At 30.8% G+C, this 115343-nt stretch carries 115 protein-coding genes and 4 tRNA genes (1 of these 119 running past the window's edge); 28 read left to right on the top strand and 91 right to left on the bottom strand.

The features are described 5' to 3' along the window. The 6 genes from VJY38_RS07390 to VJY38_RS07365 form a co-directional block, all read left to right on the top strand. Positions 1-573 carry the 3' end of a DNA recombination protein RmuC gene (locus VJY38_RS07390; RefSeq protein ID WP_353680053.1) on the top strand. The gene continues 714 nt to the left of window position 1, outside the view, so 573 of the gene's 1287 nt are visible here — the last part of the coding sequence; its start codon lies beyond the left edge, outside the window; it ends in the stop codon at positions 571-573. Positions 574-683: 110 nt separating this feature from the next. Beyond that, the gene (locus VJY38_RS07385; RefSeq protein WP_353680052.1) at positions 684-1403 is read left to right on the top strand and encodes a LiaF transmembrane domain-containing protein; all 720 of its coding nucleotides are present in this window, start codon (positions 684-686) and stop codon (positions 1401-1403) included. A 7-nt stretch (positions 1404-1410) separates the two neighbouring features. Continuing rightward, positions 1411-2142, top strand: coding sequence for a LiaF transmembrane domain-containing protein (locus VJY38_RS07380; RefSeq protein WP_353680051.1), 732 nt, complete (start codon positions 1411-1413; stop codon positions 2140-2142). After that, the gene (locus VJY38_RS07375) at positions 2139-3185 is read left to right on the top strand and encodes a sensor histidine kinase (RefSeq protein ID WP_353680050.1); all 1047 of its coding nucleotides are present in this window, start codon (positions 2139-2141) and stop codon (positions 3183-3185) included. The genes VJY38_RS07380 and VJY38_RS07375 overlap by 4 nt, the downstream gene beginning before the upstream one ends. A gap of 2 nt (positions 3186-3187) precedes the next feature. After that, positions 3188-3940 (top strand): LytR/AlgR family response regulator transcription factor, encoded by a 753-nt coding sequence (locus VJY38_RS07370; protein ID WP_353680049.1) that lies wholly within the window; start codon positions 3188-3190, stop codon positions 3938-3940. Positions 3941-4045: 105 nt separating this feature from the next. Beyond that, positions 4046-5632, top strand: a complete 1587-nt coding sequence (locus tag VJY38_RS07365; RefSeq protein ID WP_353680048.1) for an acetaldehyde dehydrogenase (acetylating) — start codon at positions 4046-4048, stop codon at positions 5630-5632. Between the two features lie 229 nt (positions 5633-5861). Here VJY38_RS07365 and lptB read toward each other — a convergent pair whose 3' ends face one another. The 21 genes from lptB to VJY38_RS07260 all read right to left on the bottom strand — a co-directional run bounded on the left by lptB (position 5862) and on the right by VJY38_RS07260 (position 26234). Beyond that, the gene (gene lptB, locus VJY38_RS07360) at positions 5862-6605 is read right to left on the bottom strand and encodes an LPS export ABC transporter ATP-binding protein (protein WP_353680047.1); all 744 of its coding nucleotides are present in this window, start codon (positions 6603-6605) and stop codon (positions 5862-5864) included. Then, entirely contained in the window at positions 6595-7986 is a 1392-nt protein-coding gene (locus VJY38_RS07355; RefSeq protein WP_353680046.1) for an OstA-like protein, read from the bottom strand. The genes lptB and VJY38_RS07355 overlap by 11 nt, the downstream gene beginning before the upstream one ends. Further along, entirely contained in the window at positions 7983-8525 is a 543-nt protein-coding gene (gene lptC, locus VJY38_RS07350; protein ID WP_353680045.1) for an LPS export ABC transporter periplasmic protein LptC, read from the bottom strand. Before lptC ends, VJY38_RS07355 begins: the two co-directional genes overlap by 4 nt. Continuing rightward, a complete protein-coding gene (locus VJY38_RS07345; protein ID WP_353680044.1) occupies positions 8522-9499 on the bottom strand; it encodes a KpsF/GutQ family sugar-phosphate isomerase in 978 nt (325 codons plus the stop codon). Before VJY38_RS07345 ends, lptC begins: the two co-directional genes overlap by 4 nt. 25 nt (positions 9500-9524) lie before the next feature. Beyond that, positions 9525-10010: an HAD hydrolase family protein gene (locus VJY38_RS07340; RefSeq protein WP_353680043.1), complete on the bottom strand. Its 486-nt coding sequence runs from the start codon at positions 10008-10010 to the stop codon at positions 9525-9527. Beyond that, complete coding sequence (kdsA, locus tag VJY38_RS07335) at positions 10003-10815, bottom strand: 3-deoxy-8-phosphooctulonate synthase (RefSeq protein WP_353680042.1); 813 nt, start codon at positions 10813-10815, stop codon at positions 10003-10005. The genes VJY38_RS07340 and kdsA overlap by 8 nt, the downstream gene beginning before the upstream one ends. A 5-nt stretch (positions 10816-10820) precedes the next feature. Next, positions 10821-11855, bottom strand: a complete 1035-nt coding sequence (gene ruvB / locus VJY38_RS07330; RefSeq protein WP_353680041.1) for a Holliday junction branch migration DNA helicase RuvB — start codon at positions 11853-11855, stop codon at positions 10821-10823. A gap of 12 nt (positions 11856-11867) precedes the next feature. Next, complete coding sequence (locus tag VJY38_RS07325) at positions 11868-12968, bottom strand: heparan-alpha-glucosaminide N-acetyltransferase domain-containing protein (protein WP_353680040.1); 1101 nt, start codon at positions 12966-12968, stop codon at positions 11868-11870. Between the two features lie 107 nt (positions 12969-13075). After that, positions 13076-13843, bottom strand: coding sequence for a 3-deoxy-manno-octulosonate cytidylyltransferase (gene kdsB / locus VJY38_RS07320; RefSeq protein ID WP_353680039.1), 768 nt, complete (start codon positions 13841-13843; stop codon positions 13076-13078). Between the two features lie 9 nt (positions 13844-13852). Beyond that, on the bottom strand, positions 13853-14143 hold the full coding sequence (gene gatC, locus VJY38_RS07315; RefSeq protein ID WP_353680038.1) for an Asp-tRNA(Asn)/Glu-tRNA(Gln) amidotransferase subunit GatC: 291 nt from the start codon (positions 14141-14143) through the stop codon (positions 13853-13855). A gap of 10 nt (positions 14144-14153) precedes the next feature. Further along, entirely contained in the window at positions 14154-15422 is a 1269-nt protein-coding gene (locus VJY38_RS07310; protein WP_353680037.1) for a VWA domain-containing protein, read from the bottom strand. Between the two features lie 104 nt (positions 15423-15526). Next, the gene (locus VJY38_RS07305; protein WP_353680036.1) at positions 15527-16621 is read right to left on the bottom strand and encodes a M48 family metallopeptidase; all 1095 of its coding nucleotides are present in this window, start codon (positions 16619-16621) and stop codon (positions 15527-15529) included. A gap of 26 nt (positions 16622-16647) precedes the next feature. After that, positions 16648-17418, bottom strand: coding sequence for a tetratricopeptide repeat protein (locus VJY38_RS07300; RefSeq protein ID WP_353680035.1), 771 nt, complete (start codon positions 17416-17418; stop codon positions 16648-16650). Further along, positions 17415-19229, bottom strand: coding sequence for a BatD family protein (locus tag VJY38_RS07295; RefSeq protein WP_353680034.1), 1815 nt, complete (start codon positions 19227-19229; stop codon positions 17415-17417). The genes VJY38_RS07300 and VJY38_RS07295 overlap by 4 nt, the downstream gene beginning before the upstream one ends. Positions 19230-19286: 57 nt before the next feature. Then, positions 19287-19973: a tetratricopeptide repeat protein gene (locus tag VJY38_RS07290; protein ID WP_353680033.1), complete on the bottom strand. Its 687-nt coding sequence runs from the start codon at positions 19971-19973 to the stop codon at positions 19287-19289. Then, a complete protein-coding gene (locus VJY38_RS07285) occupies positions 19970-21010 on the bottom strand; it encodes a VWA domain-containing protein (protein WP_353680032.1) in 1041 nt (346 codons plus the stop codon). Before VJY38_RS07285 ends, VJY38_RS07290 begins: the two co-directional genes overlap by 4 nt. A 17-nt stretch (positions 21011-21027) precedes the next feature. Further along, positions 21028-22011 carry a vWA domain-containing protein gene (locus VJY38_RS07280; protein ID WP_434968567.1) on the bottom strand — a complete coding sequence of 328 codons (984 nt, stop codon included), beginning with the start codon at positions 22009-22011 and terminating at the stop codon, positions 21028-21030. Position 22012: 1 nt separating this feature from the next. Further along, entirely contained in the window at positions 22013-22972 is a 960-nt protein-coding gene (locus VJY38_RS07275; RefSeq protein WP_353680030.1) for a hypothetical protein, read from the bottom strand. An 81-nt stretch (positions 22973-23053) separates the two neighbouring features. Next, positions 23054-23947, bottom strand: a complete 894-nt coding sequence (locus VJY38_RS07270) for a DUF58 domain-containing protein (RefSeq protein WP_353680029.1) — start codon at positions 23945-23947, stop codon at positions 23054-23056. A gap of 7 nt (positions 23948-23954) precedes the next feature. Beyond that, positions 23955-24938, bottom strand: a complete 984-nt coding sequence (locus VJY38_RS07265) for an AAA family ATPase (protein ID WP_353680028.1) — start codon at positions 24936-24938, stop codon at positions 23955-23957. A 123-nt stretch (positions 24939-25061) separates the two neighbouring features. After that, entirely contained in the window at positions 25062-26234 is a 1173-nt protein-coding gene (locus tag VJY38_RS07260) for a class I SAM-dependent rRNA methyltransferase (protein ID WP_353680027.1), read from the bottom strand. Positions 26235-26350: 116 nt separating this feature from the next. Here VJY38_RS07260 and VJY38_RS07255 point away from each other — a divergent pair, with 116 nt between their 5' ends. Beyond that, positions 26351-27793, top strand: a complete 1443-nt coding sequence (locus tag VJY38_RS07255; protein WP_353680026.1) for a RecQ family ATP-dependent DNA helicase — start codon at positions 26351-26353, stop codon at positions 27791-27793. Positions 27794-27820: 27 nt separating this feature from the next. On the opposite strand, the gene VJY38_RS07250 is transcribed toward VJY38_RS07255, so the two are convergent. Both VJY38_RS07250 and VJY38_RS07245 read right to left on the bottom strand, forming a co-directional pair. Then, positions 27821-29353, bottom strand: coding sequence for an alpha-N-arabinofuranosidase (locus tag VJY38_RS07250; RefSeq protein WP_353680025.1), 1533 nt, complete (start codon positions 29351-29353; stop codon positions 27821-27823). A 98-nt stretch (positions 29354-29451) separates the two neighbouring features. Then, positions 29452-30474, bottom strand: coding sequence for a J domain-containing protein (locus VJY38_RS07245; protein WP_353680024.1), 1023 nt, complete (start codon positions 30472-30474; stop codon positions 29452-29454). A 165-nt stretch (positions 30475-30639) separates the two neighbouring features. Here VJY38_RS07245 and VJY38_RS07240 point away from each other — a divergent pair, with 165 nt between their 5' ends. Genes VJY38_RS07240 through VJY38_RS07220 form a run of 5 tightly spaced genes read left to right on the top strand, consistent with a single transcriptional unit; the run spans position 30640 to position 37078 of the window. Then, the gene (locus VJY38_RS07240) at positions 30640-31251 is read left to right on the top strand and encodes a TetR/AcrR family transcriptional regulator (protein ID WP_353680023.1); all 612 of its coding nucleotides are present in this window, start codon (positions 30640-30642) and stop codon (positions 31249-31251) included. Positions 31252-31268: 17 nt separating this feature from the next. Beyond that, positions 31269-32597, top strand: coding sequence for a TolC family protein (locus VJY38_RS07235; protein WP_353680022.1), 1329 nt, complete (start codon positions 31269-31271; stop codon positions 32595-32597). 18 nt (positions 32598-32615) lie between these two features. Continuing rightward, positions 32616-33650, top strand: a complete 1035-nt coding sequence (locus tag VJY38_RS07230) for an efflux RND transporter periplasmic adaptor subunit (RefSeq protein ID WP_353680021.1) — start codon at positions 32616-32618, stop codon at positions 33648-33650. An 11-nt stretch (positions 33651-33661) separates the two neighbouring features. Further along, positions 33662-36775, top strand: a complete 3114-nt coding sequence (locus VJY38_RS07225) for an efflux RND transporter permease subunit (RefSeq protein ID WP_353680020.1) — start codon at positions 33662-33664, stop codon at positions 36773-36775. A 9-nt stretch (positions 36776-36784) separates the two neighbouring features. Continuing rightward, a complete protein-coding gene (locus VJY38_RS07220; protein WP_353680019.1) occupies positions 36785-37078 on the top strand; it encodes a PG0541 family transporter-associated protein in 294 nt (97 codons plus the stop codon). Between the two features lie 145 nt (positions 37079-37223). On the opposite strand, the gene VJY38_RS07215 is transcribed toward VJY38_RS07220, so the two are convergent. From VJY38_RS07215 to bshB1, 4 genes are read right to left on the bottom strand one after another with little or no spacing between them, the layout of a single operon-like run. Beyond that, on the bottom strand, positions 37224-37610 hold the full coding sequence (locus tag VJY38_RS07215; protein ID WP_353680018.1) for a DUF302 domain-containing protein: 387 nt from the start codon (positions 37608-37610) through the stop codon (positions 37224-37226). A 56-nt stretch (positions 37611-37666) separates the two neighbouring features. Then, positions 37667-39139 carry an SLC13 family permease gene (locus VJY38_RS07210; RefSeq protein WP_353680017.1) on the bottom strand — a complete coding sequence of 491 codons (1473 nt, stop codon included), beginning with the start codon at positions 39137-39139 and terminating at the stop codon, positions 37667-37669. A gap of 7 nt (positions 39140-39146) precedes the next feature. After that, on the bottom strand, positions 39147-40004 hold the full coding sequence (locus VJY38_RS07205; RefSeq protein WP_353680016.1) for an NAD(P)-dependent oxidoreductase: 858 nt from the start codon (positions 40002-40004) through the stop codon (positions 39147-39149). After that, positions 40001-40732, bottom strand: coding sequence for a bacillithiol biosynthesis deacetylase BshB1 (bshB1, locus tag VJY38_RS07200; protein ID WP_353680015.1), 732 nt, complete (start codon positions 40730-40732; stop codon positions 40001-40003). The genes VJY38_RS07205 and bshB1 overlap by 4 nt, the downstream gene beginning before the upstream one ends. Positions 40733-41284: 552 nt before the next feature. On the opposite strand from bshB1, the gene gatB reads away from it, so the two are divergent. Further along, positions 41285-42736, top strand: a complete 1452-nt coding sequence (gatB, locus tag VJY38_RS07195) for an Asp-tRNA(Asn)/Glu-tRNA(Gln) amidotransferase subunit GatB (RefSeq protein ID WP_353680014.1) — start codon at positions 41285-41287, stop codon at positions 42734-42736. 41 nt (positions 42737-42777) lie between these two features. On the opposite strand, the gene VJY38_RS07190 is transcribed toward gatB, so the two are convergent. Beyond that, on the bottom strand, positions 42778-43668 hold the full coding sequence (locus tag VJY38_RS07190) for an SDR family oxidoreductase (RefSeq protein ID WP_353680013.1): 891 nt from the start codon (positions 43666-43668) through the stop codon (positions 42778-42780). Positions 43669-43792: 124 nt separating this feature from the next. Between VJY38_RS07190 and VJY38_RS07185 the strand changes: the two genes are divergently transcribed. Continuing rightward, entirely contained in the window at positions 43793-44647 is an 855-nt protein-coding gene (locus tag VJY38_RS07185) for a deoxyribonuclease IV (RefSeq protein ID WP_353680012.1), read from the top strand. 24 nt (positions 44648-44671) lie between these two features. Here the strand turns inward: VJY38_RS07185 and VJY38_RS07180 are convergent, their stop codons facing one another. From VJY38_RS07180 to VJY38_RS07140, 9 genes are all read right to left on the bottom strand, one after another. Then, positions 44672-45559: an N-acetylmuramoyl-L-alanine amidase-like domain-containing protein gene (locus tag VJY38_RS07180; RefSeq protein WP_353680011.1), complete on the bottom strand. Its 888-nt coding sequence runs from the start codon at positions 45557-45559 to the stop codon at positions 44672-44674. Positions 45560-45569: 10 nt separating this feature from the next. Beyond that, positions 45570-47012 (bottom strand): replicative DNA helicase, encoded by a 1443-nt coding sequence (gene dnaB, locus VJY38_RS07175; protein ID WP_353680010.1) that lies wholly within the window; start codon positions 47010-47012, stop codon positions 45570-45572. A gap of 1 nt (position 47013) precedes the next feature. Then, positions 47014-47658, bottom strand: coding sequence for a uracil-DNA glycosylase (locus VJY38_RS07170; RefSeq protein WP_353680009.1), 645 nt, complete (start codon positions 47656-47658; stop codon positions 47014-47016). 278 nt (positions 47659-47936) lie between these two features. Next, positions 47937-48224 carry a DNA-directed RNA polymerase subunit omega gene (locus tag VJY38_RS07165; protein WP_353680008.1) on the bottom strand — a complete coding sequence of 96 codons (288 nt, stop codon included), beginning with the start codon at positions 48222-48224 and terminating at the stop codon, positions 47937-47939. Positions 48225-48234: 10 nt separating this feature from the next. Continuing rightward, positions 48235-48795, bottom strand: coding sequence for a guanylate kinase (gene gmk, locus VJY38_RS07160; RefSeq protein WP_353680007.1), 561 nt, complete (start codon positions 48793-48795; stop codon positions 48235-48237). A 3-nt stretch (positions 48796-48798) separates the two neighbouring features. Then, positions 48799-49674 (bottom strand): YicC/YloC family endoribonuclease, encoded by an 876-nt coding sequence (locus tag VJY38_RS07155; protein WP_353680006.1) that lies wholly within the window; start codon positions 49672-49674, stop codon positions 48799-48801. 76 nt (positions 49675-49750) lie between these two features. After that, positions 49751-51877 carry a BamA/OMP85 family outer membrane protein gene (locus VJY38_RS07150; protein WP_353680005.1) on the bottom strand — a complete coding sequence of 709 codons (2127 nt, stop codon included), beginning with the start codon at positions 51875-51877 and terminating at the stop codon, positions 49751-49753. 7 nt (positions 51878-51884) lie between these two features. Further along, positions 51885-52439 carry a L,D-transpeptidase family protein gene (locus VJY38_RS07145; RefSeq protein WP_353680004.1) on the bottom strand — a complete coding sequence of 185 codons (555 nt, stop codon included), beginning with the start codon at positions 52437-52439 and terminating at the stop codon, positions 51885-51887. 186 nt (positions 52440-52625) lie between these two features. Continuing rightward, positions 52626-54881, bottom strand: coding sequence for an NADP-dependent malic enzyme (locus tag VJY38_RS07140; protein WP_353680003.1), 2256 nt, complete (start codon positions 54879-54881; stop codon positions 52626-52628). A 194-nt stretch (positions 54882-55075) separates the two neighbouring features. Here VJY38_RS07140 and VJY38_RS07135 point away from each other — a divergent pair, with 194 nt between their 5' ends. Genes VJY38_RS07135 through VJY38_RS07120 form a run of 4 tightly spaced genes read left to right on the top strand, consistent with a single transcriptional unit; the run spans position 55076 to position 59117 of the window. Then, positions 55076-56164 carry an adenosine deaminase gene (locus tag VJY38_RS07135; RefSeq protein ID WP_353680002.1) on the top strand — a complete coding sequence of 363 codons (1089 nt, stop codon included), beginning with the start codon at positions 55076-55078 and terminating at the stop codon, positions 56162-56164. 5 nt (positions 56165-56169) lie between these two features. Continuing rightward, a complete protein-coding gene (locus VJY38_RS07130; protein ID WP_353680001.1) occupies positions 56170-56508 on the top strand; it encodes a hypothetical protein in 339 nt (112 codons plus the stop codon). Position 56509: 1 nt separating this feature from the next. Next, positions 56510-58162: a urocanate hydratase gene (gene hutU, locus VJY38_RS07125; RefSeq protein ID WP_353680000.1), complete on the top strand. Its 1653-nt coding sequence runs from the start codon at positions 56510-56512 to the stop codon at positions 58160-58162. A gap of 10 nt (positions 58163-58172) precedes the next feature. Next, entirely contained in the window at positions 58173-59117 is a 945-nt protein-coding gene (locus VJY38_RS07120; protein WP_353679999.1) for an NAD(P)-dependent oxidoreductase, read from the top strand. 113 nt (positions 59118-59230) lie between these two features. On the opposite strand, the gene VJY38_RS07115 is transcribed toward VJY38_RS07120, so the two are convergent. The 7 genes from VJY38_RS07115 to VJY38_RS07085 all read right to left on the bottom strand — a co-directional run bounded on the left by VJY38_RS07115 (position 59231) and on the right by VJY38_RS07085 (position 76097). Then, positions 59231-60769: a T9SS type A sorting domain-containing protein gene (locus VJY38_RS07115; protein ID WP_353679998.1), complete on the bottom strand. Its 1539-nt coding sequence runs from the start codon at positions 60767-60769 to the stop codon at positions 59231-59233. Between the two features lie 168 nt (positions 60770-60937). After that, positions 60938-61744: a polysaccharide deacetylase family protein gene (locus VJY38_RS07110; protein WP_353679997.1), complete on the bottom strand. Its 807-nt coding sequence runs from the start codon at positions 61742-61744 to the stop codon at positions 60938-60940. 146 nt (positions 61745-61890) lie between these two features. After that, a complete protein-coding gene (locus tag VJY38_RS07105) occupies positions 61891-64260 on the bottom strand; it encodes an endo-1,4-beta-xylanase (protein WP_353679996.1) in 2370 nt (789 codons plus the stop codon). A gap of 294 nt (positions 64261-64554) precedes the next feature. Continuing rightward, positions 64555-68400 carry a T9SS type A sorting domain-containing protein gene (locus tag VJY38_RS07100; RefSeq protein ID WP_353679995.1) on the bottom strand — a complete coding sequence of 1282 codons (3846 nt, stop codon included), beginning with the start codon at positions 68398-68400 and terminating at the stop codon, positions 64555-64557. A gap of 116 nt (positions 68401-68516) precedes the next feature. Next, positions 68517-70328 (bottom strand): T9SS type A sorting domain-containing protein, encoded by a 1812-nt coding sequence (locus VJY38_RS07095; RefSeq protein WP_353679994.1) that lies wholly within the window; start codon positions 70326-70328, stop codon positions 68517-68519. A 38-nt stretch (positions 70329-70366) separates the two neighbouring features. Continuing rightward, positions 70367-73441, bottom strand: a complete 3075-nt coding sequence (locus VJY38_RS07090) for a TonB-dependent receptor (protein WP_353679993.1) — start codon at positions 73439-73441, stop codon at positions 70367-70369. A gap of 346 nt (positions 73442-73787) precedes the next feature. Continuing rightward, on the bottom strand, positions 73788-76097 hold the full coding sequence (locus VJY38_RS07085) for a glycoside hydrolase family 3 N-terminal domain-containing protein (protein WP_353679992.1): 2310 nt from the start codon (positions 76095-76097) through the stop codon (positions 73788-73790). A 309-nt stretch (positions 76098-76406) separates the two neighbouring features. On the opposite strand from VJY38_RS07085, the gene yihA reads away from it, so the two are divergent. From yihA to fumC, 10 genes are all read left to right on the top strand, one after another. Further along, positions 76407-76991: a ribosome biogenesis GTP-binding protein YihA/YsxC gene (yihA, locus tag VJY38_RS07080; protein WP_353679991.1), complete on the top strand. Its 585-nt coding sequence runs from the start codon at positions 76407-76409 to the stop codon at positions 76989-76991. A gap of 68 nt (positions 76992-77059) precedes the next feature. Then, positions 77060-78922 carry a sensor domain-containing diguanylate cyclase gene (locus tag VJY38_RS07075; protein WP_353679990.1) on the top strand — a complete coding sequence of 621 codons (1863 nt, stop codon included), beginning with the start codon at positions 77060-77062 and terminating at the stop codon, positions 78920-78922. 9 nt (positions 78923-78931) lie between these two features. Further along, positions 78932-80095, top strand: coding sequence for a phosphopentomutase (locus tag VJY38_RS07070; RefSeq protein WP_353679989.1), 1164 nt, complete (start codon positions 78932-78934; stop codon positions 80093-80095). Continuing rightward, positions 80088-80381, top strand: a complete 294-nt coding sequence (locus VJY38_RS07065; protein ID WP_353679988.1) for a hypothetical protein — start codon at positions 80088-80090, stop codon at positions 80379-80381. The genes VJY38_RS07070 and VJY38_RS07065 overlap by 8 nt, the downstream gene beginning before the upstream one ends. After that, positions 80378-80773 (top strand): PIN domain-containing protein, encoded by a 396-nt coding sequence (locus VJY38_RS07060; protein WP_353679987.1) that lies wholly within the window; start codon positions 80378-80380, stop codon positions 80771-80773. Before VJY38_RS07065 ends, VJY38_RS07060 begins: the two co-directional genes overlap by 4 nt. Before the next feature lie 2 nt (positions 80774-80775). After that, complete coding sequence (locus VJY38_RS07055) at positions 80776-81051, top strand: EutN/CcmL family microcompartment protein (RefSeq protein WP_353679986.1); 276 nt, start codon at positions 80776-80778, stop codon at positions 81049-81051. A gap of 6 nt (positions 81052-81057) precedes the next feature. After that, the gene (locus VJY38_RS07050; protein ID WP_353679985.1) at positions 81058-81330 is read left to right on the top strand and encodes a EutN/CcmL family microcompartment protein; all 273 of its coding nucleotides are present in this window, start codon (positions 81058-81060) and stop codon (positions 81328-81330) included. Positions 81331-81340: 10 nt separating this feature from the next. Next, on the top strand, positions 81341-82195 hold the full coding sequence (locus VJY38_RS07045; protein ID WP_353679984.1) for a sigma-70 family RNA polymerase sigma factor: 855 nt from the start codon (positions 81341-81343) through the stop codon (positions 82193-82195). A 10-nt stretch (positions 82196-82205) separates the two neighbouring features. Then, positions 82206-82901 (top strand): C40 family peptidase, encoded by a 696-nt coding sequence (locus VJY38_RS07040; RefSeq protein WP_353679983.1) that lies wholly within the window; start codon positions 82206-82208, stop codon positions 82899-82901. Positions 82902-83046: 145 nt separating this feature from the next. Continuing rightward, the gene (gene fumC / locus VJY38_RS07035) at positions 83047-84438 is read left to right on the top strand and encodes a class II fumarate hydratase (RefSeq protein ID WP_353679982.1); all 1392 of its coding nucleotides are present in this window, start codon (positions 83047-83049) and stop codon (positions 84436-84438) included. 65 nt (positions 84439-84503) lie between these two features. Here the strand turns inward: fumC and rplQ are convergent, their stop codons facing one another. From rplQ to VJY38_RS06800, 47 genes are all read right to left on the bottom strand, one after another. Beyond that, positions 84504-84959, bottom strand: a complete 456-nt coding sequence (gene rplQ, locus VJY38_RS07030) for a 50S ribosomal protein L17 (RefSeq protein WP_353679981.1) — start codon at positions 84957-84959, stop codon at positions 84504-84506. A gap of 13 nt (positions 84960-84972) precedes the next feature. Then, positions 84973-85968, bottom strand: coding sequence for a DNA-directed RNA polymerase subunit alpha (locus tag VJY38_RS07025; RefSeq protein WP_353679980.1), 996 nt, complete (start codon positions 85966-85968; stop codon positions 84973-84975). Between the two features lie 30 nt (positions 85969-85998). Further along, positions 85999-86625, bottom strand: a complete 627-nt coding sequence (gene rpsD / locus VJY38_RS07020) for a 30S ribosomal protein S4 (RefSeq protein WP_353679979.1) — start codon at positions 86623-86625, stop codon at positions 85999-86001. Positions 86626-86640: 15 nt separating this feature from the next. Continuing rightward, positions 86641-87027, bottom strand: a complete 387-nt coding sequence (rpsK, locus tag VJY38_RS07015; protein WP_353679978.1) for a 30S ribosomal protein S11 — start codon at positions 87025-87027, stop codon at positions 86641-86643. A gap of 20 nt (positions 87028-87047) precedes the next feature. Continuing rightward, a complete protein-coding gene (gene rpsM, locus VJY38_RS07010; RefSeq protein WP_353679977.1) occupies positions 87048-87431 on the bottom strand; it encodes a 30S ribosomal protein S13 in 384 nt (127 codons plus the stop codon). 16 nt (positions 87432-87447) lie between these two features. Further along, entirely contained in the window at positions 87448-87561 is a 114-nt protein-coding gene (gene rpmJ / locus VJY38_RS07005; RefSeq protein ID WP_353679976.1) for a 50S ribosomal protein L36, read from the bottom strand. An 11-nt stretch (positions 87562-87572) separates the two neighbouring features. Continuing rightward, entirely contained in the window at positions 87573-87791 is a 219-nt protein-coding gene (gene infA, locus VJY38_RS07000) for a translation initiation factor IF-1 (RefSeq protein ID WP_353679975.1), read from the bottom strand. 7 nt (positions 87792-87798) lie between these two features. Further along, positions 87799-88560, bottom strand: coding sequence for a type I methionyl aminopeptidase (map, locus tag VJY38_RS06995; RefSeq protein WP_353679974.1), 762 nt, complete (start codon positions 88558-88560; stop codon positions 87799-87801). 17 nt (positions 88561-88577) lie between these two features. Next, positions 88578-89915, bottom strand: a complete 1338-nt coding sequence (gene secY / locus VJY38_RS06990) for a preprotein translocase subunit SecY (RefSeq protein ID WP_353679973.1) — start codon at positions 89913-89915, stop codon at positions 88578-88580. Continuing rightward, a complete protein-coding gene (rplO, locus tag VJY38_RS06985; RefSeq protein WP_353679972.1) occupies positions 89915-90382 on the bottom strand; it encodes a 50S ribosomal protein L15 in 468 nt (155 codons plus the stop codon). The genes secY and rplO overlap by 1 nt, the downstream gene beginning before the upstream one ends. 7 nt (positions 90383-90389) lie before the next feature. After that, positions 90390-90578, bottom strand: a complete 189-nt coding sequence (gene rpmD, locus VJY38_RS06980; protein ID WP_353679971.1) for a 50S ribosomal protein L30 — start codon at positions 90576-90578, stop codon at positions 90390-90392. Between the two features lie 13 nt (positions 90579-90591). After that, positions 90592-91116 carry a 30S ribosomal protein S5 gene (gene rpsE, locus VJY38_RS06975; RefSeq protein ID WP_434968566.1) on the bottom strand — a complete coding sequence of 175 codons (525 nt, stop codon included), beginning with the start codon at positions 91114-91116 and terminating at the stop codon, positions 90592-90594. 30 nt (positions 91117-91146) lie between these two features. Beyond that, positions 91147-91217, bottom strand: a tRNA-Gln gene (locus VJY38_RS06970). A gap of 28 nt (positions 91218-91245) precedes the next feature. Further along, positions 91246-91611, bottom strand: coding sequence for a 50S ribosomal protein L18 (gene rplR / locus VJY38_RS06965; protein WP_353679969.1), 366 nt, complete (start codon positions 91609-91611; stop codon positions 91246-91248). A gap of 21 nt (positions 91612-91632) precedes the next feature. Beyond that, complete coding sequence (gene rplF, locus VJY38_RS06960; RefSeq protein ID WP_353679968.1) at positions 91633-92169, bottom strand: 50S ribosomal protein L6; 537 nt, start codon at positions 92167-92169, stop codon at positions 91633-91635. Positions 92170-92188: 19 nt separating this feature from the next. Then, complete coding sequence (gene rpsH / locus VJY38_RS06955) at positions 92189-92584, bottom strand: 30S ribosomal protein S8 (RefSeq protein ID WP_353679967.1); 396 nt, start codon at positions 92582-92584, stop codon at positions 92189-92191. A gap of 16 nt (positions 92585-92600) precedes the next feature. After that, positions 92601-92870: a 30S ribosomal protein S14 gene (gene rpsN, locus VJY38_RS06950; protein ID WP_353679966.1), complete on the bottom strand. Its 270-nt coding sequence runs from the start codon at positions 92868-92870 to the stop codon at positions 92601-92603. Between the two features lie 9 nt (positions 92871-92879). Further along, on the bottom strand, positions 92880-93521 hold the full coding sequence (rplE, locus tag VJY38_RS06945; RefSeq protein ID WP_353679965.1) for a 50S ribosomal protein L5: 642 nt from the start codon (positions 93519-93521) through the stop codon (positions 92880-92882). 21 nt (positions 93522-93542) lie between these two features. Next, positions 93543-93869, bottom strand: coding sequence for a 50S ribosomal protein L24 (rplX, locus tag VJY38_RS06940; protein ID WP_353679964.1), 327 nt, complete (start codon positions 93867-93869; stop codon positions 93543-93545). A gap of 12 nt (positions 93870-93881) precedes the next feature. Continuing rightward, on the bottom strand, positions 93882-94250 hold the full coding sequence (gene rplN / locus VJY38_RS06935; RefSeq protein WP_353679963.1) for a 50S ribosomal protein L14: 369 nt from the start codon (positions 94248-94250) through the stop codon (positions 93882-93884). A 22-nt stretch (positions 94251-94272) separates the two neighbouring features. Next, on the bottom strand, positions 94273-94530 hold the full coding sequence (rpsQ, locus tag VJY38_RS06930) for a 30S ribosomal protein S17 (protein ID WP_353679962.1): 258 nt from the start codon (positions 94528-94530) through the stop codon (positions 94273-94275). Between the two features lie 17 nt (positions 94531-94547). Then, on the bottom strand, positions 94548-94766 hold the full coding sequence (gene rpmC, locus VJY38_RS06925; RefSeq protein ID WP_353679961.1) for a 50S ribosomal protein L29: 219 nt from the start codon (positions 94764-94766) through the stop codon (positions 94548-94550). Positions 94767-94780: 14 nt separating this feature from the next. Further along, the gene (rplP, locus tag VJY38_RS06920; protein WP_353679960.1) at positions 94781-95200 is read right to left on the bottom strand and encodes a 50S ribosomal protein L16; all 420 of its coding nucleotides are present in this window, start codon (positions 95198-95200) and stop codon (positions 94781-94783) included. 18 nt (positions 95201-95218) lie between these two features. Then, positions 95219-95860, bottom strand: coding sequence for a 30S ribosomal protein S3 (rpsC, locus tag VJY38_RS06915; protein ID WP_353679959.1), 642 nt, complete (start codon positions 95858-95860; stop codon positions 95219-95221). Between the two features lie 12 nt (positions 95861-95872). Next, positions 95873-96217 carry a 50S ribosomal protein L22 gene (gene rplV, locus VJY38_RS06910; protein ID WP_353679958.1) on the bottom strand — a complete coding sequence of 115 codons (345 nt, stop codon included), beginning with the start codon at positions 96215-96217 and terminating at the stop codon, positions 95873-95875. Between the two features lie 22 nt (positions 96218-96239). Then, on the bottom strand, positions 96240-96527 hold the full coding sequence (gene rpsS / locus VJY38_RS06905; protein WP_353679957.1) for a 30S ribosomal protein S19: 288 nt from the start codon (positions 96525-96527) through the stop codon (positions 96240-96242). A gap of 12 nt (positions 96528-96539) precedes the next feature. Further along, positions 96540-97364, bottom strand: a complete 825-nt coding sequence (rplB, locus tag VJY38_RS06900) for a 50S ribosomal protein L2 (protein ID WP_353679956.1) — start codon at positions 97362-97364, stop codon at positions 96540-96542. Positions 97365-97385: 21 nt separating this feature from the next. Continuing rightward, entirely contained in the window at positions 97386-97682 is a 297-nt protein-coding gene (rplW, locus tag VJY38_RS06895; RefSeq protein ID WP_353679955.1) for a 50S ribosomal protein L23, read from the bottom strand. Positions 97683-97694: 12 nt separating this feature from the next. Then, positions 97695-98321 carry a 50S ribosomal protein L4 gene (rplD, locus tag VJY38_RS06890; protein ID WP_353679954.1) on the bottom strand — a complete coding sequence of 209 codons (627 nt, stop codon included), beginning with the start codon at positions 98319-98321 and terminating at the stop codon, positions 97695-97697. A gap of 13 nt (positions 98322-98334) precedes the next feature. Continuing rightward, a complete protein-coding gene (gene rplC / locus VJY38_RS06885; RefSeq protein ID WP_353679953.1) occupies positions 98335-98955 on the bottom strand; it encodes a 50S ribosomal protein L3 in 621 nt (206 codons plus the stop codon). 10 nt (positions 98956-98965) lie between these two features. Further along, positions 98966-99274, bottom strand: coding sequence for a 30S ribosomal protein S10 (gene rpsJ / locus VJY38_RS06880; protein WP_014854898.1), 309 nt, complete (start codon positions 99272-99274; stop codon positions 98966-98968). 70 nt (positions 99275-99344) lie between these two features. Next, positions 99345-100550, bottom strand: coding sequence for an elongation factor Tu (tuf, locus tag VJY38_RS06875; protein WP_353679952.1), 1206 nt, complete (start codon positions 100548-100550; stop codon positions 99345-99347). Between the two features lie 49 nt (positions 100551-100599). Then, positions 100600-102702 carry an elongation factor G gene (gene fusA, locus VJY38_RS06870; protein WP_353679951.1) on the bottom strand — a complete coding sequence of 701 codons (2103 nt, stop codon included), beginning with the start codon at positions 102700-102702 and terminating at the stop codon, positions 100600-100602. Positions 102703-102728: 26 nt separating this feature from the next. Next, positions 102729-103196 (bottom strand): 30S ribosomal protein S7, encoded by a 468-nt coding sequence (rpsG, locus tag VJY38_RS06865; protein WP_353679950.1) that lies wholly within the window; start codon positions 103194-103196, stop codon positions 102729-102731. 3 nt (positions 103197-103199) lie between these two features. Continuing rightward, positions 103200-103577: a 30S ribosomal protein S12 gene (gene rpsL / locus VJY38_RS06860; protein ID WP_353679949.1), complete on the bottom strand. Its 378-nt coding sequence runs from the start codon at positions 103575-103577 to the stop codon at positions 103200-103202. A gap of 100 nt (positions 103578-103677) precedes the next feature. Beyond that, a complete protein-coding gene (gene rpoC, locus VJY38_RS06855; protein WP_353679948.1) occupies positions 103678-107922 on the bottom strand; it encodes a DNA-directed RNA polymerase subunit beta' in 4245 nt (1414 codons plus the stop codon). A 44-nt stretch (positions 107923-107966) separates the two neighbouring features. Next, positions 107967-111680, bottom strand: coding sequence for a DNA-directed RNA polymerase subunit beta (gene rpoB / locus VJY38_RS06850; RefSeq protein WP_434968565.1), 3714 nt, complete (start codon positions 111678-111680; stop codon positions 107967-107969). Positions 111681-111863: 183 nt separating this feature from the next. Further along, complete coding sequence (rplL, locus tag VJY38_RS06845; protein ID WP_353679946.1) at positions 111864-112244, bottom strand: 50S ribosomal protein L7/L12; 381 nt, start codon at positions 112242-112244, stop codon at positions 111864-111866. A gap of 39 nt (positions 112245-112283) precedes the next feature. Beyond that, positions 112284-112805, bottom strand: coding sequence for a 50S ribosomal protein L10 (gene rplJ / locus VJY38_RS06840; RefSeq protein WP_353679945.1), 522 nt, complete (start codon positions 112803-112805; stop codon positions 112284-112286). Positions 112806-112907: 102 nt separating this feature from the next. Beyond that, a complete protein-coding gene (gene rplA / locus VJY38_RS06835; RefSeq protein ID WP_353679944.1) occupies positions 112908-113609 on the bottom strand; it encodes a 50S ribosomal protein L1 in 702 nt (233 codons plus the stop codon). Between the two features lie 15 nt (positions 113610-113624). After that, positions 113625-114050 carry a 50S ribosomal protein L11 gene (gene rplK, locus VJY38_RS06830; RefSeq protein WP_353679943.1) on the bottom strand — a complete coding sequence of 142 codons (426 nt, stop codon included), beginning with the start codon at positions 114048-114050 and terminating at the stop codon, positions 113625-113627. A 16-nt stretch (positions 114051-114066) separates the two neighbouring features. Then, entirely contained in the window at positions 114067-114612 is a 546-nt protein-coding gene (gene nusG / locus VJY38_RS06825; protein ID WP_434968561.1) for a transcription termination/antitermination protein NusG, read from the bottom strand. Continuing rightward, positions 114613-114795: a preprotein translocase subunit SecE gene (gene secE, locus VJY38_RS06820; RefSeq protein ID WP_353679942.1), complete on the bottom strand. Its 183-nt coding sequence runs from the start codon at positions 114793-114795 to the stop codon at positions 114613-114615. Positions 114796-114815: 20 nt separating this feature from the next. Continuing rightward, a tRNA-Trp gene (locus VJY38_RS06815) sits at positions 114816-114888 on the bottom strand. Between the two features lie 2 nt (positions 114889-114890). After that, a complete protein-coding gene (gene rpmG / locus VJY38_RS06810; protein WP_353679941.1) occupies positions 114891-115058 on the bottom strand; it encodes a 50S ribosomal protein L33 in 168 nt (55 codons plus the stop codon). 27 nt (positions 115059-115085) lie between these two features. Beyond that, positions 115086-115158: transfer RNA gene (locus tag VJY38_RS06805), tRNA-Gly, on the bottom strand. A 20-nt stretch (positions 115159-115178) separates the two neighbouring features. Continuing rightward, positions 115179-115251, bottom strand: a tRNA-Thr gene (locus VJY38_RS06800). Between the last annotated feature and the right edge of the window lie 92 nt (positions 115252-115343).

Genomic DNA, 115343 nt, shown 5'->3' with positions numbered 1-115343 from the left:
GATTCTTCAAAAAATGAAATTGTGTGGTTACCAATAGATGCTAAATTCCCAATCGAAGATTATCAAAGACTCTTAGACGCACAGGATAATTCTGACATTGAAGCAATAAATAGTGCAGTTAAAGCAATTGAATCAAGAATTAAAAACGAAGCAAAAAAAATCGCCGAAAAATATTTAGACCCACCAAACACCACCGATTTTGCAATCATGTTTTTGCCTGTGGAAGGACTATATGCAGAGGTTTTAAGAAGACCGGGATTAGCTGAATCACTTCAAAGAGAATATCGCGTTACAATTGCTGGTCCTACAACTCTTTCAGCTTTATTGAATAGTTTGCAAATGGGTTTTAGAACTCTTGCTATTGAGAAACGCTCAAGTGAAGTATGGAAAATATTAAGCTCGGTTAAAACAGAATTTGGCAAATTTGGAGATGTCTTAGAAGCAACTCAAAAGAAATTACAAGAAGCATCAAATAAAATTGAAGAAGCTACAAAATCAACAAGAAAAATTGAAAGACAATTAAAAGATGTTCAGATACTTCCACCAGATGAGCAAATAAAATTATTAGAATAATTTATGTTATAAATTTCGACATTCACCGATAAATAGCAGTGGTTTACCGATTTTTTATTACTTATATAAATCTATAAACATAAATTTTGTATATAAATCCTGGAGATAATATGGCTTATTACATTAGAACACGGATTGTTATTGGATTAATTCTTGTATTAATAGGTTTGATATTCATTCTAAATAATTATGGAATAGAACTAATTCCAGAAGAACTATTAACCTGGGAATATTTATTAATACTTTTTGGAATTTTATTAATCATTCTTTCAAAAAATAATATTGCAGGGATTATCTTCATTGCAATTGGACTTTTCAGTTTACTCCCTGAACTCTGGCCATTAATTTTTGTAATTATTGGAATAATGATAATATTTAGAAAAAAAGATCATGAAAAATATTACTGGAAATTTCATACATATAAAAATCATACTTCTTCAAATACAGAAGAAAGATTAGCTGGCGAAAAAAAATATAATATAAAAGAAACAATTGAAGAAATTTCTATCTTTGGTGGAAGCACAAAGATTTTACATACTGACAATTTTCGAGGAGGTAACATCATATCAATATTTGGCGGATCTGAAATAAATTTTTTAGACTGTAAACTTGCTGAAGGAGAAAATGTGTTAGAGATTACAGCCATCTTTGGAGGTTCAACTATAATAGTTCCATCTGACTGGTATGTTGAAATTGATATTCTTCCAATTTTTGGTGGCTTTAGTGATAATAGAATAAAAAATCCAAGTATTAAATACGAAGAGAACAAAAAACTTTTAATCAAAGGTTTTGTGTTATTCGGCGGTGGTGAAATTAAAAATACATTATAGGTAAAATATGCATCAATCAAATTTACGATACTGGCTTGGAATAATTTTTATAGTAATTGGAATATTATTGATTATAGATAATTTAGGTTTCTTTTATTTTGGTTTTCGTCATATAATCTTTTCATGGCATACAATATTAATAATAATTGGAATAATTTTACTTATAAGGGCAAAAAACAATACTCTTGGTATAATCCTTCTTGTAATTGGAGCTTATGGTTTAATCAACCATATATTTAAGCCTTTTTTCAATTTCTCGTTCAGGGATTTATTCCCACTATTTATAATAATTATTGGTCTCTATTTCATATTAAAAAGAAATGAAGAAAAACAAAAAAAAGAAGAACGAAGAATTTACTCAGAAAGTTATTCGAACATTTTTAATATTACAGATGATTTCTTAGATGAAACATGTTTATTAGCTCACAATAAAAGAAAAATAACATCTCAAAATTTTAAAGGCGGGAAAATCACAATAATAGCTGGAGCAACTGAAATAGATTTAACCGAATCAAATTTGTATCCTGGAGAAGCAATTCTGGAAATAACTTGTCTTGTTGGTGGTTTTACAATATTAGTACCAAAAAACTGGAAAGTAATTACTAATGTTACTACAATCTTTGGAGGGATGGATTCAAAACAATACTTTATAAATAATTCATTACCTTCATCAGAAGGATTATTAATCATTAATGGTATTATATTGTTTGGTGGTGGAGAAATAAAAAGTATTTTATGATTAATCCATTTGTTAAAAACAAAAAATTATTCACAATTTATCTAATAACATGGTTCTCAATATTTTTATTGCACACCATAATTCTTAATTGGTTCTTATCAATAAATATCAATTCAGCACTAATAGATAGCATTATTTTTAATGGATTATACCTGCTTCTTGGAATAAGCATCTGGTATCCAGTAAATTATAATACACTGGATATTTACTCGACTTCTAAAATATTTATTAATCATATTGCTGCTGCTTTTATATCAACTGGATTCTGGATAATTGCAGGTTTTTATTTAACTAAAAACATTCTAATCGAAGATAAAATTTATATTGTATTTCTTAATAAATCTCTGGTCTGGCGTTTAATAATTGGTATAATGTACTATTCGATAATAACTGCAATTGATTATGTTATAATTTATTATAATAACTTTCAGGAAAAATTAATAAGAGAAGCGGAGCTTAAAGCACTAATTAAAGAAGCAGAATTAAAATCTCTTAAGTATCAAATTAATCCGCACTTTATTTTTAATAGCTTAAACTCGATTAATGCATTAATAATTAACAATCCACAAAAAGCACAGGAAATGACTGTAAAGCTTTCATCATTTTTAAGAAATACACTTTCAAAAAATGAACATCAAAAAAATAAATTGGAAGATGAAATTAATTATTCTAAATTGTACCTGGACATAGAAAAAATTAGATTCGAAGACAAATTTGATTTTATCGAAGAAATTGATCCTGAGTGTAAAAATGTCATGATTCCAAGTATGATATTACAACCACTCTTCGAAAATGCTATCAAACATGGTGTATACGAAAGTTTAGAAAAAATCATTATTAAATTAAAATGCTTGAAAACAGATGAATATTTTAAGATAATAGTTGAAAATAATTATGATCCAGAAGCTGTACCAAGAAGGGGGGAAGGAATAGGAATCAAAAACATTCAAAACAGATTAAAATTAATTTATAATCAAGATAATCTTTTAAGTGTCGAAAAATCAAATAACATTTTTAGAGTTAATATTTATATACCTATATGATTATGAACAAGAAAATAAAAGTAATCATTGTGGATGATGAAAAGTTAGCCAGAGATATAATTAAAACTTATCTTGCGAAATATGACACAATTCAAATTGTTGCAGAATGTTCTAATGGATTCGAAGCTTTAAAACAAATTAATGAATTGAAACCAGATTTAATTTTTCTTGACATACAGATGCCCAAAATATCTGGTTTTGAAATGTTAGAACTATTAGAAGATCCCCCAATTATAATTTTTACTACAGCATTCGACAATTATGCAATTAAAGCTTTTGAAGTAAATGCAATTGATTATTTATTAAAACCATTTTCAGAAGAAAGGTTTGATGACTCAATACAAAAAGCTATGAATTTATTAAACAACAAGAATGAATCAAATAAAAAATTGGAAGCACTATCCAGAACCTTAGAACAAAAAGTAGAATTCTTAGAAAGAGTTGTTATAAAACAAAATCAAAAAATTATTATCATCCCTGTTTCTGAGATTAAATTTATTGAAGCACAGGACGACTATGTTATGATTTACACTTCAAAAGGAAATTATTTAAAAGAAAAAACAATGAAATACTTTGAAGAATATTTGAATCCACAAAATTTTATTCGAATACATCGTTCTTACATTGCAAACATTTCTTGTATCAAACAAATAGAATTATACGAAAAAGAATCATACAAAATTATTTTAGATGATAGCACTAAACTTCCAGTAAGTAAAACAGGTTTTCAAAAAATCAAAGAGTTAATTAGATAATTTAATTTCAAGCATAATTGAGAAAGTTTATTATCTTGTTCATAAAATCAGAAATTGAACTTTGAATATGTTCTCATTATTTTTGAAATAAATAAAGAGAACATCATGAACTTTGACAAAGATCTTCAATCAATTCAAGAAGCCCGCAATTTAGCAGCTCAAGCAAAAGAAGCTCAGTTAGAATACAAATATTATAATCAAGAACAGGTTGATAAAATTGTTAAAGCAATGGCAGAAGCTGGTTGTGAGAAAGCTGAATATCTTGCAAAATTAGCATATGAAGAAACAGGCTTTGGAAAAGTTTCTGACAAAATAATAAAAAACCAATTTGCAACTCGCGATGTTTATGAATCAATTAAAAATCTCAAAACAGTAGGTGTAATAGATATTCAAAAAAATGGCAAGCTATTAAAAATAGCTGAACCGATGGGAGTAATTGCAGCATTAATTCCATCGACCAATCCAACATCTACTGCAATGTTCAAAGCAATCATTTCATTAAAATGTAGAAATGCAATTGTTGCCAGTCCTCATCCCAAAGCATTAAATTGTACAATAGAATCATTGAGAATATTATCTGAAGCAGCAGAAAAAGCAGGAGCTCCTAAGGGATTAATTCAATGTATTACTATTCCTACTATGGAAGGAACAGAAGCTTTGATGAAAGATAAAAATATTTCTTTAATCCTTGCTACTGGTGGAATGCAAATGGTAAAAGCAGCTTACAGTTCAGGAAAGCCTGCTTATGGAGTTGGTCCAGGTAATGTACCTGCCTTTATTGAAAGAACTGCAAATATTAAAAAAGCTGTTGCAGATATTATTTATGGTACTACATTCGATAATGGAGTTCTTTGCTCATCTGAACAAGCAATGATTGTTGATAGACCAGTTAAAGATAAAGTAATTGAAGAAGCAAAAAGATTAGGAGCTTATTTCTTAAACTCAGAAGAAAAAAAGAAATTAGAAGATAAAATAGCAAAAGGTGCAAAACTTAATGCAGATATTGTTGGAAAATCAGCAAAGTGGATAGCAGATTATGCTGGAATTTCTGTGCCCAATAATACAACAGTTTTAATTGCCGAGTGTTTTAAAGTTGGTAAAGAAGAACCATTATCAATTGAAAAATTATCTCCAATACTGGCTTTTTATATTGTAGATGGATGGTTAGAAGGTTGTCACCGATGCATTGAATTACTGGAATTTGGAGGAATTGGTCATACATTAGCAATACACTCGAACGATAAAGAAATAATAATGAAATTTGCTCTTGAAAAACCTGCACTTAGAATCGTCGTTAATACTTCATCATCTGTAGGTGCAGTGGGTTATACTACAGCTTTAACTCCATCTTTAACCTTAGGTCCAGGAACTTGGGGTGGCTCAATAATTTCTGAAAATGTTTCTGCCTCACACTTAATGAATATAAAAACATTAGCATTTGAAACAAAAGCTATTAACGAAGGCTCCTGCGTGAGTTCATTTGATATACCACAATTTACTACTTCAAGAAATTTAGATACGAATCAACCTGGTAACTTTACTAAATTAATTGAAGAACGACTGAGAGCTCGAGCTGGAAATCCTAAATACGATTCATATAATGAAGTATCAAGAAACACAGAAAGCTTAAAACTTGGTAGTGAGATTACAGAAGAACAGATTCAAAAAATTATTAAAGAATTCAAAATATGAAATCACTAAATTGATTTTTATAAAATCATTTATCTCGATTAATATACCACAATATGGGAAAAAATATTTTCAACAATTGGTCTATTGAAAAAGGTGATTATAAACGAGATATAACTTCAAGCATAAGGCATGAAAGAAAAAATAGGATTAAGAAAATTATTAAAAAGACACTTTTTACTTTATTATATCTTAGTGCTATTGCATTAATAACATATCTTATATTGAATAATTAAGAATATCTATCGAGTTTAAATTTTTCACCAAGATACAATTTTCTTACATCACTATCTTCTGCAAGGTCGTGAGCAGAACCTTCTTTAAATATTTTTCCATTAATTAAAATATAAGCTCTATCAACAATACTTAATGTTTCATGTACATTATGGTCAGTTATTAAAATCCCAATTCCTTTATGTTTAAGATTAGCAACAATATTCATTATATCTTCTACTGCAATTGGATCAATACCAGCAAAAGGTTCATCAAGTAAAATAAATTTTGGATTTGTTGCTAATGCTCTTGCAATTTCTGTTCTTCTTCTTTCACCTCCACTAAGCTGGTAACCAAGAGTTTTCCTGACATGTGTTATTCCTAATTCTTCAAGTAATTTTTCTAACTTATCTTTTCTTTCCTGTTGAGAAATATCAAGTGTTTGTAAAATAGCCATTATATTATCTTCTACACTTAGTCTACGAAAAATTGATGCTTCCTGTGGTAAATAACCTATTCCTCTATTAGCACGTTTATACATGGGTTCATGTGTTATTTCTGTATTATTCAAAAATACTTTTCCGCCATCAGGTTTAATCATTCCAACAATCATATAAAATGTTGTAGTTTTACCTGCACCATTAGGTCCCAGTAATCCCACCACTTCTCCCTGCTGGACAGAGATTGAGACTTCGTTTACTACTGTTCTTTTTTTATAAATTTTTACCAGCTTTTCACTTTTTAGTATTAAATCATTTTCCATTTACCACATCTAAAAGTTGGTTAATTAAAAAATATTTGCCATTCAATAAATCTTCCTTTTGCGGTCTTGAATTTATAATTATAAATGTTGGAAGCGTAAATTCTTTTTCTTTTCCTTCTACTAATTTTTCTGGATAATATTCAGTATTTGGATTACCATAATACATAACTTTTTCGACATTATTTTCTTCATCAAAAAGAATAATAGATTTTTCTGCACTTGATTTTGCCAGTCCATTAGGTTGACCATCTTCGTATAAATAATAAATACTAAGTACATTGCCATTAACTTCTGTTCTTTTCAATCTATTATTACTAAATATTAAATTAATATTATTTCCTGATATTTGATCAAAACGAAAATCGTACTTTTCATTTTTAGAAATTATAGAAGCATTAGAATTTATATTCATCTTTTCAATTCTATTATCTTTTAGCGAAATATAAATTGTATCTCCAATAAATTGTGTATTTTGATTCCATAAAACTGGAGCTATTTTATCTTCATCTCTTTTATGTGAATAAAGTAGTTGATCTTTTTGATAATAAATTGAATAATTATTAATTGATGCAAATTCGCCACGAACAATCTTCACCGAATCTTTTGCTATTAATCTTTTTGTGCTATCTCCATAGGCTTCCATCATTTTAGCAGTAATTATAAGTGTATCAAGTTTATTTGCATCTGTGGTATCAATTTTAATAAGTAAAGGATTTCCAGTAATTCTTGAATAATTTTCATTATGATAATCTTCGAGTTTATTTCCAGAAATTAAAAGATTATTTGATGGATCTATTATCTTTATATTTTTATAAGCGTAAGTAATTTTTTCATTTCTTAGATGAATTAATGAATCAGCATAAATAATTGCAGCAGTATCTTTTACAACAACATTACCTACAGCTATAGCTTTGTCTTCATTATCATAATAAGTTAATGTATCCGTGGTTAGAACAGAAATTGAATCATTCAATCTTACATTTTCATAAAAATATGCTTTTTTCTCATCAAAATAATAAAAGCTATTTTTTGCTTTAAGATGTATGTGACCATCAAAATAAGTTACTCCAGATTTTGAGTATGCAATCTTTGAATTACCATTATAAAATCCTAAATCCGTATAAATTGTAATACTATCCTGAGTAACAATTACATTTCCAAATAATTCTGCTATGTTTCTTGTAATATTGTGAATTGCTTTTAAGCAAGTAATCTTAACACTTCCCTGCGTCATAATAACATTTCCGTGAACTTCACGAATTGATTCGCCATTAATTTTTTTACCAACAAGGCTATCTCCAAATACACGAATTATATTATCTTCCTGTGCGACAATGTTAATTGAAATGATTAAGAATATTATAAAATATTTTATTTTCACTTTTTCCTATTATTAGTTAAAACTGCTGAATAAGTTATATGATAAATAACATAATTATTCAAATGTTGATCTGATTCAAATCCATATCCTTCAATAATTTCGTCTTTTGATTTAATAGACACAAATTTATCCGATAGAATTTTCTGATCTTTATTTCTCCACATTAATTCATCTGTACTTAAAACCGTTCCACTATCATTTACTGCTACAACACTATCCATTGCAAACATATCCAAGGTTGTATCATCTACCTTACCAAATTTTGCAGTTAATGTAGTTACTTTTTGTTGATTGTTGTTATAGAAGTCAACTTTTATACCTTCCAGTAAGGTTACTTTTTGAAGTTCATATTTTTTTAAGTGATTTGCATAAAGGATAGCTTTGAGTTTTCCATCTCTACTAAAAATTACTTTTGAATTCCAGCTTTCATGAATTGGAATTTCACCTTCAACAGGACTATTTTCAATTTTGGGCTTAACTTTTTCTTCTTTGCATGCAACTAAAAGTAAGATTATAAAAAAATAGAAAAATATTTTCATCTGGATTGAAGTCCCAATTTAACAAGGTCGTGAAGATGGATAATTCCTTCGGGTTTGTTATGTTCATCAACGACTATTAAAGAAGTTATTTTATAATTTTCCATTTGCTGAATTGCAAAAGATGCCAGTTTATCTTTAGTAATTGTTTTTGGTTTTTTTGTCATCACATCACCTGCAGTAAGATTCTTAATATCCATAGTTTTCTCAAGTAGTCTTCTTAAATCGCCATCAGTAATTATTCCAGTTAAAATGCCTTCGTTATTGACTACACATGTTGTTCCAAGTCTCTTTGAAGTAATTTCGTAGATTGTATCTTTAAGAGAAGTCGATTCATTAACAATAGGAATATCTTTTCCTGTAATCATAATTTCTTCGATACGAAGTGAAAGTCTTTTACCAAGACTACCACCAGGATGAAGCATAGCAAAATCTTTTTCTGTAAAACCTCGTAATTCAAGTAATGCCATTGCAAGTGCATCGCCCATAACCAATGCAGCAGTGGTTGAAGCAGTTGGTGCAAGGTCATATGGACAGGCTTCTTCTTTAACATTTATATTCAAAACAATATCACATTCCTTAGCTAATTTTGAATCAAGAGTTCCAAGCATTCCAATTAATGTTACATTGATTCTTTTAAACATTGGAATTAATCTCAACAATTCTTCTGTATCACCACTTTTCGAAATAATAATTACTATATCATCTTTACGAACCATTCCAAGATCGCCATGAAGAGCATCTGTGGGATGCATAAAAATAGCTGCTGTACCTGTAGAATTTAGAGTTGCTACAATTTTTCTTGCAATTAATCCAGACTTTCCCATTCCAGTAAATACGACTCTTCCCTTAGAATTATAAATCACTTTCACTGCTTTAACAAATTCTCCATCAATACTATTCATCAAATTAAAGATTGCATTTCCTTCTATTTTAATTACTTCTTTCCCTTTTTCAATTATTTGTTCTTCTGACATAATTAACTTTGATTTTAATTTGTAATTAATTTTTTGCCATATCAATGAGATTCATTATTTCTGTAAAAATTTCATTATAACCATTACTATTTATAATTAAGTCTACTTCTCTTTTTACTTCGCGTTTTGCTGTTTTAGGAGCTGCAGATAAACCACACTTTTTAATTAAAGGAATATCAAGTATCCCATCGCCAATAAAAAAAACATTATTACAGTTTAATTTTTTTTCAGCTAATATTTTTTCAGCTGCTGTTACTTTATCCAAAGAAGAACTTAAAATTGTACAATTTGATATTTGTTTTAATCGTTCTATTAATTCATCTTCTGGTCGAGCAGTAATTATTGCAATGTTGATATTTCTTTTTTGAAAATCCTCTACTGCTTTTTCGATAGAACTAACTAATTGACTTATAATATTTTCATCTAAATTTGCTTGAGTTAATAATACTCCTTCTAAATCAAAAATAATTAAGCGAATCTCTTTAATTTTATTAATTATCTCCTTATTCATTTTTTACCAATTCATCAATTTTTTTTACTGTAATTAGAAGATTATATAATTTATCTAAAGGAAATTGACTTGCTGCATCGCTTAAAGCTTTATCTGGATCTGGATGGACTTCAAGAAATAAGCCTGCTATACCAACTGCAACTGCTGCTTTCGATAAAGCAGGAATAAATTTTCTTTCGCCACCACTTACTCCACCTTGACTTGGTATTTGAACTGCATGTGTAGCATCCATAATAACTGGATATCCAGTTTCTTTCATTATCTCGAGACTTCTCATATCTACAACTAAGTTATGATATCCGAATGTTGTACCTCTTTCTGTGAACATAATTTTTTTATTGCCTGTTGTTTCAATTTTATCTGCAACATATCGCATATCATCAGGAGCGAGAAACTGACCTTTCTTAATATTAACTGCTTTGCCTGTTCTGCCTGCAGCTAAAAGTAAATCTGTTTGTCTGCATAAAAATGCAGGAATCTGAACAACATCTACAATTTGAGAAACTACATTAATTTCACTTTCTGAATGAACATCAGTTAAAACAGGTAAGGAAAATTCTTTTTTAACCTTTTCAAGAATTTTGAGTGCCTCGTCAAATTTAAGACCAATAAAAGATTTAATGCTGGTTCTGTTTGCTTTTTTATAACTTGATTTAAAGATATATTGAATTCCCAATTCTTCTGTAATTTTTTTAATTACTTCTGCAGTATGAAGTGTAATGTATTCATTCTCAATAACACATGGTCCTGCTATCAAAACAAGAGGTAATTTATTGTCAATTTTTATGTTATCAATTAGAAGCATAAATTTTATTGCCCGAATAGATCTACCTGTTCATTAAATTTTTTTCTTTTTTTATTAAATCTTGAATAAGCCAAATCCGTTGCTTCTCTGCCACGTGGAGTTCTTTTAATAAATCCCTGTTGAATTAAAAAAGGTTCATACACTTCTTCAATAGTACCTGCATCTTCGTTAACTGCAACTGAAATTGTATTTATCCCAACAGGTCCACCATTAAATTTTTCAATGATTGTTAGAATTATTTCTTTATCCATTTCATCAAGTCCATATTCATCAACTTCGAGAGCCTTAAGAGCTTTTTTTGCAATCTCAAGATCGATAACTTTTTTATCATCATAATCTGCAAAATCACGTGTTCTTCTAAGTAATCTATTAGCAATTCTTGGTGTACCGCGAGAACGTTTTGCAATTTCTTCTGCAGCCAGTTCATCGATTTCGATGTTAAGAATTTTTGCAGATCTAATTATAATTTTTTTTATTAAATCACTTTCGTAATAATCTAATCTTGCTTTAATTCCAAATCGATCTCTCAAAGGAGAAGTTAATAAACCAGCTCTTGTAGTTGCCCCAATTAAAGTATACCTTGGAAGTTTAATTTGAACCGTACGTGCATTTGGACCACTATCAATCATTATATCAAGTTTGAAATCTTCCATTGCAGAGTATAGATATTCTTCTACTACTGGACTGAGTCGATGTATTTCATCAATAAATAGAACAGACTTTTCTTCTAAGTTAGTAAGAATACCAGCAAGGTCACCAGGTTTTTCAAGAACTGGTCCAGATGTAACTTTAATTTTAACTCCCAATTCATTAGCGATGATATGAGCAAGAGTTGTTTTGCCCAATCCAGGAGGCCCAGTTAATAAAACATGGTCGAGACTCTCATTTCTTTTTTTTGCTGCACCTATAAAGACTTTAAGATTATCAGTAATTTTTGTTTGTCCTGTAAACTCATCAAAAGTTTTAGGGCGTAAAGATTGTTCTATTTTTTTATCTTCTTCTGTTATTAATGGCGATAAGTTTTCAGAACGTTTCTTCAATTTTACTCCACATCAATTTTCTAAAAGAATTCTGTTTTTCCAGTAGCTTTTAATTTTTTCTATAGCAATTACCATTAATATCATTAAAATTATCATCATAATAGCGGCAAGAATAGATAAAGAGATACTCATTGATTTAGCAAAAACTAAATTCAAACCTGGTATCCATGCACTACCATATAAAATTATAACATGCACTGCATAGATTACAAGTGTATGTCTACCTACCCATTTTACTAAATTCGGGATTGTTTTTAATTCAATTGCAAGATAGGACATTAAACAATTCAATAAAATTACTCCACCAAGTCTTAAGCTAATAACAAAAAGATTATCTGTAACAATGTTTTTATTATTAAAAAATATCATTTCAATCAATTCAATTAAATAGGCAAATGCCCAGAACAGTAATCCTATGATAAGTAAATTTCTGCTAAATACTTTTTTTGTAAATATATCTGGATTATTAGCAAGATAATTTCCTAATATAGCTCCACTAATCACATAACCTGCCCAGGGGAAAAAAGGAAATAACGAACCAGTTTTATGAAAAAAATATGCAGCTAAAGGAAGTGGTAAAAAGTGATGCCAATTAATTTGTTCAGTAATATTAAACATCAAAAAGAAAAATAGTGCACCCACTGAATAAATAATATAATCTTTAACTCTAATTCTTTCAGAGATATATGTAAGAATAAGAATAAATAATAATCCAAAACCAATTAAATGAAGTGCATCTACTACAAAAAAAGTTAACCATTGTTCTCTGGTTACCAGACTAAAATCAATTAATGAATAAGAAGGATATCGCAACAAATAACCAATTACTATCAGCATCAAAAATCTTTTAAAACCTTTTACAACTCGTGGATTTTCCACAAAAGGAACTTTATATGATTTTAATAAGTAAGTAAAAACAGCTCCAGAAGAAAACATAAAAATTGGTGCTGTAAACCCTCTTATAGTAAACCAGATGCTATATAATATAGAGTCAAAAGTTCTATAATCGTCAGATAGAAATGTGTCAATAGTATGACCCTGAACCATCATTAATACAGCAAATGCACGCATCAAATCAATAAATATCACTCTTTTAGGTGTAAATTGTTGCATTGAATTCCATTGACAAATTTTTTGATATTAAAAATAAAGAAAGATTATTATTTAATAAAATAAGATACTTGATTTTAGCCGTAAAATTATCAATTCAAAAAATCTAATTATCGCTTATTATTAGATTTTAAATACTTTTCATAAAATTTTCTGGCAATATCAAGGTCTTTAGGTGTGTCAACCGAGAGTGTATCATATTCAGTTACTACAATTTTTATTTTAATTCCGTGCTCTAACATTCTAAGTTGTTCGAGCTTTTCAATTTTTTCGAGGTCTGTTGGCTTCAATGATGTAAATTTCATTAAAGTTTCTTTTCTAAATACATACAAGCCGATGTGTTTATAAATTTCACCTGTTTCAATTCTTTCGAGATTAGTTTTTGCATCGCGAACATAAGGGATGGGAGAACGAGAGAAATACAAGGCATAATTATTATAATCAAAAACAACTTTAACAACAGAAGGTGATTTTAATTCGTCAACACTTGTAATTCTTTTAACAAGAGTAGAGACATTAACTTTTTTATCAAATAATAAAGGTTCAATTGCTTCGTCTATCATTTTACCGTTTATGAAAGGTTCGTCACCTTGAATATTAACTACAATATCTGCTTCTGGTAATTCTTTAGCAACCAGTGCTATTCTATCAGAACCAGATGCAATATTTTTGGGAGTCATATAAACTTCTGCACCAAAATCTTTAACAACTTCAAAAACTTTTTCATCATCAACTGCTATTACAACTTTTTCAAGTAGTTTAGATTTTCTTGCATTCTCCCAGGTATGTTGAATCATTGGTTTACCACCAATATCTGCAAGAGGTTTTCCCATTAATCTTGTAGATGCAAATCTTGCTGGAATAATTCCTACAATCATGGTATTTGATTATTTATTAATTACTTTTGGCACTTTAAAAAATTCTTCTGTACTCGAGGGAGCATTTTTTAATGCCTCTTCTCTATCAATTGATGGCTTCAGAATATCTTCACGAAAAACATTTACATTTTCGATTGGATGTGAGAGTGGCTCAACATTGTCTGTATTTAATTCATTAAGTTTTTCAACATAATTTAAGATCTCATTTAATTCATGAGTAAAATTTTCTAATTCATCATCGTTGAATCTTAATCGAGCTAATTTTGCTATGTATTCAACATCTTTTTTTGTAACTGACATTTTTTATCTCCTAAAATGAACTAAAATTATTGCTATTAAAACTTCCTGTTATTTCTGAACGTTCACCTGTATAAGGATTGTTTTTAATTCTTATTGTTAGTATATGATTATTATTACCACGTTTTGGGCTTTTATATGTTAATACATAAAAACTATTTGCATAGCTAATTATTGATTCCTGAATTTTAGTAAACTGATTTTCTAATTCATTAATATTAGTTATAGTATAAAAACCTGCATTACCAATTGCTCTCAAAATTTCAGGTTGAATTTCATTTCCCAAGCCAATTGTAAAAACTATTTTGTTATGTATTGCGTTTAGAGCTTCTGCTAAAGTATTTGATCCCTGAGTATCTCTTCCATCTGTAAAAATTATCATCATACCCTGAATAATTTCATCTATAGAAAATTTATCATTCCATAAAGAAGCTCCCTTAATTATAGCTCCATAAAGATTAGTTGTTGCATAACCCAATTGATATCTTTGCAATGCATTCATTAATGAATCTTTGTTATCTGTAAATTCACTTAATACTTCTGGATGATCAGAAAATTGATAAATAGTTACTTCTTGCTGAGGTACAATTTTATCAATAAACGACCTTGCTGCATTTCTGATATCGTCTAAATTATTTTGTAAGCTTGTACTATTATCAAGCATTAAAACAGTTTTTAATTTATAAGGTACTGCTTCTCTTTTACGTATTTCGAGTTGTGATTCTGTTTGTGATATAGGCTCACCATCTTCTAATACTTCAAAGTCATTTTGAGTAAGTGTACTTACACCTTTTCCATTTAAATCAACAACCTGAAACATCACATGAACATAACTTGGCAACTGAGTTTCTACCTTATAAAGATTCATCGCATATCCATTCAAAGTCGGATATGATTGTTTTAAAGTAGTAAAGCTCCAGATCGGTCCTTCGACTTTAGTACCATCATCAAATTTTGCAATAACCTTCCAGTAATATGTAGTATTATAATCTAAATTTGTCACAACTAAAGTTTTTGTAGATATATCATTAGCAATTAAAATACGAGGAGGATTTACTTTATCTAAATAAACATCATACTTGATTGCACCAGTACTTTCCCATTGCAATGTAATTACGAGTGGCTGGTCTACAGATTTGTCTACAGGTTTAGGATTACCAGGTATTGATTTATTTACTTGAGTTTCTGATTCAGTTTCAGTAGGTGGAGTACTTTCAAAAGTACATTGTACGAGCATTAAAATAAATATAATTGGAATATTTTTCTTAATTAAACGAAGCATTATTATATACGCACTTTACATTCATTACACAAATATAATTATAAAATTATTTTGTAAAAGATATATTTTGATGAATAACTCATTATTATAAATATCAGACCAACTCAATTTAAATTATTCAGTGCAGCTATACGATTCTTAATAGAAGGATGACTATAGAAAAACCATTCAACTAAAGGATGTGGTTCTTTATCTCCAAGATTTTGTTCTGTCAGTTTTTCTAATGTGTTAATAAAAACTTCTTTTTTATTCGTAACTAAAACTGCATATTTATCTGCTTCGTATTCAAATTTACGAGATATTGAATTTGATAATGGAGTAAGTATAAGTCCAACTATACTCCCCCACAGAACTAAAAGAGGCAAAGCAGAAATTTGTAAAATTGAGCTAAAACCAAACCAGCTCAAAGTTATTTCATAAAGTTTAGCAATAAGATAAAAAGTGAGAAAACTAAATAGAGTACCAATTATAATATTTTTAAAAATATGTTTCTTTTTATAATGACCCATTTCATGAGCAATAACAGTCTCAATTTCATCATTTGAAAAATTATCAAGCAATGTATCACCAAGCAAAATTCTTTTTGTCTTTCCCAGACCAGTAAATGCTGCATTTCCTTTCTTTGTATTTTTACTCATATCGAATTTAAAAACATTTTCTACTTTTAAATTAGCAAGTTCTCCAAGTTTTATTATTCTTTGTTTTAAATCTTCGTTATCGATTGGTGTAATTTTATAAAACAATGGTAATATTAAAACAGGTAAAATCTGAGCAAGGATTACAGAAAATAGAAACATTATAATTCCAAATGGTAACCACCATAACGTACTAAACTTATTAAGTACAAAATAAAATATCATTAATAATGGTAGACCTATTGATAAGCCTACCAGTCCTTCTTTTACATTTTCCCATAGCCATCTATTAAATGTTTGATTGGATAATTTATACTTATGTTCTAATATAAATTCAGAATAAAAGTCAACAGGAAAGAAAATTATGGTTGAAATAATTCCAAGTATAAATGTATAAGCTAATAACACAAGGTAGTTATTTGTAAAAAATGCTCTTATAAAATTTTCCAGTTGTTTACTATATCCATAATACACAAACAGGAATAGAAGTAAAAAAGAAATAATTCCTTTAGTTATACTTATAGTTAATTTTATATTATTATATTTTTTTGCCTGGTTACTCATACTTTTCCCTGAAATATTTATTCATACTAAATTTTTTCAAATACTTTATCTGGTAACCAGCCAACTTTTCCATCAGCCAAACGAATTTTAGACCAATTATTAACATGGTCTTCAACAATAAATTTTATCCCTTCGTGAATTACAAAAGCATCATTACTTCTGTAATCTGGAGCTACTTTTACAGTATAAGATGGTTCCAATAAGATACCATAATTTCTGGTTTTTTCGTAATTATAACGAGATATTAAAATAGCTGAAGTAAAAAGAAAGATTACTATTGAAATTATTCCTGTGTAATAAGCAAATTTTTGCAGGCTAACTTTTCTTGATAGTAAATAAATTCCAATACAACTTAGCAACAAAATATAAAAAACAATTGTTAGCAAAGCCCAATTATTTAATGAAAGAGATGTTATCAATATTTCCCACCATTGAACAATAAATAATTTTGGTAATTCAGTAATTCTATCAACAGTTCTTGCATTTGCAATTTTTAAATTATAATTCACATCTTCATCTCCAGGAGATAGTTTGAGTGCTTTTTCATAATTTAGAATTGCATATCCAAGTTTTCCTAATCGGAAATATGAATTACCAAGATTATAATACAATGCTGAACTTTCATAACCTTGAGATAATATTTTCTTATAGGTGTCAATAGCTTCTTCATATTTTTGTTCTTGATAATATTTATTCCCTAATCTCATCAAATAATCAGGAGATTGAGCATAAGTCTTTTCAATATTGATTAATAATAGAATCATTAAATAAAGGTATAAATTCAATTTACCAATCATTTCCTTTTCTCCAGAATTGAATCAATATCAATAATTATTCTAACAGCGTCTTCATACAGTTGATTAGCAGATACAGAATTCAAACCCGAAGGAGCAAAACGTACATATTCACACGTTTCGGAAATATTTCTTACCTGATTTATAAGTTGTTCGGATACCGAGTTTTCATAAAGTTTCTGGATAGCTTTTTCTAAAGTAAATTCAGATTTCTGAATACCCAATTTATCTTCAAGATAACCATATAAAGCAAGAGATAATTCTGCATAAAATTCAGAAAGATTATTTTTATCAAGTGCCTGTTTTGCTACTTTAAGTCTTTTCTTGGCTGCTTTTTCTGCCTTTTGATATTTCAACAATTGTACATTGCTATATAATTTTTCCTGTTTTCTTTTAATCCCCACTGCAACAATTAATGCAATCAAAGGTAGAGTTAATGATATCCAGAACCAAGGTTGAATTAGTGTACGATCTTTTTTCTTTTCTAATTTAAAATCAGAAATTTTAATGTAACGAATATCTTCATTGAGTAACTCTACATCTTCTTTTGAAAAACTACCTGCCAGAGGTTCATATTCACCAAGACCTTTAGTTACATTAATTTTAAAAGCAGGAGAACTTAATGTAACATATTTACCTGTTGCAGGATTAAAGTAAGAAAATTCAACAGGTGGAATTTCTTTTTCACCAGAAGTTCTTGGAACGATCAAGTATTCAACAATTTTTTGTCCAGATATAATTGAGCCTTTATTTATATTATCATAAACCTTGGGTTCATATTTTTCAAAACCTGGAGGTAATTTTATTTCTGGTAGTTTTAATAATTTTATATTACCAGAACCAGAAACAGTCATTCTAAGTGTGATACTTTCATTAGTCTTTACATTTTTTTTATCGATATCAACTTTGAAATTAAAATTTCCAACTGCACCATTAAAAGAAGGTGGGACATTATTTGAGGGTAAAGGTTCTACCTGTATTTTTAATGTATTTGATTTAGCCAAATATTCTATTGTTTCTGTTCTACCAAAGAATGAATCACCAAAGAATTCATCAAAAATGTCGTTACTTGTTCTTCTCTTTTTAATAATGACCGGAATATTTAACTCAAAAGGTGTTACACTTAGAGTACCGGTCTTAGTTGGAAAAAGTGCCACTTTTTTAATTGTTGCAACTCGATATCGTTCACCTTTATACATTCCAATATTGAAACTAATTGTTTGTGACGGTTCAATTTCTTCTGCCCAGAATCCTTGATATTGAGGTAATTTTGTTATTTGTGGAGAAGCAATATTTAATTTAGTATAAAGTTTATATGTAACTGTAATTTGCTCACCAATGTATGCACGAGTTTTACTTGCTTCTGCTACAATAAAAACATTTTTAGATAAGTCATCAGTAATCCCATTGCTTTCTTTTTTTTGCTGTGGAGTTCCTTTAACTACAGTAATTTTTATTGGATTTGTTCTATAAGTTCTACCATTATAATTAATTGATGCAGAACCAATTGTGAATTCACCTGTACCTGTGGGTTGAAGTATATAAGAAAAAGTCAAAGAAGCTGAAACTTTATTATTGATTATCTGCATACTTGTAGATTGATTGGGGCCACTTAATACACGAAATCCTTGAAATGCAGGTGGCTTAAAATTACTGAGACCATTAATATCATTTCCATTAAATGTAAAATAAACTTGAAACTGCTCATATTGACCCACAGTTGTTTTATCCACTGTAGCAACAAACTCTTGAGCAAATGTATTTATAAATAATCCAGCTAAAAATATAATAACCATTACTATAAATTTTTTCATGTTATCATTCATAAATCATTACCTCACATTTATCATTTAAATAAATAGAAACTAGATTTACCAATCTTTATCAACCGCTGATGCACGACCTTTTATTTTTCTTAATTTTTTCTGTAAGTCCTGTTCATTATTCTTCAAAGCTTCAAGAATTCTTTCTGCTTCTTCTTTTGATATTTGATTTTTTTGTTGTTGCTGCTGATTTTGTTTTTGATTTTCTTTCGATCGATCTTGCTTATCCTGATTATTTTGATTTTGTTGATTCTGATTATTCTTATCCTGCTTATTCTGATCTTTATTCTGTTTTTGTTGATTCTGATTTTGATTCAAATATTTCAATGCATACGATAAATTATATTTAGTATCAAGATCATCAGGATTTAACTTCAAAGCATTTTTATAAGCTTCAATACTTTCTTTATATCGCTGAGATTTTAAGAATGAATTTCCAATATTATGATAAACTTTTGATTTATTTATTTTATCTTTTGTAAATGATAATGCATTTTTATAAGCTTGAATAGCTTCGTCATATCTTCCCTGTTTATAATATGCATCGCCAAGATTAAAGTGACCTTCAAATAAATCAGATTTTTTTTCTAAACCTTTTTTGAAATTAACCTCGGCATCTGCAAACTTTTTGTTTTTATATAATTCGACTCCTTCGTTAATTAAATTCCTGTAGCTCTGTGCAAAACTTATTGATGTGGATATCAATAACAATGTATATATAATTCTCAATTTCATTTTTCATCCTCTCTAAATTTTCTATATCTTATCATCCATAAAGACTTATTAGATGTTATAAAAAAGTCAACTATCAATAATATAATTGCAGGAAATAAGAAATAATAAAATCGATCTTCATACTCAGTAATTCTTTTTGAACCAAATTCGCTTTTCTCAATTTTCGCCAGATCATTATAAATTGCATCCAGTTCATCTTCTGTATTAGTTCCTCTATAATATTTACCATTACATTTTGAAGTAATTTCACGAAGAATATTTTCGTCAAGTTTTGTTAAAACTATATTACCCTGATTATCTTTCTTATATCCAATTTTATTACCATTATCGTAAATAGGAATTGGTGTACCTGCAGGTGAACCTAATCCTATAGCATAGATAACAATCCCTTTCGAATTTGCTTCTTCTATAGCAGCATCTATATCGCCTTCATGATCTTCTCCATCAGTTATAATTACAATAGCTTTTTTTGTATTGGTATCATATCTAAAAGATTTTAATGCTAATTGAATAGCTGATGCAATAGCAGTACCTGGTTGTGGTACTGAATTTACATCAACCGCATTCAAAAATAAATTTGCTGCAGAATAATCTGAAGTTAATGGTATTTGCACATATGCATCACCAGCAAACACAATTAATCCAATTCTATCACCTTTTAATCTTTGTATTAATTTTGATATTTCATATTTAGCTTTCTCAAGACGACTTGGTTTAATATCTTCTGCCAGCATACTTTTAGATACATCGAGCAAAATATAAACATCTATTCCAATTTGTTTTACTTCTTCTATTTTAGTTCCAATCTGGGGCTTTGCAAGTGCAATTAATATTAGTAATAAAGAAACTATAAATAAGCTGAATTTTATATGAGATTTTGTTTTACTTCTAAAAGGGAATAAAATATTGTGAAGTTTTGTATCTGCAAACTTTTCTAAAATATTATCTAAATTTTTCTGAAGATAAATGTAAATGACTATTAAAAACGGAATAATAAACAACGCATACAAAAATTCAACATTAACAAATCTTATCATAAAATGATCCTGTCAATTTATGGCAATTTTTTAAGATAAAATTTTGATAAACCAAATTCAGCAAATAACAATAACAATCCAGCCAGTGCCCAACCAAAATACAATTCTTTTGCATGTCGATATGAAGTAACTTCTACTCTGGTTTTTTCCAGTTTATCTATTTCTTCATATATCTCAATAAGTTTTCTATTATTCGTTGCTCTAAAATATTTACCACCTGTTATATTTGATATCTGTCTAAGTAAATTTTCATCAATTTCAACTGGCACCATCTGATATCTAATTCCAAAAGGAGTTTGAAATGGATATGGAGCATCTCCAATAGTTCCAACACCAACAGTGTAAATCCTGATACCATATTTTTGTGCAATTTGAGCTGCAGTAATTGGATCAATTTCGCCAGCATTATTCACACCATCTGTTAAAAGTATCATCACCTTACTTTTTGCCTGACTATCTTTCAGTCTATTCACTCCATTTGCAATTGCATTACCGATTGCGGTTCCATCTTCTATCATTCCACTATGAATTTCAGAAAGTAAATTTCTCAGTACTGAATAATCAATTGTAAGAGGACATTGAGTAAAACTTTCTCCAGCAAAAATTACTAAGCCAATTTTATCTGAAGTTCTTCCTTTGATAAAATCATCAATAACTTTTTTAGCAGCTTCAAGACGGTTAGGTTTAAAATCTTCAGCAAGCATACTGCCAGATATATCAAGAACCATTGCAATATCAATTCCTTCAGTATAAATATTTTCACCTGTAGAAAAAGTTTGAGGACGTGCGAAAGCAATTATAAGTAAAGCCAGAGCAATTATTCTTAAAATTACAGGAACATGAATTAGTTTTTCCTTAAAACTCTTTGGTATATCACTAAATAATTTTAATGAAGAATAAATAGACGATGGAGTAATTTCATTATGTTTTTTCCAGTACCAATAAAACATAACTGGAAGTAATATTAAAAAGAATAAAGCCCATGAATTAGCAAACTCTATATCACCGAACATCGCCTTCCTCTTCTAATTTCACTTCTATCTTAGGGATTGTATCTTTAACTATTTGATAAGCCTGTTTCATCATCTCTTCGTTAACACTGGGCATTGGTTGAAATTTAGCAAACTTCACCATATCTGCATTATTAAAAAATTCATTTGATAAATCAACTATATTTTTACCCTCTTCGATATAACTTAAACATGCTAATATTTCTGACGAAGTCATTTCAAGTGCTCTGAAATTAAATCTCTCTTCAAAATATCTTCTAATAATTTCTGTTATTTCTGAATGATATTCTTTAATAAAACCTTGCTGCCACAATTTTTTTTCTTCAAGTTTTCTTAATTCATTAAGAGCAACTTCATGTGGTGGAATTTTAATTTCTGGCTCTGCAGATACACGGGAAAGTTTTTTCTTTTTATAGTATTTATATATAAAATAACCTGCAAGAACAAGTATGATAACAAGAATTAACAATAAAATTATTATTAATATATTCAACGGGATTTTTAATGGATCTTTAATATCACGTATATCTTTCCTTGGCTCAACTGGTAAAGTGCTAACAGTAATTGTAACTGGATTAACTAAGAGAGAATATTTTGTAGTATCATTCCCTATCTGATAATAAATTTTATATCCAGGTATTGTAACTTCAGCAGAATCATACTTTGAAAAAATATAGGTGTAATTTTCAATTATTTTATTGTCTTCTTCTTTTTTTGTTGGTTTTAATGATTGAATAAATTCAAGATTCTTGATTGTATCTTTAATGGATGGGATTAATATTTTAAAATTTTTATCGTATTTGATATTAAGATTATACTTTATGTAATCTCCAACTTTATAACTTGTTGTATCTGTATAAGCAGTAACAGAGATTTTTTGAGCATATAAAGAAGAGAATATTAAGAACCATAAACAAAAACCAAGAGTATTTATAAATCTATTTTTAATCATAATTGCTCAAAATAATTTTAGAATAAATCATAGTTCATAAAAAGAGAAGCACAGAAAAATTTATTTGTAAATATGAGTTCATCAATATCTCCGTTCTCTCATTCTAAAGAAATCTACAAGAGGCTTAACATAAGATTTTCCTGTTTTGATTTCGATTGAATCGAGTCTTGAGCTAATAAATATAGATTTACGATAATCATTAATTCTTCTTAAAGTTTCATTAAAATGAACTATAAAATTTTTATCACTTGTATCAATGTAACGATGTTCACCAGTTTCTGGGTCAATAAACTTAATTAAACCAAAATTAGATATTTCTTCTTCGCGTTTATCTTTAATTATTATGCCAATTAAATCATGTTTTTTGCCAACAATTCTTAATATTTTTTCGTAACCAATATCCAGGAAATCAGAGATTACAAATGCAATTGCTCTTTTTTTAATTGCATGGTTAAAATATTCAAGTGCAGCTTTTAAGTTTGTCTGTTTATATTGTAATTTTTCATTATCCATGTAATTAAATGAAAGCACCTCACGAATAATTCTGAGGGCATGAGTAGTCCCTTTTTTAGGGGGAATAAATTTCTCGATTTTATCTGTAAATAAAATCAAACCAACTTTGTCATTATTTTTTAATGCAGAAAATGCTAAAATTGCACTTAACTCTGCAGCAACCTGTAGTTTTGTTTTATCTGATGTACCAAACATTAAAGAGCCACTCATATCAACAAGTAACATTACAGTTAGTTCTCGTTCTTCTTCAAATATTTTTACATAGGGATGACCAAAACGTGCAGTAACATTCCAATCAATATTTCTAATATCATCGCCAATCTGATATTCTCGAACTTCAGAAAATTCCATTCCTCTGCCTTTGAATACAGAGTGATATTCTCCAGAAAAAACTTCATTAACCAATCCGCGTGTGCGAATTTCAATCTGTTTAACTTGTTTTAATAATTCTTTAGTTATCATGATTCAATCAAGGCACTTCGATTGTGTTTAATATTTTTGATATGATTTTTTCGGAAGTAATATCTTCTGCTTCGGCTTCATATGTAACAGCTATTCTATGACGCAATACATCTGCACAAATAGAACGAACATCTTCTGGAATAACATAACCACGTCTTCTAATAAATGCCATAGCTCGAGCACCAAGAGCTAAATTAATTGTTGCACGTGGTGATGCACCATAACTAATTAAATCAGTTAATTCATTCAATCCATATTCCTTGGGATTACGGGTAGCAAATACAATATCAAGAATGTATTTCTCAATTTTCTCATCCATGTAAATTTCGTTTACTAATTTTCTAGCACGAAGAATATCTTCAGGTTTAATTACCTGTTTTACTTCTGGTAAACCATCAACTGAATTTAATTTCATAATTTTCAATTCTTCTTCTCGAGTAGGATAAGTAATTTTAACTTTGAGCATAAAACGATCAACCTGTGCTTCGGGGAGTGGATATGTACCTTCCTGTTCTATTGGATTTTGAGTTGCAAGTACAAGAAATGGTTCTTCCAGTTTAAAAGTTGTATCACCTATTGTCACCTGACGTTCTTGCATTGCTTCAAGTAATGCACTCTGAACTTTTGCTGGTGCACGATTTATTTCATCTGCTAATATAAAGTTTGCAAAGATAGGTCCCTTTTTAATTGTAAAATTTCCATCTTTCTGATTATAAATTAAAGTACCAATTAAATCTGCAGGAAGAAGGTCGGGTGTAAATTGAATTCTCTGGAACTTTGCTTTCATCGAAGCAGCTAATGTTTTAATTGCTAAAGTTTTCGCTAAACCAGGAACGCCTTCAAGTAAGATGTGGCCATTACTTAATAAGCCAATTACAAGTCGTTCGAGCATCTGTTTCTGGCCAACAATAATTTTACTTATTTCATTAAAAAGGATGTCAATAAATTGACTTTCATTACGAATTTTTTCGTTTAATGCAGTTATATCCAATTTACCACCTCATTAGTTTTGAGAATCGTTTGCTTTTACAAAAAGGTTTTTATAATTGTTTCGTAATTAGAAAAATTTTTTAGCTCAATAAATAAATATAATAAATTTAGCTTGCATTATATTTCATTCTATTATTCTAACAGCTGCAAATTTTAGATAAACAGTTTCTTCCATTGATGGTAAAAAAGGATGATCAAGTGAAGCATTATTAAAATAGAAAATATGTATTTTCTTTTTAGCTTTATTTGCAGCTTTATTTATGACATCAATAAACATTTCTTCTTTAAGATGATGTGAACAGGATGATGTAAATAAAATCCCATCATTATTCAATACACTCATTGCCAAGCGATTTAGTTTTTCATAACCTTTAATTGCATTGGGTAAACTTTTTTTATTTTTTGCAAAAGCAGGAGGGTCAACAATTACAATATCATATTTTTCATTACTGGAAATACATGATTCTAAAAAATTAAAAACATCCGCATCAACAAACTTTGCTTCGCATGAAAAATTATTTAATTTAAAATTATACTCAGCGTTTTCAATTTCCTTTTTTGATGAATCTACAAATGTAATGGATTTTGCCCCCTTTTTAGCGGCATTCAGTCCAAAACCACCGGCATTACAAAAACAATCAAGAACTTTTTTATCTTTACAAAAATTACTTGCAAATATTCTATTATCACATTGATCAAAATAAAATCCAGTTTTATGAGAAGATTTAAAATCTATTCTGTATTTAACTTCTCCATCCGAAATTATTTCTTCTGACATTTCACCTTTAAATATTTTATCTTCAATTGGAAGACCTTCCAGTTGTCTGAAATATTCTTCATTTTTTGTAAAAATATTTTTTGCATCTAATTTTTTTTCGAGAATATCAAGAATCAGTTCAATATTTTTCTCCATTCCTACAGAATAAATTTGTAGTACATATGTATAATTGTATTTATCTATAATTAAACCGGGCATTGAATCACTTTCACTGAAGATAAGACGAAATGAATTACGATCGGGATAACAATATTTTCTAAAATTATAAGCAGACAAAATCCTTTGCTCAAATAATTTTTTCAGATCAAATTCTTTTTCTCGAGAAATAATTCGGACAGAAATCAATGAATGTTTATTATAAAATCCTTTTGCTATAAAATTATTTTGTGAATTATAAACATTAACTAAATCACCATCCAAAGGTTCACCTTCCACTTTCGCAATCTCGTTACTAAAAATCCATAAATGCCCTTTTTTAATTCTTCGATCTTCATTCTTTTTTAATATTATATCTGCCATTTTTATTTTTTTTATTTGTAAAAATAAATAAATAACATCATTAATTAGCATTAAGTAAGTTATTTTATAATAAAACTTTCATAAATTTCTATTAAAGAATCTCACAATAATTTACTATGAAGTTAGAAGAACAGCTAAAAAAATATTTTGGATACAATTCATTTAAAGGTCTTCAAAAAGAAATAATTACTAGATTGGTAGAAGAAAGGAAACATGCTCTGGTTATTATGCCAACAGGTGGAGGAAAGTCACTATGCTATCAACTTCCAGCTTTAATTTTTGATGGCGGTACTATTGTTATAAGTCCTCTTATTGCATTAATGCAGGATCAGGTAGATACATTAAAAAAGAAAAATATTCCAGCTGATTTTATTAATTCAACTGTAAGCAGCGAACAACGCAGAGAAAGATTAATAAAATTTATAAAGGGTGAAATAAAAATTTTATATGTAACTCCTGAAAGATTTAAGATAAAAGAGTTTACCGACTCAATTAAAAATGCCAATGTTTCACTTCTTGCAATCGACGAAGCACATTGTATTTCTGAATGGGGTCATGATTTCAGACCTGATTATTCAAGAATGAAAGAAATAAGAGAAATTCTAAAAAATCCTTTAACTATTGCTTTAACTGCTACAGCAACTCCTGATGTTCAGGATGATATTATATCAAAATTGGGAATCGATAAAAAAGAGATTAAAATATTTCATGAAGGAATAAAACGACCCAATTTAAGACTGGAAGCTGTTGAAGTATTTGATGAAAAAGAAACATTAAACAAAATCATAAAAGTATTAGAAAATTATCAGAAACCTGGAATAATTTATTTCACACTTATTAAAACACTTGAAAAATATTCACAATTGCTTAAAGACAGAGGATTTAATCATGGAATATATCACGGTAAATTAAGTCCTAAAACAAGAAAAGAAGTTCAGAGAGAGTTTCTAAATGACAAACAAAAATTAATATTAGCAACAAATGCATTTGGAATGGGAATAGATAAACCTGATATACGATTTGTTATTCATGCAGAAGTTCCTTCTTCAATAGAATCTTATTATCAAGAAATTGGAAGAGCAGGACGTGATGGTAAAGACTCTTTATGTTTATTAATATATAACCAGAACGATCTTTATACTCAGATGGAATTTATAAAATGGGCAAATCCAGATGCAGATTATTATTCACGTCTATATAATCTTTTATTAAATAATATTGATGAAATAAATTCATACGGAATAGAATACATAAGAGAACACCTAAGTTACAAAGACAAAAATGATTTTCGAGTTGAAACTGCATTAGGAATTCTGGAAAGATATGGTGTAATAGAAGGTTCACCTGAAGAAAAAAATTTAAAAGTAATCAGCAAATTACCTCCACAATTAGAAGATGACGAGTATCTAAAAGCAAAATTTATTAATGATAATAAAAAATTACTTTCTGTTGTAAATTACTTCAGAACAAAAAAATGCAGAAGAATTTTTATTTCTGAATATTTCGGTTTTTATGATGAATCTAATTGTGGTAATTGCGACATATGTGAACCTTCATAATCATATTAAACACTTCATTTTATTTTATTACTCCAGATTAAGAACAACAACAGAAAATGGAGGTAGTTTAACATTTAATACATTATTCACAAGTTTTACATCCTTAAAAATAACTGGTTTTATTTTATCCGGGTTATCAAATGTATTATGATCCTGTACTTTTTCTGATGTCAAAATTCTACCGCTCACACTGGATACTTTCTGTCCTCTAATATCAATCTGTACATTTTTTTCTTTATTAACATCAATATTAACTAATGAAATATGGATTTTTCCATTTTTATCTTTGGAAGCAGAACAAGAAATAGATTTAATTTCGTCGTTTCCATATTTATAAGTATCTGAAAATACTACTGAAGGGAGTAAAACTGCATCATGATGTACATTATACATTTCCATAACATGATATGTTGGTGTAAGAATTATTTTTTCTTTATCTGTAAGAATAACCGCTTGTAGAACATTAACTGTCTGAGCTAAATTAGCCATTCTGACTCTTTCACAATGATTATTGAAAATGTTTAATGTTACTCCAGCAAGAACAGCATCTCTCATAGTATTCTGTTGAAATAAGAAAGCAGGATTGGTTCCTGGTTCCACATCATACCAGCCACCCCATTCATCAACAACAAGTGCAACTTTTTTATTGGGATCATATTTATCCATTATTTTAGAATGACCTTCAATATATTCTTCTATCTTTAGTGCCTGTTTAATTGTTTTGAAATATTGTTCTTCAGTAAAATTTGTAGCCGAACCCTTAGCATTCCAATCTATAACAGAATAATGATGTAGACCAATCCCTTCAATAAGATTAAGAGGAATATTTTTCATTAATACTTCAGTCCATTCATAATAATCACCATAAGGACCGGATGCAATTCTAAAAATTTTTGTATTTGATACACCCTGCATATAAGTTGCAAATCTTTTGTATACATCAGCATAGTATTCAGGTCGCATATGACCACCACAACCCCAAGTTTCGTTACCTACACCCCAATACTTGACACCCCATGGTTTTTCTCTTCCATTCTTTTTCCTTAAATCGCTCATAGGACTTATACCATCAAAATTGCAATATTGAATCCACTCAGCTAATTCTTGGGGTGTTCCGCTACCAACATTTCCTGAGATAAAAGGTTCTGCCCCTAACTGTTCACATAAATCCATAAACTCATGTGTACCAAAACTATTATTTTCTGTTACACCACCCCACCATGCATTTACGATAGTAGGTCGTTTAGATTTATCTCCAATTCCATCTTTCCAGTGATATGTATCTGCAAAGCATCCACCAGGCCAGCGAAGAACAGGAACTTTCATCTTTTTTAATGCTGCTATTACATCGTTTCTAATGCCCCGAGTATTTGGTATAACTTTATTAGTATCTCCAACATAAAATCCTTCATAAATGCACCGCCCTAAATGTTCAGAAAAATGTCCATAAATATTTCTGTTTATAGTATCTTTTCCTAAATCAGCATTAATTACTATCTTATTTTGGCCATAAATAATTACGCTTAAAACAATAATCAGAATTGCTGTTATTCTTTTCATTTTTATTCACCATTTTTTAATTGTGAAAGAATTATTTGCAATATAAAAAAGAAGACTAAAAAAAGTAATAATAAAATTATTGATGTGAGATATCTTTTTTAAAGGTTATATTTTTTCTTCATCCATTCATAAGCAGCATTAAGTTGTTTAGTCTTTTTCTCGGCTAAAATTTTTAATTCTTCTCCTAAATCACTTACTCTATCGGGATGATATTTGGCTATAAGGTCAAGATATTTTTTTCTAATTTGAGATTTTGTTATTCTACCACTCAAGCCCAATATTTTTCCATAATATTTTGCTTTTTCAAACTCTGTTGCAGTAGCAGGATCAAAATCATCTTCATAAAATATTGTCTTTTTCTCATATAGTTCATAACGTTCATATTTCTCATACTTTTCATAGAATTCGTGGTGTGTATACTTCTGTTTCTTTTGCTCCTGTTCCTGGCTGGTTGTTTTTCTATGAGTTTTCTGATTATAATAAAATCCTACGATTTTATGAATTGATGTAAAAAGTTCCGAGCTATTATCACCTGTATTAAATAAATAATCCAGAAAAAATATATTTACATTAAACCAATCTGTACTTTTAATCTTTTCTGCATTATTAATTAATAACTTCTTTACATTTTCTAATTTATTTACAGGTCTAATTTTTTTAAGAATATTTTCTTCAAACACTGGTGTTGCAATCTTTAAGATTGAATCGATCCAGTTATTGTCAATTTCCAGAATTAAAGTGTGAAGTATTAAATATTCATTTAATACATTTTCAGAAGAAATTGTAGAGTTTATTTCTGGAGCATAACTAATGCATTGCAAATGTCCCTGAGTAGCAAAAATAAATTCATTTAATGTTTGATCTATATCCAGATTAAACCATTTCTTAAAAATTGTTTCAATAGCCTGATTAAAAAATTGTGTTCGTAATTCGTAATTTGATTTATAAGTTGTTAAATACTGCTGTGAAAAACTTGAAATACCATTATACACATAACCAATTGCATACCATATTTTATGATAAATATCATCATAAATGTAATAGGCATCTTCATACTTTTTTTGTTCGAATAGAAAATCTGCAGCATTTCTCATTCTTATAAGATTTGTTTTATAGCTCATACTCTTTATGGTTTATTATTAATAATTATTATTGCTATATAATTATCGTTTATAATTAATTCAAATTAATATATGTATTATAAAAATTAATGTTCATTTCTTGATTATTAAATAGAACATTAATAAGTTTCGAACATTCTATTAAAAAGTTTGAATAATACTAATATGGATTCTAAAAACATTCTTTCAAAAAGAGACTTAATACTCAGTACAGCGAGGGATATAATTACAAAACAAGGTTATGCTAAAACAACCTTGGAAGATATTGCAAATGCACTTGGCATGAAAAAATCTTCTCTCTATTACTATTATCAAAATAAAGATGCATTACTCGAAGATGTAATCAAAAACGAAAAAGAGAAATACATTTTTTTAATTACTGAAGCTTTATCAAAAGAAGAGAAAATAGTGGATAAGTTAATTAACTACGAAATAACAAAATCCAATTATGTTAAATCTGTAATGAAACTTCAGGATTTGTCAATCAATATTTTTATTGAACTTAAACACAAAATATTTAAGGTGGCTAAAGAAATACGTGAAAGTGAGGTTTCACTTCTTACTAAAGTAATTGAGGAAAGTATAAAAAAGAAAGAGATTAAAAAATGTAACGCTGCTAAGATTGCTCAAATTTTACCTACAATATCAGAAGCATTCAGACATCGAGAAATTTATTTCTGCCAATTCGAACCTGATAAACAAATAGATTTTACAAAGGCAAATGAGGATATAGCATTTACAATAAAACTAATTTTTGATGGATTATTAATAAAATAAAATTTCGGAGGTGATAAGTGAAAAAATTAATTTTATTTATGGCAATTATACCGCCACTCCTTTTTTCACAACAAAAAGAAAAAATTGTACTTGATCTTAATAGAGCTATTGAATTCGCACTTGAAAGAAATAGCGAAATTAAAGTTGCACAACTTGAAGTTGATAAATCAAAACAACAATTACGAGAAGCTTTAAGTGGTCTTTATCCCAAAATTGATTTAAGTGCTCAATATCAGAGATATATTAAAAAACCTGTAATATTTTTACCACCAGGAACACCATTTAATCCAGGTAATAGACCAGGAATTCTGGAAATTGGATCTGATAATTCATATAACGGTACTGCTTCTTTATCCATCCCACTATTTTCCTGGACATTATATGAAAGTATTGGAATAGCAACAAGTTCATTGGATTTAGCAAATGAAAGTTATAAAAACACTAAGAACCAGATTATTGGAAATGTTCAAAAATCATTTCTTACAGTTTTGCTTTCAAGAGAAATGAAAAATTTGATGGAGCTAAGTCTAAAAAATGCTGAAGATAACTTTGAAAATGTAAAAAGACTGAACAAAGCAGGTACTCTATCGGATTACGATGTTCTACGAGCTGAAGTTCAGGTTGAAAATCTGAAACCTGTTGTTCTTCAAATGGAAAATAATTATAAACTTTCTCTTGAAGCATTAAAAGTTGCAATAGGACTTGAAGCAGAAGAAGAAATTGAAGTCGTTGGTGAACTTAATTTTGAAGAACCATATAAAATTCCTTCTGAAGATGAAGTAATAAATGAGCTTCTTAAAACAAATCCACAACTGGCAATTCTTGAAAATCAAGTAAAACTTTATGAAAAAATGTTGTCTCTTGAAAAATCTTCATATCTACCTACTCTTGCAGGATTTGGAAGTTATCAATATCAAACTCAAGCAAATGATTTTAAATTCTCTGAATATAGATGGGTTAAAACTTTTGTTGTTGGATTTCAGATTCAATTACCAGTATTTAATGGATTTAAAACTCAAGCGAGAGTTAGCCAGGCAGAAATAAGTTTAAATCAGGTTAAAGAACAAAAGAAAAATTTGACCGAAGCAATTAAAACTCAAGCATTGAGTATCCTTTACAGAGTACAGCAGGCATTAAAAAGAATCGAAGGACAAAATAAAACTGTCAAGCAAGCAGAAGAAGGTTATAATATTGCTAAGAGAAGACTTGAAAATGGATTAGCAACACAATTAGAAGTGAATGATGCAGAATTAGCACTTCGTCAAGCTCGAATCAATAGACTCCAGGCTATCTACGACTTTAAGGTTGCAGAAGCTGAATTAAATACAATTCTTGGAAAAAATTAAAAATCAGGAGATAAATAAATGAGAATAAAAGAATTTATTTCGTTTATAATTGCTTTATCAATTTTGTTATCAGGTTGTAATAAAAAAGAACTTAAAAATGAAACAGAAGAAATAATTCCTGTTGAAGTTACATTAATAAAAAAATCGAGTATTGATAGAACCATAGATTTAGTAGGAACATTAACAGCCTGGAAAGAAGCAAATCTTGGTGCACAAACATCAGGTAGAATACAAAAAATTTATGTCGAAGAAGGAAGCCGTGTTAAAGAAGGTGATTTACTATTTGAAATGGACGATACACAATTAGCTCAAGCTAAAATTCAATATCAGATTGCAAAAGATAATTACGATAGAATGAAACCACTTTACGAATCGGGTTCAATATCACAAAATCAATTTGATCAAATAAAAGCAGCTTACGAAACCGCAGAAAAAAACTATAAACTTCTTTTAACCAACACTCAGTTCAGAGCACCATTTTCTGGTGTTATCACTGCAAAAAAACTTAATGAAGGAGAAGTATTTTTATTAGCTCCAACAGGTGGTGCACCAACAATTGTTACTTTAATGCAGATCAATCCTTTAAAATTACTTTTAAATGTTAGTGAAAATAATTTTAGAGATATTAAACTTGGTCAAACAGTTGAAATTCAATCCGATATATTCCCGGAAGAAATTTTCAAAGGAACAATAAGTAGAATTAATCCAACAATAAATCCTACAACAAGAACATTCGAGATTGAAGTTAAAATACCAAACCCAAAAGAAAAATTAAGACCCGGAATGTTTGTAAGAGCAAAAATTTATTTGGGTAAATCTGATGGTATTTTAGTTAATAGAGCAGCAATTTTAAAACAACTTGGAACAGCAGCTTATTATGCATTCATCGTAAAAAATAATATTGCTAAACGTGTTGATGTAAAAGTTGGAAAAGAATTTAATGATGTAATTGAAATTACATATGGTTTATCCGAAGGTGATTATCTAGTTACAAATGGACAGGGCATTCTAAAAGATGGACTCCAAGTAGAAATTAAGAATAAGATTGATTAAGGAGAAATACTATGAATCTACCTGAATTATCAGTCCGTAGACCTATAACAACAATAATGCTCTTTTTAGCAATTATTATAATTGGACTTGTAGCTTTTCAGAGATTGCCAATTGATTTATTACCTGAAATTGAACCACCTATGATTAGTGTTCTCACTCAATATCCTGGTGCAAGTGCACAGGATGTTGAAATTAATGTTACAAAAAAAATTGAAAGTGGTTTAAGTTCAATTACTAATTTGAAAAGTATTCGTTCAACTTCAATAGATAATATTTCGGTTGTTGTGTTAGAATTTGAATATGGTACAAATTTAGATGAAGCATCAAATGATATTCGTTCTGCTCTTGAATTTACAAAAAGAAATTTACCAGAAGATGCACTCGATCCATTCATTTTTAAGTTCAGTACAAATATTTTCCCTGTTGTATTTTTAGCAGTAACTGCAGACGAAAGCTACATCGGTTTAAATAAACTTGCCGAAAAAGAAATAGTTGACCCTTTAAAACGAGTTAATGGTGTTGGAACTGTTCAAGCTTTTGGAGGACCTGTTAGACAAATATTAGTTCACGTTGATACAAAAAAACTGGAAGCTTATAATATTTCTACACAACAAATCAGTCAAGTTCTACAAGCAGAAAATATAAATATCCCATCAGGCACAATTAAAATGGGGACTATGGAATATAATCTGCGAGTGCCGGGTGAATTCTCAAACATTGATGAAATCAAAAATCTTGTTATTAGTCAGCAAGGTGGAAGAATAGTTTACTTAAAAGATGTAGCAAATGTGATTGATAGTCTTAAAGATAGAACAATAAATGTAAGATTAAATGGTGGTCGAGGTTTACAAATCATAGTTCAAAAACAATCTGGTGCAAATACTGTTGAAGTTGCAAGAAATGTTAAAGCAAAATTAGAACAGATTAAAAAGAATTTACCATCTGATGTAAAAATTGATGTTATAGTTGATACGTCAGAATATATAGTAAATTCAATAAATAATCTCGCAGAAGCAGTTATCCTTGGGGCAATATTTGTTTCGATTGTTATACTTTTATTCTTAAGAAAATGGAGAGCAACATTAATCATATTAGTAACCTTACCAGTTTCATTAATTGGTGCTTTTATTTACTTATACTTTACTGGTAATACAATAAATATCATTTCACTTTCTTCTTTATCGATTGCTGTTGGTATGGTTGTGGATGATGCAATTGTGATACTCGAAAATATTACTCGTCATGTTGAAAGAGGTGCTCGACCCCGTGAAGCAGCAATATTTGGTTCTACAGAAGTTGGATTAGCTGTTACTGCTTCTACATTAACAATTGTTGCTGTATTCTTTCCACTTGTTTTCATTTCTGGATTGGCTGGAATTCTATTCAATCAGCTTGGATTTTTAGTTACAGTAATGATTTTAGTTTCGTTATTAGCTGCATTGACTTTAATACCTATGTTATCTGCTAAACTTTTAAAATCAAAAAAGGAAGAAAAACCAATAAATAATCCTTTACTCAAAAAAATTGATAACACACTGGCAAACTTTCTTGATAAACTGGACACATATTATTCCTCACTACTGGAATGGGCTTTAAATCATAAAAAGACAGTTATAGTTAGCACAATTATAATCTTTTTAGGTTCAATATCTCTAATTGCCATAGTTGGAACAGAATTTTTCCCTCGATCTGATTCTGGTAATTTTCAGATGACATTGGAACTTCAACCTGGAATTCGTCTCGAAGAAACAATTGAGTATGTAAAAAAAGTTGAAAATATAATTAAAAAGGATTTCCCTGAAATTGTATTTATTGCTGGTCGTTCAGGTGTGAATGATCAGGGATTTTCTGCAATTTTATTTGGTCAAAGAGAAGCTGCCAATATTTCTTCTATCCAGGTAAGAACCGTAAGCAAAGATAAACGAAAAAGAACCATTTTTGAAATGGCAGATGAATTAAGAGAAAAATTAAAAGCAATTCCTGGTATTAAGAGTTTTACAATTAATACAAGTGGAAGTATGTCTATGTTAACTGGTGGAAGTACATCTCCAATCGAAGTAGATATTATTGGTCCTAATTTAGACGAAACATATCAAATTGCAACTAAAATAAAAGAACATGTAAGTAAACTCGAAGGAACACGAGATGTTAGAATTGATATTGGTGATCCGAGACCAGAATTACAGATTACTCTTCAAAGAGATAAAATGGCACTCAGTGGCTTAAATACCGCATTGGTTGCATCTACACTTAGGAGTTATTACTATGGTTTAACAGCAACAAAATATCGTGAGCTTGGTGACGAATATGATATTTTCATAAGTTTACCTCCAGAAAAGAAAAATTCTCTAAGTGATATTGCAAACCTTCCTATTAAGACATTATATGGTACAACAGTAAAATTAAAAGATATAGGAAAAGTTACTCAGCAATATTCTCCCCCAGAAATTAAAAGAAAAGAACAGGAACGAGTAGTAGCAGTTTTATCGGATGTTGAAGGTCGTTCTCTTGGTGAAATTACAAGTGATATTAAAAAATTTGTCAACACATTACAATTACCTCCTAATGTTACAATCGAATATGCTGGTCAAATAGAACAACAATCAGATACTTTTAAAGATCTATCTCTTTTACTCATATTAAGTATTGTACTGGTTTACATGGTAATGGCATCACAATTCGAATCTTTGTTAGATCCGTTTATAGTTATGTTCTCTGTACCTTTTGCTTTTTCTGGTGTGTTTATTGCACTTTTCTTAACCAATACACCATTTAGTGTAATTGCATTTTTAGGAAGTATTATGCTTGTTGGAATTGTAGTAAAAAATGCAATTGTACTTATTGATTACACAAATATAACAAGAGCAAGAGGATATGAACTAAAAGAAGCAATTATTTATGCTGGAAGAAATAGATTGCGTCCAGTTTTAATGACAGCATTAACAACTTTACTTGGTTTAATTCCACTTGCAATCAGTCGTGGTGAAGGTTCAGAAACATGGCAACCACTTGGTATTTCTACAATTGGTGGATTATTCTTTTCTACAGTAATTACTCTTGTACTCGTTCCAGTACTTTATTCAATATTTGAAACCAGAATAAAACAGAAAAAAGAAATTGATTAAGGAGTAAAAATGAAAGCAGTAATGATAGTTTATAATCATGGAATAACAGAAGAAGTAGATGAAGCTCTTCAAAGCTTAAATATAAAAGGATTTACAAGATTCTTAAATGTTCATGGTCAGGGGAGCGACAAAGGTGAACCACATCTTGGAACGCACGTATGGCCAAGTCAAAATGCAGTTGTTCTCACTGTCATTAAAGATGAATTAGTAGAACCTCTGCTCGAAAAAGTCAATGAAATAAATAAAGAAGCAGAAGAGCAAGGCATTCACGCTTTTGTATGGAATATTGAAAAGATGGTGTAATACTATTTATGCCTCGAGTAAATTTTTACTCGGGGCAAAATTTTATTATAAATATTATTTAAGGGAAAAAAGAATTTCATATATAAAAAATAATCTGGCAACTTTTTAATCTATCATCAATTTAAATAATTACTTTAGAACTTTATTATAATCTATCTAAAACATTCTTTAATTTGTTTGTGACTTCAATTGCTACTTCTTCTAATTCTGGATTACCTACACTTTTCATAGCTTCTACTGGATTTATTGTACTTACTTGTACTTTCCCATCAGATTTTTCCTGAACTATTACATTACAGGGAAGCATCACTCCGAGATTTTCTTCCTTTTTCAAAGCTTTGTAAGCTAAAGGTGGATTGCATGCACCTAAAATTTTATATCTTCGAAAATCCACATCAAGCTTTTTCTTTAAGGTCTCTTTTACATCAATTTCCGTTAAAACTCCAAATCCTTCATTTTTTAATTCTTCGAAAATTTTTGTAATTGTATCATCAAATGAATAATCAACTACTTTTGATAAATAGTATGACATAGCTACTCCTTTTTTTAATAATTAGATGATATTATAAACATAAAGATTCATATTTACTAAACGAAAAATAACCATACGATAAATGTAACCACAATGATTCCAAAAAAGTTAATAAAAATACCTGTTTTTGCCATATCAATAATTTTTAATCTTCTACTGCTGAATACTATTGCATTAGGAGGAGTTGCTACTGGAAGCATAAAAGCAAAAGATACTGATAATGTTGCAGGCAGCATTAAAATCAGTGGATTTATTTGAAGCTCTTTTGAAATAGCTGCTAAAATTGGTAAAAGAATCTGGGCTGTAGCTGTGTTGGATGTAAGTTCTGTTAAAAATGTTAAAACAAAACATACAGCAGCAATTAAAAAAATAACATCAATATTTTTTAATGATATAAATTGTTTCCCAATTAATTCAGATAACTTACTGCTAACAAATCCTTCAGCAAGAGCAAATCCTCCACCAAAAAGTAAAATTATATCCCATGGGATTTTATTTACTGCTGTATAGTCAAGTATAAAATTTTGTTCTTTATTTTCTTTCTTCACTGGTATAATAAATAAAAGGGTTGCCATAGTTATTGCAATTGTTCCATCATCAATATAATTTGATTTAGGGAATAAATTAGACCAGCCATAAATCTTAAAAAATCCTAAATTCAGTTCTGCCCTGAAAATCCATAGTAATGAGGTAACAATAAAAATTATCAATACTACTTTTTCTTCATACCTTATCTTACCAAGTTTATTTTTTTCTTGATTGATAACTTCTTTATCTATCTTAATACCAAATTTATCTTTATACAATATTTTTGTTAGAAGAATCCAGACAAATATTAACATAATTACTGAAGTAGGTACTGCAAACTTCATCCATTCACCAAAATAAATTTCAGGATTATCAGGAAAATTAATTTTATAAATTCTTTGAAAAACTAAATTTGGTGGTGTTCCAATTGGTGTAGCAATTCCGCCTATTGAGCATGAATATGCTATACCAAGCATTAGTGCTATTGCAAATCTGGAAGTTCGCTCAACACCAAGTTCATCTTCCAATCGATTAATTACTGCAAGTCCAATTGGTAGTAACATTACAGCCGTAGCTGTATTTGATATCCACATAGATATAAAAGCTGAAGATAACATAAATCCCAAAACTATTTTAGCATTTGAAGTCCCAACAACATTAATTACATTAATTGCAATTCTTTTATGTAAATTCCATCTTTCCATTGCAATAGCAATTATAAATCCACCAAGAAAAAGAAAAATAGTTGAGTTAACATAAGTTTGTGATATTTCTACAGCTGATATTGTGCCAGTAAATGGGAATAGAATTAATGGGATTAAAGAAGTAACTGATAGTGGAATTGCTTCTGTTATCCATAATAATGACATTAATATTGCTATTGCTGCAACTACTTCGGCACTTCTATATTCAACACCAAAATCAAATAATAAGTATGCTGTAATTGAAGCAATTACACTAATAAAAATCCATAATAAATTAATAACAGTTTTTTTCTTCATCTAAATTTTATTTCAAAGGATGTATTACATTATAAAGTGCTGAATAATCTTTTTCTGATAAATTCGAATTCATTGCATTAATAAGTATACTTTTAACACTCTCAATAATTTTTGTATCAATGTTACTATTTTGAAATTCCTGTGCAATTAAATTTACATCCTTCAACATATGTTTTAATGGGAAATTAGCTTTATCAAAATCTCTTTTAATCATATTATTCAATTTTCTGTCGAATGTAGGAGCATACAGAGCACTTTTTCTAAGAATATCCATAAATATATTTACATCAATTCCTTTATTTAAAACATAAGCAAGAGACATCGAAAAAGCTGAAAGTAAAGTTGGTATTAATTGATTAAATGCAAGTTTTAATGCAGATGCTTTCCCTACTTCACCAACATGAACAACTGTTTGACCAAAATTTTTAAGTATTTTTTTGTGTTTATTATAACACTCAGAATTACATCCAACCATCACTATTAATTCTCCTGCTTCTGCCTGTTGAACACTACCAAGCACAGGAGCTTCTACATATTCTCCCTCTAATGATTCAATTCTTTCTTTTAATAGTAGACTCTCAAGTGGTGCAATTGTACTCATCTGAATTAAAGTTTTTCCTTTGAAATTACTTTTATTTTTAAAAAGAACCTCTACTATAGCATTATAATCAGTTAACATTGTTATAATGACTTGAGGTTCTTTAATAGCTTCTTCTGCAGAAGTAAATATTTTTGCTTGATGTTTTTTTAGTCTTTCAGTTTTTGATATTGTACGGTTGTAAACAAATAAATTATAATTAGCTTTTAAGAGGCGAAAAGCCATAGGTTCGCCCATCAATCCCGTACCAATAAAAGCTATTTTCATTTTTTATCTCCGTTCTTGATTAAACAAGTTAAATCTAATTCAATTTCTTCTTCGCAAAAGAATGGTTCGCCATAATTTTTACCAATTTTAAAACCAAATACTTTTGCTCTTCCTTCTATATATTTTAAAAAATTGGGTTGACTTATAAATGTTTCTGGTTCTACACTATATGGGTTATGAAATTGCGATTCATAAGATTTAATTGCATTCATTTTTATTTCAAATGTATCACTAATATCAACTACAAAGCTGGGTTTAAACTCATATGTTTGCATATAATAAAATAACTTTTTAGGTCTAAATGGTGATTGAATTCTTCCATTATCTTCTGTCACAATCTTCGGTAAACCACTAAAGAACATTGCTTCTTTTATCAATAAACCACAACCAACATGATCAGGATGTCGATCGTTAAAGTAAGGAGCAAAAACTATAGTCGGTTGATATTTCCTTATTCTCGAAACAACTTTTAATAAATATTCATCATTTACTTTTATTGAACCATCTTTTAATCCAAGATTTTCTCTATGAGTTATCTTTAAAATTTCTGATGCTCTTTGAGCTTCTTTCATTCTAATTTCAGGTGTTCCACGTGTAGCCAATTCCCCCTTCGTTAAATCTACTATTCCTAATTTTAATCCATCTTTAATTAATTTTGCAATTGTTCCACCCATTGCAAGCTCAGCATCATCAGGATGTGCTGCAAATATTAATATATCAAGAATCATTTTACCCCTATTAAAAAATTTATTTATAAATATGATTATATTTTTTATGAAAGTAAATTCATTGAAATAATTTTAATAAATCTTCTATAAAATAAAACTAAATCAAAAAATATTTATGAAGATAAATATAGCTAAACTAAAAAAGCAAATTAATCTGCAATTAATTAATGGCTGGTTTAAAAAAAATAAATGAACTCAAATTTCAGTACAATATAAAGATTCACTATTCTACTTGTTTAAAACAAAAATTCCAGTTAAGATTTAAGAACCAAAGCTAATCTCGGAGCAAAAGAGAAATTTCTCAGTCAAACATATTATTTTGGTATCATAATTAATCCAAAATTATTGAATTATTATAAGATTAACTATTTAGAATAAATAGATGTTATTTTAGAAAATTGAGAAACTTATATTAAGTTTTATTCTCTTATCATTAATTTGATTTTATTTTATTCTCAATACTTAATTTTTGAGAATAACACTTTTTCATAAATCAATAACAAAAATCTTATTCGAAATATTTATATTCGTAAAAACAAAAAATAGTTTATTATGAATGATAAATACGAAGCAGTAATTGGTCTCGAAGTTCACGCACAACTACTCACAGAGACAAAAATATTTTGTGGTTGTTCAACGAAATTTGGAAATGCTCCCAATACAAATGTATGTCCGGTCTGTCTTGGTCATCCGGGAGTATTACCTGTTTTAAATAAAAAGGTTGTTGAATTCAGTGTACTCATGGGTTTAGCAACAAATTGTAAAATTAATGAGAAATCAATTTTTGCAAGAAAACATTATTTCTATCCTGACTTACCAAAAAATTTTCAAATATCTCAATATGAAGAACCAATTTGTGAAAATGGATTTATTCCAATCGAATTAAAAGATGGAAGCAAAAAAAATATTAGGATTAAAAGAATACACATGGAAGAAGATGCTGGAAAATCTATTCACGATCAAGGTGACAACACTTTAATTGATTTAAATAGAACAGGTACACCATTAATTGAAATTGTAAGTGAACCTGATATCAATTCTCCAGAAGAAGCTTATCTATATCTAACCAAATTAAAACAAATACTTACATATTTAAATATTTGTGATGGCAATATGGAAGAAGGCTCTTTAAGATGCGATGCCAATGTTTCAGTCAGATTAAAAGGTGAAACAAAACTCGGGACAAAAACAGAAGTTAAAAATATGAATTCATTTCGTAATGTTGAAAAAGCACTGGAATATGAAATAGAAAGACAAATTGATTTGCTTGAAGATGGAAAAGAAGTTATTCAACAAACTCTATTATGGGATGCTGATGCCAATATAGCTTATCCAATGCGAACTAAAGAAGAAGCACATGATTATAGATATTTTCCTGAACCAGATTTAATGCCTGTTGTAGTAACAGAAGAGTGGAAAAATGAAATTTTATCAAAGATGCCAGAATTACCAGATGCAAAAAAAGAAAGATTTATTAATCAATATAATCTCCCTAAATATGATGCTGAAATTTTAACCTCGTCAAGAGAACTTGCAGATTATTATGAAAAAATTTTATCTGTAACAAAAGACTATAAAGCCGCCAGTAACTGGGTGATGACGGAAGTTTTAAAAGTAATTAACGAAGAAAAAATTTCAATAAACGAATTCCCGATCAGTGCTGAAAATCTTGGTAAGTTAATAGAATTAATAAATAAAAATATCATCAGCGGAAAAATTGCTAAAGAAATATTTTCTGAAATGCTTAAATCAAATAAAGATCCCGAAGAAATTGTTAAAGAGAAAAATCTCATTCAAATTACTGATACAACCGAAATAGAAAGTATTGTAGACAAAGTACTAATGCAAAATCAAAAACAAGTAGAAGAATACCTTAGTGGGAAAGAAAAAGTATGGGGATTTTTTATTGGTCAAATAATGCGAGAAACAAAAGGTAAAGCTAATCCTCAAATTGTTAATGATATTTTGAAAAATAAATTTGAAATGATTAAAGACAGTAAATAAGAATTCATTAATAAAATATTTTATTTAATAGAAAAACTTTATCAGGTCAATTTATTACTTTTCAATAATCTTTTTATTGATTCTCTAATGTTTTTTGGTATTATTCCATATGATTTCAATTTATCAATATTTAATGAAACATCATGAACTATATAGGGATAATTTTCTTCTTCCATAGTTGTTTTAATAAGTAAGCTTTTGTCGAATCCACATTCCTCACATATAATTTCTCCTAATTCATATCTTGATAATCTTTCATTGCCTCCAAAATTCAATATTTCTCCTGCAATTTGCTTTTCGAGTAGTTCATTTATCATTCTTGCTGCATCACTTAGTTCAAGTGGTGATCGATATTGATTTGAGAATAATTTTATTGATTTATTTAATCGCAGTTCTTCATACATCTTTTGAAAAAAACAGGTCGAATGATTTAAGCCAAATCCAATTAATAAAGCTAATCTCAAAATAATGTAATTATCAAATGTTTCCTTTATTTTAATTTCACCCATTAGCTTTGTTTCTGCATACAATGAAACTGGTATCAGTTTAGCAGACTCATCAAGCATTGAACCACGATAACCTGCATATACCAAGTCAGTAGATATATAAATTAATTTAGCATTTATTTTATCGCATACTTCTGCAATTTTCTTTGTAGCATTCACATTAATTTCATATACATATGCAGATGGATATTTATTTGCTTTTTCAGCATTAGAAATTGCAGCAGTATGAATAACAACATCTGACTTAAAATTTTTCAAGATACTCTCAAGCTGAGTATAATCATCCAGCGAAAATCTAATTGAATTGAACTTCTTACAATTTCCTTCATGTTCATGATAGTGAGTAAGTATTTCATTATTTTTACTTAAGGTTTCATTTAAATATTGACCTAAAAGACCACTACCACCAGTGATAAATATTTTCATAATACTTTTATAATTTATTTTATAAAAAATAAGTTTTACTTTTTAATGTAAGCATTATTTATAATATTAAAAAATGCTTAAATAATTTTTTAATATTTATCATAAAGTTTTATAGGAATCATTTATGAAACATTTAATTGGAGCTCATACATTTTTAAGAAATGGACCTTCATCTGCAATAGAGATTGCAGAAAATCTGGGATTTACTGCAATACAGATCTTTACAAAAAATAATAATCAATACTTTGCAAAAGATTTATCGGAAGAAGAAATCAATAATTTCAAAGACAAACTAAAAAACTCACATATCAAATTTGTTGTTTCTCATGATTCATACTTAATCAACCTTTGTTCAAAAGATCCACAAGGTTTAAGCAAGTCTCGTGCAGCATTTATAAAAGAATTAGAAAGATGTGAACAACTTGGTATACCACATTTAAATTTTCATCCTGGAGCTCACGGTGGAATGGGTGAAGAAGATGGTCTAAAATTAATAGCTGAATCTTTGAATTATATTCACGAGAAAACAAAAAATTTCAAAGTAAAAAGTATGCTCGAAACAACTGCAGGACAGGGAACTGCACTTGGCTATACTTTTGAACAATTGAGAAAAATAATTGATATGGTTGAAGATAAAGATAGAATGTCTGTTTGTATTGATACATGCCACATTTTTGCAGCAGGTTATAACATCAAAGATCCCAAAGAATATAAAAAAGTCATCAAAGAATTTGATGATATTATTGGTTTAGAACGCTTACAATGTATTCATATGAACGATAGTAAAAAAGAATGTGGTTCTAAAATCGATCGTCATGAACATATCGGGAAAGGATTTATTGGTCTTGAAGGCTTTTCAAATATTATGAATGATAAAAAACTTGAAAGAGTTCCTAAAATATTAGAAACACCAAAAGGAGATGATCAAAAAGAAGACTTAGAAAATATTAAGATTTTACTCAGTCTGGTGAATAAATAATTTTTGATAATTTATAGAAATTAGTTACTGAATTTCCATTAATCTTAAAATCATTATACCTGATTGTTTTTTATTTGATTTTATATAATCAGCAAGTGGTTTCTCGGTAATCTGAACTTTATATCCTACATTAGGAGCATGTAATAAGTAAACTCGACCATCGTTTTGTTTAATAGCTATTCCTGTGTGTGCAATATCAAGACCTTCTATATTTGTTGTAATGCCAATAATATCGCCATCATTAATTTTATTTTCTATTTTTTCAATATCATCTTCTGGTATGTAATAATAATTACGTTCAGAAATATTTTCTTCAATTTTTCTAATCTGTTTAATCAATTCTTTGTTCTTCTGAAGTTGTGGATAAGAATCTAAATGAGTACTCATAAAATTAATTCTTTTTTTATACGGTTTACCACCAATTTCTTTTGTAATATCTTTTCCAATTTTTCTTTTATCCATATCATAAATCCAATCAGAAAAATAGTGAAGGCGTGAAGAATAATCATTCAACTTACCATCTCGATAACGAATATTTTCTAATTCTTTTATATAATCTTGAAACTCTATTAAACCTTTTTTAATACAACGTGCAAATACAATTGAACTTTCAAGAAATGTATAACAATCAAGACCAGTCAAATGAACAATTAGTTTTTCTTCATTTTCTTTATCAAGTGTATGTGCTTCGTATTCAGTTCCGATAAATGTTTTTGCTATTTCAAGAACAATTTCATTAATCGGCTTTAAGGAAAGATTTTTTTCAATTGCTACTTTGAACTTTGAGTTACAAATTTCAACATCTTTCTGTGTATAAATTATCTGAGAATAAACTTGAGATGAAATTAGTGATATCGATAGAACAATTATCAATAAAAAGAAAATAAATCGTTTATTAAAATTATTTGTCATAACAATAAACTTAGAATGGTGGCTCTTCAAGTGCTTTTACATTTTCTTCACCTGCAGGAATTTGTTGTCTGAATCTATCGAGATTCTCAAATCTTGCATATTCTTTTATAAATCTTAATTTAACTTCGCCTATTGGTCCATTTCTCTGTTTTCCTACAATAACTTCTGCAATTCCTTCTGTAGAATTTCCAGCCATATCACCACTTGTATAAGTTGTAATACCATAAACTTCTGGTCTATATAAGAAAATAACAACATCTGCATCCTGTTCAATTGAACCTGATTCACGCAAATCTGAAAGCATTGGCTTTTTATCTGATCTTTGTTCAACAGCTCTATTTAACTGAGATAAAGCTATTACTGGTATATTAAGTTCTTTAGCTAAACTTTTAAGAGAACGAGAGATAGTAGAAATTTCCCTTTCGCGACTTTCCAATGTAGAAGATGGATTTACAAGTTGTAAATAATCAACAATTATCATTCCTACATTCCTTTCGTTCTTTAATCTTCTTGCTTTTGCACGCAATTCAAGTATTGAGATTGCTGGAGTATCATCAATGTAAATAGGAGCTTTACTTAATTTGTGGACTGTCCTGCTGATTTTTACACCTTCTTCTGCACGAAATTTTCCAGTTCTAATATTATGTGCATTAATCTTTGCTTCGGCAGAAATTAATCTTGTTGCAAGTTGAATTGTAGACATTTCGAGTGAAAAAATTCCAATCGGGATTCCATGATCAATAGCAGCATTTCTTGCAGCAGACATTGCAAAAGCTGTTTTGCCCATAGATGGTCTTGCAGCTACAATAATTAAATCTGATTTCTGAAATCCACCTAATAATTCATCAAGTTCATAGAAACCAGAAGGGACAGAAAAAGTTGAAATTTTTTTTGAATGGATTGCTTCAATTAATTCAAGAGCTTCTTTAACAGCTTTATCCATTGATTTAAAAGTTTCTTTAATACCTTCTTCGGATATCTTAAATATTTTTGCTTCTGCTTCATCCAGAATAGAAAAAACATCATCTCGTCCTTCAAAAGCCAGATTAGCAATTTCAACAGAAGAAGTAATTAATTGTCTAAGAAGCCATTTTTCGAGAACAATTCTTGAATGAAATTCAATATTAGCAGCAGATGAAATATCCTGAGCAAGCTTACTAATATACTGAGCTCCGCCTGCTTCTTCTGCATTACCAGATTTCTTTAATTCTTCGTAAACAGAAACTGTATCTATTGGTTCATCTGCTTCGTATAATGAACATATAGCTTCGAAAATCAATTTATTTTTTTTATCATAAAATGCATCTGGTTTCAATATTTCAATAGCTTTAGGGACAGCACTTCCTTCAAGAAGCATCGCACCTAAAACTGCTCTTTCAACATCAACAGCTTTAGGTGGTTCTTTAATTGCTGAATTAAACTTTTCTAACTGGTTATTTACTTTTTTAGCCATATTATTTCTCTAATAATTCATCATACAATTTTTTAAACTTTTTTACATCTTCCCAGCAACCGCGTTTCCACTGTGGATTTCTTAATAAAGCAGCTGGATGGTATGTAACCAATACTTTAATACCATTAAATTCATAAATATTTTCTCTTAATGATGTAAGAGTTAATTTTTTATTCAACAAGCCATTTGCAGCAATTCTTCCAAGACACAAAATTAATTTTGGTTTAATCAAATCAATTTGTTTATGTAAATAAGGAATACAAGTTTCCATCTCTGCAGGTAATGGATCACGATTACCAGGTGGTCTGCATTTTAATATATTTGCAATATAAACATCTTCTCTGGATAAATTAATAGCTTTTAAAATATCATTCAACAATTTACCTGCTTTCCCTACAAATGGTTCACCTTGAAGATCTTCGTCTGCTCCAGGTGCTTCGCCAATTAACATAGCATGTGCATTTGGATTTCCCACACCAAATACAAATTTAGTTCTTGTTTTACCTAAAGGACATTTCTGGCATTGATTTATCATTGCATCAAGTTCTTCAAGACTGGATGCATTATAAAAATTTTCACGAAATAGATCTTCGTTTAATTGAACATCAATTTTTTCTGACACTTTAAGCTCAGTATTCTTACTCATTATATTCTCTTCATATTTAGTGTGGGATAATGAATCAAATAATAAATCACCAAATATATCCTGTTGTAATCTTAATGCATTAATTATTTTTTTCTTAATATCGTTATTCAATGCGATTTTAAACTATGTGAAAAGGACAAGCGAATTTAAGAAATTTTTTATTAATAAGACTTGTAATTATAGAAAGTATTTAAAAGAAAAAAAGCTTTTTAGATATAGCAAATAATTGAAAAAATTTACACTGAATACTATATCTAAAAAGCTTAAAATAAATTCATTTAAGATTTGTATCTGTATTCTATTCCTTTATTAATTAATTCTTCCAACGATTTTAGATGTGGTTTTTCACGCTTTTCAAATTCTATGGCTAATTTTAATTGTTCTGGATTTATTTTGTCTTCAAATTCATCATCTTCACCAGAGATAACTGAACTTAAGAGTGTATTAAATTCCAGTTTTTGTTCATCATTGATTCTGCGTGCATTTCGAGCTGCTACAACAACTGCTTCGTACAAGTTGGGAACTCTTTCTTTAATCTTATTTAAGTCAACAGGTTTTAGTGCCATATTTTCCTCCTTATGATATTTCCTTTTCTATTATTTTTTTTACTTTTTCTTTTGCTTCATCGAGATTGATATTTTCTACAACATAATCAAAATTATTTTTATAACTAAGTTCCATTTCTGCTCTATCAATTCTTTTCTTTAATTCTTCGTCTGTTTCAGTATTTCTTTTTTTTAATCTTTCTTTTAATTCATCAATACTTGGTGGTGCAATAAAAATTAATACTGCATCAGGATAAACTTTTTTAATATTCAATGCACCTTTTACATCAACTTCAAAAATAGTTGTAAAACCATTAGCTAAATTTTCATCAATTGTTTTTTTTAATGTACCGTAGTAATGGTCGTAAAACTTTTCCCATTCAACAAATTCGTTGTTATCAATTTTTCTTTTGAATTCCTCTTCTGAAATAAAGTAATAATCGACTCCATCAATTTCATTTGCTCGTTTTTTTCTTGTGGTTGCAGAAACAGAGAATTTAAATTCTGGAAAACTTTTAAGAATATCTCTAACAATTGTAGTTTTTCCTGCACCACTTGGAGCTGAAAATACGAATAATCTTGGTTTTGACACTTTTTACTCAATATTTTGGATTTGTTCACGAATTTTTTCAATTTCTTCCTTAATCAATATACCTGCATGAGAAATTTCTGAAGATACAGCTTTGCTATTTATTGTATTAGCTTCTCTATTCATTTCTTGCAGAATAAAATTTAGTTTTCTTCCTGGTTCTTCAGAATTTTCCATTGCATCTAAAAACAACTTTAGATGACTTTTTAACCTAACACATTCTTCTGTCACATCATAACGTTCAGATAAAATTGCAAGTTCTGTTATTAATCTTTGTTCATCTTCAACAAAATTAGATGCAATCTGTTTTGCTTTTTCTTTAAATCTTTCAAAATATGCTTGAAGATTTTCTTCTTTAATTTTTTCAATATATTCAACAGTATCTGAAATAATATTAATTCTCTTTCTAATATCTTTTTCTAATTCATAACCTTCTGCCTTACGCATTTTATCCAGTTCACCAATTGCAATATCAATAGCCTCATTCATTAACTCTATACCTTCAGAAAATTCTTCTTCAATGCCTTTTAAGTAGAGATTTTGAAATCCTATCAAATCTGTAAATTTTATTTTATCTTTTAATCCAGCAGCTTTTCGCACTTCCTTAAGTAATTTCATAGTAAGTTTTACAGCTTCGGTATCAACATTTAAAAAATCATTTTCTATGTTATTCTTTTTGAAAGTTACATTTAGAAAAACTTTACCTCTTTTAATTTTATTTTTAATTCTTTCTCTAACTTCGAATTCTTTATCATATAGAAATTTAGGTAAGCGTAAAGAAAGTTCGAAATAACGGCTATTTAAACTTTTAAGCTCTGCCTCAACATAAAGATCTCCTTTCTGGACAATCCCTTTACCATAGCCTGTCATACTTGAAATCATTAAAACTCCATAAAATGTAAATACAAAATTACTTAAAATAATACATTTCAACAAAGCAGGTTTTTTTCCACAGATATTAAAAAGCCTCTCCTATTCCTATATGAAATTGAAGAAGGTCTTTGAAAAATTTTTTGCTGAATAAAGTCCTTTTATCTTTCGGGTCATATAATTTAATACCAAAATCAATACGGATAGGAGCAAAATCAGAATAGTATCTTAATCCCACACCACCTGCTAAAGCAATTTCATTAAGTTTTGCTATTTTGTAATCATTCCACGTATTACCATAATCGATAAACATTACAGAGCCAATATTTCCAAATAAACGATTCCTTGTTTCTATAGAGCCTTCGATTAAAAAGAATCCACCTGTAGGAGCTCCCTTTTCGAGTATGGCTTCTAAATCTTCTAACGAAATTTGATTAATATTTTCAATTGGCATTAATTCCTGTTGTGGAACTAATTGTCTTGTATTCCAGCCTCTTACAGAATTGCTTCCACCAGCATAAAATCTTTGATTTAATGGTATATTAGATTTATCTCCACGATATGTAAATATTTGACCAATTTTAAATTTCATTCCTAAAGAATTCATTGATGAATTATAAACTGGAAAATAATTTGTAAATGTTAATAATGTTTTGAAATACAAAGGTCTTGTAAATTCAGAATTAATAATTTTTGAGAATAAATACGGAATTGAATTTGCTTCTTCTAAAAGAAGACTGATTGAATATCCTCTTGTTGGTGAAAAAATATCGTTGGTTTTATTAGCTCCGAGCGAAATTCCGAGTATTGCATTAGTACTTGCTGTGGGTAACTCGCCTCCAAGAACATTGTAGACCAGATTACGAGAAATTGAATCTGCATCTTTTTGTGAAAAATTATATCTCTGATAATAATGAGTAAGAAGACTTATCAAATATTTATCTTTATAAGTATATTCAGCTCTCTCTACATTTATATATGTATTAAGTGAATTAAAATATGTATGAATCGGGAGTTCAAAATCAAAACCGAGTTTAGCACCATATAAAAGTGAATTATATTCAAGTTTCCTTTTTTGAGCTGTTATATACGATTCAAGCTTTGTATTTATAGGTCTACCAAATAAAAATGGTTGTTCAATACTAATTCTCGCATCACCATAACCAAATATTGTTGAATCAGTAAAAGAAAAATTATTTAAAAGTTCAGAAACATTTTGTGCAGCTGCAGAAGAACTAACTCTAAATTTTCGAGCATCGCCAAAGAAATTTTTCTTTATAAAACTTATTCCCAGACCAAGATTAAATGTATTATCTTCATTATTAACAATAAGCTCTGGCGAAAGTTCGTGAAGCATTCCAATATCTGCACTTATAATTATTGGAACTGTATTTCCAACGGTATCGGAAATTATACTATTTATTACAGATGATGTAAATAATTCGGTTCTGTATAATCTAATTTGACCTCGTTGAATATTATAATTACTATAATATTGACCTGGTTTAATTCCCACTATTTCTTTTAATAATTCATCATCAACTAAATCCTTTCCAGTACCAGTTCTTGATGTTAGTACATTACTAATTTTATATCTTTTCCCTGGATAAAAATTTATTTGAACATCTACTATATTTTTAATTGTATCTACTATAATATCTGGATTATCACTTACTGCAAGCATATATCCATTATCACGCAAAAAATTAATAACAGTATTTTTATAATTAATTACCAGATCATCTTCATAAAATTTATTAGTATCGATTTTTATCATATTAAATAAATTATGTTGAAACTCTGCTGGAATAACATCCAATCCTTTCATTGTTAATGAGTGAAATCTGGCTCGGTCTCCTTCATCAATTTTGAATATAAGAGATGCAGAATTATTGTTGTTTGTGATAAAATAATTTGCTTTAATTTTTACTTTAAAAAAACCATGAGATAAATAATATTGTTTTAATGCTGATATATCAGAGTAAATTAATAGAGAATCGAAATATGATGGTGGTTTACCTATACTCGTAAATTTATTTAGAAATTTAAAAATCCAGCTGGGAGATTCTTTTGAAATGATAACATTAGATAATTCCGCAGCAGAGAAAGTATTATTCCCGATGAATTCTATTTTTTTAAGTTCAATACCTTCTTCTTTTTGTGCGAATAAAATAGAAGTAAAGAAAATGGATAAAATTATTAATGCTTTGTTCAAATTGATTTTAATAAATGATTTTGACAGGTGTTCCAATTTTAATAACCGAATAAATTTCATCTATATTTTTATTACTAACAGCAATTGAACCGTTTGTCCAGTTAAATGTAAAAGGCAGATTTTTGAAGATAAAATCATATTTGCCAATTCCATGAATCCCAATATTTGATCCCAATCTTGTATTTGAAGGGGGACATTCATTTCTTTTTAATGCATTTAATATTTCTTTACATTGTTCTTCTGAAATATATCCTTGTTTAAGTGCTTCCGCTGCATCTTTTTCGTTAGGATAATTAATTTTCAAAAACTTGTGATATTTAGAATTCGTATCTATGCTACATATTTGATAATCACCAATTGGCGTTACGTAATCATATGCAGATGTTTTAACTAAACTGTTATTTTTCCCAAAAACCACCTTATATGTTTTAATTAAAATATTATCGTTGTAAAGTTCAAGTTTATAATTTCTTCTATCAACTTTAATCCACGGGTTATTAATTTTATCAATCCCTTTTTCTCTCAAAGCATCACTCAAATCAATTTCTCTTAAGTTAAGCAAAATTCCATAACATATTAAACCAATAAAAAAAATAATAATACTTGCACTTATGTATAATACATTTTTAAGCACTTTTTATTAAAGATTAATGAGTAAGCAAATTAAAACTCAACTACAAAATAAACAAGCAATCATCTCCCTATAAAAGAGCGAATCCAATAAAGATTCGCTCTTAAATCATTTGCTTTATTGCTTTGCATTCTCGGCTTCAACTACTGCAATTGCAGACATATTAATTATATCTCTTTCTGTATCGCCCTTTTGAATAACATGAACTGGTTTTTTCATTCCTACAAGGATAGGACCAATAACAATTGCATCTGTTAATCTTTGCAGTAGTTTATATGCAATATTACCAGCATCCAGATTTGGGAATATTAATAGATTTGCTCCACCTTTGAGATTTGCAAAAGGAAATTCGGTTTCAAGTTTTTCGGGTACTACTGCTGTGTCTGCCTGCATTTCTCCATCAATTATTAAATCTGGTCGTTTAGACTTTACTATTTGAACAGCTTGGGCAACTTTTTGAGATTGTGGATAAGGTGCACTACCAAAGTTGCTAAATGAAAGCATAGCAATTTTAGGCACAATATCAAACATCTTTACAGTTTCTGCTGAATTGATTGCAATTTCTGCCAGTTGTTCTGCAGTTGGATCAACATTTACAGTAGTATCTGCAAAGAAGAATATTCTTCTCTTAATAATTACGATATACATTCCAGAAACAATTTTGAAACCTTCTTTAACTCCAATACATTGCAATGCTGGTCTTATAGTTTGTGGATAGTGAGAAGTCAAACCACTCAGCATAGCATCTGCATCCCCAAGTTCTACCATCATAGCACCAAAGTAATTAGGAATTTTCATCATATCCAGAGCATCTTTTTTAGTTACACCTTTTCTTTGACGTTTTTTATAAAATTCTTCTGCATAAATATTTACCTTGGGAGATTTTGTTGGATCAATAATTTCAAAAATATTTTCTTCATAACCTAATTCTTTAATTTTATTTCTAATAACATTTTCATTTCCCAGAAGGATTGGGAGACCAATATTTTCATCATAAACAGAATGAGCAGCACGAATAATTTTTTCTTCTTCACCTTCAGGGTAAACAATTCGTTTTGGATTTTTACGGGCTTTATGAACCATTACTCTTACTATTTCTGTCGAAAATCCCATTCTTTCTTGAAGCTGCTCTTTGTAAGCATTCATATCTTCTATTGGTTTGCGTGCAACTCCTGTATCCATAGCTGCTTGAGCAACAGCTGGTGCAACATACCATAAAACTCTTGGATCAAAAGGTTTAGGAATAATATATTCAGGACCAAAAGAAAATTCTTTACCACCATAAGCATTGATTACAACTTCTGGAACTTTTTCTCGTGCTAATTCAGCCAGAGCTTTTGTTGCTGCCATTTTCATTTCTTCATTTATTTTTCTTGCACGAACATCAAGAGCTCCTCTAAAAATAAATGGAAATCCAAGAACATTATTTACTTGATTTGGATAATCACTTCTACCTGTTGCCATAATTATATCTTTTCTTGCATCAATTGCATCTTCATAACTTATTTCTGGATCTGGATTTGCCATTGCAAATACAATAGGATTTTTTGCCATTGATTTAACCATTTCTTTCGATACAATATTCCCTTTTGATAAACCAATAAATACATCAGCTCCTTTCATAGCATCTGCTAAATCTTTATAAACTATATCCTGAGCAAATTGAGCTTTGTACTTATTTAAGTCTGTTCTTGTTTTATTAATATGACCTTTCGTATCAAACATTGATATATTTTCGCGTTTTACACCTGCCAGCATATACATATTACAACAAGCAATAGCCGCAGCACCGGCTCCAGATACAACAATTTTTAATTCAGAAAGATCTTTACCTGCTATTTCGGCTGCATTAATCAAAGCTGCACACGATATAATTGCTGTTCCATGCTGATCGTCATGAAATACGGGAATGTTCATTGTTCTGATTAATTCTTCTTCAATCTCAAAACACTCGGGGGCTTTAATATCCTCAAGATTAATTCCGCCAAATGTTGGTTCAAGTAATTGAACAGCTCTAATTACTTCTTTAGGATCATGTGTATTTAGTTCAATATCAAAAACATCAATATCAGCAAATCTCTTAAACAAAACTCCTTTTCCTTCCATAACTGGTTTACCTGCATGCGGACCAATATCTCCTAATCCCAGTACTGCTGTGCCATTAGAAACAACTGCAACAAGATTCCCTTTTGCAGTATACTTGTAAACATCTTCTTCATTTTTTTCAATTTCTCTGCACGGTTCTGCTACTCCAGGTGTGTAGGCTAATGATAATTCTCTCGCAGTATAACAGGGTTTAGTTGGTATTACTTCAATTTTACCTTTTCTACCTTCGCTATGATATTTTAGTGCTTCTTCTTTTGTAATTGACATAAAAATTTTTCCTTATATTATTATTGGATAACCAATAATTAATTGTTCACTTGTTCTAAAATATGGATTAACTTTCAAATAAAAAAAGAACTTATAATTACTGTTTTATGCTTATTAATGATAATTATTAAGATAATTTCAAAATTGATTTTAGAACATCAAAAGAATATTTTTGAAATTAAAAGGAAATAAAAATGCATATAGAAGAAATTATTCGAAGTGTTCCCAAAGTATTATTGCATGACCATTTGGATGGTGGTCTTCGTCCGCAAACTATAATCGAATTAGCTAAAGATATTAAGTATAATAAATTACCTACAACTGATCCCGAAGAATTACGTGAATGGTTTCATCGTGGTGCAAACAAAGGTAATCTCAAAGAATATTTGCAGGGATTTGAACATACCTGTGCAGTAATGCAAACTAAAGAAGCTTTATTTCGTGTTGCATATGAAATGATGGAAGATATGAAAAATGATGGCGTCTGTTATGTTGAAACACGCTTTGCACCAGTATTTCATACACAAAAAGGTTTATATTATGAAGATATAATAAATGCAGTACTCGAAGGACTTGAAAAAGGGAAACAAGATTTTGGTGTTGGTTATGGATTAATTTTATGTGGAATGAGAAATATGAAAAATACACTTGAAATTGCTGAACTTGCTGTTAATTTTAGAAAACACGGAGTGGTTGGTTTTGATTTAGCAGGTGAAGAAGGTGGTTATCCTCCCAAAAAACATCTTGAAGCTTTTCAATTTATCAAACAGAAAAATTTTAATATTACTATTCACGCAGGAGAAGCATTTGGAAAAGAATCAATATGGCAGGCAATTCAGATATGCGGAGCTCATAGAATTGGTCATGCTACACGTTTAACAGAAGATATAGTTTTTGATAAAGATGGAAATGTTGTAGCACTTGGAGAATTAGCTCAATATATTCTTGATACTCGTCTTCCTCTCGAAATAAATTTACTAAGTAATGTTCATACAGGGGCAGTTGATAAACTCGAAAATCATCCATTCATAAAATTATACAGAGAAAAATTTAGAGTCTTTCTCAATACAGATGATAGATTAATGAGCAATACTACATTAACAAAAGAATATGTAATTGCAAGTGAAATGTTTGGTTTGAATCTTGATGATATTGAAAAACTAAACATAAATGCTATGAAATCATCATTTATTCCTTACAAAGAGAGACTTCATTATATTTACAATGTTATCAAACCTGGTTTTCAAAAAATGAGAGAAAAACTTCTATCACTAAAGGTATAGCAAATATGGCCAAACAACTTTTCAAGAATTACACATATCATTTCAACAAAAATGAAAAAAAATTACTCGAAACATTCTGCAAAACTCTATTAAAACAAATTAGTGGTGATGAAAAATTTTACGGTGATATTCGTGCATTTAATTCTATTCTGGATAAACTAAGTGAGTCAACCGAAGAAATTAAATTCACAAAAGAAGAAAAAACTAAATTAGTCTTTAGATTAAAAGAAAATGTTGAACATTTAGAAAAGCAAATTAAAAAATCTGGTTTTATTAAAAGATGGTTATTAAAATCGGTTTATACACAATATAAAAATTTATTAGAAAATCATTTCACTGATTAAAATGATATTAAAAAATATTAAAGCACCTCGTGGTAACAAATTAACCTGCAAAGGCTGGATTCAAGAAGCTGCGATGAGAATGCTTATGAATAATCTCGATCCCGAAGTTGCAGAAAAACCTGATGAATTAATTGTGTATGGTGGTTCAGGTAAAGCAGCACGTAACTGGGAAGCTTATGAAGCAATTATAGAATCATTAAAAAATCTTGAATCCGATGAAACACTTCTCATACAATCAGGTAAACCTGTTGCAATTTTCAAAACATATCCAGATGCACCAAGAGTAATAATATCAAATGCAATGCTTGTTCCTGCTTGGGCAACCTGGGATGAATTTCGTCGACTTGATGCCTTAGGTTTAACAATGTATGGACAGATGACTGCCGGTAGCTGGATTTATATAGGAACTCAAGGGATTTTACAAGGAACATATGAAACTTTTGCAGCTTGTGCTAATAAACATTTTAATGGAAGTCTTGAAGGTAAATTCTTACTTACTTCTGGACTTGGTGGTATGGGTGGGGCACAACCACTTGCTGCAACAATGAATGGAGCTGCTTTCTTAGGAGTTGAAGTTGATAAAGCTCGTATTAAAAAAAGAATCGATACTGGTTATCTTGATATTATGACAGAAAATTTAGATGAAGCACTAAAAATTGTACTTGATGCAAAAGAAAAAAAGAAACCAATATCAGTTGGCTTAGTTGGAAATGCAGGTGAAATATTACCTAAAATATTAGAAAAAAATATTACGCCTGATATAGTAACAGATCAAACTTCTGCTCACGATACTTTAAATGGCTATGTTCCAATGGGAATGAGTTTCGAAGAAGCTCTCGACTTAAGAAAAACTAATCCAAAGAAATATATTGAACTTGCAAAGCAAACAATTGTAGTTCATGTAAAAGCAATTCTTGAATTTCAAGCACGTGGCTCTGTTGTATTTGACTATGGAAATAACATTCGTGGCGAAGCAAAAGATAACGGCGTAGATAATGCATTCGATATTCCTGGTTTTGTACCTGAATATATTAGACCATTATTTTGTGATGGGAAAGGACCATTCAGATGGGCTGCATTAAGTGGAGATCCAGAAGATATTTATATTACAGATAAAGCAGTAATAGAAACTTTTCCACAAAATGAATCTTTAGTTAGATGGATTAATTTAGCTCAGAAAAAAGTTCACTTTCAGGGATTACCTGCAAGAATTTGCTGGCTTGGATATGGCGAAAGAGCAAAAATGGGGAAAATTTTTAATCAACTTGTAGCAGAAGGAAAAGTTAAAGCCCCTATTGTAATTGGCAGGGATCATTTAGATTGTGGCTCTGTAGCTTCTCCAAATCGAGAAACTGAAGGTATGCTTGATGGTAGTGATGCAATTGCAGATTGGCCCATTCTTAATGCATTATTAAATACAATAGGTGGTGCCAGCTGGGTTTCTGTTCATCATGGTGGAGGAGTGGGAATTGGTAAATCAATTCATGCTGGTATGGTTATAGTAGCAGATGGTACAAAAGAAGCAGAAGCACGTCTCGAAAGAGTTTTAAATTATGACCCGGCTATGGGTATAGTTCGTCATGCTGATGCAGGTTATCAAAAGGCAATCGATAATGCAAAAAAATTCGGCATTAAAATCCCTATTTTAAAATAAAGAGGTAAAAATGAGAATATTAATTGCAGACAAATTCCCCGAAACTTTTATTCAACAACTTAAAGAAAATAATATTGATGTAATTTACAACCCTAAACTTGGAGAAAAAGATTTACCAGAAGCTGCAAAAGATGTTGATTGTATTGTTGTAAGATCGACTATCGTTAATGCCGAAACTATCGAAAAAGGAACTAATCTTAAATTAATTATTCGAGCGGGAGCTGGTGTAAATAATATTGATATTCAAGCTGCAAACAAAAAAGGAATTCCTGTTTCTAATTGTCCCGGTAAAAATGCAATTGCTGTAGCTGAGTTAACTATTGGTTTAATGATTGCACTTGATAGAAGAATTCCTCATAATGTAATCGACTTTAAGCAGGGAAAGTGGAATAAAGGTGAATATTCGAACGCTCAAGGTTTATTTGGAAAGACATTGGCTATTGTAGGTTTTGGGAATATCGGGAAAGAAGTTGCAAAACGAGCTTTAGCTTTTGGAATGAATGTTTATGCAAAAGATATTGTAAAAGTTGAATTTGATGGTGTTAAAGAGTTTTCAAATTTCGAAGAAGTATTACCAATAGCAGATGTAATTTCTGTTCACCTGCCTGCTACTTCGGAAACAAAAAATTTATTTAATGAAAATCTTTTCAACTTAATGAAAAATGGTGCTATATTCATTAATACATCGCGTGCAGATGTAGTTGATGAGGATGCACTTATAAATGCAGTAAAAGAAAAAAATTTAAAAGTTGGTTTAGATGTTTTTAAAGGTGAACCCGAAGAAAAAACAGGAACAGTATCTTCCAAACTTCAAGAATTAGAAAATGTATACGTTACACATCATATAGGAGCATCAACCGAGCAGGCTCAAACTGCAGTAGCAGAAGAAACTGTAAGAATTATTTTATCTTATGTAAAAGATGGAACTGTGATAAATCGTGTTAACAAAAAATAGATTTTAATACAAAGTCATTATATTTATAACATTAAGTACTATATAAAAAATAAGAGACGTCCAGATTGGACGTCTTTACATAAATTTATTGTATCGAACAAAAATTAAAGAATTTATTTTACATATATCATCTTCTTAACTGCAAAATTAGTTCCTGCTTTTAAAGTATAAAAATATATTCCGCTTGAAAGGTTATACTTATCGGCAGAAAATTCTATTTTATAATTCCCTGCTTCTTTGAATTCATTTACAAGAGTTGTTATTTCTTTGCCAAGTACATCATAAACTTTTATTGTAACAAAATTTCTTTCTGGTAATTGATAATTAATAATTGTAGAAGGATTGAAGGGGTTAGGATAATTCTGAGAAAGATTAAATTCTTCTGGTAATAAATCTTCTTCAACACTTGTAAAGATGCCATCCGATACAAAAGTAGTTACACTTTCTCCTTCAATTGTAAAAGTAAAACTATTGTTGACAACATTAATGTCATTACCCCGTTCACAATTTTTTGTTTTTGTTGTTATATAAGGAGTAAATTTATTTGCTGTTTTACTGTCTAAGACAAAAGTCTGTTCAATTGAAATACCCATATTTACAACAACAATAATAATTTTATCATTACTCTTATACGCACTTGTATAAATCTCAATACCTTTTCTATTATCTATATATTTAGCATTAGAATTATAAACTCTTACAAATCCTGGACGAATAAATCGTGAAAATTGAGACATAATATATCCACGTTTAGAAACCTGACTATTTTCCAATATCGGTCCATAAAATCTAACAATATACCACCAGATATAAGCATTCATTCCAGCAATCATACAGTCGTGAATTTCTTTACCTGTTTCTAAAACTTTTTGCCAGGTAGTGTCTGTTTCAAGATGTTCTGTCATCCACAATTCTTTACCTTTACTTTTGGCAAGAGGATATGGTTCTAAACCACCACCATAAATATGCCCACCTATAATATCCACATTTTTTACAGCTATGGGGTCATTAAGAATAGCATCAGATATTGTTTTGATAAATTGATATGATTCAGGTGCAATTATCCTGGTACCTACAGTTGGTGCATTTTCTCTTATGAATTTAACCATTTCTGCTGCAGTCCAATCGCATGATTCATAATTAACCTTAATATCAGGTTCATTCTGTACAGAAACTGCATAAATAGGTACTCCATTAGAAGCCATGAAATCTACAAAAGATTTTAAGTGAAGAGCATAGTCATCATAATATTCATCGAGGAGTCTACCTCCAACAATATTCTTATTGGATTTCATATAAGCAGGAGGTGACCATGGAGATGCAATAATTTTTACTCCCATTGAGTGAGCAGCTTTTGCTGTTTGTACGTTTCTTGCAAATTCGTTTGGATCACTGGGCAATCTAAGTCTCAAAATTGTAAAACCAAGCTGACCATCATCTGTCCCAAAAGCTTTTATAATTTCATCTGGTTTCATATCGGGTCGCCAGGGTAAAATATTTGCAGCACCAAATCCTTGAATGACCTGGTCTGTACTATCGAGATAAATTATTGTTTTATTCGTAGCCTGAGCTAAAATAATATTTACAAATACTACTAAATTAATTAGCAGCAGAATTAAAAAATTCTTTTTTCTTTTCGAGTAATTAATCATTATTTCCCCATTATTTATTAATTCATTATTATTAGAGATAAAATTATAGTGTAAGCTTAACAACCATTTATTAGTTACCTCATAAATCAAATTATCTAATTAGAACTCACACGAGGATATCAACCATCAATCATTAGTAAGAAATGAAATGCATGAGGTTCATTATGATTATTTGAAGGTTTCAGATTTAGTTCGGTACTTTCTTATAAAATCAGCAACATCTAAAAATGTTGTTATCCAGATATTATTTTCATTAGCTTTTAAGAATTCAAGAAGTTTTTTATGTGTTTCCAAAGAAATATTTATTGGGTGTTCTCCACCTACTCCATGAAATAGAAATACCAATAATGTATTATTATTCATAGCATATTTAACTAAATCAATTAACTCATCTGCACTCTGGCCATTTACAACATAACAACCAATATTGAATAAATCTATTTCATTAATTTTTTGATGAAAATAATTTACACCTCTTGCTGCAGGAAAATTTTCTTTTATAATTTTAACGTAAGAAGAATCACCTGCTAATGTATCTCCGCATGTATAAGCAAATGTTCTTCTCTTTTTTCCATCAACTGCTTCCAGAACAATATTATTCATTAAAATTTCGTCAGTTATTCTTTGAATAGAATATTTACTTAAATCATAGTCAGGTTTTACCCATTCTCTTCCTTCCATATTTCCAATGCATGGATGAAATAAAGTATGATTTCCAAGTTCATGACCATTTGCTGCTGCTTTTCTCCAATCGTTCAATCTATTACTAAATCCCGGGAAAAAGCCAGAAAGATAAAACGTAGCTTTAAAGCCAAGTGAATCCAGAAGAGGGATTACATTATCGAGATGGGTGTTTAATGCATCATCATAAGTTAATACAACTGCACAACTCTTATTATTCCAGAGATTAACCTGTGCATTTATATTATAAGATATCACTAATAAGATGATAAAAATTATTTTTTTATTAATCATGTTTTTTCCTATAGAATCTAAATTTATTTAATGATTAATTGTATAAAAAGGATAGAACTTTTTAGTGACATATCATTAATATCCACTAACATTAAATTAAGAATTATCACCCTGCTCTAATCCAGAGCAGGGTTTGTAATTAAATACTACTTCATCAAAATCATTTGTTTTGTTTTCGAATATCCACCAGCTTCCAGTCGATAGAAGTAAACTCCACTCGAAAGTCCTGAACCATCAAAAGTAACAGTATAAGAACCTGGATTTTGTAAATCATCAACTAAAGTTTTGATATGTCTTCCAAGTACATCATATACTTTAAGCGATACAGTTGTTCTACTTGGTAATACATAAGTAATTTTTGTAGTTGGATTAAACGGATTTGGATAATTCTGTTCAAGACGAAATTCATTTGGTAAATTAGCAATCTCTCTTGTTGATACAATTACTTTTACAGTATCAAGGTAATTCCTAAGCCATGTTAATGCAGGTCTTTCATAACCATTTGCATCAACAAGATAAGCTTTCTGATCATTTCTCCATAGACCAGGTCTCCATCCCCATAAAGTAATTCCTCTTACAGCTGGATGTTCATAAAGTGCAGGAAAGACTCTTTGATATTCTCTTAGTTGTATGTCATCAGTTGGTCCATCTATATCTAATTCTGTAATATAAACTGGTAAACCTGTAGCTCCCAGTGAATCAAGATTTCTTTTCATCGTAGTAACTGTAGCAGTATATGTGCTAAACGCGTGTCCCTGTATTCCAATAGCATCTATTAGATTTTGTGCTTGAAGCAATCTTATCAAACGAAGATATTGAGATGTATTAGTTGAGCTATTTATAATGTTATAATCATTAATCATCAACTTAGTTTTTTGAGGAAAGATTTCTCGAGCCATCTTAAATGCATTTATCACCCAATCCCATCCTGTTGCTCCATTACCTCCTAAAGCTTCTTTATAATTAGCTCTACCGCTTTGTCCATCAGGTGGATTATGACCAGGTAAAGGTTCATTTACTACCTGCAAAAAGTCTATATCATTATATCTATTTGCAACTTCCTGAAACCATTCTCTTATTTCTTCAAGTTGTTCTGAAGGTTGTAAAGAGTTAATCCAAGAAGGTTGCTGTGCTCCCCAGATAAGTACGTGAAAGTTAAATGAAAAACCATTTCTTTTTGCAAGATTATATGCAGAATCCAGTTCTGCCCAATTCATGACATCTCTTGTCCCCTCAACACTACCCCATTTACCTGCATTCTCTGGTATAACCTGATTCCAGTATGACTCAAAATTTTCTCTTTGAAGACGGCTATAAATATTACCTACATACTTCGGTTGTTTTGATGCTAATGGTGGACCTGACCAGATTGTACCTGGCAATTTATCCAAGCCTTCTGTTTTTTCCTCTAAGTTCTTGACAGTGAAATAAAGATTTGCTTTCCCAAATGCAATTTTATCTATATCCAATCCATCTTCACGTGAAGCTATCTGAAATATTTTTTTGAGTGTATCCCCTTCAACTTTAAAAGTAACGGCATTTTCATAATAATTGTTTTGCGATAAATTAACCCATTTCCAGACTCCATTACCTAAAGCACCAGGACCAAGAACAATATTATTCGGTTCATTAAAACCTGCAACCTGCAATTGATTTACTGCAATCCAATCATCATCATTCAAAGTATCTTTGATACCAAATCCATTTCCATAAAAGAAACTATCGTCGTTAAACTGATTTGGACCTACTCTTATTTTTGCAAATAAATTATATGTGCCTGTATCAGCAAATGTAACTTCGAAAGTAATAACTTTACTTTTACTTCCTGGATGATTAGCATTTATGAAATTTGTTTTCGGAGTTACATAAGTAATATCTCCATCCTGTAAAATTTCATAATCGCTTCCAAGTACTCCATCCTCTGCTTCCAGAACAATTGGTTTCTTAGGTGAAGGAATATCTTTTTTATTTACAATAGATAGATTATCAATATAAATAGTATTACCAACATTTCCACTTCTATTAAAATGAATTGGAGCTCTAATATACTGTTGATTATCAGTAATTGTAAACTCCATAGTAAACTGTTTCCACTCTGTAGTTAATGATGCAGGACGAATAGCTCCATATTCATTATAAGAGTAATTACCGACAGTAAAGTTTGCCTGTGCACCAGATTTTTCTGCTTTTGCCCAGATAGTATATACATATGTTTCGCCTTGCTTTACTGGTATACTATCAGCAACAAGTTGAATATCCCAGTCATTTGAACCCAGACTATTTATAACAACTTTAAAAGCACGATTACCATCTTGAACCGGATTATCAACAATCTCAAAATTAGGAGGAGTTGGTACACTTGTTCCTACAGAGAGAACCCAACCTTTAATATTTCCGGTTATTGGTCCTAAAGGTGTATCTTCAAAACTACCATTAGTTACCAACTGTCCCCAAGATAGGGATGGCATAAGTAATAGTAATAAACTTACATATAAAGTTTTAAATTTTTTATTCATAGCTACTCCGTTTTTAATTTATTTCTCATATCCTCTACAATATAAACTAAAATCAAAATGTGTAAATACCTTAAGACAAGTAATATTTAATTTTTGCTCGACTTCAATTTCTGTAAATACATATTAGAAGAAAGGAGTAATATTCTTTAATTCGAGTAAGAAAAATTTTCATAATATTTGTGATTTTGTATACAGCCTTCTTTTATATCAAATCGGACAGGTTATTTTAGCACTTCTTAAAATAAAAGCCTGCTCTTCTTCAGAGCAGGCTATTAACAACCGGGAATAATTAAATTATTTCATAAGTATCAATTTTTTAGTACTTACAAAATCTCCGGCTTTAAGAGTATAGAAGTAAATACCTGATGCAAGATTAGAAGCATTAAAGTTAACTCTATAATATCCTGCATTCAGGTTATCATTTACTAATTCTGCAACTACTCTACCTAAAACATCATATACAGTCAACTTCACATTTTCATTTTGTGGAATACCAAATTCAATTGTTGTAGATGGGTTGAATGGGTTCGGATAATTTTGATTAAGTATAAAATCTGTAGGTACTTCAGCAGCTATAGTTCTTACAGAAACAATTGAATCAGGAATTATAATTGGCGAACCCATATCAACATTTACATCATACAAATTAAGTTTAGTAGCATTTGCAAGATTGCTCAATGCAAAGTTAATGCTATTAATTTTCTTAACGATGTTTTTACTATCCAGAACAATTCCACCAAAATTATAAGTACCATCTTCTTTATGGATATAGAAACGAACCTCAGTTTTACCATCATCTTTTGGTTGAATAGAGAATGCAAAATCATACATTCCAGCAGTAGCTACAGCATTCTTTGGTTTCTGACGAATATCAGAAATTGCATAATTTTCATCACTTAAAGTTTCAAGCCAAGTACTATTAACTACTGCCCCAACAGAACCGGGTTGTTTGTTTACACCCCAGTATGCTAAATCGTTTTTACCACTTGGTGGAATAAACAGATATCCTGTATTAGCTGATTCTGACCCACTCCATTCATATCCATTCGCAGTTTGATTTAATTTACCAGGGTTAGGATTATAAGTTAATCCAATTCTAAGCGATGTCCAACCTTCAAAACCTCCACCTACTAATTCCATTTTGCCAGTAACAATCAAAGCTTTCTTGGTTGTTAATTCAACTGGATCGATAAATGCACCTCTAATTGCAGCCCAGCCAAAAGATTTTCTATCACCTGAAATAGTAGTATTACCAATTACGTCACCTGGAGTTAATTTCCAGCCACCAGTTTTTGCACCAATGAATCCCCAATTTTCGACATAGTAAGCCTGCCATGGTGCTTCTGGAACAACAATTGGATCTCCAAGATCAACCTGAACATCTTCAAGATACATTCCTGTTACAGGGTTACTTGTATTAATTGAGAAACATACACCATTGAATGTAGGAGCTATGGTTGTTGTATCAATTAAAATTCCACCCCACCAGTAGCTATTATCTTCTTTTATCATATAGAATCTTAATTCTTTTGTTCCATCAGATTTAGGTTGAACAGAAATAGCAAAATTATAAGTACCTCTACTAAATCTTGCACCTGATGGTTTTTGATATACAGGACCTAAGGATAAATTTGGTCCAAAGGTACTTATCCAGTTACCATTTCTTACAACCCCAACATGTCCAGCTCCTCCAGATGCCCAGCTTGGTAATTCATTAGCATCACTTTGAGGTGTTAATAAATAACCCCTTGCTAAATTTTCTTGTCCATTCCAAGTGGCATCAGGTGTGCCTTTATTTTGTAATGTTCCTGGATTATCATGATAGAAAATTCCATACCTTAAAGCACTCCAAGTATTTGGATCGCCACCTTCAAATCTTATTTTACCAGTAATCTTAACTGCTTTTGTTAATGTTGCAGTAATTGGTTCAAGGAATCCACCACGTATAGTTGACCATACACCACCAGTAGTTATACCTGTACTGCCTTCTTTTGCTTTTATTCCTGCATTACCAATCACATCACCAGGAACAAACTCTGCTGTAGAACTGAATCTCACAAATTTACCCCAATTTTCAACATAATAAGGTTGCCATGGTGCTTCTGGGACAACGATTGGAGCTCCCATATCAACCATCACATCTTCCAGATACATACCTTTTAATGGATTGTTTTCTGCACCATTACCACCATTTAGTCCAAAACATATTCCATTAAATGTTGGAGGTATCCAGGTAGTATCTATAAATGTACCACCCCACCAGTAACTATTATCTTCTTTAACTATATAAAATCTTAGTTCTTTTGTTCCATCGGATTTTGGTTGAACAGAAATTGCAAAATTATAAGTACCTTCATTAAATATAGCTCCAGTTGGTTTTTGATAAGCCACACCTAAAGCTAAATTACTACCATAAGTACTAATCCAGTTACCATTTCGAACTACACCGAGCATTCCAGCACCACCAGCAGCCCATCCTGGCAATTCATTTGCATCACTATGAGGAATTAATAAATACCCTTTAGCATAATTTTCTTTTCCTGACCATGCAGCATCCGGTGTATTTGCGTTTTGTAGCACACCTGCACTATCGTGCTGGAAAAGTCCCATTCTTAAACCACTCCATGTGCTTGGACCAGCACCTTCAAATCTAATTTTTCCTTTAACAATAAGTGCTTTAGACAATGTAGCAGTATGTGGCTTAACAAATCCACCTCTTATAACAGTCCAACCCTGATTACTTGGAATTTGTCCACCATCTTTCCCTTTAACACCAGCATTACCAACAACATCTCCAGGTACGAATTCTGCAGTTGGGCTAAATCTTACAAATTTACCCCAATTTTCTACATAATATGGTTGCCATGGTGCTTCTGGGACAGTAATTGGGTTACCAAGTTCAACTCTTACTCCATAGAGTTTGAAAGCTTTCATTTGAGTAGTAATACCATCTCCTACACCAAAGCAAATCCCATTAAATCTTGTAGATACCTGAGCTGTATCAATTACAGTTCCACCAAACCAGTATTTTTTATCTACATGATACATGAACCAGCGAATTTCGTTTGTACCATCAGGAAGAGGCTGAACAGAAATTGCAAAATCATACATGCCGGCAGCTATTTCTGCTAAAGCAGGTTCTTGTTCAACTGCTGCAATTGGTCTACCATTATTAGACCAGGTACTATTCCAACCTGCGCCACCATTTATAGTCCATACAGTACCAGCTCCTCCAGCACCGTTTGCCATATCTGTTGCACCCGAACGAGGTGTAAATTCATAACCATAGTGAACACCAGCCCCTGTCCATGTTGCAGTATCTGTATATTGATAATTGAGTGTACCTTCGTCTGTCCAGTAAGTCAATGCATAACGTAATGGTACATAACTTGCACCTGGACCTTCACCTACATATTCAAATCTACCTGTCACAACAATTGCTTTTTCTGTTGTAGCTTCAACGGTTCTACCAAAACCACCACGGATAGTAGCCCAGCTTGGAGGAGGACCATCAGCACCCATACCTGCATCACCAGGAGGAGTATCCTGTCTATTAAGAATTGGCCAGCCTTTACCTCGTGGTGTTGAACCCCATAAAGTTACAAATGACGGATCTGGCATGCGAGTTACAATAATTTTATCAATCCAGATAGTAGTATTATCATTAAAAGCACTACCAAAATGTAATTTAACCTGATTATCAGGTACATTAATAGTTGCTGTCATTTCATAAGTAAAAGTTTGAGGAGTAGTAGTAACATTCGCAGTATCATTGAGATATTTTGTATATGGAGAACCTTTGATTTCAAAAAGAGCATTAATTTTTGCATCCTTACTTGCAACTGCCATAAATGATAATGTATATCTGTAACCGGCAACAAGTGGTAAATCCGCTACTCTTTGAACTCTCCACATTTCAACGCCACCTTTTGTAATGGTAAGCTTATAAGAATTAGCACCAGAGAGCTTACCAGTGTTATCTATAGAGACAGTAACGGAAGTAGTTGCATTATCAATCCATCCGGTATTCCACTTACTATCACCGTTATCAAACTCATCGGAAAGAACCACCTCCTGAGCCAATAGTCCTGAAGATATCCAGAGGATTGTAAATAAAATAAGTTTTAGTTTTTTTAACATAATTCCTCCTCCTATTTTTTAAGAAAAATTTGATTTTCTTGTTTCAGTGAAACAATTATTAATCATTATCAATAATTGTCATTTTAGAATTAATTAAATTATTATTTATCCCTCCTTTATTTCATTAATATTAATTTCTTTGTAATAGAGACATTATTAGATTCTAATCTGTATAAATAAACCCCACTAGCTAATCCAGATGCATCGAATGTTGCAATATAGTTGCCAGCGTTTTGATTTCCTTCAAAAATTGTAGCTACTTGTTGACCTAATAAGTTAAATACTTTCAAGGATACATAACCAGATTTAGGAATTGAGTATTCGATATTAGTAGTTGGATTAAATGGATTAGGATAATTTTGTTTTAATGAATATTCTAAAGGTAGAGGACCTGGTAATTCTTTTACAACGCTTGGTTCAGGCGAACCATAGGTCAACCAATTATTAATTGTTTGCCATTCTTTTTCGCGTTGAGAAGTCTTCCATTGTTCATATTTGTCCGGGAACCAATTTAAATCACCTAATGGATATCCTCCCATACCTGCAGTCAATAATTCTGGATCTGTATAAGCTAAATTTTCTGGTAATGGCCATACTTGTTTGAATCCAGCTTCGGGTTCATATGACCAATCAATATCTGCATTTGTTGACCATTTGTACATAATAAATAGTTTAGCAGCTTCTAAATTTGTAGCAGGAACAATAAATTGTGGATCTTTATGATAAATAGTTGGCCAATCTACATTAATTGTTTTAAATACTTTATTTCCATTGGCATCTACTGAATCCATAAAGGCAATTTCATCATCGCCAAGCATGGGTGAAGGATTAAAAAGTAACATCTGTTCTCTATTTCTAATACGCTCTTTACTCCAATCACTATTCTTATACCAATCTAACATCCAATCCTGATAAGCATAATCGATGTAACCAATGTAAATTTTTCTATCGAAGTCTGTAAAATCCACCTGGAATCCAAATGAATCCACTGGAGTTATACCATTAATAAGTCCACCACCTGGGGAATTACATTTACCTGCAAGATAATCATTATAAGTCATTCCACTTGGGCATACATCATAAGCTCTATGTCCATACATATATGGATTGATAAAGAGAGAATTTGTAATTACAGCATTTCTTATCCAGCCAGCAGATTGAAATACCCATTCAATTGAATTTAAAAGTGTACAATGATTAATAAATATATTATCACTGTATTCATTTCCTTCTTGCATTACAATTCTACTTAAGTTAGTAAATGTGCAATTTTCAAAAAATAAAGTATCGTAATGCCAGCCTGAACTTTGATATGGGAATGAAACTGCACGACCATAATATCTAAAATGATTATCTGAATTATTTCTCCAGTAACAATTAGTAAACTTACCTACAAAATGATCTGCTTTAACACAAATTGCACCAGCCGATTCTGCACCTATTCCTGCATAATCAAAAAGACATCCATCAAATTCACCTCTTTCAGGGTCATTTTCTGGTGTTTGATTTTCAAAAGTAATTGAAGTCATAACTTTGCTACCTAAAAAATCTGCATAACGAAACCATATATTCGATGCTTTTATATCGCCATAGCTTTGAATAATGTAGGTTCTTGTTATTGCTTCTTCGGTCCACACAATTTGTGGTGGCGCTGATTCCTGTGTTTTTCCGGGTTTAGGAGCATATAGCTCTAAATTTTGACCATGATCTAAATATATACTTCTACTTAGAACATACACTTCATATGGCTTGAGTTTGAATACTGTATTATTTATGGTACCATTAGCTATAGCAGCTTCTATAGCATCATTTAGTGTACCGTATTTGCCAGTTTCGTAAAAACCACTAACTACTACAGTATCTTTTTGAGCAAACAAGAAATTGCTCAATAGAGTAAATGCTATTATTAATAAAATAAATTTTTTCATACTTCACTCCTTATTTTTTTAGAAAAATATTTATTGAATCAATACCTTAATCTTATTCCTAAATTTGCTACAAGACCATAATTCTGTATGTTTCTAAATCCTCCTGTTGATTTCTGGATAGATTGTGTATTTGCACTATTAAGATTACTAAAATCGATGTATAATTCTGAATTAAAGAATGGTAATTTTTGTCGCGCAGAAAAATCAATTCTAAAATAATCATCTGCATATGAATCATTTTCTGGATATCTACCACCATTAACTGTAGCAACTTCATCATTAAATACGAACGAAAAACGAACTGCAAAATCTTTGTAATCAAATCCAATATAAGAATTCAAAACATGATTAGGTTGGTCTATTAAACGTCCAACAGATGAGCTATCGATAAGTACAGGTATTCTATCACGTCCAACTATTTTTACCTTAACATCATAGAATGGATACCTTGTTTCTGAAAATATTCTTGAGTAGTTGATTCCAATCAGTAATCCATTAAATGGATAAGGCAGATACCAGAATCGATGTTGAAAATCAAATTCAAGACCTTTTACATAAGCTTTATATGGATTATTTAATGGTCGATATACCGTTGCATTGGATTTTTTAGTTGTTGGATTAACTATTGGCGTTACAACCAATTGTCCATTACGAATAATTTGGTAACGTCTTAAAGAATCAATTCCAGCACCTTCAGCTGCATCAAGTTGATAAGTAGCATTAAAAACAAAATTTTCTATTGTTTTATAAAATCCACCAATTGTTAAAAGTCCAATAGAATTACTATGAAATGTAAAATTCAAATCATGATTATAAGCTTTAGCTGGTTTTAAATCGGGGTTACCCGTATAAATCTCATTATTTTGAGTAATAGTAAACTTTGGACTAATTAAATGGTAATCAGGTCGAGAAATTGTTTGAGTATAAGCATAACGTACATCAAGCCAGTTTAGTGGTGTATATTTAATTTGTCCCATAGGAAGTAAAAATTCATTAGAACCATGAGCAGTTGTATCATACATAATTTGAGCTTGAGCATTTCTCATATCTCTTGCATTATAGGCAAAATATTCTGTTTTAACTTTTTCATATCGGACACCACCTATAATCATAAAATCCAAAAAGTTTATTTTACTCATTACATAAGAGGCATAATATTTTTCTCTATAATTATAATCGTTAGTTAACTTTTGATAAGGTCCATTATACCAGCCACCTTGAGCTCCAGTACTTACATCTTTATTAGATGCATCAAATTCTGGTTTACTCATAATATAATAAAGAATATCATTAAGAATCCCAGTATTAGCTGCATAGAAAATAGGTCCATATCTATTATCAAGGAATGGATCATATAATTTATTATTAGTATCAATAAAAGAACTACCTACCAATTCTCCTCTTGTATTTGTAGAAATACCAAATTCATTTTTAATAGTTCTCATCAAATTAGTTTGTATATCATTATCAGTAGAATTTGCATTGCCATTAAAAGCTAAATAAGGGGATTCCTGATCTGTGCTATTTTTCTGATCGTAGAAATATCCACCAAACTTAAATGAGCCATTTAGAATACTTGAAAAGTTAAATGGTAATTCAAAATCACCTTTCAAAGAATATTTCTTTTCTTTATATAAATTGCTAAATAAATTACCACTTCTTAGAACTACTTCATCAGCTCCTTTATATTTAGTAAGTAAGTAAGTTAGTTCTTCTGGTCTTTTATTATCTCTAAGCACACCAGCCTGCAAAGCATCTGTTTGATTAAAAGAGAATACTGGAGAGTTCTTAAGATTGTTAGTAGCAGCTGTATAGCTAGCAGATAAATCTACAGTAATAAAATCAAGATCATAATCTAATTTTATAGAATTCAACTGTTGATCAATTACATTTATTCCAGATCTCAATTGCCATTCCATTCTACCATTATCATAATTAATAGTTTGACGATGCTCTGTATAATCAGAATTCAATCTTGCAAACATATTAACAAACTTTAGCGAGCCATTTGGAATATTATAATCAAGAATCAAATTTGCTCCAAGACGTCTTCTTGTTTCTAAGTGTCTATTAAAAGTAACAGAATTAACTTTTACAGGACGATACCCAGTTAAAGGATCAATTTGTGCCTGTTCAGCTGCTATACCATAGTTTGCATCCATATTATCTGAATTTCTATCGTATGCTTCTGTATTAATTAAAGCATATACGCCTAACTTATCATTAAAAAATCTATTACTTGCAGATGCAACTCCTCTATAATTACCATAATATTTACTTTTTGCTGTATAACCCTGTTGCCATAAAACATTCCAGTGAAAACCAGAAGGAGCTTCTCTTAATTCCATATTAACAGTACCACCAATTGAATTTGCATTCATATCAGGAGTTAATGATTTATAAACAGCAATCATTCTAATCATATATGGAGATATCATGCTAAGATCAACACTTCTATCATTATTTAATCCACCAGTTTGAACATAAGGATCAGATGTAAGACCAATTGAAGAACTTCCCGTAGCAGAAAGTTTAACACCCTCAACTTCAATTGCATTATATTTCGGAGAAAGACCACGAATTACAACTTTATTATCTTCACCAGAACTTTTAGTAGTAGATATTCCAGGTAAACGGCTCAATGCAGAAGCTGCATTAAAATCCGGTAGTTCTTGAATTCTTGCTTCCGAAACAATATTTGCAATTTTATCTGATGTTAATTGTTGATTAATTGCCTGTAACTGTCCCTGTGCCTGAGCTGTAATTACAATTTCTTCACCTTCAACTGCTGTCATCTCGAGACCAAAATTCTGTTCTAAGGTTTTTCCAGGTAGTATATTTAATTCCATAGTGACAGTTTTATAACCAATATATGAAACAACAACAGTTTGAGTCCCTGCAGGTACATTATAAATTACGTATTTACCATCGAGGTCACATGCTGTACCAATACTTGTTCCTTTTATTAATACATTTGCACCCGGGAGTACTTCTTTTGTTGCTTTATCGAATACAATCCCTCTTAAAGTTCCACGTCCTTGAGCATAATAGACCTGATTAAATAACAAGAATGAAGTTAATAAAACAAATAATAATGTAATCTTACGAAGCATGGTGCCTCCCTTTTATTTTATTTCTTTACTTGATTTGTATAGGAATGGTTCTCATTTAAACCCAAAAGTTTAATATGAAAGAAATATTCATGAAGTTTGAGCACAATTAAAATTAACTTATAGGATTCAAAATCGGTTTTGGGACTATTAATTTTATCGAATAAATTTATTATTCTTGGATTGAAAGAGTTAATTAAACACCAGCTATTATATAAAAGATATTTGTTAGCACTTATTTTATAATTTATATCCAAGTGCTTTTTCTTTTCATTATATTTTTTCATATATAGTTTTATAACCTCATTCACAAATTTGAACAAGGTTTATTTATATAATATTTTCTACATTATTCTACGGTTAATATTATTTTTAATAAATCTTCATCTCTCGATGAATTTCCAACCATAATTTCAAAATCTCCAGGTTCAGTACAATACTGCATGTCTATATTTGTAAATGCTAACATATCTGTGCTTAATTCAAATATTACTGTTTTTGTTTCTTGTGGTTGAAGAGCAATTTTCTTAAACCCTTTTAATTCTTTTACTGGTCTTGTAACTGAACTATACAAATCTCTTATATATAGCTGCACTACTTCTTCGCCAGCTAAGTTACCATTATTTTTTACAGTTACAGAAATTTGTGTCGATTCACCTAATTTAATTTTATCTTTTGATAGTTTTAGATCACTGAATATAAAATTAGTATAACTCAGCCCAAAACCGAAAGGGAAAAGTGGAGTGACATCATCAAACAAATAACCTCTTCTTGCAGATGGCTTATAGTTATAATAACAAGGAATGTGACCTGCTGATCTTGGAATTGAAATTGGTAATTTCCCGCTCGGGTTGTAATATCCAAATAAAACATCTGCAACAGCTTTTCCTGTTTCCTGTCCTAAGTACCAGCATTCAAGAATTGCTGGAACATTTTCTTTTATAAAATTAATTGAATTTGGTCTACCATTAAATAAAAGTACAACAATGGGTTTACCTAATTTGAGTAATTCTTCTGTTAATAGATTTTGTTGACCAATTAAATCTATATTTGGCCTATCTCCAAGGTGATTTTTATTCCAGGCTTCTCGAGAAGTTTGTTCATTTCCTCCCAATGCAAGAATTATTACTTCAGATTTTTTTGCTACTTCAACAGCTTCTTTTATTAATAATTTATTTTCTTCAGGATCAGGAAGTATTACTTCATCTTCATTCCATGAACCACCAACTGTAATCTTACATCCTTCGCTATAAAATACTTCAATATCATTTCCTGCTTTTTCTTTTATTCCTTGATAAACCGATGTATAAAATCTTGGAGTACCATGATATCCTCCAAGTAGAACTCTGTCTGCATTTGGTCCTATTACTGCAATTCTTTTGAAATTTTTTAATGGTAAAATATTATTTTCATTTTTTAGTAGAATTATTGTTTCTCTTGCAGCCTGTAGTGCTAATTCTCTATCACTAATTAATTTCTCTTCTATTTGTTCATTTGTTGTATTTATGTATGGATTATCGAATAGTCCTAATTGAAATTTGTATCTAAGCATTGGTTCAATTAGTTCATCAATATCAGATTCTTTAATTAATCCACTTTTTATAAGGTCAGAAATGTATAAATAACAATCAGGATTAGGGAATTCAATGTTAACTCCAGCTTCGATTGCTAATTTTGCTGCTTCTAATTTATCCTTAGCTACAGCATGACTAACTGTAACATCTCTATAATTTAATTCAGTTATGGCATAATAATCAGAAACTACATAACCTTTAAAATTCCATTCATCTCTAAGAACTTTTCTCAAAAGCCATTTATTAGCATGTGAAGGGACTCCATCAATTTCGTTATAAGAAGCCATTACACTAATAGCATTGGCTTTTTCAATTACTTCTTTGAATGGGAACAAGAAAACATCTCTTAACAATCTCTCAGAAAAATTTGCAGGGGCACAATTTGTTCCTGATTCTGGTTGACCATGAGCAGCAAAGTGTTTTAATGTGGCAATAACTTTATTTCCATTATTGAGTTCTCCATTTCCCTGTAACCCTTTAACAGCAGCAATACCCATTTGAGCAGTAAGATAAGGATCTTCGCCAAATGTTTCTTCGACACGTCCCCATCTTGGATCTCTTGCTACATCGACAACTGGTGTAAGTGCTTGATGAACACCACGTGTTCTTGCATCCTCTGCAATAGCAGAAAAAATTTTTTCAACTAACTCTACATTAAATGTTGAAGCTAATCCAATTGGGACTGGATAACTTGTTGCATCTTTTGCTGCAAGTCCATGTAAACATTCTTCGTGAAAAATTACAGGAATACCAAGACGAGTTTCTTCTATAAAAAATTTTTGAATTTTATTTGCCATCTCAATCATCTCAACAGGAGTCAATCCTCCATTCGAATCACTAAGTCTTGCAATCTGACCAATTCCATTTTTTAGATGTTCACGCATTTTTTCATAATTCAAATTCCCATTCTCATCAAATAAAATAGTTTTTTTATCTTCCCATATACATAACATCTGGGCAATTTTTTCTTCTAATGTCATTCTCTTAATTAAATCTTTAGCTCGTTGTTCAGGTGATAACTTTGGATTTTTATATTCTACCATTATTGCTGAATCAATTTGTTCATTACTTGATAGTTGTTCCATCTTATATACCCTTACTAAGTTGAATTAATATGCTATATTAAATTGATGGCTTTATAAAATGTAATTATAGAACAATATTCTTTTTGATAGATTCTGTCGAAATCGATTAATTATTATTACCATTTCAAAATTAATTATACCGTTTCAATAATACAAGAAATAATTTTTTTAGTCAATAATTATTAATCAATTTAGATAAAAAAGAATTGCGGAAATTTTCTGTAAGTAAAAAGAGAGCTCAATTTGTTGAATTCTTTCAAATATAACGTAAATTACATTAATTTTATATGAATAAGAAAATTTATTTCTATGAAAAAAATAGAATTCATTAAATCTGTCTACAAACTTGAAGATCTTCCTAAACAAGAATTGCCAACAGTAATCTTATGTGGAAGATCAAATGTGGGGAAATCTTCATTTATTAATTCAATTTTTTCACCATTGAAAATTGCAAAAACCAGTTCTACTCCAGGTAAAACAAGATCAATAAATTATTATCTCGTTGAAAACAAATTCTATATTGTTGATTTACCTGGATTTGGTTATGCAAAAGTATCTTTTCAAGAAAGAAAAGAATGGCAAAAATTAATAGAAACTTACATCGATACTAATAAAAATATTATGCTTGCATTCCATTTGATTGATAGTCGATATGAACCTTTAAAACTTGATTTTATTCTAAATGAATATTTAAGAAGTAAAAATATTCCTTACTACGTAATTTTTAATAAAATCGATAAGTTAACACAATCAGAAATATCTCAATTAAAAAATACAATAAATAAATATTTCCCAGAACTTATTTTAGGAACAAATGCGTTTTTATATTCATCGTTAAAAAATATTGGTAAAAAAGAAGTAGTAAAATTGCTTATAAATACAATGCTTTCATGAAAAATTCACAAAACTTTCTTATTATTGAATTAAACTTTGTATTAATTATTTCATATTCTTGGTAAGAGATGGGATTATCGGAAAAATATAAAAAGCGAATACTAATTTTTATTTTCATTCCCATCTTAATAATTATACCTTTTATTACTGATGATTCTCTTCTTAGAATAATATCTGGTGTAATTCTTTTAATTTATGTTGGCTTCATAATATTCTTGCGAGATTCCAAATCGGATACAAAAGAATATGATAAAAGTAACGAAACCAGTGATGTATTACACGAACAAAGTCCTTCTTATTCTACAGATGAATCAGAAGGATTTGAAATAATCTCACCAGTTAAAAATATTGAAGTTATTACTGCAGAGAATTTTACAACCACAGTTAATAAACCAAATAGAAATTTTTTTAAACCACCAGACTTTAAAGAAAACTTCGATAAAATTGCTCGAGAAGAATTACCTAAAGATATAAGTCAGGATGAACAATTTGGATTTTTACTCGAAAAGATATTAAGCGTTGTTAAAGATGCTTTTATGGCTCATACTGTAGCTTTTTTCTGGTATAATAAAAATAAGCAGAAATTAACACTCGAAAGATTTGTATCAAGTTCAACTCAAATTACAAAACAAAAATTTGATCTCGAAGATGATATTCTTGGAAAAATCGTTCAGAAAGAAGAACCTGAAATATTAACAGATATTTCTCCCAATGCAGAAGTAGATGTAATTCGTTATTACAATTCGCCTCAAGGAGTAAAAAGCTTTGTTGGAGTTCCACTATTTTATGGTAAAAATCTTACTGGTATTTTAGTGCTCGATTCAAAAGTTAACGATGCTTTTGGAATTGAACAAATTTTTTCTTTAGGAAAAGTAGTTAGAATAATTTCAATTATCATAAGCCTCTTTGAAGAAAAATTTTCTGAAACACAAGCCGAGCAAAGATTAAAAGCTCTATTAAATATCTTAAGTTACGACAAAAAAATTGAAACAGAAACAGATATTTATTCTACTATAATCATAGCAGTCAAAGATTTACTTGACTGGGATGTTTTTACTTTTGTTTCCTATTTCCCATCCGAACAAAAATTTAAAACCACACGCATTGTAAATAAAACATCATTAAAATATGTTGGCGAAAATTTAGAAATAGATCTTAATGGAACTCTGGTTGGAAGAGCAATATTAAGTTTTACACCTGTTAAGATTGATGATACATCGAGTATAGAAATTCCACGCTTCTCTAAAAACGAAGACGTAAGTTTTGATGGTTCTTTCCTTGCAATACCACTTGTATATGACGAACAAAATTATGGTGTTCTCTGCTTCGAAAGTCTTAAAAAAAATATCTATACAAATAATGAAATTACCTTTGTAAAAAATGCTACAAAATTTATAGCTTTTATTTTGCATTCATTCTCTACAATAAATATCTTAAAAAATCTTTTAACATACGATATAGAAACAAAGGCATTAAACTATAAATCTTTTATTGAAAGACTTACAATCGATCTTGTTAGAAGCAAAGAATTAGATCTACCAGGAGCAGTTGCTCTTATAAAAATTGATGATTTCTTAGAACAGGAATCACTTTTTGATGGTAATCCTTTCCCTAAAGTATTAAAAGCAATTTCTCAAATGATTAAAGATGAATTAACACCAATGCATTTATGGGGAAGAATCGATGAAAGAGTTTTTGCTGTTTACTTTTTTAATACTACCCCAAAAGATGCTTTTTTGTGGGCAGAAAAGTTAAGAGTAAAAATTGCACGCAAACCCATTGCTGTTGTTGCAAGGCAAACTACTTTTACTGTTTCAATTGGCATTGCTTCTACTCTTAATAAAACAGATGTTAATGAAATATTAAATAATGCAGAGTTAGCTTTAAAAAAAGCACTCGAAAAAGGTGGTAACACTGTCAAAAGTTTATAATGAGAACTCGTGAATAATTTTATAGTAATCGTACTCGATGGTCTTGGCATCGGTGAATTACCCGATGCTTCAGCTTACAACGACGAAGGCAGTAATACACTTGCAAATATGGCTGAATTTGTTGGTGGACTTTATCTACCAAATCTTGAAAAACTTGGTTTAGGAAATATTCATCCAATTAAAGGTATAAAACCACAAACTAATCCATTAGCATCTTATGGTAAAATGGCAGAAGCTTCTGTTGGAAAAGATTCAACTACAGGACACTGGGAACTTGGTGGTTTAAAAATTGAAAAAGCTTTCCCTCTCTATCCCGATGGTTTTCCACAAGAAATTATTGAAAAATTTATTAAAGAAACTAAAGTTGATGGAATTCTTGGAAATATTCCTGCTTCGGGAACGGAAATAATTATGAAATTGGGAGATGAGCATATAAGAACTAAATATCCAATTGTTTATACATCAGCCGATTCTGTTTTTCAAATTGCTGCACACGAAGAAATTATACCACTTCAAAGATTGTATGAAATATGTGAAATTGCACGCAATAAAATTTTAATTGATGACCACGCAGTTGCAAGAGTAATAGCAAGACCATTTATCGGTTCATCAAATAATTATATACGAACTACCAATCGAAAAGATTTTTCACTAAATCCTTTTGACTATACAATTTTAGATTACTTATCAAACGAAGGTATAGATACAATTGCAATCGGGAAAATTAATGATTTGTTTAATTATCAGGGAATAAAAATACAGATTAAAACAAAAACAAATCTTGAAGGGGTTGAAAAAATTATTGATACAATCAAACATTATAAAAATTCATTCATCTTTGTTAATCTTGTAGATTTTGATGTTTATTATGGTCATCGTAACGATCCAATTGGTTTTGCTAAAGCACTTAAAGAATTTGATGATAAATTACCCGGAATATTAAATAACATTGATAACTCCGATGCTCTGATAATAACAGCAGATCATGGTAACGACCCAACAACCCCAAGCACAGATCATAGTCGAGAATATGTACCATTGTTGTTTTATAGAAAAAATATAAAAGGGAAAAATTTAGGGATAAGAAAAACTTTTGCAGATGTTGCTCAAACTGTAGCTAATTTTTTTAAAGTGAATAATAGTCTTAATGGAAGGAGTTTTTTATATGAATGAAGAAAGTTATACTAAATTATTCTCGTTTATTACAACTATTAATAATGATTATACAATAAATATACCTTCAGAAGAATTAGAGAAAATATTCAAAAGTGGAATTAACGAAATTAGGATAGATATTTATGGAAATATATATTCTGCAATAAATAATTTAGAAATAGACATAAACATTTTTAATAAAGTAAAATCTTTACAAAAAATTCCTGAAGACGTAACTCTGAATTTTTTAAAAGCTAAGGGAAGTTTAATTAATTCAAATATTAGAGAAAGAATTCAATATTGAAGAACGATATAATACATTTTTTAATTGATACCGATATATTAATTGAGCATTTATATCATGAAAATAAAAAAACAAATTCCGACCTTGAAATTGCAATGATGAATGGAATTTGCTTTACAACTGTTATAAATGCTGCTGAGTTATACTTTGCAGCTCATAATGCAGACGAAAAAGAATCTATCGACAATTTATTAAAGGCACTTAAAGTTCTGGGATTAAATTCTAGATACAGTTTGAACATTTCAAAATTTTTTAATAAAGTTGCAACCGTTCGTGATGCACTTATATGTTCAGTGGCAGAATTTAATAATCTTATAATATTTACAAATAATATTAATCGTTATGAAAAAACTAATATCAAAATTATCCAACCAACAAAGTTGAGAGAGTAAAATTGATACTCGGGAAAGTAATAGGAACAGTCTGGTCTACTCGAAAAGATGAAAATCTGGTAGGTGCAAAATTTTTAATAGTACGCCAATTAAATTTAGATTATACACCAAAAGATTCAACAGTGATAGCTGTCGACTCTGTTGGGGCGGGAGTCGGAGAAATAGTTCTTGTAGCTCAGGGAAGTTCAGCACGTCAAACTACATTTACACATAATAAACCTGTTGATGCCGTTATTATGGCAATTGTTGATAAATTAGATGTAGCCATTAAAGAGTAAAATATTATGTATCTTGGAAAAATAATTGGTACTATCTGGGCTACACGAAAATATGAAGCAGTAAATAATTATAAAATACAATTAGTTCAACCAATTAATAGTCAGTTTCAAAAAGTTTCTTCACCAATAATAGCTTTAGATACAATTGGTGCAGGACCAGGAGAAATTATTTATTATGTTACTGCAAGTGAAGCAGTAATACCACTCGATGTCGATATGGCTCCTGTGGATGCATCAATTGTAGGTATTGTCGATTCAATATATGTAGAAAAAAAATAGGAGATTAACCGTGAAGATAACAAAACAATTTACCAACCGAGAAAGTCTTTCATTAGACAAATATCTTCAAGAAATCGGAAAAGTTGATCTCTTAACCCCAGATGACGAAATCGAACTTGCTATAAGAATAAAAAAGGGAGACGAAAAAGCTCTCGAAAAACTCGTTAAAGCCAATCTACGATTTGTTGTTTCTGTTGCTAAACAATATCAAAATCAAGGATTATCTCTTGGAGATTTAATTAACGAAGGTAACCTTGGTTTAATTAAAGCAGCTAAAAGATTTGATGAAACTCGTGGCTTTAAATTTATTTCATATGCTGTCTGGTGGATCAGACAATCAATACTTCAAGCCTTGGCTGAACAATCAAGAATTGTACGCCTTCCATTAAATAGAGTAGGTGCATTAAACAAAATTGGTAAAGCCTATAGTAACCTTGAACAGGAATTCGAACGAGAACCAAGTCCTCAAGAATTAGCACAAGAACTGGATATGGATATAAGTGAAGTTACAGATGCATTAAGAGTTTCTGGTCGACATGTTTCAATGGATGCTCCTTTTGTACAGGGCGAAGATAATCGTCTTCTTGATGTTCTATCAAACGAAGAAGTTCCTTCCCCAGATTATCAGCTAATGAATGAATCATTAAAAAAAGAAATTGAAAGAGCTCTTTCAACTTTAACAGATCGAGAAGCAGAAGTAATTAAATTATACTTTGGATTAAATGGTGAACATTCACTAACACTCGAAGAAATTGGAGAAAAATTTAATCTTACACGAGAAAGAGTTCGTCAAATAAAAGAAAAAGCAATAAGAAGATTAAGACATACATCCAGAAGTAAAAACTTAAGAGCATATCTCGGATAATCGTAACATTATGCTTTTTAGAATATTAAAATCATTTATAATAGGCATAGCTTTCATCATTTTATTTGAAGGCTGTGCCCCTTCATCCAGTTCACAAAGATATGGTCAATCAAAAACAAAAAAAGAACAGCAAAAAAAGTTAGTTAGATATTCCAAACAGGATACATCAAAAAAAGATACAATTAAACTTAAACCCTCATCAGAAAACACAATCGATACTACACAGGAAGAATTTGATGAAATGCCTGTTGAAGAAAATCCAATAGATAAAGAAAAATTTGTAGCAAATTATAAAAATTATATTAATCCAGACGTACCTCTATCTTTTAGAGAAAGAATTTTGCTGGAAATAATTAAATATCTTGATGCACCTTATAAATATGGTGGCAATTCTAACGATGGAATTGATTGCTCTGGATTTACAAGACAAATTTTCTTAAACACATTTTCTATAGAATTACCTCGTTCTGCAAGAGAACAATTTCAGATTGGTGAAAAAGTAGAAAAAAATGAATTAGAATTTGGAGATTTAGTTTTCTTCAATACAAGCAGAAGATCCAAACCAGGACATGTTGGAATTTATATTGGTGATAATCAATTTGTTCACTCAAGTAGAAAACTTGGAGTTACAATTTCTTCTTTAAACGAAAAATATTATGCAAAAAGATATTATGGAGCAAGAAGAATAGAAATACCTTCCGAATAAATAACCTTCTTTATTTTCATTTAAATGAGTAATAATAAACACCAGAGTAATTACAGTATTAAAATTGTTTTGCTTATCGAAGTTGCAAATCTTTTTATATTTTTGAAGCATCAAATTAAAATACAATTAAATAATGGAGTTTTATATGGAATATAGAATTGAAACTGATAGTATGGGCGAAGTAAAAGTACCCGCTGATAAGTATTACGGAGCTCAAACAGCAAGATCTCTTATGAATTTTAAGATTGGTGGCGAACGTTTTCCATTCGAACTAATAAGAGCTCTTGCAATTGTAAAAAAAGCCGCTGCAATTACTAACAACGAATTAGGTTTACTATCGGATGAAAAAAAAGAATTAATTGTAAAAGCAGCAGAAGAAGTAATCGAAGGGAAGTTAAATGAACATTTTCCGCTGGTTGTATGGCAAACAGGAAGTGGTACTCAAACAAATATGAATGTAAATGAAGTTATTGCTAATCGTGCAATTGAAATGGCTGGTGGTGTTTTAGGTAGTAAAAAACCAATTCATCCAAATGATGATGTAAACAAGTCCCAATCTACAAACGATGCTTTTCCAACTGCAATTCATATTGCTGTAGTGGAAGAAATTCATCGAAGATTAATTCCAATGGTAACTAAACTCCGTGATGCATTAGAAGCAAAATCCAATGAGTTTAAAGACATTATTAAAATAGGTAGAACACATTTAATGGATGCAACTCCATTAACATTAGGACAGGAATTTTCTGGTTATGCACAGCAGTTAACAAATGGTTTAGCAAGAATTAATGATGCATTAAAGAGATTATATGAAATTCCTTTAGGAGGTACTGCAGTTGGTACTGGATTAAATACTCATCCAGATTATGCTGTCAAAGTAGCAGAGAAAATTTCTGAAATAACTGGTAAGCCATTTAAAACTGCTCCAAACAAATTTGAAGCAATGGCAGGTAAAGATGCACTTGTAGAATTAAGTGGTGTTTTAAAAACGTTAGCTGCATCATTAATGAAAATTGCAAATGATATTCGCTGGCTTGGTTCTGGACCAAGATGTGGAATTGGAGAAATCTCATTACCAGAGAATGAACCAGGTAGTTCAATTATGCCTGGCAAAGTAAATCCAACTCAATCAGAAGCAATGACAATGGTTTGTGCTCAAGTTTTTGGTAATGATGTAACAATTAACATTGCAGGAGCCAGTGGAAATTTTGAGCTTAACGTCTTTATGCCTGTAATTGCTTACAATATATTACAATCAATAAGATTACTGGCAGATGCTTGCGAAAGTTTCACGGATAATTGTGTAGTAGGAATTGTTGCTAATGAAAACAACATTAAAAAACATCTTGAAAATTCTTTAATGCTTGTTACTGCACTTAATCCAGTTATTGGTTATGATAATGCAGCAAAAGTTGCAAAAAAAGCACACAAAGAGAACAAAACATTAAAAGAAGCTGCACTGGAACTTGGATTATTAACATCTGAGCAATTTGATGAGATTGTAAGACCAGAAAAAATGATTGGACCAAAAATTTAATTAATTTAAAAAAGTAGAGACTTGCTTAAGCAAGTCTCTACAAAAATCATCACACAAAAATGTTTTTATGCTGTTTTTGCTTCAGAAACTTCGACTTTATCTTCGACAACAGGTGTTTCTTTTTCTGCCTTCTCTTTCTTTTCAGGTTTAGGTTTTACAATTCCACTATAATCAACTAATTCAATAATTGCAAGTTCAGCACCATCCCCTTTTCTCTGACCTAATTTTACAATTCTTGTATAACCACCTGGTCTATCACCTATCTTAGGAATAATTTCAGAAAATAGTTCTTTGAGAACACTCTTATCTTTAATTTCGGTTGCAACATATCTTCTCGAAGCAACAGAATCTACTTTTGCTTTTGTTATTAGTGGTTCAATAAAAGTACGCAATTCTTTTGCTTTTGCAACGGTTGTTTTAATTTTTTTATGTTTTAAGAGAGAAGTTGCAAGATTTCTGAGTGTTGCTCTTTTATGCTCAGAAGTTCTTTTTAATTTTCTTCCTTTAACTCTGTGTCTCATTATTCAACCTTAACTATTTTTTTTCTGATTTATCAACAAGATATTTATCGACATCCATACCAAAATGGAGTCCAAAACCTTCAACAATTTCTTTAAGTTCTGCTAATGATTTTCTACCAAAGTTTCTAAACTTCAGCATCTCATTTTCATCTCTTCTAACAAGATCAGCAATTGTTTTAATATTTGCAGATTTTAAGCAATTATGAGAACGAACACTTAGTTCTAAATCTTCAACATTGGTTAAAAGAATTTTTCTAATTCTTTCTGTCTCTGCATCAACCTGTGTTTCAACTTTTTCTACTTCGGGTTCAACATCAAAGTTTATAAATAATTGAATATGATCTTTTAATATTTTAGCTGATGTTGAAAGTGCTTCTTCTGGTGTAATGGAACCGTCTGTCTTAATCTCAATTGTTAACTTTTCATAATCATTTCTTTCGCCTATGCGAACATTTTCAACATCATAACGAACATTAACTATTGGGGTATAAATAGAATCAATTGGTATGGTACCAATAGTCATATCAGGAGTTTTCTGTTCTTCTGCTGGTACATAACCTTTTCCCATACCAAAGCGAAGTTCCATATTTATTTTTGCATCTGCATTTAGTTTAGCAATATGCTGTTCTGGATTAAGGATTTCAACATCGGGACAAGCTTTTTGAATATCTTCAGCCTTAAAATCTGCTGGTCCCAAAATCGAAATTTGAGTGCTGGTTGTTTTTTTATTAAGAAGTTTTAGACGAACTTTTTTAAGATTCAAGATAATTTCTGTTACATCTTCAAGAACACCTGGAATAGTTGAAAATTCATGAAGAACTCCATCAATTTTAACAGCAGTAATTGCTGCACCTGGAAGAGAGGATAGTAACACCCTTCTTAACGAATTACCTAAAGTAACTCCAAATCCTCTTTCTAATGGTTGAATAATAAATCTCCCGAATGTAGCACTTTTTGAGGATTCGTCTTGAATAACGCCATCGGGCATTTTAATAAACGGATAGCTCATGTAAATTATCCTCTATATTAAATTTATAAATTACTTAGAATATAATTCTACAATTAGTTGTTCATTTGCATTAAGTGGTATTTCTTCTCTTTCTGGAATATTAATAAAAGTACCAGAAAGAGTAGCTTTATCGACCGACAACCAACTGTATAGATTATCTTTTGTTCTTCTTAATGAATTATGGATTACATCAAGTTTTTTGCTTTTTTCTCTAACAGCAACAACATCTCCAGGAGATAACAAGTAAGATGGTATATTCACAATTTTATTATTAACTGTAAAATGTCTATGTAATATCAACTGACGAGCTGCTTTTCTTGATGGAGCAAATCCCAAACGATACACAACATTATCCAATCTTCTTTCTAACAATTTAATAAGATTAGCACCTGTTACACCTTTTTGTCTCATTGCTTTTTCAAAATAAAGCTTGAATTGAGTTTCGAGTAACCCATAAATTCTTTTAACTTTTTGTTTTTCTCTTAACTGAACACCGTATTCAGAAAATTTCGCTCTACGTGTTAAACCATGTTGCCCTGGAGCATAATTTTTACGTTCAAGAGGGCATTTTTCGGTATAACACTTAGTACCTTTTAAAAATAGTTTTTGTCTTTCTCTTCTGCATAATTTGCAACTTGGACCAATATATCTTGCCATCTAGATTTTCTCCTGTTATACTCTTCTACGTTTAGGTGGTCTACAACCATTATGTGGAATTGGAGTATTATCAGTAATTGATAATATTTCCAATCCAGCTGTATTAAGTGCTCTAATTGCTGCTTCTCTACCAGCCCCTGGACCTTTAATAAACACATCAACTTTTCTTAGTCCAAGGTCATAAGCTTCTTTAGCAGCAGCTTCAGCAGTCACTTGAGCAGCAAATGGTGTATTTTTTCTAGAACCTTTAAAACCATTTTTTCCTGCTGAAGACCATGAAATTGTATTTCCATAAATATCTGTTATAGTTACTATCACGTTGTTGAATGAAGCTTTTATATGAGCAATACCAACTGCATCAACGTGAACTTTCTTTTTTGTCTTTTTAACTGCCTTAGCCAATTTATCTCCTCAATTATTTATTACTTCTTAGCTGGTGCTTTTTTCTTTCCAGCTACAGTTTTACGTTTACCTTTTCGAGTTCGGGCATTAGTCCTTGTTCGTTGACCTCTAACAGGCAATCCCCTTCGATGTCTTAAACCGCGATAGCATCCAATGTCCATCAATCTTTTAATATTTTGCTGAATTTCGCTTCTCAAAGCTCCTTCGACTTTATACTCAGCCTGCATTATAGAACGAATCCGTGCAATCTCTTCTTCAGTAAGTTCTCCTATTCTTTTATCAGGATTTACCTGTGCTTTAGTAAGTATATCCATTGCAGTTTTTCGACCAACACCATAAATATAGGTTAATCCTATAAATGCTTTCTTCTGTTTTGGTAAATCGATACCTGCTATTCGAGCCAAGCTTTATCCTCCTTATTTAACCTTGTCTTTGTTTATGTTTAGGATTTTTACAAATTACTCTTACAACTCCTTTTCTTTTTATAATCTTACAATGTTCACAAATCTTTTTAACAGAAGCTCTAACTTTCATAATCTCTCCATTTATTTATATCTATATGTTATTCTACCTTTATTTAGATCATATGGTGATAATTCAATTGCAACTTTATCACCAACCAGTATTTTAATAAAATGCATTCTCATTTTCCCGGAAATATGGGCTAAAATTTCATGACCATTCTCAAGTCTTACTTTAAAATGAGCATTAGGTAATGTTTCTGTTACTATTCCATCTACTTTAATTGGTCCTTGTTTTGCCATATTCCATTTAAAATTTTGTTAAAATTTCTGGTTTACCATCTATAATTGCTATTGTATGTTCAAAATGTGCAGAAGGCAAACCATCTACAGTTTTTACAGTCCATCCATCACTATCAACAAAAACTTTATATGAACCCATATTAATCATTGGTTCAATAGCTAATGTCATTCCATTTTTTATTAAAGCCCCGGTTCCCTTTTTACCATAATTAGGAACTTGAGGGTCTTCATGTAAATGTTTTCCAACACCGTGTCCACATAAATCTCGTACTACAGAAAAACCAAACGATTCAACATAGCTTTGTATTGCATTGCCAATATCACCAATTCTATTCCCTGAAACAGCTTGCTCTATTCCCAAATATAGAGACTTTTCTGTAACTTCCATTAATTTTCTTTTATCATCAGAAATTTTACCTATAGCAATACTTAAAGCTGCATCACCATAATAATTATTTTTTTCAACTCCAACATCAATAGATAGAAGATCTCCTTCTTTCAGCACACGGTTGCTGGGTATACCATGAACAACCTCATCATCAATTGAAGAACAAATTGAGCCTGGATAATTAAAAGAACCTGCTTGAGAATAACCTTTAAAAGCAGCTCTTGCATTATTGCTTAAAATATAATCTTCTGCAATCTTATCGAGCTCAAGTGTCGTTATACCAGGTTTGGCATAACGCTTCATTAATTGTAAAACTTCTGCAACAATTCGACAGCTTTCCCGTATGTAATCAATTTCTTTTTTCGTTTTTATTAATATCACTTTAAGCTGTCTTTAAATTAAAATCTTCTTCCTCTAATTTTACCAGATTTCATAAAACCATCATAATGACGCATTAATAAATGTGATTCAATTTGTTGTAATGTATCCAGAGCAACACCAACGACAATCAGCAAACTTGTACCACCAAAAAACGAAGCAAAACTTCCTGAAACACCAATCTTAGAAACGAATGCTGGTAAAATTGCAATAATTGCTAAAAATATTGAACCTGGTAAAGTAATCTTTGTTAAAATATTATCTATAAAATCTGCAGTCTGTTTTCCTGGTCTTATTCCGGGAATAAAACCACCTTGTTTCTTCATTGTTTCTGCAACATCCTGAGGATTAAATGCAATTGCAGTATAAAAATATGTAAAGAAGATAATCATTAATGCATAAATGAATGAATAAGTAAAAGATTGATAAGAAAAATATCCTGCAATTGAAGCAATAAATTCATTATTAGGGAAAAATGAAAATAATGTACTTGGTATAAACATGATAGATTGAGCAAAAATAATCGGCATAACACCTGCAGTATTTACACGAAGTGGTATATATTGTGTAACACCACCATAAACTTTTCTTCCAACTACTCTTTTAGCATATTGTACAGGAATTCTACGTGTTCCCTGTGTAACTAAAACAACACCAGCTATAACAAGAACCATAAATGCAAGTATAACAACTTCAATTACTAAATTTCTTTGTCCAGCAGCAATTAAACGATATTCATCAAGAATTGCAAAAGGAAAACGATCAATTATACCAATAAAAATTATTAATGAAATTCCGTTCCCAATTCCCTTTTCTGTAATTTGTTCTCCCATCCACATTATAAATATTGTTCCAGCAACAAGAAAAACAATTGTAGATAAAGTCCAGCCAATTCCTCTTACTGTTTCTGGTACAATTGGTAAATTATTGTAACGAATATTCAAAAGATGAATTGTTACACCCCAAGCCTGGAATGCTGAAATAATTACAGTTCCATAACGAGTCCATTGAGTAATTTTCTTTCTACCTTCTTCTCCTTCTCGTTGTAATTTTTGAATATATGGAATTACTGCACCTGCTAACTGTAATATAATTGAAGCAGAAATATAGGGCATTATTCCAAGAGCGAATAAAGCAGCATTTCTAAATGCACCCCCAACAAATAAATCATAGAGTCCAAACAAATTATCAGAAGTAGAATTGGTCATTGCTGAATTTAAAAGATGAGAATCGACTCCTGGTAAAGTTACATGAGCCCCAATTCTAACAATAACGAGCAAGGCAAGTGTATACAAAATTCTCTGCCTTAGCTCATGAATTTTAAATATGTTCCGAAATGTTTCTTGAAATGTAGCCATTAAATTTTAATCTCTTTTATAGTTCCACCAAGTGATTGAATTTTTTCTATTGCAGAAGCACTAAATGCATGTGCTTCTATATTTATTTTTGATTTTAATTCTCCATCACCAAGAATTTTATAAGGAGCAGCTGCTTTAGATATTAATCCATTTTTATAAAGTGTTGCGGCATCAATAGTGCTACCTTCTTCAATTCTTTTATTATCAATTAATTTTTGAATATTACCAACATTTACTACCTGATATTTAATTTTAAATGGATTACGAAAACCTCTCTTAGGAAGTCTTCGTTGAAGTGGCATCTGTCCACCTTCGAACCAAACTTTAAATTTAGCACCCGAACGTGACCTCTGTCCATTCATACCACGAGTTGCTGTTCCACCATGGCCACTTCCTTCGCCACGTCCAATTCTTTTCTCTTTTTTATGAGAGCCTTTTGCTGGTTTTAAATTACTAAGTATATCCATTTAACACCTATTCTTCTATTTCTTCTACTTTAACTAAATGTGATACTTTTCTTATCATTCCTCTTATTTGAGGAGTATCATTATGAATTACGAAATAATTTGGTCTTCCTAAACCCAAAGCTTTGATTGTAAGTTTTTGTGGTTTAGGACGATCGATTATACTTTTTGTTTGTATTATTTTTAATTTCTTAGCCATTATAAAAACCTCGTTATAAACTAAATAATTCACTTACTTTCATACCACGTTTATAAGCCATTGTTCGAGCATCTATTAAACTCAAAAGAGCTTTTAAAGTTGCTTTTACTTGATTATGAGGATTAGAAGAACCAAGTGATTTAGTCAACACATCCTGTACTCCAGCAGCTTCCAGAACAGCACGTACTCCACCACCAGCAATCAAACCTGTACCAGGAGATGCTGGCTTCAAGAGTACTTTTCCAGCACCAAATTTACCAATTACTTCGTGTGGTATAGTACCATTAATTACAGGTACTTTATAGACATTCTTTTTAGCGTCGTCAATTCCTTTCGAAATAGCATCTGTAACTTCATTAGCTTTTCCAAGGCCAATACCTACATGTCCATTACCATCGCCTACAACAACAATTGCATTAAAACTGAAACGACGTCCACCTTTTACAACTTTTGCTACTCTGTTAATGTGAACTATTTTTTCTTTTAAGTTTTCTAAACCAGTAACTTTTTTGTTCTTGAAATTCACTTTAACTCCTATCTTTCATCAATTTCAAAATTTTCTTTAGAGCTGCCGGAGGAGGATTCGAACCTCCACATACGGCTCCAAAGGCCGCTGTCCTGCCATTAGACGATCCGGCAAGAAATTATTTTCTTGCAACTGGCAGGATTAAAACTTTAACCCGCCTTCTCTTGCTCCTTCTGCTATTGCTTTAACTTTACCATGATAAGGATAACCACTTCTATCGAATACAGCAGTGGTTATTCCTTTTTCAAGTGCTTTTTGTGCTAATAATTTTCCAACTAATCTTGCTTTGGGAATTTTCCCTTTTAAGTTCTTAACTTCTTCTGCAATTTCCTTTGAAAGTGTTGAAGCATATGCAAGTGTATGGCCTTTATCATCATCAATTAACTGAGCATAAATATGTTTCAAACTTTTAAATACACATAATCTTGGTCTTTGAGCAGTCCCATGTATTTTTTTTCTTATTCTGAGTTTTCTTCTTAATCTTCTTTTATAATCTTTCAAAAACATTTTCGCATTCTCCTGAGTATATTATTTACCAGCTGTCTTACCAGCTTTGCGAATGATTACTTCGTTAGAATATCTAATTCCTTTACCTTTGTATGGTTCTGGTTTTCTAAATGATCTAATTTTTGCAGCAACCAATCCTACTAATTCTTTATCTATGCCAGATACAATAATCTGGTTTGGAGTAGGAACTTCTAATTTTATTCCTTCTGGTGGAATAAAATATATTGGATGCGAATAACCTATAGTTATTAATAAATTTTTCCCTTTTAATTCTGCTCTGTAACCAACACCTACGATTTCAAGACTTTTTGAATATCCTTCGGTAACACCTTTTACCATGTTATTAATTAATGCTCTTGTAAGGCCATGTAGAGCACGATTTTCTTTTGAGTCATCAGGTCTTTTAACAATAATTTCTTCTTTTGTAACTTCAACGGTAATGTTGGGATGAATTTTCATCTCCAACTCACCGAGTTTTCCCTTAACCTTAATTATGTTGTCGGTTTTGGTTACAGTAACATCTTTAATTGGTATTGGTTTTCTTCCTATTCTTGACACTTTTTAACCTCTCAAATTTTTACCAAACATGGCAGATTACTTCTCCGCCGACAGATAATCTTCTTGCTTGTTTATCTGTTAATAATCCTTTTGAAGTAGAAATAATTGCTATTCCCAAACCATTTAATACTCTTGGAATATGGTCTTTATCAACATATATATGTAAACCAGGTGTACTAATTCTTTTCAAACCTGTAATCGATGACATACCATTAATATATTGCAGATGAATTCTTAAAATATTTTGCTTATTATCTTCAATTACGTTATAGTCTCTAATGAATTTATTATTTTTTAGTATCTCAGCAATTGCAACCTTCATTTTTGATGAAGGTATATCAACATATTTCTTTCTTGCTTTAATTGCATTTCTAATTCTTGTTAAAAAATCTGCAATCGGATCTGTTACTGGCATTTATATTCTCCTTCTATTACCAACTTGATTTTTTAAGTCCTGGAATTTCACCGCGTAAAGCCATTTCTCTAAGTACTAATCTAGAAACACCAAATTTTCTATAATATCCTCTTGGTCTTCCAGTTATTTGGCATCTATTATGAAGCCTTGTTGGAGAAGAATTTCTTGGTAATAATTGCAAAGCTTCATAATCACCTTTTTCTTTAAGTTGCTTTCTTAGTTCAGCATATTTTTGGTATAATTTTGCTCTTTTAATTTCACGGGCTATTAAACATTTTCTTGCCATATTGTTCCCTTAATTAGTTTCTTTTTTTCTAAATGGCATTCCAAATGCGCTAAGTAATTCATAAGCTTCTTTATCAGTTTTAGCAGTTGTAACAAATGTTATATCCATACCTAAAATTCTATTTACTTTATCAACATTAATTTCAGGGAATATAATTTGTTCTTTAATGCCAAGTGTATAATTACCTCTTCCATCAAAAGATTTATCTGATACACCTCTAAAATCGCGCACTCTTGGAAGTGCAATAGTAATTAATCTATCTAAAAATTCATACATTCTTTCACGTCTTAGAGTAACTTTTGCTCCTATTTTCATACCTTCTCGCAGCTTAAAGTTCGATATAGATTTCTTAGCTGCTCTTATCGAAGGTTTTTGGCCTGTAATTGTTTCTAAATCTTTAACTGCTTCTTCAAGAACTTTAGGATCTTGAACAGCTTCGCCAACACCCATATTAATTACAATTTTTTCGAGTCTTGGTACCTGCATAACATTTTTATATCCTAATTTTTCCTTCAATTTTGGAACTATTTCTTTTAAATATTTCACTTTAAGTCTTGCAGGTACTTTTTCTTCAACTACAGTTGTAGTTGTTTCTTCACTTAATTTTTCTTTTTTCTCTTTTTGTTTTACTTGTTCTTTTTGTTTTCCCATTGCTATTATAAACCCTTAATTTTATGCAAGCATTTCGCCACTTACTTTGCTAATTCTAACTCTTTTCTTTTTACCTGTTTTTTCATCTATAATTATTTTTGAACCTATTCTAGATGGTTCATTTGTTTTAGGATCAAGTATCATAACATTAGAAACATGAATAGGTGCTTCTTTTTCAATTATTCCACCTTGTGGATTTTTCTGATTTGGTTTTGTATGACGTTTACGAAGATTTACACCTTCTACTATTACACGGTCTTTATCGGGAAATACTTTCAAAACTTTCCCTATTTTACCTTTGTAATTTCCTGCTATTACAACTACAGTATCGTTCTTCTTAATTTTCATTTTATCATTTCCTTATAAAACTTCTGGAGCTAAAGAAATTATTTTCATAAATTTTTTATCACGAAGTTCTCTTGCAACAGGACCAAAGATACGAGTACCTCGTGGTTCTCCTTGATTATTCAAAAGTACAGCTGCATTTTCATCAAAACGAATGTAGGAGCCATCACTTCTTCTTACTTCTTTTTTAGTTCTAACAATCACTGCACGCGTAACCTCACCTTTTTTTACAGAACCGCCTGGAATAGCTGATTTCACACTTACAACGATCACATCCCCAACAGTTGCATAACGCCTGTTACTTCCGCCAAGTACACGAATGCATCTAACTTTTTTGGCTCCTGAATTATCTGCAACAACTAGATTTGTTTCTTCTTGTATCATGACTATCTGCTCCTGTCAAACTTTATTTTACTTTTTCAACAATTTCTACTAAGCGCCATCTTTTTCTTTTACTTAATGGACGCGTTTCCATTATTTTAACAACATCGCCTACACTGCATTCATTATTCTCATCGTGCGCCATTAATTTTGTTGTTCTCTTATAATATTTTTTATAGAGTGGATGAGCCACTCTTCTTTCTATAGCGACAACGATGCTTTTATTCATTTTATTACTTATTACAGTTCCAATCCTAACTTTTCTTGAATTTCTTGTCTGCATGGAAAATCATTTGCTCCTTATTTATTTACCTTTGAATTTTTAGCTTCTTGCATCTCTCGTTCTTTAAGAACAGTTTTCATTCTTGCAATATCTTTTCTTATAAGACGTAACTTAGCAGTGTTGGTTAAATTTTTCAATTCGTGCTGGAATCTTAAATCCATAAGATTTTTTTGTTCCTCAATAATTCTTTTCTTAATCTCTTCTGTAGACATTTCTCTTATTTGATAAATTTTCATAGCTCCAAGCTCCTTTATACTTCTAAATCAACTCTTTGAACAATTTTCGTTTTAATAGGTAATTTATGAGAAGCTAAAGTTAGAGCTTCGTGAGCTGTTTCTTTATCTATACCACCGACTTCAAATAATATTCTACCTGGTTTAACTACTGCGACCCAAAATTCTGGAGCTCCTTTACCTTTACCCATTCTTGTTTCAAGAGGTTTTTTAGTAACTGGTTTATCAGGAAAAATTCTAATCCAAACTTTTCCATCTCTTTTCATTTTACGAGAAAGTGCAACACGACAAGCTTCAATTTGTCTACTTGTAATCCAAGCAGGTTCTAAAGCTTTAAGACCATAATCACCAAAATTTACTAAATGGCCTCTAGTTGCTTTTCCTTTTCTTCTACCTCTTTGTGCTTTACGATATTTTACTCTTTTTGGCATTAACATAAGAAATACTCCTGAGGATTATTCAGTTGAACGTTTACCTAATATTTCTCCTCGGCATATCCATACTTTTACACCGATGGAACCATAAATTGTTTGAGCAGTAGCCTGAGCATAATCGATATCTGCTCTTAATGTATGTAAAGGAATTCTACCTTCTTTATATTGTTCTGTTCTTGCCATTTCTGCACCACCCAATCTTCCCGAGCACATTACTCTAATTCCTTCTGCACCCATTCTCATTGCTGCTGTAATTGCAGTCTTCATTGCTCTTCTAAAAGATATTCTTCCTTCAATTTGTTTAGCAATATTTTCTGCAACAAGATAAGCATCTAATTCTGGTCTTTTAATTTCTGTAATTTGTACTTTAATTTCTTTGTTAGTTATCTTTTTTAATTCTTCTTCTATCTGTGCAATTTCTTTACCACTTTTACCAATTACTACACCTGGTCTCGAAGTATGAATAGTTACAGTTACATTTTTAGATGTTCTATCAATCTTTATTGCAGAAACTCCAGCATTTTGTAATCTTTTTCTAATATAAAGTCTAAGCTTATAGTCTTCGAGTAACTTTGGTGCATAACTTTTACTTTCGAACCAGTTTGATTCCCATCCTCTGATTATTCCAACTCTTAAACCTATTGGATTAGTTTTTTGACCCAAAACTTCCTCCGATTACTTTTTAGTTGCTACAACTATTGTTACATGATTTGAACGTTTTCTAATTCTATATGCACGCCCCATTGGAGCTGGCATAATTCTTTTTAATGTTGGTCCTTGATTTACAAAAGCTTCTTTAACATATAAATCTGAAATTTCATGTTTTACATTTTCATCTTTGTTCATCAAATTTGAAACTGCCGATCTTAAAACTTTTTCTGCAGATTTTGAAGCATGCTTAGGAGAAAAATGTAAAATTTCAAGAGCCTGATCTACAGATTTTCCACGAATTAAATCGATTACCAAACGCATTTTTCTTGGTGATGAACCAATGTATTTATGAGTTGCTTTAGCTTCCATTATAATCTACCTCAATTTCACATTATTTAACTTTAGATGCTTTTTCAGCTTTTGTACCCGGGTGACCTCTGAATATTCTGGTTGGTGCAAACTCACCCAGTTTATGTCCCACCATATTTTCTGTAATATAAACAGGTATCATTTTATTCCCATTATGAACAGCAATTGTATGTCCAACAAACTCAGGCGAAATAGTACTTGCTCGAGACCATGTTTTAATTATTTTCTTTTGATTTGTCTCGTTAAGTTTTCTTATCTTTTTAAGTAACTTAACATCAATATAAGGACCTTTTTTAACTGACCTTGGCATATTTCTACCTAATTATTTTCTTCTTTTAATAATATACTTATTAGAAGGTTTATTTCTTTTTCTAGTTTTCAACCCTTTAGATTTTTGTCCCCATGGTGAAACTGGATGACCACCACCAGAAGTTTTTCCTTCACCTCCACCCATAGGATGATCAACAGGGTTCATTGCTACACCTCTTGTATGAGGTCTTATTCCAAGCCATCTACTTCTACCAGCTTTACCTAAACTTATATTTTCATGATCCGCATTTCCTACCACACCATAAGTTGCCATACAATCCAAACTAACCATTCTAACTTCTCCAGAAGGTAATTTTAATTGAGCATATTTACCTTCTTTAGCAAGTACTTGAATTGAAGTACCAGCTGCTCTTCCTAATTGTCCACCTTTTTTAGGTTTTAGTTCAACATTATGTACAAAACTTCCTACTGGTATTTCTCTTAATGGTAGAGCATTACCAATTTTTATTTCTGAACCTGGTCCCGACATCAAGGTATCGCCAACTTTCAATCCATCTGGAGCTAAAATGTATCTTTTCTCTCCGTCAGCATAATGCAACAAAGCAATTCTTGCAGAACGATTTGGGTCATATTCAATTGAAAATACTTTAGCAGGTATACCAAATTTATCTCTCTTAAAATCAATAATTCTATATTGACGTTTATGACCACCACCTCTGTGACGAGCAGTAACTCTACCTAAATTATTTCTACCACCAGATTTTTTTAATGGTTCAAGTAAAGATTTTTCTGGTGTAGTTTTAGTAATCTCTTCAAAAGTAGAGATACTCATGAATCTCGTACCAGGTGTAATCGGTTTTAATTTTCTTATTCCCATTGAATCTCCAATTCAGTCGTTTTATACTTGACCAAAAATATCTATTGTTTGACCTTCTTTAATTGTTACGATTGCTTTTTTAAATCTCGGTGTTTTTCCAGTAAAACGACCTTTTCTAGTAAATTGAGTTTTCGTTTTCCCTTTATATCTAATTGTATTAACAGAGACAACATCAACGTTAAATTTTTCTTTGATTGCTTTTGCTATTTCAATTTTATTAGCATTAATATCAACAATAAATCCATATTTATTTGGATGCTTCTCGCTAATTTTTGTCATTTTCTCTGTTATCAGAGGTCGAATCAATATAGTTTTCATTTTCAGACCGAATTAATTAAATGTACTTTCTAAAAGTTTGACTGCACTTTTTTGTAATACCAAAACTTGATTATTTAATAATTCATAAGCCGAAGCTTTATTAGCTTCGAGAATATTTACTTTTTCAATATTTCTACCTGATTTATAAACATTCTCTTGAGTTCCATTTGTTAGTAACAAAACTTTTTTGCCATCCAGATTCAATGCTTTAAGAATATTAACAAAATCTTTAGTTTTTGGTTTTTCGAAGTTAAAATCTTCTACTACAAAAATCTGATTATTTTTTGCCTTGTATGATAGAGCAGATTTTCTTGCCAGTGCATTAACTTTTTTATTTAACTTTTGACGATAATCTCTTGGTTTTGGTCCAAAAACAGTTCCACCACCAACCCACAGAGGAGATCTTATAGAACCAGCTCTTGCACCACCTCTACCTTTTTGACGCCAGGGTTTTTTTCCTCCACCTCTTACTTCACTACGTTCTTTAGTCTTGTGAGTACCCTGTCTCTGATTAGCCAAATAAGCTTTCACAGCAAGATAGAGAGCATGGTCGTTAGGTTCTATTTCAAAAATATCTTTTGAAAGTTCGACCTGTTCACCTGTTTTTGTTCCGTCTATTTTATAAACATCTAATTTCATTTTCTATCATCAATTATTTATTGATTGCAACTATTGAATTAACCGAGCCTGGGACAGCTCCTTTTACCATAATAATATTTTTTTCTGGGATTACTTTCACAACTTCCAAGTTTCTAATTGTTACATTTTCAAAACCCATTCTACCAGCCATTCTCTGGCCTTTAAAAACTCTTGATGGAAAAGAGCTAGCTCCAATCGAACCAGGCGCTCTTACTCTATCACTTTGACCATGAGTAGTAGAACCAACACCACCAAATCCATGACGTTTAACAACTCCCTGAAATCCTTTCCCCTTACTTTTGCCAGAGACTTTCACTTTATCGCCAACCTGGAAAATATCTACTTTTATTTCATCACCTATCTTATAATTCGAAATGTCGAAGTTTTTGAATTCTTTTAATACTCTTGGTGGTTTTAAGCCAAGTTTTTGATATACAGCCAATTGAGGTTTATTAACATGTTTTTCTTTTCTTTCGCCGAAACCCAATTGAAGTGATTCATAACCATCTTTTTCTTTTGTTTTAATTGCATACACTTTACATGGACCTGCTTCTAAGATGGTTACAGGAATCACTTTGCCATCTTCGGCAAAAATATTTGTCATACCTATTTTTTTTGCTAACAATCCTGGCATATTATTTTTCCTATAACTTTATCTCAATATCTACGCCGGCCGGTATTTCTAATTTGCTCAGCGCATCAACAGTTTTATTATTAGAATTATGAATATCAATAATTCTTTTATGAGCCCTAATCTCAAATTGTTCACGCGATTTTTTATCTACGTGCGGCGATCTTAAAACAGTAAAGACCGTTCTCTTTGTTGGCAAAGGAATCGGTCCCGAAACAACCGCACCTGTACTTTTCACAGTTTTAATAATTTTTTCTGTTGATTTATCAATCAAAATATGATCGTATGATTTCAACTTAATTCTAATTTTTTGACCGGGCACTTTTAATTATCTCCTTATTCAAACAAATTTAAGGGGAAAGACTTGCTTTCCCTTAACTTAATAATATAATTTATTGAATAATTTTTGTTACAACACCTGCACCAACAGTTCTACCACCTTCACGGATAGCAAAACGCAATCCTTCTTCCATAGCAATTTCAGAAATCAATTCAACTTTCAATCTGACATTATCACCTGGCATAACCATTTCTGTTCCTTCTGGTAATGTTGCAACGCCAGTAACATCAGTAGTTCTGAAATAGAATTGTGGACGATAACCACTAAAGAATGGTGTATGGCGACCACCTTCTTCTTTCGACAATATATAAACTTCACCTTCAAAAATTCTATGAGGAGTTATTGAACCTGGTTTTGCTAATACCATTCCTCTTTCAATTTCTTTTTTATCAATACCTCTCAAAAGCAATCCTGCATTATCACCTGCTATAGCAGCATCTAATTCTTTACGGAACATTTCTATGCCTGTAACAACTGTCTTTTTATGTTGTCCAAGACCAATTAATTCTACTTCTTCATTTAATTTTATGGTTCCTCTTTCAACTCTACCCGTTGCAACTGTACCACGACCTGTAATTGAGAAAACATCTTCAACAGGCATTAAGAATGGTTTATCAATACTTCTTTCTGGAATTGGAATATAGCTATCTACTGCATCCATTAATTCCCAGATACATTTATATCTTTCATCTGTAATAGGAGCACCAGACATACCAGCTTCCATAGCTTTCAAAGCAGAACCACGAATAATAGGAATTTCGTTACCAGGGAATTCATACTTAGATAATAATTCTCTGATTTCCATTTCAACTAAATCTATTAATTCAGGATCGTCAACCATATCAACTTTATTTAAAAATACTACAATTCTTGGTACACCTACTTGACGAGCAAGTAGAATATGTTCTCTTGTTTGAGGCATTGGACCATCGGTTGCAGCAACAACTAAAATTGCACCATCCATTTGAGCTGCCCCTGTAATCATGTTTTTAACATAATCTGCGTGTCCAGGGCAGTCAACGTGAGCATAATGACGTTTTTCTGTAGAATATTCTACGTGTGCAGTTGCAATTGTAATACCTCTTTCTCTTTCTTCTGGTGCATTATCAATGCTATCGAAAGTTCTAACCTGTGATAATCCTTTTTGAGCTAATGCCATGGTGATGGCAGCAGTAAGGGTAGTCTTACCATGGTCTACGTGTCCTATAGTACCAATATTAACATGAGGTTTACTACGATCAAATTTTTCTTTTGCCATCGAGTTACTCTCCTTGTTATTTATTTTCTAATTTAATTTATTTATTATCTTAATAATTTTCTACTGATGATTTTTTCAATTGAGATTTTTCAGTAATTTCTTCAGCAATAGAATCAGGTACTCTTGCATAATGCGAGAATTGCATCGTAAAAATTGCACGTCCCTGTGTCATAGATCTTAAAATTGTAGCATAACCAAACATTTGAGCCAGAGGTACCTGAGCTTTTATTACCTGAGCATCTTTTCTCATAGTAAATCCTTCGATCTTACCTCTTCGAGAATTTAAATCACCCATCACTTCGCCTAAATACTCTTCGGGAGTAATTACTTCTACATTCATAATAGGTTCAAGCAAAATAGGATCAGCTTTTAGTGCTCCCTGTTTAAATGCAATTGAAGCAGCAACTTTAAATGAAATTTCATCCGAATCAACTTCGTGATAAGAACCATCGAACAATTTAACCTTCACATCAACTACAGGATATCCAGCTAAAACACCGTTTCTCATTGCTTCCTGGATTCCATTAATAATAGGATTAATATATTCTTTTGGGACAACTCCACCTACAATTGCATTTTCAAATTCAAATCCTTTACCTGGTTCATTTGGCGAAAGCTCAAGCCAAACATGACCATATTTACCACGACCACCAGTTTGTTTTATAAATTTACCTTCTGCTTGAACTGTTTTTGTTATGGTTTCTCTATATGCTACTTGTGGTTTACCAACATTTGCTTCTACCTTAAATTCTCTCTTCATTCGATCTACTAATATTTCAAGATGTAACTCACCCATTCCACTAATAAGTGTTTGACCTGTTTCCTCATCAACTTGAACTCTAAATGTTGGATCTTCATCCGATAATTTAGCAAGTGCATCCGATAATCTATCTTGATCAGCTTTTGTTTTTGGTTCAATAGCTATTTGAATAACTGGTTCAGGGAATGCCATTCTTTCAAGTATTATTGGATCATCTTCAGTACACAAAGTATCACCAGTTCTGGTATATTTCAAACCAACAAGTGCAGCAATATCACCAGCTCTAATTTCTTCCATATCTTCTCTATGATTAGCATGCATTTGAAGAACTCTACCAACTCTTTCTTTTCTATCCGCAACAGAATTATAAACATAAGATCCAGCTTTCAGTGTACCAGAATAAACACGAATAAAAGTTAATTTACCAACGTATGGGTCAGTCATTATCTTAAAAGCTAAAGCTGTAAATTTTTCTTTAGGATCTATTTTTCTTTCAACATGATCTTTTTTATGAACATGATGAGCAACGAGATTTCCAAGGTCAACTGGTGAAGGCAAGAAATCAACAACCGCATCAAGCAACATCTGAACGCCTTTATTTTTAAAAGAAGAACCACATAATACAGGAACAATTTTTAATTGAATTGTAGCCTCTCTTAAAACTTTTTTAATTTCTTCAACTGAAATTTCTTTGCCTTCAATGTATTTTTCAAGAAGTGTATCGTCAATTTCCGAAACAGCTTCTAACATTTGTGTTCTATATTTTTGTGCCAATGGTTTAAGGTCAGCAGGAATTTCAACATCTTCGTATGTTGTTCCGAGAGTTTCTTCGTGATACATTCGTGCTTTCATTGTCATTAAATCAATAATACCACTAAATAAATCACCATCTCCAACTGGCAATGTTATAGGGACAGCATTTGCACCAAGTCTATCTTTCATCATCTGCACAGCATTATAGAAATCTGCTCCTATTCTATCCATTTTATTAACGAAAGCAATTCTTGGAACTCCATACTTATCTGCCTGTCTCCAAACTGTTTCGGATTGTGGTTCTACGCCTCCTACTGCACAAAATAGTGCAATAGCACCATCCAAAACTCTCAATGAACGTTCAACTTCTACAGTAAAATCAACATGACCAGGTGTATCTATAATATTAATTTGATGACCTTTCCACATTGTAGTTGTAGCAGCACTTGTAATAGTAATACCTCTTTCTTTTTCCTGCTCCATCCAGTCCATCGTAGCAGCACCATTATGTACTTCGCCCATTCGATGCACTTTACCAGTATAATACAAAATACGCTCTGTAGTAGTAGTCTTACCAGCATCGATATGAGCCATTATACCAATATTTCTTACTTTACTTATTTCAACTCGATTTGTCATCTAAACTATTTACTCCTTTCTAAAAATTACCACTTAAAATGAGCGAATGCTTTATTAGCTTCTGCCATTCTATGTGTATCTTCTTTTTTCTTAACTGCATTTCCTTCGTTGTTTGCAGCAGCAATTAATTCAGCTGCCAATTTAAGAGCCATAGATTTATCTTTTCGTTCTCTAGCATAATTTCTCAGCCATCTTAATGCTAAAGCAATTCTTCTTTCTGGACGAACTTCCATTGGTACCTGATAAGTTGCACCACCAACTCTACGACTTCGAACTTCAACCATTGGAGATACGTTTTGAACTGCTTTTTTAAATATTTCAAGAGCCGGTTTTTTTGTTCTTTGTTCAATTATATCAAAGCTTTCATAAACAATTTTTCTTGCTATTGTTTTTTTCCCATCCCACATTATATAATTAATAAACTTTGCAACTAAAACATCGTTGTACTTTGGATCCGGCTTTATAAATCTTTTTTCTGCTCTTTTCTTTCTCATATGTTATTTTGCTTTTGGTTTTTTAGTTCCGTATTTAGATCTGCCTTGTTTTCTATCCTCAACACCACTTGCGTCAAGAGTTCCTCTAATAATATGATAACGAACACCCGGTAAATCTTTAACTCTACCACCTCTAATAAGAACGATAGAATGTTCTTGCAAGTTATGACCTTCTCCTGGTATATAAGCCGTAACTTCTATACCATTTGTTAATCTTACTCTTGCAACTTTTCTAAGTGCTGAGTTTGGCTTTTTAGGAGTAGTAGTATATACTCTAGTACAAACACCACGTTTTTGAGGATTTCCTTCAAGAGCTGGTGCTTTATTTTTTGCTTTTACTACTTCTCTACCTTTTCTGACCAACTGGTTTATTGTTGGCACTAAGTATCCTCCAGAATTTCTTTTAATTAAAAATTCAGACTCAAAATTTATTGATTATGATTTCAATTGTCAAGAAATCAAAATATAATTTAAATAATTTTTAAGTTGACTCTTTTTCTTCAACTCCTTCTTGTGAAGTAACCTGTTGTGAAACTGCTTCTTCGGATGTCAATATTATATTTTTATATTTTTTCAATCCAGTACCAGCAGGTATTAGATGACCCATAACTACATTTTCTTTCAGTCCAATTAAGTAATCGGTTCTAGCTTCGGTTGCTGCGTTAGTAAGTACTTTTGTAGTTTCCTGGAATGATGCAGCAGAGATAAAGCTTTCTGTTGATAATGCAGCCTGTGTAATACCCAGTAATATATTATCAAAAGTTGCAGGTTCAGCATCTCTAACTTTCATTGGTTTTTTACCTTTTCTGGTTAGATCAGCATTAATTTCTCTATATTTTGAACGAGGTATTAATTGTCCAGCCTTAAATTTAGATTGACCCGGATCAATAATATAGACCATATTTTTAATGCGTTCATTTTCTTCTATTAATTTATTTCTATCAACTAAATCTTCTTCAATAAAATTAGTATCACCTGAAGAAATTATTCTTAATTTTTGTAACATCTGTCGAACAATTACTTCAATGTGTTTATCATTAATCTTAACACCCTGCAAACGATAAACATCTTGAATTTCATTTACAAGATATTCCTGTACTGCATTTGGACCTTTTATTCTGAGTATATCATGAGGATTAATTGGTCCATCAGTAATTTTTTCTCCAGCAGGTATTTCATCTCCTTCTTGAACTAATATATGTTTACCATAAGGAATAGAATATACTTTTTGTACTGATCCATCTAATGATTCAATAATTATATCACGAGCACCTTTTTTACGAGGACCAAATTTTACTATACCTTCTATTTCAGAAACTATTGCTGGATCGTGAGGACTTCTGGCTTCGAATAATTCTGTAACTCTTGGTAATCCACCAGTAATGTCACGTGTCTTAGCAGTTGCTTTAGAAATTTTTGCTAATACTGTACCGGGTTGTATTACATCTCCTTCTTCAACAGAGAGATATGCTCTTGTAGGTATATTAAATATCTTTTCATTTCCATTATCATCTTTAACTAAAATACTTGGAGTTAGATTTTTGTCTTTTGATTCAATAACTACTTTTTGAACGTGACCAGTTTGTTCATCAGCAACCTGTTGATATGTAACATTATCTACAAGATCTATGAAACTAACTTTACCACCAATGTCTGAAACTATTACAGAGTTATATGGATCGTGATTATATAAAGCCTGACCTTTTACTACTTTTTGTCCATCTTCTACCAATAGTTCTGCACCATATGGTATTTCATATTTTTTAATCTGTCTATCGTCATCATCAAAAATTCCAATTGAGCCTCTTCTACCAATTACAACTTTTACTTTTCCGAAAGCATCATTTTTTTCAACATAAGAAATTCTATCAAATTTAACTGTACCAGCAACATTAGTTTCAACCTGTGATTGACTTGCAATACGAGAAGATGTTCCACCAAAGTGGAAAGTTCTTAATGTTAATTGCGTACCTGGTTCACCTATAGATTGTGCTGCTATAATACCAACAGCCTCACCTACTTCAACAAGCTGTCCTGTTGTTAAATTTCGTCCATAGCATTTTGCACAAACACCATGTTTAGCTTCGCATGTTAAAACTGTTCTAATATAAACCTGATCAATATTTGCTTCGTCAATTTTTTCTGCAATTTCTTCTGTAATTAATTGTCCAGCTTCTACAATTAATTCATCTGTTCTTGGGTCGTATACATCTTCCTGGGCAACACGACCAATTATTCTTTCTGCAAGTGGTTCTCTTTCTAATTCAACATCTTTCAATGCAGTAACATAAACACCACGAATTGTACCACAGTCAACTTCGGTAACTATAACATCTTGAGCTACATCACAAAGTCTTCTTGTTAAGTAACCTGCGTCTGCAGTTTTAAGTGCTGTATCTGCAAGTCCTTTACGTGCACCGTGTGTTGAAATAAAATATTCAAGAACTGATAAACCTTCTTTGAAATTAGCTACTATTGGGTTTTCAATAATTTCGCCTGATTGACCAGTTAAACTCTTTTGAGGTTTTTGCATAAGTCCACGCATACCAGCAAGTTGTCGTACCTGTTCTTGAGAACCTCTAGCACCAGAGTCAACCATCATATGGAGTGAATTAAATCCATTCTGATCATTCTTCAATCTTTCCATTAAAGATTTAGCTACATTATTTGTTGTAAATGTCCATACGTCGATTATTTTATTATATCTTTCTGCGTCTGTTATTAATCCTTGTTCATGTTCATTTAATATACTATTAACTTTTTTATTAGCTTCTTCAATTAATTTTTCTTTTTCATCTGGAACAATCATATCGCTAAAGCTAATTGAAATTCCAGCTGCAGTTGCATATCTAAAACCAAGTTCTTTTACATCGTCAAGAAACTTTGCAGTAACAACATTACCAAGCTTCATGAACATCTTGTAGATCAAACCACTAAAAGTTTTCTTAACAAGAAGTTCATTAATGAATCCCATTTCTTTGGGAACTATTTGATTAAAAATTACTCTACCAACAGTAGTTTCTAAAAATTTATCTTCATATTTGACTTTGATTCTTGCATGCAAATCAACAGCTTTTGAATTATAAGCAATTATTACTTCTTCCATGCTGCTAAATATTTTTCCTTCACCTTTAGCACCAGGACGTACTTTTGTTAAATAGTAGCAACCTAAAACTATATCCTGAGTTGGAATAACAATAGGCATTCCATTTTGTGGTGAAAGAATATTATGTGAACTTAACATTAAAATAGTAGCTTCGAGTTGTGCTTCGTATGAAAGAGGTACATGCACAGCCATCTGGTCGCCATCAAAATCTGCATTAAATGCAGTACAAACCATTGGATGAAGTTGTATTGCTTTACTATCAATTAGTTTTGGTTGAAATGCCTGAATACCAAGTCTATGCAATGTAGGAGCTCGGTTCAAGAGAACAGGATGTCCATCGATTAATTTTTCTAAAATTTCCCAGATTATAGGTTCTTTTCTATCAACTGCTTTACGAGCACTTTTAACTGTTTTATAATGTCCTCTTTCAATTAATTTTCTAATGATAAATGGTTTGAATAATTCAACAGCCATATCTTTTGGTAAGCCACATTCATGCAGCTTAAGTTCAGGACCAACTACAATTACAGAACGTCCTGAATAATCAACACGTTTACCCAATAAATTTTGACGGAATCGACCCTGTTTACCTTTAAGCATATCACTTAAGGATTTCAGAGGACGATTTCCATCACTTCGAACTGCGCTTGCTCGTCGTGAATTATCAAAGAGTGCATCTACTGCTTCCTGAAGCATTCTCTTTTCGTTTCTAAGAATTACTTCTGGAGCTTTAATTTCAATTAATCTTTTTAATCTATTATTTCTTATTATAACTCTTCTATATAAATCATTCAGGTCGCTTGTTGCAAATCTTCCTCCTTCGAGAGGAACAAGTGGTCTTAGTTCTGGAGGAATTACTGGTATAACACTTAAAACCATCCATTCTGGTTTATTCTGAACTTTTCCTTCTCGTTCTCTGAATGCTTCTAAAACACGTAATCTTTTTAGAATATCACTTCTCTTTTGTTGAGAAGTTTCTACTGCTAATTGTGCTTTTAATTCCTGAAATGTTTGTTCTATATCAGTATTTTTGAGTAATTCTCTAATTGCTTCGCCACCAATTTTTGCTACAAATTTTTTAGGATCATTATCATCAAGAGCATCATTATCATGTGGTAGTGATTGAACAATTTCATAATATTGCTCTTCTGAAATCAAATCTTTTTTATTCAAACCAGTAGGACCTGGATTTAAAACAACGTAAGATTCATAATAGATTATTCTCTCGAGTTCTTTTGTTGTCATTCCAATTATATTGCCAATTTTTGATGGCAATGCTTTAAAGAACCAGATATGAACAACAGGAACAGCAAGAGCAATATGACCCATTCTTTCTCTTCTAACACTTTTCAAAGTTATTTCGACACCACATCGATCGCAAACTATTCCTTTATAGCGAATTCCTTTATATTTTCCGCAAGCACATTCCCAATCTTTTACAGGTCCAAATATCTTTTCACAAAATAATCCATCTTTTTCTGGTCTAAACGACCGATAGTTAATAGTTTCTGGTTTTGTTACTTCTCCATGGGACCTATCAAGAATATCATCGGGACTTGCAAGACTGATAGTTAACCTCTCAATTGTCTTAACTTTTGTATCTTGAATATTAGCTCGCATATTTTTTCTCCTTAATTATTTTCCGCTCAAAGCGGTTCTTACGGTTAATTAATTTTAATTTCGAGTCCTAAACCTTGAAGTTCTTTAATCATAACATTAAAGGCTTCTGGAATATTAGGTTCTGGTAAATTTTCGCCTTTAACAATAGCTTCGTAAGTTTTAGCTCTACCAGTAACATCATCACTTTTAACCGTTAAGATTTCTTGTAATGTATGTGCAGCACCATAACCTTCAAGTGCCCATACTTCCATTTCACCAAATCTTTGTCCACCAAATTGTGCTTTACCACCCAATGGTTGTTGAGTAATTAATGAATAAGGACCAATAGAACGAGCATGAATTTTATCATCAACCATATGACTGAGTTTCATCATATAGATATAACCACATGTAACTTTTTGATGGAATCTTTCTCCAGTTCTTCCATCGTACAACCATACTTTACTTCCTTCATCAAGTTCTGCTTTTCTAAGCCACTCTTCGATATCTTTAACACCAGCGCCATCAAATATTGGTGTTTCGAATTTAACACCTAATTTTTTACCAACCCAACCAAGTGCTGTTTCGTATAATTGTCCAAGGTTCATACGAGATGGTACACCTAATGGATTAAGAACTATATCAACTGGAGTTCCATCTTCATGATATGGCATATCTTCTACAGGAACAACCTTAGCTACTACACCTTTATTTCCGTGACGTCCAGCCATCTTATCGCCAACCTGAATTTTTCTTTTCTTAGCAACATATACTTTTGCTAATTGAGTTATTCCTGGTGGTAATTCATCTCCAGCCTGGATTTTCAATTTTTCTCGTTTATAATTTTCTTCGACTTCTGCCATTACTTTGAAATAGTTTGAATATAATTTTCTTATTAATTCATTTGTATTTTTACGTTCAAACCAATCTTTTGTATAATCTAATTTAGTAACATCAATATCAGCAAAAGTCGATTCTTTAATTACTGTACCACTTCTTAAAACTACAGTACCATCTAAATCTCGAATACCGGTTGTTGTTTTTCCTTCAGTAATCTTGGTAAGTTTTTCAACTAATTTTTTATAATAATTTTCTTGTTGTTGTTTATAAGTATTTTCTAATTCATCTAATTGTTTTTTCTCTAATTTCTTAGCTTCAGCATCTTTTTTCTTTCTACTGAAAAGTCTTGTTTTAATTACTACACCTTTTAATCCTGGAGGAGCTTTGAGAGATGCATCTTTAACATCACCGGCTTTATCACCAAAAATTGCTTTTAATAATTTTTCTTCTGGTGTAGGATCTGATTCTCCTTTAGGAGTAATTTTACCAATCAGTATATCACCTTCTTTAACTTCAGCACCTTCTCTAATAATTCCATTTTCATCCAGATCTTTTGTTGCTTCTTCACTTACATTTGGAATATCACGAGTTAGTTCTTCTTCACCACGTTTAGTTTCACGTACCTGTAATTCAAATTCTTCAATATGTATTGATGTAAATACATCTTCTGCAACAAGTCTTTCGCTTATTACAATAGCATCTTCAAAGTTATAACCGTTCCATGGCATAAATGCTACAGAAATATTCTTACCAAGTGCAAGTTCTCCTTTATCAATCGAAGGACCATCAGCAAGTACATCTCCCTTCTTAAATTTTTGTCCAGTTACTACAACAGGTTTTTGATTAAAACATGTTTCCTGATTAGTACCGGCAAATTTTGTTAATTGATATTCAACTCTTCTTTCATCTTCAAAACTTACAAGAGCTTCGTTAGGATCAAGTTTTACATCATATTTAACAATAATTTTTCTTGCATCAGCATATTCAACAATTCCATCTTCTTCTGCTATAATAACAGAGCGCGAATCTCTTGCAACTTTATATTCCATTCCAGTTCCTACAATAGGAGCTTCGGTCACAAGCAAAGGAACTGCCTGACGTTGCATATTTGAACCCATAAGAGCACGGTTTGCATCATCATGTTCTAAGAATGGAATTAAGGCTGCTGCAGCACTTACAATTTGTGCTGGAGCTACATCCATATAGTCTACATCTTTAGGATGTACTACTGGGAACTCACCTTTATGACGGCATTTTACTCTATCGACTAAAAATCTTCCCTGTTCATCAATCGGAGCATTAGCCTGTGCAATTATATATTCATCTTCCTGATCTGCACTTAGATATTCAATTGTATTTGTAACTCGACCATCTTTTACTTTTCTATATGGTGTTTCTAAGAAACCATATTGATTTACACGTGCATAAATAGTAAGAGAAGAAATAAGACCAATATTAGGACCTTCAGGAGTTTCAATTGGACATAAACGACCATAATGTGAATGATGAACGTCACGAACTTCAAAACCGGCTCTTTCGCGAGTTAACCCACCAGGACCTAAAGCAGATATTCTTCTTTTATGTGTTAATTCAGAAAGTGGATTGGTTTGATCCATAAATTGAGATAATTGGTTTGTACCAAAGAATGCATTAATTACGCTACTAATAGTCCTTGCATTAACCAAATCTTGAGGTTGCATATTTTCGTTATCTCGCATATTCATTCTTTCTTTGATAGTACGAGCCATTCTTGCCAAACCAATATTGTACTGTTGCATGAGTTGCTCGCCTACAGTTCTAACTCTTCTATTTCCAAGATGGTCTATATCATCAACACTAACGTTGCCATTTTTTAATTTTATAATATTCTTCATTATAGCAACAATATCTTCTACAGTAAGAACATGAATATTCTCATCTACATTAAGTCCAAGCTTATCATTCATTCTAAAGCGACCAACTTCTCCAAGGTCATATCTTTTATCGTTAAAGAATAATTTTTCGAGTAAACCTATTGCTGTTTCTAAATCTGGTGCTTCGCCAGAACGAAGTTGACGATAAATTGAATAGAGTGCTTCTTCTTTAGTTTTTGCTGTATCTTTTTTAAGCGTATTTATAATTAAGTCCTGTTCGTAGGACGTTTCTGCACTAATTAATTGAACTTTTTGTAAAGACGACTTTTTAATATTTTCTATAATTTCTTCTGTTAATTGAGCATCTTTAGCAACATAAATTTCACCTGTCTGCATATCAATAACATCATTAGCAGCATATCTACCAGAATGTTTTTCAGGGTCTAAATGTTTTACTGGAACTTCTTCAATAAGATCAAATAAATTTAGAATTTGTTCATCTGTTTCGTAACCCAGAGCTCTTAAAAGTGTAGTTGAAGGAAACTTTTTTCTACGATCAATATAAACATAAAGTACATTATTGATATCAGTTGCAAATTCTACCCATGAACCCTTAAATGGGATTATTCTTGCAGTATAAATTGGAGTTCCATTTGGATGTAATGTTTGGGCAAATGCTACTCCTGGAGAACGATGTAATTGACTTACAATTACTCTTTCAGCTCCATTTATGATAAAAGTACCTCTCTCTGTCATAAAAGGTAAATTGCCAAGATAAACTTCTTGTTCTACAGAGTTAATATATTCACCTGTCTCTTCATCTTTTGTTGATAGACGAAGTTTAGCTTTTAACGGAGCTGAATAAGTTAATCCCCTTTCTTCACATTCAGCAATTGAGAAACGGGGTTTTTCAACATAATATTCAATAAAATCGAGGCGATAAAATTCTTTATTATCCAGAATCGGGAAATTCTGATTAAATACCGCTTGCAAACCTTTATTTTCTCTTTGTGAAGGCGGCACTTTTAGTTGCAAGAATTCCTCAAAAGATTCAAGCTGGATATTCAACAAATCTGGCACCTTCATAACATTGGTTATCTTTGCAAACGAAATTCGACCCGTGCTTTTATTAATTTTTAGTTTTTCCAAGGCCTAACCTCCAATAAATTTAATAAATTTTCTTTCATTCATAATGAAAGAAAGTGGTAAAACGGAATTTACCATTTTACCACTTTGTATTGTTGAAAATTACTTAAGATAGAAACTGATTTATTTAATAGAAACCGTAGCGCCAGCTTCTTCTAATTCTTTTTTAATTTTTTCAGCTTCTTCTTTAGAAATACCTTCTTTTACTGGTTTTGGTGCACTATCAACTAAGTCCTTAGCTTCTTTTAAGCCCAGTCCAGTATGAGCACGAACAACTTTAATAACATTTATTTTTGTAGCGCCAGCATTTTCAAGTATAACATCGAATTCAGTTTTTTCTTCAGCCGGTGCAGCTGCAGCACCAGCAGCTGGAGCACCTGCCATAACAACAGGAGCAGCAGCAGTTACTCCAAATTCGTCTTCTAAAGCTTTTTTTAATTCAGCAGCTTCTACCAATGTAAGAGCTTTAATTTTCTCTACAATTTCAGCAACTTTTTCTGACATTTTATTTCTCCTATTAATTTAATATTTCACTTATAAAAATTATGCAGCTTGCTTTTTAGAGATTTCGTCGATAACACTGACTAAATCTCTCATAACTGCATTAATAGCGCCAACTATTCCAGATGCTGGTGAAGCAACACTTCCAATAATACCAGCAATAATCTCTTCTTTAGTTGGCATAGAAGCAATTGCATCCAACTGTTCAGAATCATAAAATGTAGACTCTAGATAACAACCCTTAAATGCGAACTTTCCTGTTTCATCAAAATATTTTTTTATGATTTTTGCAGGTGCAACAAAATTATCATTTGCAAATGCTACACCTGTCATACCTGTAAGTTTATCATAGAATCTATCATACCCTCCAATTTCTTCGAGGGCTTTTCTAAGTAAAGTATTTTTAAAGACCTTGTAAGTAACTCCTTCTTTTTTAAAATTAGAACGGAGTTTATTAATATCAGCAACGTTTACACCCTTATAATCTACTAAAAACATTGCTGATGAATTTTTTACAAGTTCTTTTATCTGTTGTAGTATTTCTACCTTTTGAGCTTTTTTCATTATTCTCCCGTATCAGTTAATATAACAACTGTTCGGCTTACGAAGCATTATTTGACCTCATTGTAGAATCAACTACAATTGAGGTAGAGTGCGTAATTTTTTTTATTTAAGAGCCAGGGCTGATTCGTCTTTAGTAATTTTTAATCCAGGTCCCATAGTTGAAGATAAGTAAACGCTCTTTATATATTGACCTTTAGCTGATGCTGGTTTCAACTTAACTATTGTTTGTAAAAATGCTCTAACATTTTCAGCTAATTGTTCAACTGTAAAATTTAATTTACCAAGCGAAGCATGTACAATACCTGCTTTTTCAACACGGAATTCGATTTTACCAGCTTTCACTTCTTTAACAGCTTTTGCAACATCATTAGTTACAGTACCACTTTTAGGATTTGGCATTAATCCTTTTGGACCAAGAATTCGTCCAAGTTTACCAACTTCACCCATTGTATCAGGAGTAGCTATAATAACATCAACATCTGCCCAGCCTTCTTTAATTTTTTCAAGATATTCTTCAAAACCTGCGTAGTCGGCACCTGCTTTTAATGCTTCTTCTGCTAAAGAACCTTTTGCAATTACAAGAACTCTAACTTGTTTTCCAGTTCCATTAGGTAAAGATACAGTTCCTCTAACCATTTGATCTGCATGGCGAGGATCCACACCCAGACGAACAGCACAGTCAAGCGATTCTGTAAATTTAACTTTTGAATTTTCTTTCAATATTTTAATCGCTTCTTCTACTGTATATTCTTTTTTTGTATCTACGTTTTTTCTTATTTCTCTAATTCTTTTTGATACTTTCATTTTTATACCATTAATTTATTCTTCTACTGTAATTCCCATACTACGTGCTGTACCAGCTATCATACTCATTGCATGTTCAATATCATGAGCATTTAGATCTGGCATTTTAATCTGTGCAATTTCACGAAGTTGTTCTTTTGTAATTTTACCTACTTTAGTTTTATTTGGTTCAGGAGAACCTTTTTCTAATTTAAGTGCTTTTTTTAACAAAACAGCAGCAGGTGGAGTTTTAGTAACAAATGTAAAAGATTTATCAGAATAAACTGTTATCACAACTGGAATTATTAATCCCTGTTTATCAGCAGTTCTTGCATTAAATTGTTTACAGAACTCCATAATATTAACACCTTTTTGACCCAATGCAGGGCCAACTGGAGGTGATGGATTTGCTTGTCCACCCGGTATCTGGAGTTTAATATAAGCTTCTATTTTTTTTGCCATAATTTAACCTAATAATTTATTTCTCTAATTCAGCTTGTACAAAGTCGATTTCAACAGGAGTTTTTCTTCCAAAAATCGAAACCATTACTTTAATTTTCATTTTTTCTTCGTTAACTTCTTCAACAATACCTGTAAAGTTATTAAATGGACCATCAATTATTTTAACAAAATCTCCAGCGCGAAATACTGTTTCTGTTCTTTCAGCTTCTTCCCCTTGAGATATTCTTCCTACAATTCTTTTAACTTCATCAGGAAGTAATGGAATAGGATTTTTAGGATTACCAAGAAATCCCATAACAGAAGGAGTATTTAAAATAAAATCTTTTGTTTTAAGATCAAGATCTGCACAAATTAATATATACCCAGGGAAAAAGTTTTTCTTCTTTGTTTTCTTTTTCCCATCTTTAATTTCAAGTACTTTTTCGGTTGGAACTAAAACTTCAAAAATTCTGGCTCTTAATTCTTCGTTGTCTTTTAATTCATTTTCGATAAGTGTTTTCACTTTATTTTCGTGTCCCGAAAAAGTACGAACTACATACCATTTACCATTCACAGCTTCCAATTAAAATATCCCTTTAAATATTTGACTAATACTCATATCGATTACATAGGTAAACAAAGCAAGAATAAGACATACCACAATAACAATAGCTGTGGATTCTTTTAATTCATCTTTAGAAGGCCATGTTACCTTCTTCATTTCTTTTACAACGTCATTTACAAAATTGATAATTTTTTCTTTCATAATTTCAATACTCTTAATTGCACGTCAGGAGGGACTTGAACCCCCAGCCTGCGGTTTTGGAGACCGCTGCTCTGCCAATTGAGCTACTGACGTATTTATTTTGTTTCTTTAAATATTACATGTTTTCTTACAATTGGATCATACTTTTTATACTCTACACGACCAGGATGATTTCTTTTATTCTTTGTTGTTGTATAGCGGTATCCAGTTCCTGCAGTACTTTCAAGAGTTATAATTTGTCTTATGTTTTTTGATTTTGCCATTTATGTACCTATTCAATTAACTTCCTGAGCGGGAGACGGGACTCGAACCCGCGACCAACAGCTTGGAAGGCTGTGACTCTACCAACTGAGTTACTCCCGCTTTTATCAACTTTTCTTTTGAGCTGATGACCGGGATTGAACCGGTGACCTCTTCCTTACCAAGGAAGTGCTCTACCAACTGAGCTACATCAGCTTATTCAGTAATCAAACTTTATAAATAACTTTCTTCCTTACCAAGGAAGTGCTCTACCAATCCGCCTCAACTTTGTTGAGGCGAGATCTCGT

The sequence above is a fragment of the Rosettibacter firmus genome (assembly GCF_036860695.1).
Taxonomy (GTDB): domain Bacteria; phylum Bacteroidota; class Ignavibacteria; order Ignavibacteriales; family Melioribacteraceae; genus Rosettibacter; species Rosettibacter firmus.
This window is presented reverse-complemented; position numbering and strand designations above follow the sequence as displayed.

Coding starts and splice junctions, on each gene's coding strand:
- VJY38_RS07385 (WP_353680052.1), top strand. CDS start 684: ATGGCTTATTACATTAGAACACGGATTGTTATTGGATTAATTCTTGTA.
- VJY38_RS07380 (WP_353680051.1), top strand. CDS start 1,411: ATGCATCAATCAAATTTACGATACTGGCTTGGAATAATTTTTATAGTA.
- VJY38_RS07375 (WP_353680050.1), top strand. CDS start 2,139: ATGATTAATCCATTTGTTAAAAACAAAAAATTATTCACAATTTATCTA.
- VJY38_RS07370 (WP_353680049.1), top strand. CDS start 3,188: ATGAACAAGAAAATAAAAGTAATCATTGTGGATGATGAAAAGTTAGCC.
- VJY38_RS07365 (WP_353680048.1), top strand. CDS start 4,046: ATGAACTTTGACAAAGATCTTCAATCAATTCAAGAAGCCCGCAATTTA.
- lptB (WP_353680047.1), bottom strand. CDS start 6,605: ATGGAAAATGATTTAATACTAAAAAGTGAAAAGCTGGTAAAAATTTAT.
- lptC (WP_353680045.1), bottom strand. CDS start 8,525: ATGAAAATATTTTTCTATTTTTTTATAATCTTACTTTTAGTTGCATGC.
- VJY38_RS07345 (WP_353680044.1), bottom strand. CDS start 9,499: ATGTCAGAAGAACAAATAATTGAAAAAGGGAAAGAAGTAATTAAAATA.
- VJY38_RS07340 (WP_353680043.1), bottom strand. CDS start 10,010: ATGAATAAGGAGATAATTAATAAAATTAAAGAGATTCGCTTAATTATT.
- kdsA (WP_353680042.1), bottom strand. CDS start 10,815: ATGCTTCTAATTGATAACATAAAAATTGACAATAAATTACCTCTTGTT.
- VJY38_RS07325 (WP_353680040.1), bottom strand. CDS start 12,968: ATGCAACAATTTACACCTAAAAGAGTGATATTTATTGATTTGATGCGT.
- kdsB (WP_353680039.1), bottom strand. CDS start 13,843: ATGATTGTAGGAATTATTCCAGCAAGATTTGCATCTACAAGATTAATG.
- gatC (WP_353680038.1), bottom strand. CDS start 14,143: ATGTCAGTTACAAAAAAAGATGTTGAATACATAGCAAAATTAGCTCGA.
- VJY38_RS07310 (WP_353680037.1), bottom strand. CDS start 15,422: ATGCTTCGTTTAATTAAGAAAAATATTCCAATTATATTTATTTTAATG.
- VJY38_RS07305 (WP_353680036.1), bottom strand. CDS start 16,621: ATGAGTAACCAGGCAAAAAAATATAATAATATAAAATTAACTATAAGT.
- VJY38_RS07300 (WP_353680035.1), bottom strand. CDS start 17,418: ATGATTGGTAAATTGAATTTATACCTTTATTTAATGATTCTATTATTA.
- VJY38_RS07295 (WP_353680034.1), bottom strand. CDS start 19,229: ATGAAAAAATTTATAGTAATGGTTATTATATTTTTAGCTGGATTATTT.
- VJY38_RS07290 (WP_353680033.1), bottom strand. CDS start 19,973: ATGAAATTGAGAATTATATATACATTGTTATTGATATCCACATCAATA.
- VJY38_RS07285 (WP_353680032.1), bottom strand. CDS start 21,010: ATGATAAGATTTGTTAATGTTGAATTTTTGTATGCGTTGTTTATTATT.
- VJY38_RS07275 (WP_353680030.1), bottom strand. CDS start 22,972: ATGATTAAAAATAGATTTATAAATACTCTTGGTTTTTGTTTATGGTTC.
- VJY38_RS07270 (WP_353680029.1), bottom strand. CDS start 23,947: ATGATAACTAAAGAATTATTAAAACAAGTTAAACAGATTGAAATTCGC.
- VJY38_RS07260 (WP_353680027.1), bottom strand. CDS start 26,234: ATGGCAGATATAATATTAAAAAAGAATGAAGATCGAAGAATTAAAAAA.
- VJY38_RS07255 (WP_353680026.1), top strand. CDS start 26,351: ATGAAGTTAGAAGAACAGCTAAAAAAATATTTTGGATACAATTCATTT.
- VJY38_RS07250 (WP_353680025.1), bottom strand. CDS start 29,353: ATGAAAAGAATAACAGCAATTCTGATTATTGTTTTAAGCGTAATTATT.
- VJY38_RS07245 (WP_353680024.1), bottom strand. CDS start 30,474: ATGAGCTATAAAACAAATCTTATAAGAATGAGAAATGCTGCAGATTTT.
- VJY38_RS07240 (WP_353680023.1), top strand. CDS start 30,640: ATGGATTCTAAAAACATTCTTTCAAAAAGAGACTTAATACTCAGTACA.
- VJY38_RS07230 (WP_353680021.1), top strand. CDS start 32,616: ATGAGAATAAAAGAATTTATTTCGTTTATAATTGCTTTATCAATTTTG.
- VJY38_RS07225 (WP_353680020.1), top strand. CDS start 33,662: ATGAATCTACCTGAATTATCAGTCCGTAGACCTATAACAACAATAATG.
- VJY38_RS07220 (WP_353680019.1), top strand. CDS start 36,785: ATGAAAGCAGTAATGATAGTTTATAATCATGGAATAACAGAAGAAGTA.
- VJY38_RS07215 (WP_353680018.1), bottom strand. CDS start 37,610: ATGTCATACTATTTATCAAAAGTAGTTGATTATTCATTTGATGATACA.
- VJY38_RS07210 (WP_353680017.1), bottom strand. CDS start 39,139: ATGAAGAAAAAAACTGTTATTAATTTATTATGGATTTTTATTAGTGTA.
- VJY38_RS07205 (WP_353680016.1), bottom strand. CDS start 40,004: ATGAAAATAGCTTTTATTGGTACGGGATTGATGGGCGAACCTATGGCT.
- bshB1 (WP_353680015.1), bottom strand. CDS start 40,732: ATGATTCTTGATATATTAATATTTGCAGCACATCCTGATGATGCTGAG.
- gatB (WP_353680014.1), top strand. CDS start 41,285: ATGAATGATAAATACGAAGCAGTAATTGGTCTCGAAGTTCACGCACAA.
- VJY38_RS07190 (WP_353680013.1), bottom strand. CDS start 43,668: ATGAAAATATTTATCACTGGTGGTAGTGGTCTTTTAGGTCAATATTTA.
- VJY38_RS07185 (WP_353680012.1), top strand. CDS start 43,793: ATGAAACATTTAATTGGAGCTCATACATTTTTAAGAAATGGACCTTCA.
- VJY38_RS07180 (WP_353680011.1), bottom strand. CDS start 45,559: ATGACAAATAATTTTAATAAACGATTTATTTTCTTTTTATTGATAATT.
- dnaB (WP_353680010.1), bottom strand. CDS start 47,012: ATGGCTAAAAAAGTAAATAACCAGTTAGAAAAGTTTAATTCAGCAATT.
- VJY38_RS07170 (WP_353680009.1), bottom strand. CDS start 47,658: ATGAGTAAGAATACTGAGCTTAAAGTGTCAGAAAAAATTGATGTTCAA.
- VJY38_RS07165 (WP_353680008.1), bottom strand. CDS start 48,224: ATGGCACTAAAACCTGTTGACTTAAATAAGATTAAAGAAAGAGTTCCC.
- VJY38_RS07155 (WP_353680006.1), bottom strand. CDS start 49,674: ATGATTTCAAGTATGACAGGCTATGGTAAAGGGATTGTCCAGAAAGGA.
- VJY38_RS07140 (WP_353680003.1), bottom strand. CDS start 54,881: ATGTCAATTACAAAAGAAGAAGCACTAAAATATCATAGCGAAGGTAGA.
- VJY38_RS07135 (WP_353680002.1), top strand. CDS start 55,076: ATGCATATAGAAGAAATTATTCGAAGTGTTCCCAAAGTATTATTGCAT.
- VJY38_RS07130 (WP_353680001.1), top strand. CDS start 56,170: ATGGCCAAACAACTTTTCAAGAATTACACATATCATTTCAACAAAAAT.
- hutU (WP_353680000.1), top strand. CDS start 56,510: ATGATATTAAAAAATATTAAAGCACCTCGTGGTAACAAATTAACCTGC.
- VJY38_RS07120 (WP_353679999.1), top strand. CDS start 58,173: ATGAGAATATTAATTGCAGACAAATTCCCCGAAACTTTTATTCAACAA.
- VJY38_RS07115 (WP_353679998.1), bottom strand. CDS start 60,769: ATGATTAATTACTCGAAAAGAAAAAAGAATTTTTTAATTCTGCTGCTA.
- VJY38_RS07110 (WP_353679997.1), bottom strand. CDS start 61,744: ATGATTAATAAAAAAATAATTTTTATCATCTTATTAGTGATATCTTAT.
- VJY38_RS07105 (WP_353679996.1), bottom strand. CDS start 64,260: ATGAATAAAAAATTTAAAACTTTATATGTAAGTTTATTACTATTACTT.
- VJY38_RS07100 (WP_353679995.1), bottom strand. CDS start 68,400: ATGTTAAAAAAACTAAAACTTATTTTATTTACAATCCTCTGGATATCT.
- VJY38_RS07095 (WP_353679994.1), bottom strand. CDS start 70,328: ATGAAAAAATTTATTTTATTAATAATAGCATTTACTCTATTGAGCAAT.
- VJY38_RS07090 (WP_353679993.1), bottom strand. CDS start 73,441: ATGCTTCGTAAGATTACATTATTATTTGTTTTATTAACTTCATTCTTG.
- VJY38_RS07085 (WP_353679992.1), bottom strand. CDS start 76,097: ATGGAACAACTATCAAGTAATGAACAAATTGATTCAGCAATAATGGTA.
- yihA (WP_353679991.1), top strand. CDS start 76,407: ATGAAAAAAATAGAATTCATTAAATCTGTCTACAAACTTGAAGATCTT.
- VJY38_RS07075 (WP_353679990.1), top strand. CDS start 77,060: ATGGGATTATCGGAAAAATATAAAAAGCGAATACTAATTTTTATTTTC.
- VJY38_RS07065 (WP_353679988.1), top strand. CDS start 80,088: ATGAATGAAGAAAGTTATACTAAATTATTCTCGTTTATTACAACTATT.
- VJY38_RS07050 (WP_353679985.1), top strand. CDS start 81,058: ATGTATCTTGGAAAAATAATTGGTACTATCTGGGCTACACGAAAATAT.
- VJY38_RS07040 (WP_353679983.1), top strand. CDS start 82,206: ATGCTTTTTAGAATATTAAAATCATTTATAATAGGCATAGCTTTCATC.
- fumC (WP_353679982.1), top strand. CDS start 83,047: ATGGAATATAGAATTGAAACTGATAGTATGGGCGAAGTAAAAGTACCC.
- rplQ (WP_353679981.1), bottom strand. CDS start 84,959: ATGAGACACAGAGTTAAAGGAAGAAAATTAAAAAGAACTTCTGAGCAT.
- VJY38_RS07025 (WP_353679980.1), bottom strand. CDS start 85,968: ATGAGCTATCCGTTTATTAAAATGCCCGATGGCGTTATTCAAGACGAA.
- rpsD (WP_353679979.1), bottom strand. CDS start 86,625: ATGGCAAGATATATTGGTCCAAGTTGCAAATTATGCAGAAGAGAAAGA.
- rpmJ (WP_353679976.1), bottom strand. CDS start 87,561: ATGAAAGTTAGAGCTTCTGTTAAAAAGATTTGTGAACATTGTAAGATT.
- infA (WP_353679975.1), bottom strand. CDS start 87,791: ATGGCAAAACAAGGACCAATTAAAGTAGATGGAATAGTAACAGAAACA.
- secY (WP_353679973.1), bottom strand. CDS start 89,915: ATGGCTACATTTCAAGAAACATTTCGGAACATATTTAAAATTCATGAG.
- rplO (WP_353679972.1), bottom strand. CDS start 90,382: ATGGATATACTTAGTAATTTAAAACCAGCAAAAGGCTCTCATAAAAAA.
- rpmD (WP_353679971.1), bottom strand. CDS start 90,578: ATGGCTAAGAAATTAAAAATAATACAAACAAAAAGTATAATCGATCGT.
- rplR (WP_353679969.1), bottom strand. CDS start 91,611: ATGTTTTTGAAAGATTATAAAAGAAGATTAAGAAGAAAACTCAGAATA.
- rpsH (WP_353679967.1), bottom strand. CDS start 92,584: ATGCCAGTAACAGATCCGATTGCAGATTTTTTAACAAGAATTAGAAAT.
- rpsN (WP_353679966.1), bottom strand. CDS start 92,870: ATGGCAAGAAAATGTTTAATAGCCCGTGAAATTAAAAGAGCAAAATTA.
- rplE (WP_353679965.1), bottom strand. CDS start 93,521: ATGGGAAAACAAAAAGAACAAGTAAAACAAAAAGAGAAAAAAGAAAAA.
- rplX (WP_353679964.1), bottom strand. CDS start 93,869: ATGAAAATTAAGAAGAACGATACTGTAGTTGTAATAGCAGGAAATTAC.
- rplN (WP_353679963.1), bottom strand. CDS start 94,250: ATGATACAAGAAGAAACAAATCTAGTTGTTGCAGATAATTCAGGAGCC.
- rpsQ (WP_353679962.1), bottom strand. CDS start 94,530: ATGCAGACAAGAAATTCAAGAAAAGTTAGGATTGGAACTGTAATAAGT.
- rpmC (WP_353679961.1), bottom strand. CDS start 94,766: ATGAAAATTTATCAAATAAGAGAAATGTCTACAGAAGAGATTAAGAAA.
- rplP (WP_353679960.1), bottom strand. CDS start 95,200: ATGTTAATGCCAAAAAGAGTAAAATATCGTAAAGCACAAAGAGGTAGA.
- rplV (WP_353679958.1), bottom strand. CDS start 96,217: ATGGAAGCTAAAGCAACTCATAAATACATTGGTTCATCACCAAGAAAA.
- rpsS (WP_353679957.1), bottom strand. CDS start 96,527: ATGCCAAGGTCAGTTAAAAAAGGTCCTTATATTGATGTTAAGTTACTT.
- rplB (WP_353679956.1), bottom strand. CDS start 97,364: ATGGGAATAAGAAAATTAAAACCGATTACACCTGGTACGAGATTCATG.
- rplW (WP_353679955.1), bottom strand. CDS start 97,682: ATGAAAACTATATTGATTCGACCTCTGATAACAGAGAAAATGACAAAA.
- rplD (WP_353679954.1), bottom strand. CDS start 98,321: ATGAAATTAGATGTTTATAAAATAGACGGAACAAAAACAGGTGAACAG.
- rplC (WP_353679953.1), bottom strand. CDS start 98,955: ATGCCAGGATTGTTAGCAAAAAAAATAGGTATGACAAATATTTTTGCC.
- tuf (WP_353679952.1), bottom strand. CDS start 100,550: ATGGCAAAAGAAAAATTTGATCGTAGTAAACCTCATGTTAATATTGGT.
- fusA (WP_353679951.1), bottom strand. CDS start 102,702: ATGACAAATCGAGTTGAAATAAGTAAAGTAAGAAATATTGGTATAATG.
- rpsG (WP_353679950.1), bottom strand. CDS start 103,196: ATGAGAAAGAAAAGAGCAGAAAAAAGATTTATAAAGCCGGATCCAAAG.
- rpoC (WP_353679948.1), bottom strand. CDS start 107,922: ATGCGAGCTAATATTCAAGATACAAAAGTTAAGACAATTGAGAGGTTA.
- rpoB (WP_434968565.1), bottom strand. CDS start 111,680: ATGAAGGTGCCAGATTTGTTGAATATCCAGCTTGAATCTTTTGAGGAA.
- rplL (WP_353679946.1), bottom strand. CDS start 112,244: ATGTCAGAAAAAGTTGCTGAAATTGTAGAGAAAATTAAAGCTCTTACA.
- rplJ (WP_353679945.1), bottom strand. CDS start 112,805: ATGAAAAAAGCTCAAAAGGTAGAAATACTACAACAGATAAAAGAACTT.
- rplA (WP_353679944.1), bottom strand. CDS start 113,609: ATGAAAGTATCAAAAAGAATTAGAGAAATAAGAAAAAACGTAGATACA.
- rplK (WP_353679943.1), bottom strand. CDS start 114,050: ATGGCAAAAAAAATAGAAGCTTATATTAAACTCCAGATACCGGGTGGA.
- secE (WP_353679942.1), bottom strand. CDS start 114,795: ATGAAAGAAAAAATTATCAATTTTGTAAATGACGTTGTAAAAGAAATG.
- rpmG (WP_353679941.1), bottom strand. CDS start 115,058: ATGGCAAAATCAAAAAACATAAGACAAATTATAACTCTTGAAAGTACT.